Below are 115,343 nucleotides of genomic sequence, written 5' to 3' on the forward strand. Positions count from 1 at the left end.
GCGCCTCCACACATCCCCACACAGAAAGACCCGGCGTCCCTGCTGTTGAGACAACAGGGACGACCGGGGTACAGCTACGCGATCTTCGCCGCAGCCTCCGTGCCCTGCCGGATGGCGCGCTTGGCGTCCAGCTCCGCGGCCAGATCAGCACCACCGACGATCGTGACGTCAATGCCGGCGGCCTTCAGCGGCTCGGCGAGCTCCTTCACCGACTCCTGACCCGTGCACAGCACGATGTTGTCGACCTCGATGACACGGCGCTCCTTCAGCTCCTTCGAGATGACCCGGCCCTTCTTGTCCTTCTTCTCCTCGTAGAAGGCGAGGTGCAGGCCGGCGTCATCGATCTTCTCGTAGGTCGCGCCACTGATCTGCTCGACCTTCTTCCCTTTCACCGCGGCCTTGTGGACCCACCCGGTGGTCTTGCCCAGCGACTTACCCTGGCGGGACGCCTTGCGCTGCACCATGTACACCTCACGCAGCGGAGCCTCCGGGCGGGGCTTCGTGAGGAAGCCGGGAGTCTCCAGATCCTCGGTCACACCCCACTCCTGCTCCCACTCCTTGAGGTTCAGTGACGGGGAATCCACACCACCCGGGGTGGTGAGGAACTCGGAGACGTCGAAGCCGATACCGCCGGCACCGAGGACGGCGACGCGGTGGCCGATCTCGCGTTCACCGAGGACCGCCTGGGCGTAGGTCATCACCGAGGGATGGTCCACACCGTCGATCTCCGGGATACGGGGCGTCACACCGGTGGCCAGGATGACCTGGTCGAAACCGCCGTCGACCAGATCAGACACCGACGCCCGGGTGTTCAGTCGGACATCCACGCCGCGGACCTCAAGCTGTGTCCGGAAGTACCGGATGGAGTCGTGGAACTCTTCCTTGCCGGGGATCCGGGCGGCGATGGCGAACTGGCCGCCGACATGGTCACGGGATTCGAACAGGGTCACCTTGTGGCCCTTCTCCGCGGCAGACACCGCCGCCGACAGTCCCGCCGGGCCCGCACCGATGACCGCGACCTTCTTCGCCGAGCGGGTGGGGGAGAGCACCAGCGTCGTCTCCCGGCCGGCCCGGGGGTTCACCAGGCAGGTGACCTTCTTGCCGACGAAGGCGTGGTCCAGGCAGGCCTGGTTGCAGCCGATGCAGGTGTTGATCTCCCCGGACCTGCCCTGCGACGCCTTGTTCATGAACGCCGGATCGGCGAGGAAGGGTCGGGCCATCGAGACGGCGTCCACCCGGCGGTGGGTGAGAATATCCTCGGCGACCTCCGGGGTGTTGATCCGGTTCGAGGCGATGAGCGGGATCTCCACCACGTCGCGCAGACGCTCGGTGAACTTCACGAACGCGCCACGCGGCACCGAGGTGACGATGGTCGGCACTTTCGCCTCATGCCAGCCGATGTCGGTGTTGATGGCGTCCACTCCGTGGCGCTCGGCACGCTGGGCGAGCAGGGCGATCTCATCGAAAGTCTGCCCGTCCTTGACGAAATCGGCGACGGACTGACGCAGGATGACCGGGAAGTCGCGGGGCACCTGGCGTCGGATCTCGTCGATGACCTCGATGAGGAAGCGCTGCCGGTTGGTGGTCGATCCGCCCCAACGGTCGGTGCGGTCGTTGGTGTGGGGCGCCAGGAACTGGTTGATGAGGTAGCCCTCGCCGCCCATGATCTCCACGGCGTCGTACCCGGCCTTGCGTGCCAGTCGCGCCGCCCTGCCGTAGGAGCGGATGGTGTACCGGATCATGCGGTCGGTCATCCGGATGTGCTTGAAGGGGTGGATCGGCGAGGGTTCGGAACCCGGCGCGGCCTTGAACGGGGTCACACCGTAGCGTCCGGCGTGGAGGATCTGCATGGCGATCAGTCCGCCGGCCTCGTGGACCTTCCCGGTGATCCGGCGGTGGTGCAGGACAGACAGCGGGGTCGCCATGCGTCCGCCCAGCGGCATGAGGTCACCGGAGCGGGTCGGGGTGATGCCACCGGTGATGATGAGGCCCACCCCGCCGCGGGCGCGCTCGGCGTAGAACTCGCCGAGCTCGTCGGCGTGCCAGATGCGCTCCTCCATGCCGGTGTGCATCGACCCCATGACCGAGCGGTTGGGAAGGGTGATGCCGCCGATGTCCAGCGGACGGAACAGGTTCGGGAAGGGGGCGGTGGTGTCAGTCATCTCAACTCTTCTCAAGGGTCTCGAGTACCTCGTCGCACCAGGCGACGAATCCTTCCTCCATGCGGATGCCGCCGCGCAGGACGAGGTACTGGTGCAGTCGTCGGCCGGTCAGGGCCGTGGGGTCGGATGTGGCCTCAGGGAACTGGGTGACCGCGTAGCCGCGGTACAGGGACAGTCGTTCGGCGTGGACGGTGCGGTGGTGCCGGACGTCGGTCAGGACGTCGGCGAGGTCGCCGTGTTCGGCGCCGCGCAGTTTCACACCCAGGCTGTCCCGCAGGGTGGGGACGGCGGAGGGTTCGGCGATCCAGGACGCCAGGGCGTCCTCCCCGGTGGGGGAGAGGGTGTAGATCTTCTTGTCCGGACGTCCCTGCTGGGGGACGTCCTCGCAGGTCACCAGGCCACCGTCATGCAGGCGGGACAGGGTGCGGTAGATCTGCTGACGGGTCGCCGGCCAGAAGTGGCCCAGAGACGTCGAGAACTGCCGGCTCAGCTCGTAGCCGGTGCCGGGTCGTTCCGCCAGGGAGATCATGATCGCGTGGTCCAACGCCATGTGCAGTACTGTAACTGTCGTCACACCGTGATGTGCAACTTGTTGCCTATACCCCCGGTGCGGGGGTACATGTTCCACCGGCAACGTACTGTGAGCTCATGAGTGTGGAACTCGACGAAATCCGCCGCTTCCTCGCAGAACAGGAACCCTTCGCCCACCTGCCGGAGGCTGACCTCGACGCGCTGCCGGCGAAGATGACGATGACCTACGTCCGGCGTGGCGATCCGGTCATCACCTCAGGCCATCACAACGACCACCTGTTCATCGTCCGCTCCGGAGCGGTGGATGTCACCGACGATTCCGGGGTCCTGCTCGACCGCCGCGGCACCGGCGACTCCTTCGGTTACTCGGCGATGCTCGGCGGTGGGCATTCCGGGACCCACGGCCCGTCGCGCTACACGATGGTCGCCGTGGAGGACAGTCTACTGCTCACCCTGCCCGGCGCGGACCTGCTCGAACTCGTCGAGCGCAATCCCGATGTCGCCCGCTACTACGCGGGGCTCTCGGTGCGCATCCGGGCGGACGCCGACCGACTCCGTCAACGCACCGGCACCGATGTCCTGCGCCGCACCATCTCCGACCTGGATCACCACCGCCGGGACCTGGTCACGGTCGAGGCCGACGTCACCGTCGCCGAGGCTGCCGCGCTGATGGGGGAGCAGCGGGTCTCCTGCCTGCCGGTCGTGGACAGCACAGCGGGCGGACGCCGCCTCGTGGGCATCATCACCGACCGCGACCTGCGTAGCCGCGTCCTCGCCGTCGGGGTGGACGCCGGCGTGCCGGTCCGTCAGATCATGACCCCCGACCCGGTGTCCGTCGAGCCGGAGGTCACCGTCTTCGAGGCGATGCTGCGGATGAGTGACCTGCACATCCACCACCTGCCGGTCACCGATGCGTCGCAGGGCGGCGTGCTGGTCGGCATCCTCGCCGCGTCCGACGTCATGCGCACCATGCGCAATGACCCGATCTACCTCACCGCCGATCTCGCCAAGGCGACAACCGACGACCAGATGAAACGCATCGTCGACGATGCCGCGACGATGGCTGCGGGGTTCATCGAGCGCGGCGCTTCGCCGGAGGAGGTCTGCGAACTGCTCACCGTCGGGCTGGATTCCCTGGCCCGCCGGCTCCTCACGCTCGCCGAGGAGGAGCTCGGCCCGCCGCCGGTGCCCTACGGCTTCGCCGTCGTGGGGTCGCAGGGACGCCGGGCCGTCGGTTTCGCCTCCGACCAGGACAACTGCCTGGTGCTCTCCGACGACTACGACGAGGACGCCCACGGCGGGTACTTCGCTGCGCTGTCGGCCCGGGTGTGCGACGGGCTGGCCGCGGCCGGTCAGGTGTACTGCCCCGGCGACATGATGGCCTCGAACCCGGCATGGCGGATGACGGTGGGGCAGTGGGCGGACATGTTCCATACCTGGGTCACGGCCCCGGACCCGGATGCGCTGCTCTACGCCCAGACCTTCTTCGACATGCGTGTCGTCCACGGCTCCCGTGACCTGGTCGAGCAGGTGCACCGCTCAGCGGTCGCCTCGGCCAAGGGATCGGGACGTCTGCATGCCCAGCTTGCGGCCCTGGCGGTGCGTCGGGAACCGCCGCTGGGGGTCTTCCGTGGCCTGGTGGTGCGCCGGGGCGGCGACTACGCCAACACCCTCGACGTGAAGAAGGGAGGGATCGCCGCCATCGTCCAGATCGCGCGGCTCTACGCCCTCGTCGCCGGGTCACCGGTGGTGGAGACCGGCCAACGTCTCGCCGCGGCGGCACAGGCCGGCGTCGTCTCCGCGAAGGGGGCACGGGACCTCACCGATGCCTTCGGGGTGCTCAAGGGTCTGTCACTGCGTCATCAGGCGCGGCAGTTGCGCACCGGGGAGACCACCGACTACGCCGTGAGCCCTGATCTCCTCGGTCGGCTCGAGCGGGAGAACCTGCGGGATGCCTTCGGGATCATCAAGTCGATCCAGTCCGCCCTGACCACCGCCTATCCGGTGCGGAGTACGTGATGGGGTTCCTGCGGCGCCGACGCCGCGTCGACCTGTCCTCACCGGCGCCGGACACCCCGGTGGGGTCGGTGCCGCTGCTCGCCGTCGACGTGGAGACCACCGGGCTGGACCCGAAGAGGGACCGGCTGCTGTCGATCGGGTGGGTGCCGCTCGACGGCCGGGTGATCGACCTGTCGGGTGCGCGGGAGGTCATCCTGCGCGACACGGTCGACCATGACGCCGGTGTGGGGGAGTCGGCGACCCTTCACGGGCTCACCGATGACACGGTGGCAACCGGGATTCCGGCCGGTGAGGCGCTCGGAGAACTGCTCGAGGCGATCCGGGGGCGGGCGCTGCTGGCCCATTTCGCGGTGATGGAGACCGGCTTCCTCGACGCGGTGTGCCGCCGGGAACTCGGTCTGCGGTTCGAGGTCCCTGTGGTGGACACCCTGGACCTGGAACGACGCCACATGGAGCGGATGGGCACCTACCCCCGCGGTGAGGACCTGCGCCTGCCCCGGGTGCGGCAGCGGTACGGACTGCCGTACTACGGCAACCACCGGGCGGTCACCGATGCGCTGGCGTGCGCCGAGCTCTACCTCGCGCTGACGGCAGGCGGGGAGGGGGCGCGGAAGTTCACCACACTGCGCTCCACGCAGGTGTGATGTTCATCACCTGAAGTTCCCATGTTATGGGCATTTGTGTGTCCATTAATGCCGTATCAGGGGCGGTCGGTGGGTGACAGTCAGGACACCCTCTGTAGTGTGTCATTACATGCGTATCTCCCGAATTGCACACCCCGAAGGCATGGCCTTCGCAGTCGTGGAAGGGGGCCAGCCGGACGGCACAGGTGCGACCTGCCGCGAGATCGCGGGTCACCCCTTCGGCGAGCCCGAGTTCACCGGCCGCAGCTGGCCGTTCGAGGATGTCCGGCTGCTCGCCCCCATCCTCCCGTCCAAGGTTGTCGCCGTCGGCCGTAACTACGCCGACCACGTCAAGGAGGTCTTCAAGAAGTCCGCGGAGCACCTGCCCCCGACGATCTTCATCAAGCCCCCGACAGCCGTCGTCGGCCCGCAGGCACCGATCCGCATCCCGGAGTGGGCCACCCGCGTCGAGTTCGAGGGTGAGCTCGCCATCGTCATCGGCAAGCCCTGCAAGGACGTCAAGCGCGACGACTGGAAGTCTGTCGTCCTCGGCTTCACCATCGTCAACGACGTCTCCTCCCGTGACCTGCAGTTCGCTGACGGCCAGTGGGCACGCGCCAAGGGCCTGGACTCCTTCTGCCCGCTGGGCCCGTGGATCGAGACCGACCTGGATTTCGCCGAGCTCGACAACCTGCCGATCAAGGCGCACCTCACCCACGACGGTGCCACCGAGACCAAGCAGGATTCGAACTCCGACCAGATGATCAAGTCCATCCCGGAGATCGTCGAGTGGGTGTCCTCCGCGTTCACCCTGCTGCCCGGCGACGTCATCTGCACCGGTTCCCCGGCCGGTACCGCCGAGATGGTCCCCGGTGACTCGATCGACGTCGAGATCCCCGGCCTCGGCCACCTGGTCAACCCGATCGAGCGCTACTAGAAGTTCCGGCGCACAGAAGGACGCCCCGACCTCCACCGGGAGGTCGGGGCGTCCGTCGTCGCTACTGCGTTGGCGGAAGTATCAGGGGAACTTCGGCAGCTGGATGTTCAGCGCGTTGCTGAGGCCGTAGACGGCGGTGATGATGCCGATGACCGCGGAGATGTTGCTGATGGTCTTGAACGGGTCGTCGTTGCTTGCGAAGGAACCGAGGGGGCTGTCCTCGCCGGCCAGGCTGGAGAGGAGCTCCGAGTTGCCGGTGCTCTCCGAGGAGAGGGCGGGGAGGGAACCGTCCGCGTCCTGGGCGGAGGCGACGGCGGCGCCACCGAAGGCGACGGTGGAGGCGGTGGCGACGGCGAGGATGCTCTTACGGAGCTTCATGGATGTGTCCTTGTCAGCAGGTGTCTGATGGTCGACCGATCGTCGACCGGCCCGGCGTCTGTGACGCCTTCCGACCATGCTTCTGGCTGCTGATCCGGAACGTCGATTACATAACCAGTGGTCAAGTCTTACGACTGGATGCAGAGGTTTCCGGGGGTGAATCATGGGGTGAAACTAACCCAGGGAAATTTCCAGGAAGCTATGAGTTCAGTACGGAAATCCCGGTTCTCCGGGGACGCCTACACCGCGCGCAGCGCGGCCGGCACATTGAGTGCGCGCAGTGCGGTCTGCAGTTTCGCGGTGGTCTCCGCAGTCTCTGCCGCCGCCGAGGAATTCGCCACGATCCCGCCACCGGCCCATGCCCGGGCACCCGCCCCGGCGACCTCGGCACAGCGGATGGAGACCATGTACTCGCCGTCTCCGTCGGCCCGGCACCAGCCGACGAAACCGGCGTAGAAGTCCCGCGGCTCCTCGACCTCGTCGATGATCCCGAGGGCCTCATGGGTGGGGTACCCGCCGACCGCCGGGGTGGGGTGCAGCATGAGAGCCAGATCCAGGGCGGAGGGGCCGTCCTCCGGCACCGTGCCCTGGATCCGTGTGCCCAGGTGCCACATCTCGTTGGTCTGGATCAGCTCCGGGCGGTCCGGGACCGACAGCTCCGTGCAGACCTGGGACAGGACCCGCTCATAGTGGTCGGTGACCCAGCGATGCTCTGAGAGGTCCTTGACCGAGTCCTGCAGCATCCGGCCGACCGTCACATCGGCGTCCCGGTCACGCAGTCGCGCCGCCGAGCCCGCCAGAGGCAGCGCCTCCACGGTGGTGCCGCGGCGTCGGATCAGCAGTTCGGGGGAGGAGCCCACGAGCATGGTGCCCTTGTCGTCATGGCGTCCGGTCGCGCCCAGGTCCACGGCGAAGCCGTCCCGGCGGGCGGAGAGATCAATCATCCGGGCCGCGATGAGCAGCGGGTCGACCTCCTCGGCGAACTCGACGTCGACCGCGCGGGCCAGCACCACCTTCTCCAGGGTGGAGTTCTGGATCGTGGCGATCGCCGCCGCCGCCGTGGTCTGGTGCTCCTCGCTGGTGGTCAGCGGGGTCACCGAGAGGACCTCGGCCTTCTGTCCGGCGTCCAGACCGCGGTAGTGCGCCGGCGGCTCCAGCGGCCCCTCGGATTCGGTGATGACCTCCGGGACGGTCAGTGCCGCCCGGTTGGCGGTGTCGAAGGGGACCGCGCCGACGATGAGCCCGGCGTCCCCGTTGCGCAGTGCAGTCGCGGCCTCGAACGGATCCGGCCAGTTCGCCCTGGTTCCGCGCGTGCGCAGGCTCCCGGAGGAGCGCGACAACAGGAAGTCCGGGGCGGTCGCGGGGCGGTCGAGGTAGGTCACGCAGATAACCGTACCCAGCGGCAACGGGTGACAGAAATCACGTCGACGTTATCCCCGCCCCAGATAGGGCATACCTGCCGCGGTGACGGTCACCGCGTCCACGCTGATATCCGCCGGCAGGTCTGCGACGGTGACGAGCAGCCGGGCTGCCTCGGCGGCGTCGAACATCGGCTCGGTGGAGCTGAACGTCGACAGCAGCTCCGTGCGGGCATTGCCGATGTCCAGTTCGGTCGCGGTGATGCCGAGGTCACGGCCGTCGAGCGCGGTGGAGACCGTGAGGGACGCCACGGCGGCTTTCGATGCGGCGTAGGCGGCCACCCCGGCCCGTGGGGCATGGGCGGCGATGGAGCCGTTGTTGATGATCCGGCCACCGCCGTGGGACGCCATCCAGGCGAAGGCCTCCCGGGTGCACAGGAAGGTGCCGAGGGTGTTGGTGCGCAGGGTGTGCTCGAAAGCCTCCGCATCCACCCCGTCGATCCGTCCGGTGGGGCCCGGAGTGCCGGCATTGTTGACCAGCACGTCGAGGCGGCCGTAGCGGTCGGTGACGGTGCGGACCGCATCGACGACCGAGGTCTCGTCGGTGACGTCGCAGACCACTGCGGAGTGCGGCTGCGGGCTGTTGTCGGCGGCACTGGCCGCGGCGCAGGCGGTGACCGTCTCACTCAGCGAGGACAGCGTGCGACCCAGGGCGGCGACCGTCCAGCCGTCACGGGCGAGGGCGGTGGAGAAGGCGCGGCCCAGGCCACCGCCGGCTCCGGTGACCACGGCGACGCGGGAGGGGTTCGGGGAGTTCATGGGGTCGATCGTACGTCGGCTCTCGAACACTGGGCAGTATGTGCCGGATGCTGTCGTGCGGTCACTCTACGATGGGGTAATGCATGACGACGTGGTGGAGGAACCGCGTCCTACCGAGGGAGAGAACATGACGAAGGATCAGGGCACGGTTGTTCCGGTGCTCACACTGGCGACGGAGGAGACCCACGTCCCTGACGTGCTGGCTGAGGGGCCGTTGACCGCGGAGAAGCTCACGGAACTGAGGACCGTGCTGGCGGTGATGGCGGACCACCCTGTCACGACCCTCGAGATCCGCCCGATGCCGGAGACGGTGCCCCAGAGCTCCGGAATCTCGCTCAACGCGGTGAGCCCGCTCGCTACGCACCTGTCCAAGCTCATCAGGGATTCGGCGAAGAACTCGTCGACGGTGGCTACGGCGACATCGTCCGGGGAGAACATCTACCGGATGGTCGTCCCGGCGAAGGTCGCGGCCCAGTTCGGCACGGGAGTCGTGAAGCCGATGACGGTGAAAGGTGTGGAGGGAGGCATCCGCAGTGCACTCGTCGGTGCCAAAGGGATCACCGCTCACGCGACGTTCGTCCCGGTGAAGACGGCGACGAAGGGTGCCGCAGCAGGGGCGGCACTCACCGTCGCAGGGCCGCTGGTCCTCATGGCCGTGGCCGCAGGTGCTGCGGCGAACGCAGAGGCGCAGCAGCGCCAGGCACTGGAGAAGATCACCACGCTCCTGGAGGAACTGAAACAGGAGAAACTCGATGATGAGCGGAGCGACCTCAAGGGCTCCGCCGGAGCGGTGAAGAAAGCTGCGGCCATTCTCCTGGACCGCGGAGAGGTCGGTCATTCCCTGGGACTGGATTCCGCCGTCCACACCATCGACAAGGAACTCAGCAGAACCGAGGACCGGCTCGGTAAGTGGCGTGACGCACTCCGGAGGCTTCCGGAGGACAAGGGCGTGGAGCTGTCCGCATTGAAGGCGTTCTCCGGCGTCGCAGGGAAGGGCGGTCAGTTCCGCACCCACCTGGAGATCGCGACTCTGGCGATCGCACTGAAGCGGCGGGTGATCGTCCTGCAGGCCGTTGAGCACGCCCAGGCGTCGGAGGGGAATGGCTTCGAGAGGTTCTCGCGGGAACTGAAGACGGACCAGGAGCGTATCGACGAGCTGGAGTCCGGGATCAACGACGTCCTCCTCCGCCTGTCGTCTCTGCAGATCAAACGACAGAGTGGCTTCCGGTCTCCGGTGTTCACCGGTGCCGAGGTCGACACGCTGATGAAACAGGCCCACCGGATCCACAGTCTCGGGAAGCAGGTCGAGCACCGGGACGGCACCCCGGACGTCGCGATCGACATCGCCCGTCGACGGGACGGTTCGGTGACCGTGCTTCCGGCGGTCGCCGCCGGGTAAGACGCAGCGTTCTCAGATCTCCAGCAGGATCTTGGAGCCTTCCCCTGCGGTGAGGTCCTCCACTGCGTCCAGAAGCTCGCTGGCCGGGCGGACCTCCACCCACCCGTCGGTGGGGTAGTGGCCCTGGGCCATCGCGTCGATGACCTCGCGGAAGTCAGCCATGGAGTAGGCGTAGGTGTGCAGGATCGAGCGTTCGCGGGCGAGCAGGGCCATGGTCGGGTTGAAGGCGAACTCCCGGGTGTGGATCGCCACGACCACCATCCGGCCGCGCAGGCCCAGCAGTCGCAGGACAGCGCTGAAGGCGGGGGCGGACCCGGCGGCGTCGAAGCCGACGGTCGGACGCCCCGGGCCGACCAGGGCCCGCACCTGCGCCGAGAAGCCGGACGCGGTGGCGTCCACCACCTGTGCGCCGAGGGCCTCGGCGACCTCCCGGCGCTCGGTCGAGGGTTCGGAGATGACGACCTTCTCCACTCCCTGCGCCCGCAGCGCGAAGAACAGTCCCAGACCGATCGGTCCGGCGCCGGCGATCACCACGGCGTCCTCCGGGGTGACCTCGGCGAGGCGGACCGCGTGCCAGGCCACCGCCATCGGTTCCACCAGGGCGCCCAGGTGCAGGTCCACGGATTCCGGCAGCGGGAAGACACAGCGCTGCGGGACGGTGACCGAGCTGCTCAGGCCACCGGGCAGGTCCGTGGGCCGCTCACAGCACTCCTCCATGCCACGGGTGCAGGCCTCGCACTCCCCGCAGTAGGCGAAGGGGAAGACCGCCACCCGGTCGCCGACGGAAACGCCGGTGACCCCCTCGCCGAGTTCCTCGACGGTGCCGGAGAACTCGTGGCCGACGGGCATGGCGAGGTTGCCGTCGGCGTCGTGGCGCAGGACGTAGCCGGAGGTCTCCGGATTCTCGATGAGGTGAATGTCGGAGCCGCAGATGCCGTTGAACGCTGGCCGGATGCGGACCTCGCCGGTGCCCGGGGAGACCGGGGTGAGGTCGTCGAAGCGGACGTCGTGGGCACCGTGGACGGTGGTGGTGTACATGGAAATGCTCCTCGGTGGGGGACAGAGTGGCTGAAAGCAGATTCAGTTTCAGAGACTAACGGAAATTCCGGCACGGCAGTGCCAGACTGGGCGGAATGACACCCGCCCCGGACGCCTACTGCACCGCGATCAACTGCTCCGTCGGCCGACCGCCCGGCGACCCGGACTTCGACCGGGCAACGGCCCTCGGTATCGACCGCATCGAACTGTGGTGGCTCTGGACCACACCCGAGCCCACCGGCACCCAGGTCGACGACCTCGTCGAGGAGCTGACGCGGCGGAAACTCACCCTCGTCGCCCTGAACTTCTGGGGAGGGGACCTGCACGTCGGGGAACGCGGCGTCCTTCACCGGGAACCGCTGAGCCGACGCCACCTGGACGCGCACGCCCGCCTCGCGGGCAGGACCGGCACAGGACTGTTCAACCTCCTCGTCGGACGCGACGGGCGGCAGATCACCGACACGCAGCGCCAACGGATCACCGCCGTCGCGGAGTCCGTGACCGGCCGGCAGCTGGGGACAGTGCTCATCGAACCCAGCCGCAGTCCGGAACCCGGTCCCACCGACTACCCGTTGCAGACCATCACCGACGCCCACGACATCATCGACACCACCCCGGGAACAGGTCTGCTCGCCGACTTCTGGCATCTCGCCGGGACCGTCGGGGACGAGGGGATCACCGCCTGGTTCGACGACCTGCGCCGGAGCAGGCGACTGCCGGCCCATGTCCAACTCGCCGACGACCCCGGCCGCGGCGCACCGGGGACCGGGATTCTGCCACTGGACACCTGGCTCCGTGATCTGGAGGCGGTGGGCTACACCGGCGAGGTCGCGGGGGAGTGGATGTGGTGAAATAGACGGTTATGAGTGACATTCGCGTCCGTTTCTGCCCGTCGCCGACCGGGACCCCGCACGTCGGCATGGTGCGCACCGCACTGTTCAACTGGGCCTACGCCCGCCACACCGGCGGCAAGCTGGTCTTCCGCATCGAGGACACCGACGCCGCCCGCGACTCCGAGGAGTCCTACCAGGCCATCGTCGACTCGCTGAGCTGGCTCGGCATGAGCTGGGACGAGGGCGTGGACCCGGTGGGCGGCCCGCACGCCCCGTACCGCCAGTCACAGCGTATGGACATCTACGCCGATGTCCTGCAGAAGCTCAAGGACGCCGGAGAGGTCTACCCGGCCTACTCCACCGCCGAAGAGGTCGAGGAGCGGCACAAGGCCGCCGGCCGCGACCCCAAGCTCGGTTACGACAACTACGACCGCGAGCTCACGGACGAGCAGATCGCAGCCTTCGAGGCTGAGGGACGCAAGCCGGTCTGGCGACTGCGCATGCCGCAGAAGACCTGGACCTGGAACGATCTCGTCCGTGGCGAGGTCAGCGTCGAAGCCGCGAACGTCCCGGACTTCGTCGTCGCCCGCTCCAACGGTGCCCCGCTGTACACCCTGGTCAACCCGGTCGACGACGCGCTGATGCAGATCACCCACGTGCTGCGCGGCGAGGACCTGCTGCCGTCCACCCCGCGTCAGCTCGCCCTCTACGAGGCGCTGGAGCGCATCGGTGTCGCCTCGTTCACCCCGGAGTTCGGCCACCTGCCGTTCGTCATGGGTGAGGGCAACAAGAAGCTGTCGAAGCGCGACCCGGAGTCCAACCTCTTCAACCACCGGGACGCCGGCGTCATCCCCGAGGGCATGATCAACTACCTGTCCCTGCTGGGCTGGTCCCTGTCCGCCGACCAGGACATCTTCAGCGTCGACGACCTGGTCGCGAACTTCGACGTCGCCGACGTGAAGCCGAACCCGGCCCGTTTCGACCAGAAGAAGCTCGAGGCGATCAACGCCGACCACATCCGCCTCCTGGAGCCGGCGGACTTTGCGACGCGCCTGCGCAGCTACCTGGAGGAGTACCGGGGCTTCCCGGCGGACTACCCGGCCGACAAGTTCGCCTTCGCCGCCGACCTGGTCCAGACCCGCATCAAGATGCTCGGTGACGCCGACGGTCTGCTGCGCTTCCTCATCACCGCGGACGCCGACCTGGAGCTGAACCCCAAGGCCGCGAAGAAGAACCTCAAGGAGGACGCCGTCGAGGTGCTCGACGCGGCCATCGAGGAGCTGGAGGCACTGGGCGAGGACGAGTTCGTCACCGCCACCATCGAGGCGAAGGTCGGTGGCCGGCTCATCGAGGCCATGGAGCTCAAGCCCCGCAAGGCCTACGGTGCGCTGCGGGTCGCCGTGACCGGCGAGCAGGTCTCCCCGCCGCTGTTCGAGTCCATGGAGCTGCTGGGCCGCGAGTCCACCCTCGCGCGACTGCGCGCGGCCCGGGCGGTCACCCCGTTCGTGGCACCTGAGCAGTAGGGGAAGCTCCGGAGGACGGGGGCTACCTGCAGGTTTGCGCCCTGTCGGGGCGCGGGTTACAGTAGTCCCCGTTGCACGGCAGGGGGCACCGGTTCACGGAGTCTTCTTTACCGTCGTAATGATTGGCCTATGGTGTAATTGGCAACACAGCGGTTTCTGGTACCGTCGTTCTAGGTTCGAGTCCTGGTAGGCCAGCTGAAAAGCTGGAATTCATTCTTCTTTTCACTGCTCCGTTCGTCTAGCGGCCTAGGACGCTGGCCTCTCACGCCGGTAACACGGGTTCAAATCCCGTACGGAGTACCATGCGTTCTTTCACGAGGATGCTTTGTTTTTGGCCTATGGTGTAATTGGCAACACAGCGGTTTCTGGTACCGTCGTTCTAGGTTCGAGTCCTGGTAGGCCAGCGGAAATACTCTTTTCGCGGTATTTCAACTGTATATGCTCCGTTCGTCTAGCGGCCTAGGACGCTGGCCTCTCACGCCGGTAACACGGGTTCAAATCCCGTACGGAGTACCACTGAAGAAAGTCCCGTTCCACACTGTCCCCGGACAGAATGGAACGGGACTTTCCGCATGCGACGCCTCCGGTCCGATCGGTCTACTCTGGGGCGCATGACCATGCCCAGGAATCTGGTCCTAGTCCGACACGGACAGAGTGAGGCCAATGTCATCCAGAAACGCGACAAGGCCGGTGACCAGCGACTCTTCACCGAGGCGACGATGCTCGTCGCTGACCGGTCCTGGCGCCTCACCGAGGCCGGGGTGGCACAGGCGAAGACCGCAGGGCAGTGGATCCGGGAGAACATCGACACCTTCGACCGGTGCATCACCTCACCGTTCGTCCGGACACGGGAGACGGCGGCGACCCTCGGCATCCCGGGCGCGTCCTGGGAGGAGAACCGTGTCGTCCGGGAACGGTCCTGGGGTGAGATCTCCCCGCTGCCGAGGGCGGTCTTCGAGGAGCAGTACTCCCACAACGCCCTCCTCAAACGGAAGGACCCGCTGTACTGGGCACCGCCGGCCGGTGAGTCGATCGCCGAGGTCGCCGAGAACCGGGTGCGTAACCTGCTGAGCACCCTGCACCGGGAGAGTGAGCACCAGAACGTCCTCGTGGTCTCCCACGGCGACTTCATGTGGTCCACGCGGCTGGTCCTGGAACGGTGGAGCGACGAAGAGTTCCTCCGGAACGACAAAGACCCCACAATGACCATCCACAACTGCTCGGTGGTGCACTACACGCGCATCAACCCGGAGACGGGCGAGGTGGAGCCGAAGATCCGGTGGGTGCGGTTCGCCCACCCGCGCCGTGACCCGGAGACCGGGGAGTGGCACATGCACGTCCAGGCATGGAAGTCCTTCGAGCGCCGCTACCTCACCAACGAAGAGCTTCTGGCGAAGGCGGAGGAGCAGGCGAGGATCCTCACCGCCGGGCAGTGACCACGCCCGCCCGCAGGACGCTGGGATGGACCAGTCCGTTCTTCGTCGGGCCGACCTCGGCGGTGACATCCGGGGTGATGATGTCGGAGCGGTCCGTGTAGGCCATGAGGTACTCGTCGAAGGCGGGCAGGGGGATGTCCGCGTGTTCCGGGGAGACGGCGTCCGCCAGTTCTGCGTCGGTGACGTCCACCTGCCAATCGCCCAGATACATCGTGCGACCGTCGGCGGCGGATGCCTCGATCACGGCCCCGGCGGCCACGGCCAGCGCCGTACCCTTCTTCGCGTCCGTGACGGTCAGTCCGGTCCACCAGGCGAAGTCCTTCACTGTCGCCGGGCCACGTGAGCGGAAGTAGCGGGTGGCCAGTGCTCCCAGGGCATCCTCCCCGGTGAGGTCGACAGGATCACTGACGGCAGCGTCGTGGAGGACGAAAGTCTCCTCCCTGCCGGCAGGGACGCCCTGGATGATGTCGCCTTCGCCACCGAAGTGGCGGAGCATGTGCGGGCCACGTCCACCGTCGGGGTCCACGCCGGCGTCCCGGAGGGCCCCGTAGCACTGTGTCCGGGTCAGGGAGGTGCCGTCGACGAGGGCGGCCAGCAGGGCCGTGCGGCCCAGGTCGACATCGGCGTCGGTGAGCCCCAGGAGTCCGCGGCGCTTCGCTGAGGCGCGCTGGACGCGTGGCGAGCACAGCAGGGTGATCCAGCGGACGTCCCTGGCGGGCAGATAGTGGTGCGTGCCGCGCTGGGACCAGCTGCGCACCACACCGGCCGCGGACAGGTCGGCAGGGGAGAGGGAGTCTGCGCCGGTGCGCAGGGCGAGTGCTTCGCGGCCGGCGGCGGCGTTCTGGGCCTGCACGGCGGTGAGCCAGGTCGCGGTCTCCGCCAGTGAGTCCAGGGGCGGTCGGGCCGCTGACGGCGACAGCAGCTGGGCGATGAGCCGGCGGGCGCGGAGGCCCGTGGTGTCGCTGAAGGAAATGGACATACTGTGAGGCTACGGCAACGCCTGAGACGAGGTATCTGAGCATGTCAGAGCCTATTTCTTCGGTTGATTAGGAGATCTGCGCGGCGTTTCTGTATAGTTCAACGCGTTGCAGAGAGCGGCTCACGCCGGATCTCGTCGACAATGCTCCGTTCGTCTAGCGGCCTAGGACGCTGGCCTCTCACGCCGGTAACACGGGTTCAAATCCCGTACGGAGTACCAACAGGGAAAGCCCGCACCAGAGTTTCTGGTGCGGGCTTTCCGCATGCGTGGAGCGCTGCCGTCCGGCGTCACCGCCGGCGCAGCATCCCTACCGCAGGTGCTCCTCCAGGTCCATTGCCGCGGCATGGAGGGCCTCGCGGTGACGGGCGGCGGGGGAGGGGCCCATCCGGTCGATCGGTCCGGAGATGGACAGTGCGGCGATGACGCCGGTGGAGTCCCGCACCGGCACCGAGGCGCTGGCCAGCACCGGCTCGCGCTCACCCATGGACTCTGCGATCCTCGCGACCCGGATCTGCTCCAGGTCGGCGGCGGTGTAGGACGCGGTCTGGAGGATCTCGTCCTGGAAGCTCTTCGGGGAGAAGGCGACGAGGATCTTCGCCGCGGACCCGGCGGCCAGCGTCATCCGGGCGCCGACCGGGACGGTATCACGCAGGCCCAGCGGCGGCTCTGCGGTGGCCACGCAGATGCGCTCGGCACCGGAGAGTTTATAGAGCTGGCAGGACTCACCGGTACGCTGGACCAGCGACGGGAGCACGTACTCTGCGGCCTCGTCCAGGCGGGCCGAGGACTTCGGTGCCAGCTCGGCGAGAGCGGGACCGGCGGTCCACTGTCCGTCGTCGAGTCGGGTCACCATGCGGTGCTTCTCGAGGGCGACGGCGATACGGTGCGCGGTGGCACGCGGCAGGCCGGTGGTCTCACAGAGTTCGGAGAGACTGTGCGGTCGTCGTGCGACGATGCCCAGGATCAGCAGTGCACGGTCAAGGACCTGGATGCCGCTGGTGACGGGTACCGGGACGTCAGAGGTAATTCCCATAATCTGATATAGTACATTCCATCCAGTGGAACTACCAGGGCCGGGGTCCCGGAGTGACTACCCGGGCCATCGACCGTCCCTGCGTCCCACCGTGTGAAACTCATACCGCAGCACTTTTTCCATGAGGAGAGCAACCGTGAACGCTGTGACACAGCAGAACCGGGGCACCACACGACCGGACACACCCCGCACCCTGGCCGAGAAAGTGTGGGACGACCACGTCGTCACCAGGGGCGAGCCCGGCGAACCCGACCTGATCTACATCGACCTCCACCTCATCCACGAGGTCACCAGCCCGCAGGCCTTCGACGGTCTCCGCCAGGCCGGACGCCCGGTGCGGCGTCCCGACCTGACCCTGGGCACCGAGGACCACAACGTACCGACCCTCGGCGTCCACACCGGCAACCTGCTGGAGATCGAGGACAAGGTCTCCCGCCTGCAGGTCGAGACGCTCCGGAAGAACTGTGAGGAGTTCGGCGTCGAACTGCACCCGATGGGGGACGCCGACCAGGGCATCGTCCACACCGTCGGCCCCCAGCTCGGCGCCAGCCAGCCGGGTATGACCATCGTCTGCGGTGACTCGCACACCTCCACCCACGGTGCCTTCGGCTCCATCGGCATGGGTATCGGCACCAGCGAGGTCGAGCACGTCCTGGCCACCCAGACGCTGCGCCTAAAGCCGTTCAAGACGATGTCCATCGAGGTCAGCGGGGAGCTGAAGCCCGGCGTCACCGCCAAGGACCTCATCCTCGCCATCATCGCGAAGATCGGCACCGGCGGCGCCCAGGGCCACATCATCGAGTACCGCGGCGAGGCGATCCGGAAGCTGTCCATGGAAGGCCGGCTGACGGTCTGCAACATGAGCATCGAGGCCGGCGCCCGCGCCGGCATGATCGCCCCCGACGACACCACCTTCGACTACCTCAGGGGCCGTCGCTTCGCGCCGACCGGGCAGGACTGGGAGGACGCCATGGCCTACTGGCGTTCGCTGGCCACCGACGAGGGCGCGGTCTTCGACACCGTCGTCGAGATCGACGGTTCCGCACTGACCCCCTTCGTCACCTGGGGAACCAACCCCGGCCAGGGTCTGCCGCTGTCCGGACGGGTGCCGTATCTCGAGGACATCACCGAAGAGACCGAGCGCATCGCCGCCGAAGGCGCCATAAAGTACATGGGACTGGAGGAGGGGACCCCGCTGCGCGATATCCGCATCGACACCGTCTTCTTCGGCTCCTGCACCAACTCCCGCATCGAGGACATGCGCGCCGCCGCCGAGGTGCTGCGCGGACGCCATATCGCCGAGGGTCTGCGGATGATGGTCGTCCCGTCGTCGACCCAGGTGAAGAAGCAGGCCGAGGAGGAGGGGCTGGACAAGGTCTTCCTCGACGCCGGCGCCGAATGGCGCACCGCCGGCTGCTCCATGTGCCTGGGCATGAACCCCGACCAGCTCTCCCCGGGGGAGCGGTCGGCGTCCACCTCCAACCGCAACTTCGAGGGACGTCAGGGCAAGGGTGGACGCACCCACCTGGTCTCCCCACCGGTCGCCGCGGCTACCGCGGTGCTCGGCCACCTGGCGAGCCCGGCCGATCTGTAAGGAGAGCTGACATGGAAGCATTCACCACCCACACCGGTGTCGCCCTGCCGCTGAAGCGGTCCAACGTCGACACCGACCAGATCGTCCCGGCCGAGTACCTCAAGCTGGTGACCAAGACCGGCTTCGAGTCCGGCCTGTTCAAGTCCTGGCGCACCGACCCGGAGTTCGTCCTCAACCAGGAGCCCTACGTGCACTCCTCGGTGCTCGTCGCCGGACCCGACTTCGGCACCGGTTCCTCCCGTGAGCACGCGGTCTGGGCACTGCTCGACTACGGGTTCCGGGTCGTGTTCTCCCCGCGCTTCGGCGACATCTTCCGCGGCAACACCGCCAAGAACGGCCTGCTCGCCGGTGTCATGCCCGAGGAGCAGATCGAACTGATCTGGAAACTGCTGGAGCAGCGTTCCGGTGCGGAGATGACCGTCGACCTGGACGCGCAGACCGCCACCCTCGGCGAGCACGTCTTCCCCTTCGAGGTGGACGAGGACACCCGCTGGCGCCTGCTCAACGGCCTCGACGACATCGGCATCACGCTGCAGGACGCCGACGCGATCGCCGCCTTCGAGACGACCCGGCCGAGCTTCAAGCCGGTCATCCGGTAGCTGCCGGCCGTTACCGCACCGGCAGCGGGGACGCCAGGTAGTCCGCACCCAGCAGCTTTTCTGCGGCGTTGAAGTGCAGGACCCACACCGAGCCCTTCTTCGCCCGCAGGTCCTCGATCTCGATCCCCTCGTCCGCGGCCAGGCCGGTGACGACCGCGGGGATCACCACGCCCTGGGAACACACCGCGCTGACCGGGGCGGCGGAGGCCCGCACCAGAGCGTCCATCACGGTCCGGGGGCCGTCCTCGAGCGCGGCGTCCCCCAGGGAGGCGTCCACCGCGGTCTCCAGGCCGAGGGCCTCGGCGGTGGGGGCGAGGGTGTCGGAACACCGCTCCGGGTCCGCCGAGCTCAGCGACTTCACGCCGTAGCCGCGGGCCACGTCGACCAGAGCCTCGGCCTGGCGGCGACCCTTCTTCGTCAGAGGGCGGATCCGGTCCTCGCCCTGCCAGCCGCGACGGTCGGCGGCCTTGGCGTGACGGACGTAGAGCACCCGACGCGTCACCCCGAGGGACAGGCGCTCCAGCGCGGCGGAGATGACCTCACGGTCCGCGTCATAGGAGCACAGTCGGGTGGCCTCGGCGGGGGAGACCCAGCGCAGCTCGCCGACCTCGTCGGTGTCTTCCGGGGTGGGGTCCGAGTAGTCGGTGACCTCGGCGGTCCAGTACCAGACGACCTTGGTCGAGTTGCCGACCGGATAGTGGACGTAGCCGAGCAGCCAGCCGAGCGTCGAGGCGTAGCCGGTCTCCTCGACCAGTTCGCGGACCGCGGTCTGCACGATGCCCTCGCCCTTGTCGACCTTGCCCTTGGGCAGCGACCAGTCGTCGTAGCGCGGACGGTGGATCACGGCGATCTCCACGGCGTCCTCCGCGCCGGTCTCCGGGGTGCCAGGGTCGGCGGGGGAGAGACGGCGCCACATCACCGCACCGGCGGCGAAGGTCGGATTGACGAACTCGTCGGAGGGGGAGCTGCCGATGCGGGCGACCGCGGTTCTCGAGGCGTCCCCGAGATTCCGTGATGCGACGGACGTGGACAGGTCACCGATACCGGAATGGGTGATCACGGGAGTTACCTTCTTCGGGTCTGGCAGTCTGGTTCAATGTACAGCGTACTGATAGACACGACGACGACAGGAGAGTGGGCAGCATGGTGCAGGTCGCGGTGATGGGGGCGGGATCCTGGGGGACCACGGTGGCGAAGGTCTGTGCCGACGCCGGCAGTGACGTCACCCTGTGGGCCCGCCGCGACGACATCGCCCGGGAGATCAACGGCGGCAAGGACGGCAACGGCGGTCGCCACACGAACTCCACCTACCTCAGGGAGGTGGAGCTGCCGCAGACGCTGACCGCCACCACCGACCCCGCCCGGGCGCTCAAGGGTGCGGAGATCGTCTTTCTCGGGGTGCCCTCGCAGGCCATGCGCGACAACCTCGCCGCCTGGCGGGACCTCATCGGGCCTGACGCCACCCTCGTCAGCCTCACCAAAGGCATCGAACACTCCAGCCGCCGGCGCATGAGCCAGGTCATCGCCGAGGTCGCCGACGTGCCGGAGGAGCGGGTCGCCGTGCTCTCCGGACCGAACCTCGCCTACGAGATCGCCCGCAACCAGCCCGCCGCCACCGTCGTGGCCTGCACCGATGACGCCCGGGCCGTCGCGGTCCAGGAGGCGACCGCCGCACCCTACTTCCGGCCGTACACCAACGACGACGTCATCGGCTGCGAGATCGCGGGCGCCTGCAAGAACGTCATCGCCCTGGCCTGCGGCATGGGTGCGGGCATGGGGCTGGGCCACAACTCCATCGCCACGCTCATCACCCGCGGACTCGCCGAGATCACCCGGCTCACCGTCGCGATGGGCGGCTCCGAGCGCACCATGGCCGGCCTCGCCGGTCTCGGCGACCTGGTGGCGACCTGTAACTCCCCGCTGTCGCGCAACCGCACCTTCGGTGAGCGGCTGGGACGCGGCGAGACGCTCGACCAGGCCCGGGAGTCGACCCGCGGCCAGGTCGCCGAGGGCGTCATCTCCTCGATCTCCATCGCCGAGATAGCAGAGGAGGCAGGGGTGGACATGCCGATCACCGATGCGGTGGTCGACGTCTGCCACCGTGGCGGCAGTGTGGCGGACGCGGTGCGCTCCCTGCTGGGCCGCACCCGGAAAGCCGAGTAGTCGACCGGTAGACTCTGCCGGGTGAGCAACACTGAACCGACATCACCCGCCGCCCGCACCGTCGTCGCCGTCCTCTACGGCGGCCAGAACTCCGAGCACAGCATCTCCTGCCTGTCCGCCGCCGCGGTGATGAGCCACCTCGACCCCGACCGCTACGAGGTCGTCCCCGTCGGCATCACCGAGACCGGGATGTGGGTCAAGGGCACCACCGACACCGAGGCGCTCTCCGCCCACGGCCGGGACCTGCCGACCGTGAAGATGTCCCGCGGCGTCCACCTGGTCCCGGGCTCCTTCGCCTCCGGCCGCGGCCAGCTCCGCTACGGCGACGGTTCCCTCTACGCCGAGGTCGACGTCATCTTCCCCGTGCTCCACGGTCGTAACGGTGAGGACGGCACCGTCCAGGGCGTCTTCGAACTGTCGAACGTGCCCTATGTCGGCAACGGCGTTCTCGCCTCCGCCGCCTGCATGGACAAGCAGTACACCAAGCTCATCGCCCGCGCCGCCGGCGTGCCGGTCGGCGACGAGGTCGTGCTCACCGAACGTCGCGACCTCACCGACGAGGAGAAGGAGATGATCGGGTTGCCGGTCTTCGTCAAGCCCGCCCGCGGCGGCTCCTCGGTCGGCATATCCAAGGTCAGCGACTGGGCGGACCTGGATGCCGCCGAGGCACACGCCTTCGAGCACGACACCAAGATCCTCGTCGAGGCCATGCTCCACGGTGTGGAGGTCGAGTGCGGTGTGCTGCAGTACCCCGACGGCACCGTCCACGCCTCCCAGCCGTCCCTGCTCGAGGGCACCGAGGATGGCCCGGAGGGCTTCTACGGCTTCGACACGAAGTACCTCGACGACATCATCAGCTACGAGATCCCCGCCCCGCTGCCCGAGGGCCAGGCCGACGCGGTTCGCCGCTGGGCCGTCGAGACCTTCCGCGCGCTGGACTGTGAGGGCCTGGCCCGGGTGGATTTCTTCGTCACCGAGGACGGCCCCGTGCTCAACGAGCCGAACACCATGCCCGGGTTCACCCCGATCAGCATGTACCCGAAGATGTTCGAGGCCACCGGGGTGGCCTACACCGAACTGCTCGACATCCTCATCGCCCGCGCCCTGGTGCGGAAGTAGTTCGGGCCGTGGTCATTCCCCGGTCTTGACCATCGTGTCGGCGATGATGCCGCTGATCTGCGGCAGGACCGTGTCTCCGACATCCAGCGGCAGGGAGACCGCCACCGTCGACCCGTAACCGAGGGCGTACCAGACCCCGGCGGTCGACCCGTTGCCCAGGGCGGTGTCCTCGTACCACGGCACCTCGTCGACCTGGGTCAACTGGGCTCCGGCGGCATAGGACTCCGGCATCCCGACCCCGCAGCGAACCACCACCGGCTCGGCACCCGGAGCGGTCCACACCGCCACACCGTCGATCGGCTCGCCGGCCGTAGTCTCCGTGACCCGGCGGTAGGCACCGAAAGCGTCCGCCAGGGCGTCTCCGAACTCCGTGCAGGACGCCGCGGAACGGTCGGCGGGCAGGTCCGTCAACGGCAGCGCGCGCGGGGTAGGGGCGTCACCGTCGGTGTTGTCGGCGATCGCCCGGCCGATACCGTCGAAGCTGACGGTGCTGTCCAGTGCGGTGCCCGGATCGACACTGCCCGTCACCGCGACCACCGGGGTCGAGCTCAGGGAGTACCAGGTCGACAGGTCCGAGCCCTCGGTGGCGTCATCCACCCGCAGCCAGTCCGTACCGCCGTGGGAGACCACAGAGCTGACCACGGAGTACTGTGCCGGCGCCGAGACACCGCACCGCACCGTCAGTTCGGCGCCGCCGGAGTCCCGGTAGGCCGCCGCCCCGGTCGGGGCAGGCTCGGTGATACCCACCGACCGGTAGTCGGAGGTGCGGTCCGGCAGCGCGTCGAGGATCGCATCGCAGGCGGGGGAGTCCGCGTCCGGGGCATCCACCGGTCCCATGGACACATCGGTGTAGACGTTGCGGTCGACGAGGATCTTCGCCCCCGCCAGCACGGCGCCGACGAAGACGACCGCCAGGACCAGTGCGAGCACCGTCGTGGTGCGGGACAGTCCTCTGGTACTGCTACCCTGATCAGTGACTTCCGGGGAACCGGGACGCTGCTCTGCCATGGCCCCGATCATACGGCCGGCACCGGCGTCGACAACTACTGCCTACTGGATGGATGAGGGTGCGGATGGCTGTGACGGCAGGGACGGCAGGGGCGGGAGACCCGTCAGCGAACTACGGCGGACACTCCGCCGACGGCCCCACCGTCTCCGAGATCGGGGAGGCGGCGACGATCGCGGCGATCCGCGAAGCAGCCCCCAGCGAGGTCAACGGTGACGACGCCGCGGTGCTCGACCCTGCGCCGCCGAACTCGCGGGACATCGCCACCACCGACGTTCTCGTCGACGGTGAGCACTTCCGCCTCGACTGGTCCACCCCCTACGAGGTCGGGGTGAAGGCCGTCAGCCAGAACTTCGCCGACATCCAGGCCATGGGTGGCCGTCCGACCGCCGTCCTCATGTCCCTGTCCGCCCCCGCCGACCTCCCCGTCGGCATCGTCAGTGACATCGCCCGCGGCATCAGTGCCACCGCCGCCCCCTGGGGTGTCGAACTCGTCGGCGGAGACGTGGTCACCTCACGCCAGCTCATCGTCGCCGTCACAGCCATCGGTGTCCTCGCCGGACCAGACCCGGCACTGACCGTGGACGCCGCACGTCCGGGCCACGCCGTCGTCGCCTCCGGCGTGATCGGCCACTCCGCCGCCGGGCTTGCGCTGCTCAACTACTACGGTTCCCGTGAGGCGGTGCCGGACAATCCTGTCCTCCAGGATCTCGTCTCCCGCCACTGCGCGCCCCGTCTCATCGTGGGTCGCGGTTCGGTCGGGCGTGCCGCCGGCATGTCCGCGATGACCGACAACTCCGACGGCCTCATCCGCGACCTCACCACCGTCGCGCGCCGCTCCGAGGTCATCATCGATCTCGACGGGGCTGCCCTGACCCCCGACGCGCAGCTCTACTACGCCGCCGAGATCACCGGCGACGACCCGTGGGAATGGGTGCTCTCCGGCGGCGAGGACCACACCCTGCTCGGCACCACGGACAAGGAACCCCCGGCCGGCTACCGTATCATCGGCGAGGTGAAGGACGCCGGGGACGCGACCAAATTCGGTGAGCTCGCCGACCCGGTGACCGTCGACGGGCAGCGTCCCCTCTATGTCTCGGGGTGGAATTCGCTGTGACCACTCCGTCGACCGATCCGACCGCCGCACTCGCCGGGACGATCCTGGCGACAGTCCACCCGTCCTGGCGCGCCGAGCTGGACGCCGCCGGTGTGGACCTGCCTGCCGCCGCCGAGCGCACCGCAGCCCGCATCACCGCCGGTGAACAGTTGCTGCCCGCCCCGGAGAACATCTTCCGCGCCCTCGCCCGGCCCGCCGACGAGACCCGCGTCCTCATTCTCGGTCAGGACCCGTATCCGACGCCCGGACACTCCGTCGGTCTGGCCTTCTCCTCGGCCGCCACGACCCGGCCGCTGCCGAAGTCTCTGCGCAACATCTACACCGAGTACGAGTCCGACCTCGGACTGCCGCGACCGGCATCCGCGGACCTGACGCCGTGGGCCGATCACGGCGTCATGCTGCTCAACCGGGTCCTCACCGTGCAGGCCGGGGCCGCCGGCAGCGACCGCGGCACCGGCTGGGAGGAGATCACCGGAGCGGTGGTCTCCCACCTTGCGACGCGTCCGGTCGCCGCGGTGCTGTGGGGACGCCAGGCCCAGTCGGTCGCCGGACTGGTCGGCGAGGACCGGTGTGTGATGTCCGCGCACCCCTCGCCGCTGTCGGCCTACCGGGGTTTCTTCGGCTCCCGCCCGTTCAGCCGGGCCAACGGGATCCTCGCCGCCCAGGGTGCCGCCCCGGTCAACTGGTCCCTGGCTGACCAGGAGGTCGCACCGTGACCGTCCGCACCCCCGACACCCTCACGGGTGACTACCTCGACGCGTGGGCCACCGCCTCCCTGGCAGGACTGCGCCGCCACCGCGCCGAGATCAACAGGCTCAACGTCTTCCCGATCCCGGACTCCGACACCGGGACGAACATGGCCGCGACCATGGAGTCCGCGGTCACTCGGCTGCGGGAGGTCCAGGGGGAGGCTCAGGGGGAGACCGGTGCGCACGCGGCCGTCGAGGTCGCCGCCGCTCTGGCAGCCGGTGCTGTCGCCGGCGCCCGCGGCAACTCGGGCATGGTGCTCAGCCAGATCCTCCGTGCCGTCGCGGATACCGCGGCCCTCTCGGCCACCGGTGAGCTCTCCGCCCGGACGGTTCCGGTGATGCTCGCCCGCGCCGGGGAACTCGTGCTCGACGCCCTGTCCGACCCGGTGGAAGGCACGATCGTCACGGTGCTCCGCGCCGCCGCCGAGGGGGCCCGGGATGCCGGTGCAGCCGACCGGGCGTCCCTCAGCGACGTCGTCACCGCCGCCCGTGACGCCGCGGTCGCCGCCTTGGCGCAGACCACCGGACAACTCGCCGCCCTCAGCGACGCCGGCGTGGTCGATGCCGGGGGACGCGGACTCGTCGTCATCCTCCAGTCACTGGTCGATGCCCTGGAGACGGAGCCGGGATCCGCGGACAGTGCAGACGCTGCAGACAGCGCAGACAGTGCGGACGCCGTGGACTCCCACGGCAGCGGAGCGGACCCGCACCTCGAACTCGTCTTCGGCTTCCACGGTGACCCCGGGGAACTGCGCGCCCTGCTCGAACGGTTCGGTGACAGTGTCGTCGTGGTCAGCGACGGTGCGGCAGACGCCCCGGGTAGTCACGCCCACGTCCACACCAGCCGGTCAGGTGAGCTCATCGAGCAGGTCTTCGCCCTCGGTGACGTCCACGACCTGCGCATCGAGGTCCTGCCTGAGCGACCGGAGCCGAAGGACGCGGCCCCGGCGTCCCCGGTCATCGCGCTGGTGCCCGGCGGCGATGCGGCCGGTGACGGCCTGGCCGCACTCTTCCGCGCCTCCGGGGCCGCCGTCGGTGACAGTCCCGCCGCCCTCACCGCCGCGGTCGACGCGGCAGGCGGACCCGTCATCGTGCTGACCAACGGGCAGGACACCACCGGACTTTTCGCAGTCCTCGACAACACCGGTGCCGCGGTGACCGTGGTGGACACCGGCAGTGTCGTCGGCGGGCTGGCCGCACTCGCCGTCTACAGTCCCACCTCCGACATCGAGGACAATGCCGAGGACATGGCGGACGCCGTCCACGGCCAGCGCTGGGCCGACGTCACCGGCGACGACCGGGTCGTCGATGTGGTGGGGGAGCTCCTCGCCGAGGGTGGGGAACTCGTCACCGTCCTCTACGGTGACGGACTCGGCGACGCCGGCATGGCCGGGGTCGAGGCGCAGATCGCGGCGTCCCACCCGGACGCGGAGTTCCACGCCGTCCACGTCCCCGGCCTGACGGTGACCGCGCAGGTGGGGGTGGAGTAGATGCTGGGATGGGATGACCCCCGGCCGCTGAGCCTGGTCATCACCCCCGACCGGGCACGCAGTCTCGCCGGGAAGCCGGGGCTGGCGACCATGGGGCAGGCGCTGATGAACTTCCCGGTCGCCTACGTCCACAGTTCCGGCACCGGCGCCTTCACCGATCATGGCGGAGTGCCCGGGGAGATGCCGGAGGAGGGCGACCGGTTCACCTGCCTCGCCGAGGTGCTCACCGCCCAGGTCCAGGACAACCGCGGCCGACGCGGACCCCGCGAGATCCTCCAGTTCACCTTCCGCGTGGCGGACACCGTCTTTTCCTCGGCCCTGTTCGGCAATGTCCGGATGCACCAGCCTTTCGTCACCCCGGGCGCGAAGCTCATGTTCTCCGGCACGCTCGGCATCTGGCGCGACCAGTGGCAGCTGAAGAACCCCTCCTACATCACCCTTCATCCCGCCCCGACCCCCGACGGCCACCGTCGCACCGACGAGGAGTACGAGGCGGCCTTCGGCGCCTTCGGCCCGCTGGCCACCATCGTCGACGTCGCCGGGGGCATGCGCGCGGCCCAGAAGGTGCTCTCGCACCCGTGGCTGCCGACCTACCGGCGGCGTCCAGGCACCTCCACCGCCGAGGTCACCGCGGTGATGGACCATGTCCTCGCCGCGATGGGCGAGCCTTCCGAGATGCTCCCGCGGGTGCCCGGTGCCCCGGACTGGCCGCAGATCGAAGGGGCGCCCGTGCTCGATTTCGCCACCGCACTGCGCCAGGTCCACCGCCCCCCGGAGGATGGACCGGACGCCGCCCGCACCCGCCTGAAGTTCAACGAGGCGCTCGGTCTGCAGCTGGTCATGGCGCTGCGCCGGGCGGACTCCACCGCCCGCCACGCCCGGCCGGTCGTCCCCGTCGCGCCGGACTCGCGCTACACGGCCCTGATCGACCGGCTGCCCTACGATCTCACTGCTCCGCAGCAGGACGCCCTGTCGACCATCGGGGACGCCATGGCCGGGACCACTGACACCGTGACCCCGATGAGCATGCTGCTGCAGGGCGATGTCGGCTCCGGCAAGACTGTGGTGGCGCTGCTCGCGATGCTCCGCGTCGTCGATTCCGGGGCACAGTGCGCCTTCCTCGCCCCCACCGAGGTGCTCGCCGTCCAGCATGCCGGGACCCTCACCGGACTGCTCGAACGGATCGACGGACGGCAGGTGACCGTCACCCTGCTCACCGGGTCGATGACCGCCGCCGAGCGCAAGGCGGCCCTGCTCGACATCATCTCCGGGACCTCCGACATCGTCGTCGGCACCCACGCGATCATCCAGGACAGCGTCGACTTCTTCGACCTGGGCATGGTCGTCGTCGATGAGCAGCACCGCTTCGGTGTGCGCCAGCGCGACAAGCTGCGGGAAAACGCGCCGGTCGAGCGCACCCCGCACCTGCTGGTCATGACCGCCACACCGATCCCGCGCACCGTCGCGATGACCATGTTCGGCGATCTGTCGGTCTGCACCCTCACCGGCTCTCCGTCAGGACGCGGCAAGGTCGACACCTTCGTCGTCCCCACGTTCAAGCGCAACTGGGTCGACCGGGTCTTCGCCGTGATCCGCGAACAGGTCGCCTCCGGGCACCGCGCCTTCATCGTCGTCCCCCGCATCGACGGAGAAGGCGGGGTCGACGACGTGGCCACACGGCTGGAGAGCGGCGTCCTCGCAGGTCTGAGGATCGGCCGGCTTCACGGGCGGATGGACAACAAGGCCGAGGTCATGGCGGACCTGGCGTCCGGCGAGATCGACGTCCTCGTCGCCACCACCGTGGTCGAGGTCGGTGTCGACATCCCTGAGGCGACGGTGATGGTCGTCGTCGACGCGGAGAACTTCGGCGTCTCCCAGCTCCACCAGCTGCGCGGACGTGTCGGCCGTGGCGCCGACAACTCCTGGTGCTTCCTGTGCACGGCGGTGCCGGAGGAGGAGGCGTCCTCCCGACGTCTGCAGTCCATCGCCGCGACCAGCGACGGCTTCGCACTGGCGGAGCTGGACCTGCGGACCCGGACCGAGGGCGACGTGCTGGGGGAGAGTCAGTCCGGTTCGCGGGCACGCCGGGTCACTCTGTTGTCACTGGCCGACGATGCCGTGGTGATCGAGGAGGCCCGCCGCTACGCCGAGGATCTCGTTGGCTACGACACCGCTCTGGCCAGGGCACTCGTCGCCGAGATCGCCGACGACGACCAGGAGTTCATCGAGCGGAGCTGAGCGTCCGGGCGCAGCTGCGGTCCCCGTCATGCCGTCCGCCCGGCGCCGACTACACTGCGGGGCATGGATATTTTCGCGCCCTTTGCCGGGCACGTCAGGTTCGAGGTGGAGGACGGGCAGGCTGTCGCCGCCGGTGACCGCCTCGCCGTGGTCGAGGCCGTCAAGGTGGAGGCCAACGTCGTCGCACCGGGTCCGGGCACCGCACGTCGCAGTGCGGTCGAGGACTTCACCGCCGTCGACGGGGGCGATCTCCTGCTGACCCTGGAGGAGCTCCAGTGACCCGCATCATCTCCGGTAACGCCCGCGGCCGGAAGCTCAAGGTGCCGTCCGAGGGGACGCGGCCGACCTCCGACCGCGCCCGCGAGGGGCTCTTCTCCTCCCTGCAGGTGCGTTTCGGTTTCGACGGTGAGGTCGTCCTCGACCTCTTCGCCGGGTCCGGGGCGCTCGGCCTGGAGGCGGCATCCCGCGGGGCGGCGGAAGTGACCCTGGTCGACGACAACAACCGCGCCTGCGAGATCGCCCGCGCCAACGCTGTCGTGGTCGGACACCCCGCCACCCGCGTCGTCGAGGCCAAGGCCTCTGTCTTCCTCTCCGGTGCGCCGCGTGACCACTACACGATGGTGCTGGCCGACCCGCCCTACGAGCTTGCCGACGAGGCCGTCGACGAGATGGTCCGGGCGCTGATCCCGCTGCTGACGAAGGACGCCGTGGTCGTCGTCGAACGGCACGTCGACTCCGCCGAGGTCGACTGGCCCGAAGGATTCGAGACCACCGGGCAGAAGCTCAAGAAGCGCACCTTCGGCATCGCCCGGATGGACATGGCGATCTGGCGGGGCACCGGGGACTGAGCGGACTGAGCGGACCGGGTGGATTGAGTATCAGGTCGGCGAACGGCGGGGTGGCCGGCTCCCGCCTGCTCTTCGCCAGCAACGGGGCGCTCTACGCCTCACTGCTGCCCTGGTACCCCACACTGTCCGACGAACTGTCTCTCAGCTAGTCCCGGTTCGGACTGATCGTCTCCTGCTGTGCGGTCGGGTCGATCTGCTCCTCCGCGCTCCCGCCCCGGCTCATCGCACGGTGGGGACCGGTCCCGGTCTCGGTCGTGGGGACGGTGGTTCTCGCCGTGGCCGTCGCCGCCGTCGCCTGGTCGCCCTCAGGTACCTTCCTCGCCCTCGCACTGTTCGTCGTGGGCGTGGTAGACGCCGTCGTCGATGTCGGACAGAACGTCGCCGGAGTCCGTGCCCAGGATGCAGCCGGCCGGTCCGTCCTGTCCTCGATGCACGCCATGTGGAGCCTGGGTGGTGTCGCCGCCGGAGCACTGGCCACCGCATCGGCGGCGGCCGGTGTCGACATGCGGCTCCACCTGGCCGTCACGGCGGTGCCGGGAATTGCCGTGGCAGTTGTCGGTGGCCGGTGGATCGGGGAGCAGGCACCCGCTCCTGCCGAGGACGCCTCCCCGGGTGGCCCGCCCGTGCCCGGGCGCTGGCGCTCGGTCGCGGTCCTCGCCCTGCCGCTGGTGGCGGTCGCGCTCTGCGGCACCGTCGTCGAGGACGTCGCCAACAACTGGGCGGCGGTGTCCGGGGTGCAGTTGGCGGGACTGGACCTCGGCGTGGCCGGGGTGGCGTTCACCGTGGCCATCGGCAGCCAGTGCATCGGCCGATTCACCGGGGATCCGCTCATCAACCGGTACGGGACAGTCCGGGTCGCCCGCGTCGGTGGTGTGCTGATCGCGGCGGGCGGCGTCCTCATCGCCACCGCCGTCGGACCGCTGCCGCTGTTCCTCGGCTTCGCGCTGGCCGGCTACGGTACCGCGACCCTGGTGCCCAGTGCGCTGGGGGCGGCCGCCAGGTTCCCCGGGATCGGTCAGGGCGGTGGAGTGACCGTCGTCAGCTGGTTCATGCGCATCGGTTTCCTGGCCACCAGTCCCGTCGTCGGTGCACTCGCCGACGAGGTCGGACTGCGCTGGGGGCTGGGGATCCTCGTGGCGTCCGGCGTCATCGTGGTGGCGGTGTGCGGGTACCTCGAACAGCACAGTGGGCGGCTCAGGCCGTAAAATGCGGTCCATGCGAGTCTGCTGCCCCGGGTCCTTCGACCCCGTCACCAACGGTCACATCAACATCTTCACCCGCGCTGCGCGGATGTTCGACGAGGTCACCGTGCTGGTGACCTACAACCCGAACAAATCCGGGCTCTTCGACGCCGACGAGCGCATCGCGCTGATCCGGGAGGCACTGGACGCCACCGGTCTTCCCGAGGCAGAGAAGATCACCATCGACACCTGGGACAGTCTGCTGGTCGACTACCTCAGTGAGCACGATATCCCGGCCCTGGTGAAGGGGCTGCGCAGCTCCCTGGACTACGAGTACGAGCTGCCGATGGCCCAAATGAACCAGCGGCTCACCGGGGTGGAGACGTTCTTCCTGCTCACCGACCCGGAGTACGGCTACGTCTCCTCGACGATCTGCAAGGAGGTCGCGAAGTACGGCGGTGACGTCAACGGTCTGCTGCCGGAGAATGTCGCCGAGGCCGTGCTCGCCAAGTACCGGGGGTAGCGGCCGGGTCGGTGGCCGCTCAAAAGTCCGTGTCCCGCGTGTCACATCCGTAACATCGCGGCGGTTTCTGGCATGCTGGCTGTCATGTACAAGACTTTCGAGGGCCTCGACGATCTGCAGACACTGGTGGAACAGGCCTATGGAGTCCCCATGTCGGGGAACTGCATGGTCAACCGCTCCAGTGCCATCGATCTGCTCGACATGGTCCGGCACTCCATCCCCGGTGACCTGGATGATGCCCAGGATGTTCTTGACCGGGAGGACGCGATCCTCTCCGAGGCAGAGACCAAGGCGAGCACCCTCGTCTCCGATGCGGAGGAGGAGAGCGAGCGCATCGTCACGGACGCCCGGAACCAGGCGGCAGACACCCTGGCGGACGCGGAGGAGCGGGCGAATGCCACCGTCTCCGACGCTGAGGCGCAGGCGGTGCGTCTGGAGGAGGACGCCCGCCGCGAGTACCAGGAGACCACCGCCCGTGCCGAGGCGGAGAAGACCCGCCTGGTGGACGAGGGGAACAACCTCTACGACCGTGCGGTCAACGAAGGTATCGCCGAGCAGCGTCGACTGGTCAGCGAGTCCGAGGTCGTCCGCGAGGCCGAGGCAGAGGCCCGCCGGATCATCGAGTCCGCGCACGCCGACTCCGACCGGCTGCGCCGCGAGTGCGACCAGTACGTCGACAGCACGCTGGCCCAGTTCGAGGAGTCCCTCAACGGATCGCTGCGTACCGTGTCCCGCGACCGCTCCGCACTGCGCAAGGGTGCGGGTGTCTCCGGCAACCGGTACCCGCGCGATCAGCGGGAGGGCCGTGAGCAGCGCGAGAGCCGCAACGACTGGGGCGAGCGCGGCTGATTCGCCCCACCTGACCTGATAAGGGTAAGAATGACACGGTGAGTACGAATCCCTTCCAGCTTGAAGTCCGCGAGGTTCTCCGGTCCACCGGAATGCCTCAGCATCTGACCACCACCGGCCCCGCACCGGTCCGTCTCGGCGGTGAGATGCTCGGTGTCGCCGAGGGATCTCCGATCGAGGTCGACGCCGACGTGTCGAATCTGGGGGAGTCCCTGCTGGTGGACGCCACCGTCCACGGCCGGGCCACCGGCCAGTGCTCCCGCTGTCTGGCGGAGCTCGATGAGCCGCTGTCGGTACGCATCAGCGATGTCTTCGGCATCAACGCCGACTTCATCACCCGTGACGGTGTCGCCGGGGGCGAGACCGGGGACGACGACGATTTCGAGCCGCTGCTCGTCCAGGATGACATGGTCGACATCACCCAGCTGGTGCTCGATGAGGTGGGGCTGAACCTGCCGTTCAACCCGGTGTGTGAGGACTACGGCCACGAGTGCGCCGACGACATCCCCGCCCCCGACGGCATCTCCGAGGAGCAGGAGCCGGCCCCGGACGCCCGGTGGGCGGGTCTGGCCGGCAAGCTCGACGAGATCGCCGACGAGGCGGACTCCGACGACAGTGAAGACGGGAAGAACTGATGTCGCGCAAACGTCGCCTGACCGGAGAAGCCGCACTGGAGGCCGCCTTCTCGAAGACCGACCACACCCCACTGCTCGAGGCGTGGGGCGTGGAACTGTCCGACGGTATGCTGCGTCTGGCCCTGTCGCACCGTTCCTTCGCCAACGAGAACGGCAACCTGCCGAACAATGAGCGGCTCGAGTTCCTCGGGGACGCCGTCCTCGGCCTCTCCGTCGCCGAGCAGCTCTACCGGCAGTTCCCGGACCGCTCCGAGTCGGACATCTCGAAGATGCGTGCCGGTGTGGTCAACATGTACGCCCTGGCCGAGGTCGCCCGGGAGCTGGGGATGGGTGGGAACATCCTGCTCGGCCGCGGTGAGGAGATGACCGGCGGTGCCGACAAGCACTCCATCCTCGCGGACTCGGTGGAGGCCATGCTCGGTGCGATCTACCTGGAGTGCGGCTTCGAGGTCGCCCGTGCCACGGTGCTGCGTATCTTCGAGCGCAAGATCACCACGGCCCCGTCCACCGGTCTCACCATGGACTGGAAGACCGTGCTGATGGAGAAGATGTCCGACCTGAAGATCTCCGGGGACCCGGTGTACGCGTCCGACGTCAAGGGACCGGACCACGACCAGACCTTCAGTGCGACCGTCTCCTTCGACGGTGAGGTGCGCGGTACGGGGACCGGGCACACGAAGAAGGAGGCGGAGCACCACGCCGCCCGTGAGGCCTACCGCACGCTCAGTGGCCTGAACGGCTGAGCCGCCGGTGCCCGAGCTTCCTGAGGTCGAGGTTGTGCGCCGCGGCCTGGCGGAGCACATCACCGGTGCGACCATCGTCGGTACCGAGGTGCTGCACCCGCGCGCGGTGCGTGGCCAGCCCGGCGGTGCCGCGGCCCTGGAAGCGGGTCTGGAGGACGCCAGGATCACTGCCCTCCGGCGGCGGGGCAAGTACCTCTGGATCGACCTGGAGTACCCACGCGGTGGCCAGGGTTCAGGGCAGAGTTCAGGACGCTGCCTCCTGGTCCACCTCGGGATGTCCGGGCAGATGCTGCTCGGCGAGCCGGGGCAGGTGACCTCACCGCATCTACGGATCCGGTCACTGCTGGTCACCGACACCGGGAGAGAACTGGAACTCAGTTTCGTCGACCAGCGCACCTTCGGACGCTGGGAGGTCACCGCTCCGGGGGTGACCGATCCGGTGCCGCATATCGCCGTGGACCCGCTGGACGCTGCGTTCGACGCCGCGCACACCGCCCGTGTCATCCGGAAGAAGCGCTCCGAGATCAAGCGCGTCCTGCTGGACCAGACCGTGGTCTCCGGGATCGGGAACATCTACGCCGACGAGGCGCTGTGGGCGGCACAGGTCCACCCACGGAAGAAGGCCACCGCGATGCGTCAGACCGATGTGATGTCCCTGCTGGACGCCGCGACGGAGGTCATGACCCGTGCCCTGGCCGCCGGCGGGACCACCTTCGACGACCTCTACGTCAACGTCAACGGGGCGTCCGGGTACTTCTCCCGGTCGCTCAACGTCTACGGCCGCGAGGGGGAACCCTGCCCACGGTGCGGCACGCCCGTCGTCCGGGAACAGTGGACCAACCGGTCCTCGCACTTCTGCCCGGAGTGCCAGCGGCGCTGAGCCGCAGTTAGTCGAAGAACACCGAGCCGTCGTCGGCGATGTGCCAGCCCGGGTTGTGGGCGATCTCCCAGATGACGCCGTTCGGGTCTGCCGCGTGGCCGTGGAAGACTCCGCCGAAGGCGCCCTCCTGTGCCGGCATGAGGATCGTTCCACCTGCCGCCTCGAATGCGGTGAGCGTTTCCGTGACACTGTCCCGGTCAGGCACATTGCGGGCCAGTGTGACGCCGCTGACGGCACTGCCACCGCCGCCCTCCCGGTCACGGAGAAGATCCTCGTCGAACTTCCCGGCATCGAACAGTCCGAGCAGCAGCCCCGGGGCGATCTGGAAGAAGATGATCTCGCCCGGCTCGTCATGTGCCATGGGCCATCCCAGCCCATCGTGGTAGAACCTCCGTGCCGCGTCGAGGTCGGGAGTTGCGAGCGTGAGGAAGTGCAGGCGTGGTTCCATGGACCGAGTCTGACAGGTGCCTGTCCCGGTGCCAACCACCCGGCGAATCTCTTCCGGGGCTCCGGCAGTGGTAGGAGGCGCCGGTCAGCTGACGAGCTTCAGCCCGATCACGCCGCCGATGATGACCGTGAGGAACAGGATCCGCAGTGCAGTGACCGGTTCTTCGCCGGTCGTCATCGCCCAGGCCACGGTGCACACTGCACCGACCGCCACCCATACCGCGTAGGCGGTGCCGGTCGGCAGATCCCGCATCGACCACGCGAGACCGCCCATGCTGACGACCAGTGCGGAGAAGAACACGACAGTCGGCCAGAGGCGGGAGAGTCCGTCGGAACGCCCGAGCGCGGTCGCCCAGACCGCCTCGAAGACACCGGAGACAACGAGAATGAACCATGACATGGCAGCCACGACCTTTCGTGGCCGTCTTGTCGTCGTCCGGGTACGGCTCCCTCGTCCGGCGGTGAACGTCACTGGTCACCGTCGCCTCCAGTACTAGCACACGGTAGCGGTGGACCCGACGAACAACGACGGCAGGGGAGCGGTCGCCCGTCCTTTGCCGTAGTGTCGCTCGACATGACGGATTTCATCACCTCACTCAATGACTCCTATTGGGGAGTTGTCGTCTGGATTCTCGTCGCTGCCGGTGTCTACTTCGGCATTCGCACGATAGTGGTCCAGATCCGGCTTCTGCCCCATATGTTCGGTGCGGTGACGGAACCACCGTCCCAGGACGACGACGTCCTGGCGCAGGGTGCGGCAGCCCATGCCGGGGAGAAAGGCACCAAGGCCCCGGACAAGAGCATCTCCCCGTTCAAGGCGTTCACGATCTCAGCGGCGTCCCGCGTCGGTACCGGCAATGTCGCCGGCGTGGCTGTCGCGATCACCCTCGGTGGCCCGGGCGCGGTGTTCTGGATGTGGATGATCGCCATCCTCGGCGGAGCCACCGCCTTCATCGAGGCGACGCTGGCCCAGCTCTACAAGACCCGTGACTACGCCGCCAACGCCTACCGCGGTGGCCCGGCGTACTACATGACCCGCGGCCTCAACGCGAAGTGGCTGGCGGTGATCTTCGGCGTGGTCATCACGATCACCTTCGGGTTCATCAACAACGCCCTGCAGACGAACTCTATCGTCAGCTCCGTCGCCACCTCGGTCGAAAGCGACACCACCACGATGAAGGTCGTCATCGGTGTCGCCGTCGCCCTGCTCACCGCGATGATCGTCTTCGGTGGTGTCCAGCGCATCGCGTCCTTCACCCAGATCCTCGTGCCGTTCATGGCGATCGCCTACATCCTGCTCGGACTGCTGGTGATCGGGATGAACATCTCCGAGATCCCCGCTGTCATCGGCGACATCATCGGCGGTGCCCTCGGATTCAAGGAGTTCGCCGGCGCGACTGTCGGCGCCGCGTTCATGAACGGCATGCGCCGTGGTCTGTTCTCCAATGAGGCCGGTCAGGGGTCCGCCCCGAACGCCGCCGGTACGGCCGCAGCGTCCCACCCCTGCAAGCAGGGCCTGGTGCAGACCCTCGGTGTCTACTTCGACACCCTCATCGTCTGCTCGGTGACCGCGTTCATCATCCTGCTGTCCAACCCGACCTTCGGCACCGATGTCGAGGGGGCGAAGCTGACACAGGATTCGATGGCGGCACAGGTCGGTGACTGGGGCACCCACGCGGTGACCCTGATCCTGTTCTTCCTCGCCTTCTCCTCGGTCATCGGCAACTACTACCTCGCGCAGTCCAACGTGGAGTACTTCACGAAGAACCCGGTGGTCATGCTCGTCTTCCGGTCGCTGGTGGTTATCTGTGTCTTCCTCGGGGCGATCGTCGACGTGCCGGTGATCTGGGCGCTGGCGGACACCGGAGCGGCGACGATGGTCGTGCTCAACCTCTGTGCGCTGATCCCGCTGTGCCCGGTGGTGCTCAAACTGCTGCGGAACTACAGCCTCCAGAAGAGGGAGGGCATCGACCCGGTGTTCCGCCGGTCCATGATCCCCGGCCTGAAGAATGTCGAGTGCTGGGACGACAAGGACGATTCCTTCGAGGCCGTGGGAACGGTCGGACTGCGCATCTGAGCAGGGCAATTCTCGGGGCCGTTGTCAGGGCAGCGTGCAGGTCCCTGCGGTGGTGACCGCACTGAGCTCCTCGACGACACTGGTGCCGGAGCCCTCCCGGGACTCCCAGGTCCAGGTCTCGAGCAGCCGGAATCTCCCTGCGGCGTCCACCGTGACTTCGGAGGTGCAGCGTCCGGACGCCGTCTCGCCGTCGGTGTTGAGGTGGCTGTAGCGGAAGCTCAGCGTGTCGCCGGTCCGGGTGCCGACGAGGAATCCCCGGCGGACCTCGCCACCGGCGTACTCCGCCCAGATCTCGCCGTCGGCCTCGCGGTAGTGGAAGATGGTCGCGGGGCCGACTTCACCACCCTCGGCCCGGGCGGCAGCGGCGAAGCGGCGGTCATCAAGTGAGGGGAGGGGACTGGTGTTCTGCACGGGCACCACGGTATCCGGTGGCCCGCCTACTGTGGCGGATATGACGGAGCCGGAGAAGACAGACCTGAAAAGGCCGGCGCCTACCGCGCCAGACGCGGACAGTTCCGCGCCCTCACCGTGCCGCCGAGCCGCTATCTCATGGTGGACGGTCACGGCGACCCGAACACCGACCCGAGTTACGCGGCAGCCCTGGCCGCGCTCTACCCCGTGGCGTACGCCCTCAAGTTCGCGAGCAAAGCATCCGGACACGACTACGTGGTGCCGCCGCTGGAGGGACTGTGGTGGGCAGAGCACATGGCGTCCTTCACGGACGCACGGGACAAGTCTGTCTGGGACTGGACGATGATGCTGGCGGTGCCGGACTGGCTGGGGGAACATGACGTCACTGCTGCGGTGGCGGCTGTGAGGGCGAAGAAGACACCACCTGCCCGACTCGACGACGTCCACGTCAGCGTTCTCGACGAGGGGCTCTGCGTCCAGACCCTCCGCATCGGCCCGTTTGACGCGGAAGGGCCGGTACTGGAGGAGATGCATAGTGAGTTCATCCCGGCGCAGGGACTGGAGATGGTCGGACGCCACCACGAGATCTATCTCGGCGATCCGCGTCGGGCGGCACCGGAGAAGCTCCGCACAATCCTGCGGCAGCCGGTGCGCCCGGCCGGAGAGTGACCCCCGGTGACCGCGGTCGACACGGCGCATACTGGAAACCATGAGCACCGACAGGGCCGAAAACTCCGACAGCACTGTCGAGGTCCGTCCAGCGGTGGTCTTCGAGGACGTCGCCACGCTCGTCGGGCCCAAGAGGTCACCGACGGCGAACGTGTGCTTCTGCCTGACCTACCGGCTGCGGAACAAGGAACCCAACGCCCTGCACGGCACGGCACGGGGTGAGAAGATGCGTGAGCTGTGCACCCTAGACCCGCCTCCCGGGGTAGTCGCCTACCAGGATGGCGAGCCGGTCGGCTGGGCTGCGGTGCATCCCCGGGTGGCGACGAGCTTCGCGGTCAACCGGAGGATCCCGCACCTCGACGATCTGGCGGTGTGGTCGCTGTGGTGTGTGCGGGTGCGTCCCGGCCACCGGAAGCAGGGCATCACCGGAAAACTCATCGACGGGGCGGTGGAGCATGCCCGGGCGAACGGCGCACCGGCGGTGGAAGCGTACCCGGTAGACAATGGTGGCGAGAGGGTGGACATGACCATGGCCTATGTCGGGACACGGCACATGTTCGAGAAGACAGGGTTCACCGTGGTGGCGGAGACAGACTCGGTGCTCGACGGGTTTCCACGGGTCCTCATGCGCCGGAACCTGCGCAGGCATTGAGCAGGCATTGAGCACGCATTGAGCAGACATTTAGCAGACATTGACGGAGTGGAAGGACGCGGGTAGCTTGCCCACCGTGATGACCAGTCAGGCCCGACGCGGCCGCTCCCGGAAAGATGTACTGGTCGTGTCCTGATCCGCGGACCTCCTTGTCCTTGCGTACCTCCAATGAACACAGAGAACACAGAGAACACAGAGAACGCAGAAACAAGGAGAATCATGACCGCACGTTTCAACCACACGATCATCGCCTCGAAGATCTCCGCCGACATGGCGGTGTTCTACATCGACATTCTCGAGGCCGCCCCCGCAGAGTCGTGGGGGATCTTCACCAATGTCACGATCGGTGACGGGGTGATGCTTCAGTTCGCTGAGGTGACGTGGGAGTACTCCCCGCAGCACTACGCGTATCTCGTCGATGACGGTCATTTCGACCGTGCCCTCCGCACGCTGCGTGAGAGGAGTATCGAGTTCTGGGCCGGCCCACAGCGTCAGCAGCCCGGTGAGATCAACCACGGTCACGACGGCCGGGGTGTCTATTTCCTGGACCCCTCCGGCCACTATCTGGAGCTGATCACCCACCCGTACCTCTGACGGTGCGGGACCGGTGTCCTGGGTCCCCACGCCCGGACGCTGCACCTGGACTGCTGCACCTAGACTGGGTCCATGAGCGACACCGAACCGGCCGACCTCGCCGCGTCCCCCGTCCGCCTCACCGCGTGGGTCCACGGGCACGTCCAGGGCGTCGGCTTCCGCTGGGCGACCCGGACGAAAGCGCTGGACTTCGGGCTGGTCGGTTTCGCGTCGAACTACCCGGACGGTCGCGTCCTCGTTGTCGCCGAAGGACGCGAGGACGCCACGGACGCCCTGCTCGCCTGGCTGCGTTCCGGGGACACACCGGGCCGCGTGGACACCGTGGTGGACTCCGTGACCGGCCCGCGAGGCGGGTACGATGGCTTCGATACCCGCTAGCCGAAAGGCCCCTGCCACCCGATGCACCTGAAGTCACTGACCCTCAAAGGGTTCAAGTCCTTCGCCTCGGCGACGACCCTGAAGTTCGAGCCGGGGATCTGTGGCGTCGTCGGGCCCAACGGCTCCGGCAAGTCCAACGTCGTCGACGCACTGGCCTGGGTGATGGGGGAGCAGGGCGCGAAGACCCTGCGTGGCGGCAAGATGGAGGACGTCATCTTCGCCGGCGCCGGCGAACGCAAAGCCCTCGGCCGTGCCGAGGTCACGCTGACCATCGACAACTCCGACGGCGCGCTGCCCATCGACTACTCCGAGGTCTCCGTCACCCGGCGGATGTTCCGCGACGGGGCGTCCGAGTACGAGATCAACGGGGCGAAGGCCCGTCTGATGGACATCCAGGAGCTGCTCTCGGACTCCGGCATCGGTCGCGAGATGCACGTCATCGTCGGTCAGGGGCGCCTCTCCCAGATCCTCGAATCCCGGCCCGAGGAGCGCCGTGCCTACATCGAGGAGGCCGCCGGCGTCCTCAAACACCGACGACGCAAGGAGAAGGCGCAGCGCAAGCTCGTCTCCATGCAGGGCAACCTGGACCGGCTCCACGACCTCACCGACGAGCTCGCCAAGCAGCTCAAGCCACTGGCCCGGCAGGCCGAGGCCGCACAGAAGGCAGAACGGGTCCAGGCCACGATCCGCGACAACCGGCTGCTGCTCGCCGCCGACAAGGTCCGTCGGCTCACCGACCAGCTCACCGAAGCAGACGCCGAACTCTCTGTCCTCACCGCCGACACCGACGCGGTGCGTGTCGACCTGGAGGAGTACTCCGGGGAACTCGCCGTCACCGAGGAGGAACTGCGCACCGCCCTGGAGGACGCCGAATCCGCCCGGACGCTGTGGTTCACCCTGTCGACCATCGCGGAGAAGAATGCCGCGACCCTGCGCATCGCCGCCGACCGTGCCTCCGAATCCGGTATGTCGGACACCTGGACCGGCACCGACCCCGATGACCTGATCGCCCGCGCCGAGGCCGCCGAGGAGGAGCAGGCCACACTCGACGAAGAGGTGGAGATCGCCACCGAGCGGCTCAGTGAGGTCCGCGAGGAGGTCGAGGACCGGGCGGAGGCCGCCCGCGAGGCAGAGCACGAGCATCTCGCCCAGGTCCGCGCCATCGCCGACCGTCGGGAAGGCATCGTGCGCCTGCTCGCCCAGCAGGACGCCCTGGAACAGCGCCGCTCCGCGCTCGACAACGAGATCGGCCGACTCGAGCAGACCGTCGCGGAGCACCGCGAGTCCATGGAGGAGACCACCGGCGCCGAGGTCGCGGAGGCGGTCGAGGCACTCGACGAGATCAAGGCTGCAGGGGAGGGGCTGGCAGAGGCAGCGACCCGGGCCGCCGAGGAGTCCACCGGTGCCGAGACCCGCGTCACCGAACTGCGGAAGACGGAGCGTGAGCTGGAGAAGAAGCTCGCCACCCTGGACGCCCGCATCGACGGCTGGCGCGACCGGCTGCGTCCCACCGACGGAGGGGCGGTGGCGGTGAAGACCGCGAAGCAGCTCGGTCACGCCGAACCACGACCCCTGGCAGGACTGGTCACCGTCAACCACGGCTGGGCCACCGCCGTCGCCGCCGTACTGCCCGAGGGGTTGGTCGGCTCCGCGGACAAGGAGGCCGTCGCCGCCGTCGTCGCCGCCCTGGTGGACGCCGGGGAGGGGCGCACCACCCTGGTCCGAGGCAGCAGCAGTGGGGAGGGGACGGACGGGTCCACCTGGCGGCTCGACTCCCAGGCGCCGGCGGACGTCTCCGGGGCGACCTGGCTGCTCGACCACCTCGACATCGCCGCCGAGGTCGTCACCCCGGTGACCTCACTGCTCGTCGATGTCGTCGCGGTGGACTCGGTGGACGCCGGACGCGCCGTCGTCACCGCCGACCCCCGGCTGCGGGCGGTGACGAAAGACGGCGTCCTGCTCGGCACCGGCTGGATCGCCGCAGGCTCCGGTGGGGCCACCCCGGTCGAACTGTCGACCCGTATCGCCGAGGCCACCGGTGAGGTCGAGAACCTGCGCAACGAACTCAGTGACCTGCAGGCCTCGCTGCATGGCGCGGAACAGACCGCCGAGGAACTCCGCACCGCCGCCGCTTCCGCCAAGGCCGCCGTCCGCGACCATGAGGGACGCCTCGCCGCGGCGAAACGTCGGGCCGAGGCGTCCTCCCGGGCCGCGGAACAGGCCGGACGACTGCTCGCCCGGGCCACTGCCGACCGTGACGAGGCTGAACAGCGACGAGAGAAGCTCGCCGCAGAAGCGGACGAGGTCGCCGACCGGCTCTCCCGGGTCGACTCCGAGGAGACCGGCGAGGAACCCTCCACCGTCGAACGGGACTCCACCGCCCAGGCGCTGACCCAGACCCGTGCCATGGAGATGGAGGCGCGGCTGGCACTGCGCACCGCCGAGGAGCGCGCCGGGTCCCACCGCGGCCGGGCCGAGGGGCTGCGCCGGCAGGCCCGCCAGGAGGCGTCCGCCCGTGAACAATTCGAGCGCGCGGCGGCAAGACGCCGGGCGGCAAGGGAGCGTGCCGGAGTGGTCCGCGCCCAGGCGCAGCGCGTCGACCTGCGGCTGAAGGATGCGCTGAACCGGGCGGCGGAATCCCGCACCCGGACCGCGGAAGCACACCGGCAGTGGCAGGAGACCCTCACACGGAATAAGGACAAGGTCAACACCTTGACCCTGCGGCTCAACCACCTCACCGACAAGTCCCACCAGGCCGAGATCGCCCGCTCCCAGGCGCAGCTGCGCATCGAGCAGGCCCTCGAGCAGGCCATGGACCAGCTCGGCATGGCCGCACCCCAGCTCCTCGCCGAGGCGCCCGGTGAGGACTTCGACCGGGAGACCGCGGCGAAGGAACTCGCCGCCGCAGAGAAGTCATTGCGCAACCTCGGCAAGGTCAACCCCCTGGCCCTCGAGGAGTTCGCCGCCCTGGAGGAACGCCACCGTTTCCTCGCCACCCAGCTCGACGACGTGGAGCGTGCCCGCGCCGACCTGGAGGACGTCATCCGGGACGTGGACTCCACCATCCTCCAGCTGTTCACCGACGCGTGGGCGGACGTCGAGGCGGAGTTCCCGCGGGTCTTCGACACCCTTTTCCCGGGTGGCGCCGGACGCCTGATCCTCACCGACCCCTCCGACATGCTCACCACCGGTATCGAGGTCGAGGCCCGTCCGCCGGGGAAAAAGGTCAAGCGGCTGTCGCTGCTGTCCGGTGGCGAGAAGTCACTGACGGCCCTGGCACTGCTGGTGGCGATCTTCCGCGCCCGGCCCAGCCCGTTCTACGTCATGGACGAGGTCGAGGCCGCGCTCGACGACGTGAACCTGCGTCGGCTCATCGCCCTGTTCCTCGAGCTCAGGCGTGATTCCCAGCTCATCGTCATCACCCACCAGAAGCCGACGATGGACATCGCCAACGTGCTCTACGGCGTGACGATGCGCGGCGACGGAGTGACCCGCGTCATCTCCCAGCGCATGCACCCGATGGAGGCCGTGCCCGATGACGCGGTGGTCGCGGAGACCCCTTAGAATAGGTCGTCGTGAGTGCACCGAGCCCAATTGCAGACCTGTCCGATTCCCTTCTTGCCTGGGCCTCGAGCACCGAGGTGGATCTCGCCCGTCGCCTGGGCGAACTTCCCGGTGACCCCGCCATCTTCGTCCGCCTCGACATCAACGGTGACGAACTCGAACGGCTCACCACCTTCTACGGCACCTTCCTGTCCCGGCAGATCGCCGCGGGCGGGGATGAGGCGGCACTGCTGGCCACCTGCCCGGCACTGACCGCCTGCACCCTCCTGTTCCGTGCGGCACGGCTGAACACCGTCGCCGAGCTCTCCGCCGAGTTCTGGTCCGGCCTCGGCCTGGAACCCACCCCGGAGCGCATCGCCCTCGTCGGCCCCGACACCTACGCCGACCTGCTCACCGCCGCCGGCCTCGACCCGGTGGACATCGCCGCGACCGGCTCCGACGGTGAGACCGGGCGACTGTTCGCCCACGTCGGCCTGGCCACCGACTGGATCCCCGAGCTCATCGAGCTCATCGACACCCGACGCCTCGACGGCGCCGCCGAGGAGGACGCGGACGCCGAGGCCGCCGCCGTGGCCTCCGTCCTGGCGACCGAATCACTGCAGGCCGGCCCGATGTGTGCGGTGCTGCCCGCGCTGGCCGCCGACCTCATCGCCCCGGTCGTGCGCGTCGTCCGCTACGTCGCCGAGCACCCCGGCCACTGGCGGCACGGCCTGGAGTCCGGCGCCGTCAGCGCCACCGACGGCGTCCCCCCGCTGATCCTCGAAGACGTCATCGAGGAACTCTCCGAGCGCCCCGCGGGCACCACCGCCCGACGTCACCGTGTCGGTGTCGGTTCCCGTGAGGATCAGCCGCGTCTGGCCCTCGACCTGGCCCGTCAGCGCACCGTGCTGCGTCTGCCCGAGGTCCCGCTCGACGAGGACGGTGACGGGGAGGTCCGTTGGCACGTCGACATCGAGGGCCGCCCGACCGGTTTCCGTACCCGTCGCGCCGACGTCCCGGGCAGTGCCGTCACCGGCATCCTCGATATCCCGGTGCGTCGCCCGGTCCGCGAGATCGGCGTCCGCGACCTCACCCACGACGACGCCTGGGTGGTCAACGGTGTCGACGAGACTGACCCGGTGCTCGTCTTCACCCGTCGTGGCAAGGACCTCACCGACCGGGTGTCCCTGCACCATGACCGCGTCCTCGTCGTCTGCCCAGCGGACGCCACCGCCGTCGACGCCGTCCGTGACGAGCCGCTGCCGGTGATCGCCGAGCGTCCCGTCAAGGCGTGGGACGGCTGGGTGATCCGCGACATCGACCTGGCGGACGCCGTCTCCCTGCACATCGACCGCCCCGGAGTGGCGCGTCCTGCGATGGGGAAGATCCGTTGTGTCGATCCGCGTCAGCGCGTCGTCTTCCATGAACCCGACGAGCCTGCCCCCGGCGTGCGGTCCCTCGGTGGACTGCCGGTGCACACCGAGAGCCTGCAGGCCGTGTTCCCGCCGACCGTCTCGGGCGCCCCGGAGATCTGGTTCCTGTCGGTGAGCTCCTGGGCCGGCCCCGACGAGACCGGTGAAGAGGTCACCGAGGAGGAGCCGCTGGAGGTGCCCGCCGAGGGCGGCCTGTTCGATGTCTTCGACCCGGAGGCCTACGACACCCCCTGGGTGGGCGAGTACCTGGTCCGCATGCGCGGCCCGCGCAACGAGTCCTTCCGCCACGAGTACGCCATCGTCGAGGGACTCCACGTCGAGGCTCCCGAGTCGCCGCGCCTGGCCCGACTCACCGGCCTGTCGCCGGTGACCGTGACCTTCCGCGGCGGCGACAAGCCGCTGATCATCGCCCGCTCCGTCGATCTGGGGCCGGAGGAGAAGCAGGTCCAGGTCATCGCCGAGACCGACGCCGGCGACGCCCTGCCGCTGGTCGTCGAACCGCCACGGCTGCGCTACCAGCTGCCGCTCATCGGCGAGGACCCGATGTGGCGTACCGAGTCCGTGGTGATCTCCGCGGACGCCGTGGACACCGCCACCCGGTTCCGGATCCGCCCCGGCCTGCCGGTCGAGAAGCCGGTGCTGGTCATCCGTGACCACCACGGTGCCCCGGTGCGCACCCTGCGTCTCGGCACTGTCGACGCGGTGACCTGGTCCATCTCCCTCAAACCACTGGCCGGGTCGCTGGCGATGCTCCGCGAAGGCTCCTGTGAGCTGGAGTTCATCGCCGACGGCCGGAAGCACTCGGTGCGTCTGGCGTCCTTCACCCCCTCGGTGGAGCGGACCGCCGAGCTCGTCGACGGCGTGCTGACGGTGACCCCTGCGCCGGTCGCCCCGGCCGACCGGCCCGTCGGCGCGTGGGTGTGGCAGCTTACCGCACCGTGGCAGTCCGCGGTCACCGTCATGTTCGCCGACGGTGGCGCGACGGCCACGGTGCCGGCGGAGTTCTGCGACGCCGGCCCGCTGAAGGCACAGCTGTTCGCCGGTGACCGGTTCAGTAGCCTGCACGCCCCGGCGACGCCCGGGCCCTCGGCGATCCGTGTCGAGGCGCCCGGTTACGCGCGTCCCGACGAGGACGGTCCGTGGACCCGCCTGTCCGCCTTCCTCGCCGGCGAGTCCGATGAGGCGCCCGACGACATCGACGTGCTCACCACCCTGTGGGACGTGCTGGCCGGCTGGCTGTCCGGTGGTGCACCGGACGCCGCAGGCGAGTCCATGCGCGCGGCCCTGTCCCGCCACCCGCGGGAGTCACTGCGGGCGATGTCCCGTTCACTGGTTCCCTCCACCGACCGGCCGGCGCAGTTCATCCTCTCCGGCCTGGTCCACGCGCCGCTGCGCACCGACGAGGCTGACCCGAACCCGGGTGTCGCCTGGATCGCAGCCCTGGAGATCCTCGGTGAGCTCGCGGCCACCGACGACGAGGACACCGCCGCGCGACGTGAGATCGGCCAGCGGCTGACCACCGTCGGTGGTGCCGAACTGGCACGCACCGTGGAATCCGGACGCGACGCGACCCTGGAGACCTCCTGCATCGACGCGACGACCGTGCAGATCGCCCAGCTCTCCCCGGAGCAGCAGGAGGCGGTGCTCGGCGCGTTCTTCGCCGGCTCGAAGCTGGTGCCCGGTGCACTGTCGGAGGAGAACTCGCGGCTCATCGCGGTCTTCGAGACCTTCCGTCAGCGTGAGGAGCTCAATGAGATCCTCGCCGATCCGGAGCTGCTGCGCGTCGCGCTGACGCTGCTGCGTCGGATCCGTCAGACCAACCGACAGCTGTTCACCTCGGCGCGGGTGCGTTTCGACAAGCTGGACAACGTCGACACCGACAACCCCGCCAACCGCTGGGCCCTGGCCCCGGTCATCAGCATGATCCTGGCGATGGCCGCGCGGCTGCGCGCCCACGGCCGACTGGGTGCGCCCGGCCAGCTGACCTCGGCGTACGCCGGGTGGGCGCAGCTGGCGCGAATCGTCCCGGACCTCATCACCGGTGACCTCGTCGCCGCTGACGCCATGGTGCTCGGCGTCTTCGGACCGGACGATGCGGAGTCCGATGCGTCGGACGAGGTGGACGCTGCGGAGGATGCAGCGGATTCCGGGTCGCCGCTGAGCGCCGCTGATGTGGTGGATGCCGCTGCAACGCCGGGTGACGACGCCGGTGAGACTGCTCCCGCCGGACGCGTCGCGCGCCAGCCGCGTGGTCCGCGTCAGCCCCGCACCCCGCGGGAGCCGAGGACGCCGCGCGGTCGGGCCTGATTCACTGAGGGCCTGCGGGGTAGGACTGCAGGGTGGGACTGGAGGGCGGGACTGGAGGGCGGGAGCGACGGGGCGGCGTCATGAGTTCCGCCCTGGCGTCATGGGAAACTCGCGCAAAAGGCCGTTGAACCGGGATTTTCTCATGACGCCAGAGAAGAAGTCATGACGCACCGGGCTCAGGTGCTGTGAGTGGCCTGCCAGTGTGGGGGTGCTGTGGCCGGGTGGGGGCGTGTTCTGATTCACTGGGGGACATGAACTCGGTCACCTGGATCATCATCGCCGTTGTCGCGGTCCTCGTCATCATCGCGCTGCTCGTCATGCTCGGGCTGCGCAGGGGGAAGACCAAGCAGGTCTCCTTCGAGAAGAAGGAGGAGCTGGAGCAGAAGAAGCCGACCTCGGGGGACTACGAGGCCAGGGGAGGATTCAATTTCAGCGCCGGTACCGCCACCGGGCTCGCCGATGAGGCACAGAGGATCGCGGAGGGGAAGGCCCCGGCGAAGGAGCCGGTGAAGGAGCAGGTCGAGAAGCCGGCTGATAAGCCGGTGGAGGAGCCCGAGGTCGTCGAGCCGACCCCGGAGCCGGAGCCTGAGGTTGAACCCGCGCCCGAGGTCACTCCGGAACCTGAATCCGCTCCCGAGCCGGAAGCAGAGCCGGAGACTGTTGCGCCCGAGGTCTCCCCGGAGCCCGAGGCCACCGAGCCTGAGCCGGAGGCAGTTGAACCGGAAGCGGAGCCGGAAACCGCTGAGCCGACCCCGGAACCGGAGGTCGTTGAGCCCGAGCCCGAGGTGGCTGAGCCCGAGGTGGTTGAGCCTGAGGCGGCTGAGCCGGAGTCGGAGGCCGAACCCGAGCCCGCAACTGAGCCCGAATCCGCCGTTGCCGCCCCGGTCGAGGAGATCGCCCCCGTCGAAGGTCGCCTCGGCCGACTGCGCGGCAGCCTGTCCAAGTCGCAGAACGTCATCGGACGCGGCGTCCTCGGCATTCTCTCCGCCGGCGACCTGGATGAGGACGCCTGGGAGGAGATCGAGGACACGCTGATCATGGCGGACCTCGGTACCAAGACCACTGTCGCCGTCGTCGAGAAGCTGCGCGACCGGATCGCCACCGAGGGTGTCGAGAACGAGGCCCAGGCCCGCGCGATGCTGCGTGAGTGCCTTATCGAGGCCGCCCGCCCCGAACTCGACCGCTCCATCCACGCCATGCCCTACAACGGCAAGCCCGCCGTCATCATGGTCGTCGGCGTCAACGGCACCGGCAAGACCACCACGACCGGCAAGCTGTCCCGCGTCCTCGTCGGCATGGGGCACAGCGTCCTGCTGGGTGCGGCCGACACCTTCCGCGCCGCCGCCGCAGACCAGCTCGAGACCTGGGGACGCCGGGTCGGTGCCGAGACGGTCCGAGGCAAGGAAGGCGCGGACCCGGCGTCCGTCGCCTTCGACGCCGTCGCGAAGGGCGTCGAGGAGGGGGTCGACGTCGTGGTCGTCGACACCGCAGGTCGCCTGCACACCTCCGTCGGCCTCATGGACCAGCTCGGCAAGGTCAAGCGCGTCGTCGAGAAGAAGGCCAAGGTCGACGAGGTCATCCTCGTGCTCGACGCCACCGTCGGACAGAACGGCCTGATGCAGGCCCGCACCTTCCGCGACGTCGTCGACATCTCCGGTGTCGCCCTGACCAAGCTCGACGGCTCCGCCAAGGGCGGCATCGTCTTCCAGGTCCAGGAGGAACTCGGCGTCCCCGTGAAGCTCGTCGGGCTGGGGGAGGGTGCGGACGATCTCGCACCCTTCGAGGTCGAGAGCTTCGTGGACGCGCTGCTGGGGTAGCCGTCCCGGGTAGTGGCAGGCCCGGGTAGTGGCAGGCCCGGGTGGTGGCAGGCCCGGGTAGTGGCAGGCGCTGACAGGCGCTGATGTCAGATGTGTGACCGAGGTCGCCGTTGCAGGAAATGATCCTGTAACGGCGGCCTCGTCTCATTTCACGTGTGCGAAATCTCCAGGGTCTGACCCGTGAAACATGGCTGCACTTGACTGTCTCCTGTGGCCGGTAGCCGACGCCGGCGCTAACAATCCCGAGGAGATGGACAATGACCCCAGAGGAAATGGTGACCGCCACCGGTGACTCTGCCTGGATGCTGATGAGTGCAGCTCTCGTGCTGCTCATGACACCGGCGCTCGCGCTGTTCTACGGCGGCATGTCCCGCCAGAAGTCCGCGATCAACATGATGATGATGTCCTTCGGCACACTGGGCCTGGTGGGCGTGATCTACGTTCTGTGGGGCTGGTCGATGTCCTACGGCTCTGAGTCCGTGGGCGGCTGGTTCGCCAACCCCTTCGAGTTCTTCGGACTGAAGGACTCCATCACCGATGACGCCGGTAACTACATCGCCGGCGCCAACGGTTACGCGAATGTCATCGACATCGGATTCCAGCTGACCTTCGCGGTGATCACCGTGGCGATCATCTCGGGCTCCCTGGCCAACCGCGTGAAGTTCTCCACCTGGATGGTCTTCGCCGGCATCTGGGTCACCCTGGCCTACTTCCCCCTGGCCCACATGGTCTGGGGCGGCGGCTTCCTGTCCGGCTCCGAGGACGGCATCGCCGCGATGATGTTCGGCAGCACCGACGGTGAGGCGAACATCGCCCCGATCGACTTCGCCGGCGGTACGGTCGTCCACATCAACGCCGGTATGGCAGCCCTGATCCTCGCCCTGATCATCGGCCGCTCCCGCTCATTCATGAAGTCGGACGCCCGTCCGCACAACCTCCCGCTGGTCATGCTCGGCGCTGCCCTGCTGTGGTTCGGCTGGTTCGGTTTCAACGGTGGTTCCGCCTTCGGCGCCAACGGGGACGCCGGCCTGGCCTGGCTCAACACCACCGTCGCCACCTGTGCCGCGATGCTCGGCTGGCTCCTGGTCGAGCAGCTGCGCGACAAGCACGTCACCTCCCTGGGCGCGGCGTCCGGTGTCGTCGCCGGTCTGGTCGCGGTCACCCCGGCCGCCGGCAACCTCACCCCGGTCACCGCGATCATCCTCGGTGCCGTCGGTGGTGCCCTCTCCGCCGTGGGTGTCGGCCTGAAGTACAAGTTCAAGTTCGACGACTCCCTCGACGTTGTCGGCGTCCACCTCGTCGCCGGCCTGTGGGGCACCGTCGGTGTCGGCCTGCTGGCCACCGACGACGGCCTGCTCACCGGTGGTGGCGGAGACGGCTTCAAGCTGTTCATCGTCCAGATCGTCATCGCCGTGGTCGCCCTGGTGTACACCGCGATCGTCACCGGTATCATCGGCATCCTCCTGAAGAAGACCATGGGCTGGCGTATCTCCGGCAACGACGAGGTCGCAGGTATCGACGCTGTCCTGCACTCCGAGTCCGCCTACTCCGACGACGGTGATCTCACCGCCCTGGAGGCCGAGCAGGACGCTGCGGGCGTCGCCACGAAGGGCTGACCGTACCAGGTCACGGGGACCTGACCGCACGAGGTCGAGCAGGGATCGCGGGAACATCGATGTTCCCACGATCCCTGCTCGACGTCGTGCGCCCTGTGTCCGCTGTGTCCGCTGTGTCCGCTGTGTCCGCCGGGTCCGCGGCATCCTGCGGCACCCCTCCGAATGTGCCGACCCGCCGCTACCGGGTACTGTGGTGTGGTCAGAAATCCGTAGTCCCAAGGGAGTAGTTCCACAGTGTTTGAGTCCTTGTCAGACCGCCTCGCAGGCGCCCTCAAGGGGCTGCGGGACAAAGGCCGGCTGACCGAAGCCGACATCAGCGCCACGGCGCGCGAGATCCGACTCGCCCTGCTCGAGGCCGATGTCTCGCTGACCGTGGTCCGTGGTTTCATCAAGCGGGTCAAGGAGCGCGCCAACGGCGTCGTCGTCTCCGAGGCACTCAACCCCGCCCAGCAGGTCATCAAGATCGTCGACGAGGAGCTCAAGGAGATCCTCGGCGGCGAGACCCGGCGGCTGAACCTGGCGAAGAACCCGCCGACCGTGATCATGCTGGCCGGTCTGCAGGGTGCCGGTAAGACCACGCTGGCCGGAAAGCTGGCCAAGCACCTGGTCAAGCAGGGGCACACCCCGATGCTGGTCGCCTGCGACCTGCAGCGTCCGGGCGCGGTCCAGCAGCTCCAGATCGTCGGTGAGCGCGCCGACGTCACCACCTTCGCCCCGGATCCGGGCACCTCGCTCGACTCCCTCGACCACGAGATGGGCACCAGCCACGGTGATCCGGTGGCCGTGGCCCAGGCAGGCATCGAGGAGGCCCGTCGTACGAAGCACGACGTGGTCATCATCGATACCGCCGGTCGCCTCGGTATCGACGAGGAGCTCATGACCCAGGCGCGGAACATCCGCGACGCGGTCAACCCCGACGAGGTCCTCTTCGTCATCGACGCGATGATCGGTCAGGACGCCGTCACCACCGCGGAGGCTTTCCGCGACGGCGTCGATTTCACCGGTGTCGTCCTCACCAAGCTCGACGGCGACGCCCGAGGTGGCGCCGCCCTGTCGATCCGTGAGGTCACCGGCAAGCCGATCCTCTACGCGTCCACCGGTGAGAAGCTCGAGGACTTCGACATCTTCCACCCGGACCGTATGGCCAACCGGATCCTCGGTATGGGTGACGTGCTCACCCTCATCGAGCAGGCCGAGCAGGTCATGGACCAGGAGAAGGCCGAGACCGCCGCCCAGCGCATGGCGTCCGGCGAACTCACCCTCGAGGACTTCCTCGAGCAGATGATGATGATCCGCCGGATGGGTCCGCTGGGTAACATCCTCAAGATGCTGCCCGGCGGCAAGCAGATGAGCCAGATGGCCGACAACGTCGACGAGGGGCAGCTCGACCGCATCCAGGCGATCATCCGCGGTATGACCCCGGCGGAACGTCAGGACCCGAACATCCTCAACGCCTCGCGACGCAAGCGCATCGCCAACGGTTCCGGAGTCGCTGTCTCCGAGGTCAACCAGCTGGTCAACCGCTTCTTCGAGGCGAAGAAGATGATGGGCAAGATGGCCGGCCAGATGGGCATGGGCGGTATGAACCGTTCGGCGACGAAGAAGAAGCCGAAGGGACGCAAGGGCAAGAACGGCAAGCGTAAGCCCGCGAAGAAGGGCGGCGGTCAGCAGCGTATGCCGGGCATGCCCGGAATGGGTGGCGGTATGCCGGGAATGGGTGGCGGTATGCCGTCGATGGCAGACCTGCAGAAGATGCAGCAGCAGATGCCCCCGGGGTTCGAGAACGTCGACCTCGACAACCTCGACTTCGGCAAGAAGTAGGGGAGTAGTACGGGAGTAGCAGGGTTCTGGTCGGGTTTGGTTCCCGACCCCACCCTCGGGTAGTGTTGAGCGGTCTGCGTAACACCGTCACCGACCATGGTCGGCCGGTGGTCACGCGCAGGATAAATCCAAGGGTTGAACCGGCCCGGTGCCGCACCGTGAAGGTGGGCAGCGGGTGTCAGCACTGCCCGGTGACCGTCTACAGAAAGAGGACCAGCAATGGCCGTCAAGATCAAGCTCCAGCGTCTCGGTAAGATCCGGACCCCGCACTACCGCGTCGTCATCGCCGACGCCCGCACCCGCCGCTCCGGCAAGGTCATCGAGAACATCGGTACCTACGAGCCGAAGGCCGAGCCGTCCGTCATCAAGATCGACTCCGAGCGCGCCCAGCACTGGCTGTCCGTCGGCGCCCAGCCGACCGAGCCGGTCCTCGCTCTGCTGAAGGTCACCGGTGACTGGCAGAAGCACAAGGGCATCGAGGGTGCCGAGGGCACCCTGAAGGTTGCCGAGGAGAAGCCGTCCAAGCTGGACCTCTTCAACGCCGCTCTCGCCGAGGCCGCCGACGGCCCCACCGCCGAGGCCATCACCTCCAAGAAGCGCGAGGCCAAGGCCGCCGCCGAGGCCAAGGCTGCCGCCGAGGCCGAGGCTGCTGACGCCGCTGAGGAAGAGGCTCCCGCCGAGGAGTCCGCGGAGTAGTCACTCCCGGCACCGACCCTGCCGCCGCACATCATGTGCGGCGGCGGGGTGTTCTGCGTTCCGGGGCAGGGGAGGATGCAGCGGGGACGCAGGGGAGGACGCAGCGGGGGCGCAGCGGACGGGGCTACCGGCAGGCATATCAGGGTGCCGTGAGGGGCCGTCCGGTCGGTGTCGGACGTGTCGCGCCCCGGCCGAATGTTTCAGAGGTCCGGCTATCCGCCCCCGAATACACTGCTCAGCTACCCCCGAAATCCCACACCGTGGACCGCATGTTTCGTGAACGTAAAACGGAAGCCTGGGGATTGCAATTACATTTCAGGGAGAGTGCCCTAGCGGTAAACTGTCTAAGGTTTCTTGTTACGGGGACGTTACGAATGTTTCCCCGACATGACAATACCGGACGACACTGACGATACTGCAGAATTACACTGAAGGAGCACGATGGACGTCGATTCCACAGTCAAGGGCTATTACGAGAAGATCCTCCAGCGCAACGCCGGTGAGCCTGAGTTCCATCAGGCCGTCTCCGAGGTGCTGGACAGCCTCCGTTTCGTCCTCGCGAAGGACCCCCACTACGCCGACCAGGGTCTCATCGAGCGCCTCGCCGAGCCGGAGCGCCAGATCATCTTCCGCGTCCCGTGGATCGACGACCAGGGCAACGTTCAGGTCAACCGTGGTTTCCGAGTGCAGTTCAACTCGGTCCTCGGCCCGTACAAGGGTGGTCTGCGTTTCCACCCGTCGGTGAACTTGGGCATCATCAAGTTCCTCGGCTTCGAGCAGATCTTCAAGAACTCCCTCACCGGCCTGCCCATCGGCGGCGGCAAGGGCGGTTCCGACTTCGACCCCAAGGGCCGCAGCGAGCTGGAGATCATGCGCTTCTGCCAGTCCTTCATGACTGAGCTGCACCGCCACATCGGCGACAAGACCGACGTCCCCGCCGGCGATATCGGAGTCGGCGGCCGTGAGATCGGCTACCTCTTCGGCCAGTACCGCAAGATGACCGGCCGCCACGAGTCCGGCACCCTGACCGGTAAGGGCCTGCAGTGGGGCGGCTCCCTCGTCCGCACCGAGGCCACCGGATACGGCTGCGTGTACTTCACCCAGGAGATGATGGTGGCCCGCCGCGAGCGTCTCCACGGCTCCAAGGTCATCGTCTCCGGTTCCGGCAACGTGGCCATCTACGCCATCGAGAAGGCCCAGGAGCTCGGCGCCACCGTCGTCGGCTTCTCCGACTCCTCCGGCTTCGTATCCACCCCGGACGGCGTGGACGTCGAGCTGCTCAAGGACATCAAGGAGGTCCGCCGCCTGCGCGTCTCCGACTACGCCAAGGAGGCCTCCGGCGTCACCTTCCACAAGGGCGGGAACGTCTGGGAGCTCGAGGCCGACGTCGCGCTGCCCTGCGCCACCCAGAACGAGCTGGACGGCGAGTCCGCCCAGATGCTCGCCGACAACGGTGTGAAGTACGTCGCCGAGGGTGCGAACATGCCCTGCACCCACGACGCCGTCCAGGTCTTCCAGAAGCGCAGGATCGACTTCGCCCCGGGCAAGGCCGCCAACGCCGGTGGTGTCGCCACCTCCGCCCTGGAGATGCAGCAGAACGCCTCCCGTGACTCCTGGTCCTTCGAGTACACCGACAAGCGTCTGCAGGACATCATGCGCAAGATCTTCAAGAACACCGCGCGTACCGCCTCCGAGTACGGCGTCGAGGGCGACTACGTCGTCGGCGCGAACATCGCCGGCTTCAAGAAGGTCGCCGACGCGATGATCGCCCAGGGTGTCATCTAATCTGTAGTGCATGACAGAACTGCAGATCGGACGGGTCATCAAGCCGCACGGCGTGCGCGGCGAACTCGTCGTCGACGCCACGACAGATGACCCGTCCTCCCGTTTCGCCGTGGGGACGGTGCTCACCGGACGCCAGGGGGGAAGCGCCCGGCAGGGGCGTTCCGGGAACTCCGGCAAGGAGACCACACTCACGGTGAAGTCGGTGCGCCCCCACCAGGGACGCCTGCTCGTCACCTTCGAGGAGGTCGCCGACCGTACCGCCGCCGAATCACTGCGCGGCATGCGGTTCTTCGCTCCGCCGGTCTTCGACGAGGACGACGAGGGCTACTACGACCACGAGCTCGAGGGGCTGCGCGTCCTCAACTGCGGTCCGGTGGACGCCGACACCGCCAACGCCCGCGCCTACGAAGGGGCGGAACCCGAGCCGGTCGATATCGGCGTGGTCACCGGGGTGACCCACGGTCCCGCGGGCACCCTGCTGGAGATCGCGGTGGACGCCGACACCGACCTCCCCACCGCCGGTGCCACCATCCTGGTGCCCTTCCGCCACGCCATCGTCCCCATCGTGGACGTGGACAACGGCGCACTCGTCGTCACTCCGCCGGAGGGGCTTCTCGAACTGCAGTGACCGGTCACTATGATCGGTGCAATGCGTATCGACGTCGTCACCATCTTCCCCGAGTACCTTGACCCGCTGCGGCACGCGCTGCTGGGGCGTGCGATCGAGCGGGGCATCCTGGAGGTCGGCGTCCACAATCTGCGTGACTGGGCCTACGACGTGCACAAAGCCGTCGATGACACCCCCTTCGGGGGTGGCCCGGGCATGGTGATGAAGCCGGAGGTCTGGGGGCCGGCACTCGACGACGTCGCCGCCCTCACTGGTCCGGCCGCCGCGGACACCCTGCTGGACTCGGCGTCCCCGCATGTCCGTTCCGGCCTGCGCGCCGGCAAGGACGCTGCGCAGGAGACGACGCAGGACGCCGCGGGTGAGCCGCAGGACGACGACCGTCCGGTCCTCATCGTCCCGACCCCGGCCGGACGCCCCTTCACCCAGGAGCTGGCGCAGCAGTGGGCCTCGGCCGAGCGACTGGTCTTCGCCTGTGGCCGCTACGAGGGTATCGACCAGCGGGTCTTCACCGACGCGGAGCAGCGCTACCGGGTCGAGGAGGTCTCGCTGGGGGACTATGTCCTCATCGGCGGCGAGGTGGCGGTGCTTGTCATCGCCGAGGCTGTGGTGCGGCTGATCCCCGGCGTCCTCGGAAACCGTGCCAGCCACGAGGAGGACTCCTTCCAGGACGGTCTGCTCGAAGGCCCGAGCTACACCAAGCCCCGGGTCTGGCGGGCCCTGGAGGTACCTGAGGTACTGACCTCCGGCAACCACGCGAAGGTCGACCGGTGGCGCCGTGACCAGTCACTGCACCGGACGCTCAGCGTGCGTCCGGAACTGGTCGAGGCGCAGGAGGCGGCAGGACAGCTCGACAAGAAGGACCGGGCCACACTCCGGGACCTCGACAAGGCTGTGACCTGGACAGATCCGGCGCAGAAAAGGTAGTCCACAAGGGTCGAGTTATCCACAGGGTCCTGGGCTTTCGGTCCCGGGGACCGCTGGTGGCGTCCTTGCGGGGCGCTAGTGTCGGCTCCCACGCCCCGGGAGCCGGACGGTCCGGCAGGGGGCGGGGAGGGGCCCAGCCATGCTGTACAAGGACCCGGTCGACCATCCGACCATCGAGGAGATCACCGTCTACCCGCTCAACCGCGCGGAACTGCGGATGGCGGACGCCTACGTCAACGACCGCTCGTCGGTGGAACGGTCTGCCCTGGAACAGGCGGTGAGGGGCCGGGGGACGGCCTATGTCGCACGGTTCCGGCACACCACTGAGATGTCCTGGCGGATGCCGGTGCTGTACTCCGAAGCCCTGGCGGACGGCCGGATGACCATCGACCACATCGACACCGTGTGGCGTCGGCTCGACCGGCACCCGGGGGTGCGGACCGAGATCGACGACCAGATCGTCCGGCGCGAGGAACGCAAGGCGGAACGTGAGAAACGGATCGCGGCGATACAGGATGCGGAGTCGGCCGGGGAACCGGTTCCGGACTGGTCGGGGGAGGAGGACTACGACGACCGTTGGAGCGGACGCCCCTACAACTCCTATGACGACCCCTCCTACCCACTACCCGAGCCGGAGAACGGGCGCTGCTCCCACATCGACCAGTCCGTGGAACGCGAGATCATCGACTGGCTGCGGACGACCCCGCAGCGGCTTTCCTCGGTGGACGGCTCCCGCACAGTCACCCCGTCGCCGTCGGTGACCGTCCACAAGCTTCGCGACATCGTCGACCGGGCGGCGGATGCGGCGGTCGAGGAACTGGGCCGGCTGCGGGAACAGTCCCTGGAGTGGGAGATCGAGGCTGACCACCGACGCAAGGACGCGGCGGTCAAGGCCCGGGAGGACGCCGAGAAACGGGCGAAGCTCCGGGCTGAACGGGCCGCGAAGAAGAAGGCCAGGGAAGCGGAGCTGGAGGCCGAGGCGGAAGCGGCGGAGGCGGCAGGGGAGACCGGCCTCCCGTTCTGAGTCCTCAGGGCCCCGGCTACAGTGGTCCGAATGACCGGACGTGAGAACAACGGACAGACGACCACAGCAGTGATCAGGACGATCGCCAGGGAACTCGGGGTCTCCGAGTCGCAGGTGACGGCCACCGTGAACCTGCTCGATGAGGGCAACACCGTGCCCTTCATCGCCCGCTACCGCAAGGAGGTCACCGGCGGTCTCGACGATGCCCAGCTGCGCACCCTCGAGACCCGGTTGACCTACCTGCGGGAACTGGAAGACCGCAAGGCCACCGTCCTCGCCGCGATCGAGGAGCAGGGCAAGCTCACCGACGAACTGCGTGACCTCATCCTCGGTTGTGAGACCAAGGCCCGCCTGGAGGACCTCTACCTGCCGTTCAAGTCCACCCGACGCACCAAGGCGACGATCGCACGTGAGGCCGGCCTGGAGCCGCTGGTCGAGTCGCTGCTCGGCGACTGCACCACCGATCCCGCCGAGCTGGCGGCGTCTTACATCACCGAGGGATTCGACGACGCGAAGGCGGTACTCACCGGCGCGCGTGCCATCGTCCTGGAGGAGATCTCCACCGACGCCGACCTGGTCGGCGAGGTGCGCGAGCGCTTCTACACCACCGGTGCGATGACCGCCGGCGTCGTCGAGGGGAAGCAGAACTCCGCCGAGGCCCAGAAGTACCGTGACTACTTCGAGTTCTCCGAGCCCTTCACCGCCCTGCCGTCCCACCGCATCCTCGCGCTGCTGCGCGGCGAAGCTGAGGGCGTCCTCCAGCTCACTCTCGACCCCGGCGAGGACGCGATCTACCAGGGCATGATCGCCGACGCCCGCGGACTGGAGCCGCAGGGGGACGCCGCCGACAAGTTCCGCGCCGAGTGCGTCCGCTTCGGCTGGCGCACGAAGCTGCAGATCTCCTCCGGTGTGGACGTGCGCATGCGTCTCAAGGAGAAGGCGGACGCCGGGGCGGTCGATGTCTTCGCCCGAAACCTGCGTGACCTGCTGCTCGCCGCACCCGCCGGACAGCGTGCGACCCTGGGCCTGGACCCCGGGTACAACCACGGTGTGAAGTGCGCGGCCGTCGACCCGACCGGCAAAGTCCTCGACACCGTCGTCATCTACCCGCACAAGCCGCAGAACAGGTGGGACCAGTCCGTCGACATCCTCGCCCGGATCTGCGCGAAGGACGGCGTCGACCTCATGGCCGTGGGCAACGGCACCGCGTCGCGGGAGACCGAGAAGCTGGCCCGCGAGATCTCCGAGAAGGTCGCCGCGGCCACCGGTCAGCGTCCGACCCCCGTCGTCGTCTCCGAGGCCGGTGCCTCGGTCTACTCCGCCTCCGAGCTCGCCGCCGAGGAGTTCCCCGACATGGACGTCTCGCTGCGTGGTGCGGTGTCCATCGCCCGCCGGCTCCAGGATCCGCTGGCCGAACTGGTGAAGATCGACCCGAAGTCCATCGGTGTGGGCCAGTACCAGCACGATGTCAACCAGGTCATGCTCGCCGACAGTCTCGACAGCGTCGTGGAGGACGCCGTGAACTCCGTCGGTGTGGACGTCAACACCGCCTCGGCTCCGCTGCTGTGCCGGGTCGCCGGAGTGACCGCCACCCTGGCGGAGAACATCGTCCACCACCGTGAGGCCAACGGCGCGTTCACCTCCCGCCGTCAGCTCAAGGACGTCTCCCGGCTGGGGCCGAAGGCCTTCGAGCAGTGCGCCGGCTTCCTGCGTATCCACGGCGCGACCGATCCGCTGGACGCCTCCGCGGTGCACCCTGAGGCCTATCCGCTGGTCCGCCGGATCACCGAGCGCACCGGCGTGGGCGTGGCCGAGCTCATCGGCAACACCCGGGTGCTGTCGGGGCTGCGTCCGGCGGACTTCGCCGACGAGACTTTCGGCGTGCCCACCGTCACCGACGTGCTCGCCGAGCTGGACAAGCCGGGCCGCGACCCGCGTCCCGAGTTCAGGACCGCAGCGCTGGCCGAGGGCATCGAGAAGATCTCCGACCTCACCCCGGGCATGGTGCTGGAGGGCACGGTGACCAATGTCGCCGCCTTCGGTGCCTTCGTGGATGTGGGAGTCCACCAGGACGGCCTGGTCCATGTCTCGGCGATGGCCGAACGTCGGGTCAACGACCCGCACGAGGTCGTGCGTACCGGCCAGGTCGTCAAGGTCAAGGTCATGGAGGTTGACGTGGAGCGTCAGCGCATCGGCCTGTCGCTGCGACTCACCGATGAGCCGGGGAAGCCGGCACAGCGTAGTCGTGGCGGCAACGGTGGTGGTCGCCGCGACGGACAGCACGGACAGGGCGGACATAACCGGAACGGCGGCAGAAGCCGGGGCGGTCGTCAGGGCGGCAGGGGAGCGGCCCCGGCGGCGTCCGGTTCAATGGCGGACGCACTGCGCCGTGCAGGGAAGATCTGACCGGGAAGATTTGATCCCGGCGTCCACCCGCTGGCATACTTGACCGGTTGCGTGTCATGCGCACGAAAACTCAATGGTGTGGGCACGAACGCGCCGACCGTCGGCGGAAGCCGGTGGCGTCGTGGGTCCTCTGTCCGATCGAAAAGAAACAGGAGTGCCACATGCACTATCTCGACAAGGTCGACGCCGCTCAGCTGCGTTCCGACATCCCGGATTTCCGTCCCGGCGATACCCTTGACGTCCACGTCAAGGTCATCGAGGGTTCCAAGAGCCGTGTCCAGGTGTTCCGTGGCGTCGTCATCCGTCGCCAGAACTCCGGCATCCGCGAGACCTTCACCGTCCGCAAGATCTCCTTCGGCATCGGCGTGGAGCGTACCTTCCCGGTCCACTCCCCGAACATCGACCACATCGACGTTCTGACCCGCGGTAAGGTCCGTCGCGCGAAGCTGTACTACCTGCGCGAGCTGCGTGGCAAGAAGGCCAAGATCAAGGAGCGCCGCTAGGCGTCACCCGGTCTTCGACCGAGCACCTTCTGTACGGACCCCGTCCGGCAGGATGTCCCGACAACGGACGTCCGCCGGGCGGGGTTCTGCCGTCGGTGGGCGGTGGGAACCCGCCGGGCCTCCGTCGCATTCAGGGGACTGACAGAGTCGGCTGATATTGTCATTCCCGTGACCCACGCCAGCAATTCCCTCCCAGGATCCGCCGGTGACTCCGGCGACCCGGAGACCGCAGCAGACGCAGCGACCGCCCGACCCCTGACGGAGAGGGAGAAGGTCGCGGCACGTCGGCGGGCGGAGGAGGAGCGACGCGGGAAGAAGCGGACCTACCCCTGGTGGGTCGAGTTCCCGATCATCCTCGTCGTCGCCCTGGCGCTGCTGGCCCTGTTCAACACCTTCGTCGGACGCCTCTACCAGATCCCCTCGGAGTCGATGGAGCCTACGCTGCACGGCTGTGAGGGCTGCACCGGTGACCGCATCTTCGTCAACAAGCTCGCCTACCGCTTCGGCGGTGACCCGGAGCCGGGGGATGTCGTCGTCTTCGCCGGCCCGGACTCCTGGAACGACAAGTACGTCTCGCAGCGTTCCGACAACAGCGTCACCCGTGGGATCCAGACCGGACTGTCCTACATCGGCATCCTCGCACCCGACGAGAACACCCTGGTCAAGCGTGTGATCGCCACCGGTGGTCAGACCGTCCGGTGCCTTGAGGGTGACCCCGGCATCATGGTCGACGGTAAGGAGGTCGACAGTTCCTACGTCAAGGACCCGGCGGCCTACCCGGTCGACCCGGTCACCGGCTCCGACGTCTGCGGTGGCGCCTACTTCGGCCCGGTCACCGTCCCCGACGGCAACCTGTGGATGATGGGCGACAACCGCACCAACTCCGGCGACTCCCGCTACCACCTCGGTGACGAACTCCAGGGCACCGTCCCGGTCGACAATGTCGTCGGCAGGGTCGAGGCCAAGGTCTGGCCGCTCAGCCGGCTCGGCGGTGTCGACGACCCGGACATCCAGAAGTAGGAGCTCCGGTGACGACGACAGTGGAGGTCCACCCGGTACGTTCCATGCCGGAAGGACGCACCCTCGAATGGGCCGTGCACAAGGCAGGCCTCGACCCGGTCGCCGGCGTCGACGAGGCAGGACGCGGTGCCTGCTGCGGGCCGGTCACCATCGCCGCTTGCATCCTGCCACCGGGGCCGCTGCCGGAGCTCGACGGCCTGACTGACTCGAAGAAGCTCACCGCGAAGAAGCGGGACAGGCTCTTCGACATCATCGTGGATGTTGCCGTGGACTATGCGGTGGTGCACGTCCCGGCGTCCTACGTTGATGACTGGGGCATCCAGCATGCCAACCTGGGCGGGATGCGCCGGGCGGTGGCGCGGTTGGACGTGCGTCCCGGCTACATCCTCACCGACGCGATGAAGATCGACGGCTTCACCCGCCCGCATCTGCCGGTGGTCAAGGGTGACCTGATCTGCCGGTGTATTTCCGCGGCGAGTGTGCTGGCGAAGGTGAGCCGGGACCGGATGATGGTGGACCTGGATGCGCGGTACCCCGGTTACGGTCTGGCCGGTCACAAGGGGTACGGCACCGCCGCGCACATGGAGTCGGTGTGCCTGCTCGGCGGTACCCCGGACCACCGATACACTTACTCGAACGTGGCCGCCGCACATGCGCGGTGGCTCGTGAACCAGCCGATCCAGCCGACCCAGCAGAAGGGGTGATCCGTACACCGTGAGTGCCGAGGATCTTGAGGACTACGAAGCCAATGTCGAGTTGTCCATGTACCGCGAGTATCGCGACGTGGTCAGCCAGTTCAGCTACGTCGTCGAGACGGAGCGGCGCTTCTACCTCGCCAATGCGGTCGAACTGATCCCGCGGAACTCCGGCGGCGAGGTCTACTACGAGGTGCGCATGTCGGACGCCTGGGTGTGGGACATGTACCGCCCCGCCCGGTTCGTCCGCTATGTCCGGGTGATCACCTACAAGGACGTGAACATCGAGGAGCTCGACAAGCCCGACCTCAGGCTGCCGGAGTAGTTTCCGGCTCCTCCGGGGAGGACGCCGCCTGCAGTCGCGGACTGACGGATGCCCCCACGGCCGCCAGCGCGGTGACGACGGCCCCCGGCGATCACGGGGACGGATCCGCCGAGCTCGTAGAGGAGGGCGCCGGTGGTGGGGGCGAGCACCATCGTCAGACCCATGGCCGCGGTGACGAGGCCGGCGACGCCACCCTGTTCGGCCGGGGTGACCTGGAGACTGGCACCGGCGGTGAAGCCGGGGGTCGCCGTGCCCGGGCCCGGGGCCACCACGCCGACACCGACGTACAGCAGGACCACGGTCAGGGGAGCCGAGGGGACCGCGGGGACCATCAGGCGGAAACCGACCGCCGCGGTGGACGCCCCGACCCGCAGCAGCGTGCCCGGGCCCCACCCGCTGCGCGGCATGATGACCGCCTGGGAGACGACCACCCCGGCACCGGCGACCAGCAGGGCGAGACCGGTGAGCAGTCCGGCCCGGTCATCGGTGACATCGAGCCGGTCCTGGACCAGGAAGCCGACGATCACCTGGATGGCGCCGAGAGTCAGGTACATGCCGGCACAGCAGAGCAGGAACGGCAGGACGCGGCGGTCGGTGGGTTTGACGGTGCGGGGACGTTTCCTCAGCCCGGTGGGAGCCTGGGGCTGCAGCCGGATGCGCACCAGCACCACGGCGAGGACGAGGAAGACCGGCACCGCGACCAGGGGAACCATGAGCCCGAAGATCGCGAGCAGGCCACCGACCGCGGAACCGATGACCTGACCGACACCCTGGGTCGCCCCAAGCCGGGCCATGCCCTTCACCCGGGCGGCACTGTCGACGGTGACATCGGCGGCGGTGGTGACATCGGCGATGGCGGCCTGGGCGATCGCCGGGCTCAGTGACATCTGCGCCAGGATGGTGACGAAGGTGCCGGTCAGTAGGATCCGGATCTGTGCGTCGGTCTGCGGGCCTGTGCTGACCCCGGTGGTGGTCGTCATGGCGCTCCTGTGTGAGGAGACGGACGGGTGACAATGGCGAGCCTGACCTTATTTCACGCAGGTCACCGCGGGGAACAGACGGGGTGGAACAGTGCGGACAAAGTTTGTCCACAGGGGTCGAGTTATCCACAGGGTCCTGGGCTTTTGCCACTTCCTCCGGCGGCGACGTCCGAGTGGTGTGCCACAGTTCGCCCATGACACGAGAGACTCCTGACACGACCAGCCCACCGCACTCCCGCAACCTGCGCACTGTCGGCGCCGCCGGGGAGGACGAGGCCGCAGCCTGGTTCACTGCCCGCGGATATGTCCTGCTCGACCGCAACTACTTCACCGCCCGCGGCGAGGTGGACATCATCCTGCACACCCCGCCGGATCACCCGGACCATCCGGCGCTGGTCTTCGTCGAGGTGAAGTGGCGGCTCGATGACCGTTACGGCGCCGGGGCGGAAGCGGTCACCCCGGCGAAGCTGCGGGCGATGCGGGCCGCGGCGGCACAGTGGCTCGACCGGCATCCGCAGTACCGCGCCGGTAGTTCAGGTACCGCGCGCTTCGACGTCCTCGACATCACCGCCGGGGAGATCACCCACTACCAGGGGGTTGAGTGATGGTCACCGTCAGCAACCGGTCGCCGGTGCGGGTGGGGCAGGCCCGCAGTGTGGGACTCGACGGGCTGACCGGGATCCCCGTCACCGTCGACTGCGACATCAGCCGTGGCCTGCCGGGGATGAACATCGTCGGACTGGGGGACGCGGCGGTCGTCCAGGCCCGGGACCGGGTCCGCTCCGCCGTGATCAACAGCGGCCTGCAGTGGCCCAAGTCACGGGTGGTGGTGAGTCTGTCGCCGGCCTCGGTACCGAAGACCGGGTCCGGCTTCGACCTGCCGATGGTGCTGGCGATCCTCGCCGCCCAGGGGACGGTCCACCCCGATGACCTCGCCGATGCGGCGGTGGTCGGGGAACTGGGACTCGACGGCACGGTCCGCGGGGTGCCCGGCGTCCTCCCGATGGTGCTGGCCGCACGGGAGGCCGGGGTGGGACGCCTCGCCGTGCCGCTCGACAATCTCCCCGAGGCCGCCCGGGTACCGGGGATCCGGGTCAGCGGACTGAGCCATCTGGGGCAGCTGACAGACTGGGCCGTGGGGCAGGAGACCGGGGCCACCGCGCCGGAGCCGCCGACAACCTCCGGGGCGACCGCGCCCGACCTGTGTGAGCTCACCGGACAACCGGTGGCGCGCCGGGCACTGGAGACCGCCGCGGCGGGCGGGCACCACCTGTGGCTGTCAGGCGCGCCGGGAACCGGCAAATCCATGTTGGCGGAAAGGCTGCCGGGGATTCTGCCCCCGTTGGATGACGAGGAGCAGCTGGAGGCCGCGGCGGTGCACTCCGTCGCCGCGGAAAAGGGGGATCTCGCCGGGATCTGGCGACGGACCAGGCCGTTCGTGGCCCCGCATCCGTCGTTGACCCTGCCCGCTCTGACCGGTGGCGGGTCCGGTCGTCTCCGACCCGGGGCGGTGAGCCTGGCACACCATGGCGTCCTCTTCCTCGATGAGGCCCCGGAGGTGTCGCGGGCTGTGCTGGAGGGACTGCGGGTGCCGATGGAACGCGGGACGGTGTCGGTGGAACGGGTGCGCCGCACACTGGTTCTTCCGGCGAGGTTCCAGCTGGTCATCGCCTCGAATCCGTGCCCGTGCGGGGCGGAGGAGCCGGCGGAGTGTCTCTGCCGCGGCGGGGTGCGTGACCGTTACCTGCAGCGGATCTCCGGGCCGCTGCGCGACCGGATCGACATCATCGCCACCACCGGAGGTCACCGGGCGGCGACCGTCACCGGGGAGCCCGGGGAATCCTCGGCGGTGGTGCGTGACCGGGTGACCGCGGCACGGGACCGTGCAGTGTCCCGGTGGAGAGGAAGAGTCGATGATCCGCCGTGGCGGTCGACGGCCGACGTGCCGGGTCCGGTGCTGCGCCGGGAGTTCCCCGCCGAGGACGCCGCGATGCTCGTCCTGGAGGACCAGTTGCGCCGCGGCGTGCTGTCACAGCGTGGGGTGGACCGGAGTCTGCGCGTCGCGTGGACGCTGACGGATCTCGCCGGCAAGGAGCGGCCGCGGGTCGGAGACGTGATGGATGCGGTGGACATGTTCACCGGGACAGTGGAAGGGGCAGGCCAGTGACGGTGGTGGACATTGACGCGGCCAGGGCGGAGCGGGATCCGGAACGGCTGCTGGCCTGGGCGGTGCTGCGACGGCTGGTGGAGGCGTCCCGCACCGATGTGGTCCGGTTGCTGTGGCCGGACGGGGACGCCGCGGCGCCGGCCCGGGTGACCCGGCTGGTCGAGATGCTGCGGCAGAGGGATTCCACACTCCCGGCCGGACTGCAGGGGTTGACCGCGGAGAAGACCGCGCAGATCACGCAGCAGGCGGAGGCGGACCTGCAGTGGGCGCGGCTGAACCGGTGGCGGCTGATCACCCCGGACGATCCGGAGTGGCCGACGCGTCGGTTGGAGGAGTCCTTCGGGACGACAGGGGACATGGACGGGCCGGTACTCTCCGGCGGCGCGGTGCCGGGGGAATCCGGGGACACGCCGGGAGTCCGTAGTCGGGCGGCCCGGCCGTTCGCCCTGTGGGGACGCGGACCGGCGGAACTGGCGTCCACCGTGGAACGCAGCGTGGCGCTGGTCGGGACGCGGTCGTCGACGACCTACGGCAACCGCACCACCCACCGCTTCGCCGGGGAACTCGCCGGTGCGGGGTACACCGTGGTCTCCGGCGGTGCGGTCGGCATCGACACCGCCGCCCACCGTGGTGCCCTGGAAGCCTCGGGTGCCACCGTGGCCGTGGCCGCCAGCGGGCCCGGGGAGATCTACCCGCGGTCGAATGAGGACCTGTTCCGCCGCATCGCGCAGACCGGACTGGTCGTCACGGAGTATCCGCCGAAGACCAGGCCTGCCCGCTACCGGTTCCTCACCCGCAACCGGCTGGTCGCCGGCCTGACCCGGGGGACGGTACTGCTCGCCGCCGGGCACCGCTCCGGTGCGGTGAACACCGCCAACTGGGCCGATGTGATGCTCCGGCCGGTGATGGTGCTGCCCGGGCCGGTGGACAGAGCGGAGTACGTCGGCTGCCACAAACGGATCAGGGACGGAGCGGGGACGCTGGTCACCTCGGTCGCCGAGATCCGGGAGATCATCGAGCCGATCGGTTCCGTGGACCCGGACCAGCAGCTCGACCTACAGTTCGCCGCCAGTCCGGTCCAGCTGCTCAGCCGGGACCAGCTGGCTGTGTTCGACGCCTGCGGGATCGCCACCGACGACACCGGTCACCTCGACCAGATCGCCGCGGAGATCGGGCTGCCGATGGCGGCGGTGGTGCGCACCGTCGGTGAGCTGGAGGGGACGGGGCTGGTCGTGCGCGACGGCGACCGGTGGGTGAAGAACGACAGATGACGGGGACTTCTGGTCCCAGTGGTCTACTCTGATCACATGAGTTCCAGTGAGTGTACCGACATGGCCGGAGCCATCGACGGCTACCTGGAGTACCTCGACCTGGTCAAGGGACGCTCGGCCAACACGGTCCGCGCCTACGGGGCCGACCTGCGCGCCGCCTTCGAGGGGGTCAGGACCCTCGACGGCTTCACCCTCGACCACTGCCGTGACGTCCTGGACTGGGCCGTGGAGAACGGGGACGCGAAAGCCACCCTCGCCCGTATCGCCTCCAGTCTCCGTGGGTTCGGCTCCTGGCTCGTCCACACCGGCGTCCTGCAGGTGAACCCTGCCGCCGGACTGCATACCCCGAAGACCTCGCGCACTCTGCCGAGGGTCCTGCGGGAGGACCAGGTCGGCGGCGTCCTCGAACAGGCCAGGGCACACGCCCACCGCGAACCGTCCGAGGGTGATCCGGGCCCGACCCCGAAGGACATCCGGGACTGGGTGATGCTGGAGGTCCTCTACGCCACAGGTATCCGTGTCTCCGAACTCGCCGGCGCCGACGTCGAGGACCTTGGCGGCAACGGGGATCCCGGATCACGCAGTCTGCGCGTGGTGGGTAAAGGTGACAAGACCCGCGTCGTCCCCTTCGGTCCGACCGTGGAGGCCGCACTGCGTGAATGGTTGGCGGTGCGTGCCGGGATGCTGCCGGCATCCGGGGTGACACGGGCGGCGCAACCGGCGCTCTTTCTCGGGGCCAGGGGAGGACGCATCGACGTCCGGCAGGTCCGGACCGTCGTCCACCGGGCCACCGGTGGGGCCGGCGTCCCCGAGATCGCCCCGCACGGGCTGCGTCACTCCGCCGCCACCGCCGTCCTCGACGGAGGGGCGGACCTGCGCGTGGTCCAGCAGCTGCTCGGACACACCTCGATGAACACCACACAGATCTACACCCACGTCGGCACCGAACGGCTGCGTGCGGTCTACAAGAGGGCACATCCCCGGTCCGGCTCACAGGACTGAGCGGGGATCAGCGCCAGTTCAGCGCCACAGCCTGACCTGTACCGGACCCAGCAGCGTCATCGGGTCGATGTAGCGCTCGGCGTCCTCTGCCGGTGGGCCGAGCACCGCACCCCAGTGCAGGCCGGGATCGCGCCGGGCGGTCCCGGGCAGCGAGGCGTGGTCGGCCAGCTCACCGAGGAACTGGCCCCGGCCCACCTGCTCACCGACCCGTACCTGCGCGAGCACCGGCTCATAGGTGCTACGGAGCCCTCCTCCGTGGTCGACGGACACTGTCGGCGTCCCCGCGACCACTCCGGCGAAGCGCACCGTGCCCGCGGCACTGGCCCGCACCGCTGCGCCGGACGCGGCGTCCAGATCCACCCCGCGGTGACCGGGCAACCAGTTCTGGTCGGGGATGTCCGCCGGCGCCAGGACCGTGCCGGGAACCGGACGCAGGTGGTTGCCGACCGGTGCAGACCCCGGCGGGGTCCCCGGGGGAGATTCTGGAGCGGCGGCGGTCGGCACCGTGGTGAGGCCCGCGGACAGTGCAGTGGCGAGAAGTGCGGCGGCGAACCGCGGTACGGTGGTGACTGTGTTGGCTGTCGTCGTTGTCATCCGTCCATCGTCGCGGCCCCAATGCCCTGTCACCAGGGGGTCCGCGAAATGTGGATAACCCGCACAGCGCTGTCCACAGGGTGGCCACGGGAACTTGGTTAATCGGGGAAAGCCAGGTAATGTCGCACCCTGCAGTATGCCCGGCCGGTGGTCGGCGGCACTGTCGCACGGATCGTCACCTCACACGCAGAGGCCGGTACGTGCAGGTACCGCACCATTCACGGACACAGGTCCAGGTGTACTGACATCGCGCAGGTTCAGCGTGATCCGAACAAGGCCCGTCCGTCAACGGTGCTCTCCTGCTTCAAGGAGGGTTTACTGGGCGGGGACAATCCGGGATACCTGCCAGGTCAGCCGATGTACGACCACGTCACGAGGACGCGGCGTACCCGGCCGAGAAAACCGTCACCCCTAACTTTTGAAAGCGAGGAAGGGGAGAGGCGCCAGGCACTGTCTCAGTGCCCACGGCAGCGAACTCCCCTGACACATCATGGCTGTTGTCACCATGCGCGAACTGCTGGACGCCGGCGTCCACTTCGGTCACCAGACCCGTCGTTGGAACCCGAAGATGCGTCGTTTCATCTTCACCGACCGTAACGGCATCTACATCATCGACCTCCAGCAGACGCTGACCTTCATCGACGAGGCCTACGAGTTCGTCAAGGAGACCGTCGCCCACGGCGGAAACATCCTCTACGTCGGCACCAAGAAGCAGGCCCAGGAAGGCATCGCCTCCGAGGCCGAACGCGTCGGCATGCCCTACGTCAACCACCGTTGGCTCGGCGGCATGCTCACCAACTTCCAGACGGTCGCCAAGCGTCTGCACCGTCTCAAGGAGCTCCAGGCCATGGACTCCGCCGAGGACGGCTACGCCGGTCGCACCAAGAAGGAAATCCTCATGCTGACCCGCGAGCGCAACAAGCTCGAGCGCGTCCTGGGCGGCATCGCCGAAATGTCCAAGGTCCCCTCCGCTCTGTGGATCGTCGACACCAACAAGGAGCACATCGCGGTCGCCGAGGCCAAGAAGCTCAACATCCCGGTCGTCGCCATCCTGGACACCAACTGCGACCCCGACGTCGTCGACTTCCCGATCCCGGGCAACGATGACGCCATCCGCGCCACCAACCTGCTGACCTCCGTCATCTCCTCCGCTGTCGAGGAGGGCCGCAAGGTCCGCGCCGAGCGTCAGGCTGCCGCCGCCAAGGAGACCGCCGGTGACGCCGAGGTCGCCGAAATCGTCGTCGAGGCCGAGCAGGCCCAGACCGAGAAGGCCGCCGAGATCGCCGAGGCTGAGGTCAAGGCCGAAGAGGCCACCCCCTCCGCCGAGTAGTACCCCCACCCGGTAGTACCGGTCGGGGAGAAGAACCAGTCACCCCGACCTTCCAACCACGTACAAGGAGGATCGCCGCACATGGCGAACTACACCGCTGCTGATGTCAAGAAGCTCCGCGAGCTCACCGGCTCCGGCATGATGGCCTGCAAGAAGGCCCTGGACGAGGCCGAGGGCGACTTCGAGAAGGCCGTCGAGATCCTGCGCATCAAGGGTGCCAAGGACGTCGGAAAGCGCGCCGAGCGCACCGCCGCCGAGGGCCTGATCGCCGTTTCCGGCGCCACCATGATCGAGATCAACTCGGAGACCGACTTCGTCGCGAAGACCGAGGAGTTCATCGCTTTCGCGAACCGTGTCGCCGAGGCCGCCGCCGAGGCCAAGGCCAACTCCGCTGAGGAGCTTGCCGCCGCCACCGTCGACGGCAAGACCGCCCAGGAGGCTCTCGACGAGCTCTCCGCCAAGATCGGTGAGAAGCTGCAGCTGCGTCGCGCCGTCACCCTCGAGGGTGACAAGGTCGCCGTCTACCTGCACCACCGTTCCGCTGACCTACCGCCGGCCGTCGGTGTGCTCGTCGCCTACACCGGTGACGACGAGGCTGCCGCCAAGGGTGCCGCCATGCAGGTCGCCGCGCTCAAGGCCCAGTACCTGACCGACGCCGAGATCCCGGACGAGGTCAAGGACAAGGAGCGCGAGATCGCCGCCGCCACCGCCCGCGAAGAGGGCAAGCCGGAGAAGATCATCCCGAACATCGTGGAAGGCCGCCTCAAGGGCTTCTACAAGGATGTCTGCCTTCTGGACCAGCCCTCCGTCACGGAGTCCAAGAAGACCGTCAAGCAGGTCCTCGACGAGGCCGGCGTGACCCTCACCGGGTTCGTCCGCTTCGAGGTCGGCCAGCAGTAGTCGCTGACGGCTCTCCGCCACACCCGCCGCCTCCCGGAACCCCGGGGGACGGCGGGTGTTGTCGTATGCGGTGGGCACGGGGTAGGGATGCGGTGGGCGCGGGGTGGGGACGAGAGGTGGCGGCGCGGTGGGGAGGCGGTGGGGGCGCAGTGCGGGAAGCCGAGAAACGGTGGTGGCGGTCGCACGGAGGGACCGGCGGCAGGCTAGAATGGGCGACCGGACTATGTGCCCTACCCACGATCCTGACCTCGATCCCCAAGGAGACCCCACGGTGACTGCCAGCGAGAATTCCGACCGACGACCCGGCTTCAAGCGGGTCATGCTCAAGCTCGGGGGCGAGATGTTCGGCGGCGGAAACGTGGGCGTCGACCCGGATGTCGTGGAGAATGTGGCCCGTCAGATCGCCGAGGTCGCCCGCACGGGAGTCGAGATCGCCGTGGTCATCGGCGGCGGCAACTTCTTCCGTGGCGCCGAGCTCCAGCAGCGGGGCATGGACCGCGCCCGGTCCGACTACATGGGCATGCTGGGCACCGTGATGAACTGCCTCGCGCTCCAGGACTTCCTCGAGAAACAGGGCATCGACACCCGTGTCCAAACCTCCATCAACATGGCACAGGTCGCCGAGCCCTACCTGCCGCTGCGCGCCGTGCGTCACCTGGAGAAGGGCCGCGTCGTCATCTTCGGTGCAGGCATGGGCCTGCCGTACTTCTCCACCGACACCACCGCCGCCCAGCGCGCCCTGGAGATCGGCTGCGAGGTCCTCCTCATGGCCAAGGCCGTCGACGGCGTCTACTCCGACGACCCCCGCACCAACCCGGAGGCCGAGCTCTTCACCGCGATCACCCACAGCGAGGTCATTGAGCGCGGCCTCAAGGTCGCCGACGCCACCTCCTTCAGCCTCTGCATGGACAATGAGATGCCGATGCTCGTCTTCAACCTGCTGTCCGAGGGCAATATCGCCCGCGCCGTCGCCGGTGAGCCGATCGGCACGCTTGTCTCCACCCCCTCCGCACAGGGCTGAGCACACACTCCGGGCCGGGGGACACCCGGCAACCTGGTACATTCACCGTAGAAATTCTTACCGAGGACGAGGACCATCCCATGATTGACGACACCCTGCTCGACGCCGAAGACCACATGAGCCGTTCCGTGGACCATGTGCGGGAGGATCTGACCACCATCCGTACCGGTCGGGCCAACCCGGCCATGTTCAACGGCGTCTTCGCCGAGTACTACGGCATGCGTACCCCGATCACCCAGATGGCCACGATCAGCGTCCCGGAGCCGCGGATGCTCATCATCAAGCCCTACGAGATGTCCGTCATGCAGGAGATCGAGAATGCGATCCGCAACTCCGACCTCGGCGTCAACCCCACCAATGACGGCCAGGTGCTGCGCGTCACCATCCCGCAGCTCACCGAGGAGCGTCGTAAGGACCTTGTGAAGGTCGCCCGCGGCAAGGGGGAGGACGCCAAGATCTCCATCCGCAACATCCGGCGCAAGGGCATGGACTCCCTGAAGAAGATCCAGAAAGACGGCGACGCCGGAGAGGACGAGGTCCAGGCCGCCGAGAAGGAACTCGACAAGATCACCCAGGGTTACGTCGCCCAGGTGGACGAGGTCGTATCGTCCAAGGAAAAGGAGCTGATGGAGGTCTAGTGGACTCCCATCCTGATTCCGGACGGATCCGCCTTCCGCAGCCGAAGAACTCCGCCGGACGGTCCCTGCCCGTCGCCATCGGCGTCGGCGTCGGCCTCGGTGCACTGGTGATCGCCTGTCTGGTGATCCCCTACGCCTGGTACCCGCTCATTGCGGTGGCCATGGGCCTGGCGACCTGGGAGGTCACCAGGCGCCTCGGTGAGAACGGCTACGACATCCAGTTCCCCGTCCTGCTGCTGTGCGGCCAGGCGATGATCTGGCTGTCCTGGCCCTTCGGCGCAACCGGTCTGCTCTCCGCTTTCGGCGTCTCAGTGCTGGTGACGGTCGTTGCCCGGTTGTTCCACCACGGTCGGACGGTGAAACCCGAGAACTGGCTGCGGGACGCCGGCATCTCCGTCTTCGTCCTCTGCTGGATCCCGCTGTGCGGCGGTTTCGGGGCGATGCTGTCGCTGATCTCGAGCGATGAGGTCTCCGGCTGGGCCTTCATCGTCTCGTTCATGCTCTGCGTGGTCGCCTCCGATGTGGGCGGTTACGCCTCGGGCGTGTTCTTCGGCAGCCACCCCATGGCACCGGCGATCAGCCCGAAGAAGTCCTGGGAAGGCTTCGCCGGCTCCGTCGTCTTCGCCGCTGTCGTCGGCATGGTCGTCATGGTCACTCTGCTGAAGTACGACGACCCGGTGCACTACCTGCTGGGTCTCGGCTTCGGAGCCGGACTGTCCCTGTGTGCGATCCTCGGCGACCTGGTGGAGTCCCAGTTCAAGCGCGATCTGGACATCAAGGACATGTCCGCGATGATCCCCGGTCACGGCGGAATGATGGACCGCATCGACGGCATGCTGCCCGCCGCGATGCTGACCTGGGTCATGCTCAACGCCATCTCCTGACGCCCGGGGTGGGGGTGCAGCGGAAGACTCCGGGGAGGGGGTCAGTTTCCCTTTCTGACTTGGCGTCGCAGCTGGAAGATCCGGATGGTGCCGATACTCGCCGCCACCAGTGCACCGCCGACCGCGGCGATGAGCATCCCCACGCCGATCGGGAAGTTCCAGGTCCAGAAGAAGACGTTGAGCTCGGCACTGTCACCGTTCTGCAGGATGAACACCAGCAGCAGCACCAGCACCACCGCGCCGATGATGAGCGCGACCCACGTCGAACCTGCGATCGTGCGGGACACGTCATGGCCGGGCCGCACCGCCGTGGCGTCGCCGGTGTTGTCGGTGTCCGTGGTCTCCGGAATCTCCGCCTCGGAGGAAACTGTGGTGTCCTGCGGCTCCGTGCCGTCCGGGGCATCGGGGGAGTCGGGGGAGACAGTGGAGTCGGTGAAGTCAGCGTCGGTGGGCCGGCCCTCGGGCAGCTCCTGGTCCTTGTTCGTCATGGCGCCCCATCATAGGCGTCCTTCGTGGTGCGCTGTGTGCGGCACATCTCACGATGTGCCCGAACCCGTGATGAGGTGCAATAATGGGCCAATCATGGCTGAACCCGTACAACTGCAGTTCCGCGCCCCGACCCGCGGCATGCCCCCGACCCACCTGGCCGACCTCACCGACGACGAGGTCAAGGCCGCTGTCAAGGACGCCGGCCTGCCCGGTTTCCGCGCCAACCAGATCGCCCGCCAGTACTACGGCCGCCTCGAAGGTGACCCCATGGCGATGACCGATCTGCCGGAGAACCTCCGGTCCACGGTCAAGGACACCCTGTTCCCCACGTTGATGGATCCGGTGCGTCACATCTCCTGTGACGAGGGACAGACCCGCAAGACCCTCTGGAAGCTGCATGACTCGACGCTGCTCGAGTCCGTCCTCATGCGTTACCCCGACCGGGCGACGCTGTGCATCTCCTCCCAGGCCGGCTGCGGTATGGCCTGTCCGTTCTGCGCCACCGGCCAGGGCGGACTGGACCGCAACCTGTCCACCGGGGAGATTGTCGAGCAGGTCCGCGCCGCGGCCAGGGCCATGCGCGACGGCGACGTCGAAGGTGGCGAAGGCCGCCTGTCGAACATCGTCTTCATGGGCATGGGCGAGCCACTGGCCAACTACAAGCGCGTCGTCGCCGCCATCAAGCGGATCACCTCGCCGTCGCCGGAGGGCTTCGGCATCTCCCAGCGCAACATCACCGTCTCCACCGTGGGCCTGGCCCCGGCGATCCGGAAGCTGGCCGACGAGGACATGCACATGCGCCTCGCCGTCAGCCTGCACTGCCCGGACGATGAACTGCGCGACACCCTCGTCCCGGTCAACAACCGGTGGTCCATCGAGGAGGTCCTCGACGCCGCCGCCTACTACGCGGAGAAGTCCGGTCGCCGTGTCTCGATCGAGTACGCGCTCATCAAGGAGGTCAACGACCACCCGTGGCGTGCTGACCTGCTGGGCAAGCGGCTGAAGAAGAAGCTGGGCAACCAGGTCCATGTCAACCTCATCCCGCTGAACCCGACCCCGGGTTCGGAGTGGGACGCCTCGCCGAAGCCGGTGCAGGAGGAGTTCGTCCGCCGCGTCAACGAGCAGGGCGTCGCCTGCACCGTGCGTGACACCCGTGGCCAGGAGATCGCCGCGGCTTGTGGCCAGCTCGCTGCGGAGGAGCGGTAGCAGCCGGCCAGGCACGCACTGTCGAATATCGCACCTGCCACCGGTTCGCTCTCTGAGTGACCAGGGCACTTACCTGAGGTAAGTGATCGGCAGGTGCGATATTCGGCATCTGGGGGACCGGGACAGCATCCGATACACGAAAAACCCCGCCGGCTGCGGAGTGCGGCGGGCGGGGTGGGCAGGTGTCCGGGAACCGGACGACCCGTGGCTTACTTGTGGTGGGCCAGACCGTGCGGCGGGGTCTGGACCTCTTCGACACCGTCGACGCCGACGCCGGGGAGGTTCCAGGAGCGCAGCTCGGCGGTGGTGAGGTCGGCGTAGCGACCGGTGAGGTTGGCCTGGTCCTCGGTCCAGACCGGCTCGACGTGGCCGACCGGCTTATTGTGGGAGGTCAGCGTCTTGCGGGCCTCACGCGGCTTCCAGCTCGGGGAGGAGCGGCGGGCGTAGAGCGTCACGCCGAGGAGGATCGCGAGGCCGATCACGACGATGTAGATGTCCTCGACCTTGCCGTGGTGGTTACCAAAGAGAAATCCGAACATGCAGATTCCGGCGACGTAACCGACGATGATCGTCGTCTTCCGCGGGAACTGGTGCCAGCCCCACGCGGCGGACGGCTCATCCACCGTGGAAACGCCCTTGTACACTTCGACCTTGGTGCCGTGGTCAGCCACTTCGAGATCCTCCTGAAGTACGTGGCAGTAGTCACCTGCCAGATTTAGTGCCCCTATTGTTACACACGACGGACCCGGGGACGAACACCACCCGATCTTTCGGGGGCACCCCGGGGGAAGCACGGGGGAAGCACGGGGGAAGACCGTGCAAAGACAGGGCAACGCGCACCCTTCACAGGTTCCAGGCAGCCTGCCGTGGAACAATGGTCCGGGTGAAAACGCGTGTAGTGGTGCTCGGCAGCACCGGATCGATCGGCACCCAGGCCCTGGACATCATCGCGGAGAACCCCGACCAGTTCGAACTCGTCGGCGTGTCCGCCCAGGGCTCCCGTCCAGAGCTTCTCCTCGAGCAGGTCCGGAGCTTCGGCCTCGACCCCTCCCATGTCGCGGTGGCCAGTGATGTCGCCGCCGACATGCTCGACCGTGAACTCGACGGTCACGTCATCCGTGGCACCCACTCGCCACGGACACTCGTCGAGGAGGCGGGGGAGTACGGCTGTGATGTCGTCCTCAATGCACTCGTCGGTTCGCTCGGCCTCGACGCCACCCTCGCCACGCTCCAGGGGGACGCCCGCCTGGCCCTGGCGAACAAGGAGTCCCTCGTCGCCGGCGGCGATCTGGTGCTGGACACCGCCTCGGAAGGCCAGCTCGTGCCGGTGGACTCCGAGCACTCCGCCATCGCCCAGTGCCTGCGTGCCGGTACCCGCGAGGAGGTCGCGTCCCTGGTCCTCACCGGCTCCGGTGGGCCGTTCCGCGGATGGACCCGCGAGCAGCTGGAACCGGTCACCCCGCTGGACGCCAAGTGCCATCCCACGTGGTCGATGGGACAGATGAAGTCGCTCAACAACGCGACGATGGTGAACAAGGGGCTCGAGGTCATCGAGGCGTCCCTGCTGTTCGACGTGCCCGCGGAGAATATCGAGGTCACGGTGCACCCCGAGATGACCGTGCACTCCATGGTCACCTTCACCGACGGCGCGACCATCGCCCAGGCGTCCACCCCGTCGATGCGTCTGCCGATCTCCCTGGCTCTGGGCTGGCCGGGCCGCGTGCCCGGTGCGAAGACACCGCTGAGCTTCGCCGAGGCGTCCACCTGGACTTTCGAACCGCTCGATGACGCCGTGTTCCCCGCCGTCCGGCTCGCCCGCGACGCCGTCTCGGCCGGGGGCTGCATGCCCGCCGTCTACAACGCCGCCAATGAGGAGGCCGCCGTCGAGTTCCTCGCCGGGACGCTGAGCTTCCCCCGGATCGTCGACACGGTCGCCGCCGTCCTCGACGACTGCTCGCGCTTCACCACCCGGCCCCGTGACCTCGACGATGTGCTCGAGGCCGAGCGTGCCGCCCGCGCCGCCGCACACGAGAGGATGGCTTCGTGGCTTACGCGATAGGCGTCCTCCTCTTCGCGGTGGGGATCGCCGTGTCCATCGCGCTGCACGAGGCCGGGCACATGGTCGCCGCCCGCAGCTTCGGTATGCGGGTGCGCCGGTACTTCATCGGTTTCGGCCCGACGCTGTGGTCGAAGAAGAAGGGCCACACCGAGTACGGCTTCAAGGCCGTGCCCTTCGGCGGGTTCTGCGACATCGCCGGCATGACCGCCCTCGACCCGTACACCGAGGACGAGAAACCCTATCTCATGGTCGACCGGCCGGGCTGGCAGCGCATCCTCGTGATGCTCGCCGGCATCGCGGTGAACATCGTGCTGGCCATGGCGATCATCTTCGGCGTCGCCGTGACCTGGGGCCTGCCGCAGACCTCCACTGATCCGGCCCCTGCAGTCGTCGCGGAGACCATGTGCACCCCGACCACCATCGACGACGCCAAGGCCGACGACGGCCACGGACGCTGCGAGGGCGCGGGCCCGGCCGCGGACTCCGGGCTGAAGACCGGTGACGAGGTCACCTCCGTCAACGGTGTCGATGTCGACGACTTCCCGGCGATGGTCGACGAGCTCGACACGGTCGGGTCCGACGCCGCCGACGCAGGTGCCGTCGCCGGTGACCGTGTCACGGTCCCGGCCACCGTCGACCGCAACGGTCAGGAAGTCAGCCTTGACCTTCAGGTGGAGGTCGTGGAGCGCCAGACGCAGTCCGGCGATGCTGTGCTCACCGGTGCCATCGGCATGCGCATCGACAACCCGAACGCGGAACTGGTGGGCTACAACGCCCTTTCCGCGATCCCCGGCAGCGTGCACTACTCCGGCTACATCCTCACTGAGACCGCCAAGGCGCTCGTCGACCTGCCGTCACGCTACTGGCCGGTGGTGGAGTCCATCTTCGGCGCCGACCGTGCCGATGATTCGCCGGTGAGCGTCGTCGGGGCGTCCCGCGCCGGTGGTGAACTGGTCCAGCACGACCAGTGGATGGCCTTCCTGCTGCTGCTGGCGAACCTCAACTTCTTCCTCGCCGCGTTCAACCTCGTGCCGCTGCCCCCGATGGACGGCGGGCACGCGATCGTCGTGGTCTACGAGAAGATCCGTGACTGGTTCCGTCGTCGCCGCGGTCTGGCCCCCGGTGGTCCGGCGGACTACACCCGCCTGCTCCCGGTGACCTACGCGGTCGCCGCGATCCTCCTCGTCTTCGGGCTCACGGTCATCGTCGCCGACGTGATCAACCCGGTGCAGTTGTTCTGACGCCCCACGCCTGATTCACCGGCGCGGTATCCCGAGGTCACGGCTTCCCGTTGGTAATCTCGGTGAGCATGCGCCCCACACGCTCTCCCCGCCGTCACCGTCGGCGGGCCCGCGCCCTGACGACCACGGTCACCGCCACCGTCGTCTCTCTGGGGCTGGCGGTGAGCCTGGCGTCCTGCACCCCGCGTCCCGACGGCGCCGACGACATCGTCGGTGATTTCCTCGACGCCCTCGAGGACCGCGACGTCGACGGTGCCTCCGGGGACACGGACGCCTCATCGAACGCCGCGTCCGACATCGACGCCACCTGGAACGGCCTCCAGGCCGAGGGGCTGGACGCCTCCCTGCACGATGTCAGCACCGACGGTGAAGTCGCCACCGCGTCCTACACCCTGGACTGGAACCTGCCGGGCGAGCGTGACTTCTCCTACGACGCCACTCTCACCGCCACGAAGACCGGCGACGACTGGTCGGTGCGCTGGGTGCCCTCGGTCCTGCACCCCGATCTCGGCAACGGCCAGCACCTGGAACTGCGCAAGGTCGAGGCGACGACCGCCGATGTCGTCGGGTCCGACGGCTCGGTGCTGCTCACCCCGGGTCTGCAGTGGCGGATCAAGGTGGACACCGACAGATACGACAGCCTCACCGACCTGCAGACCACCATGCGCAAGATCAACGCCGCCCTGGAGTCGGCGCACTCCCGCGATGACTCGGTGCCGACCATCAACCCCGATGAGGTCGCGAAAGACGCCCGGGCTGAAGGTGGCGTCTACTCCGTCGCCGTGCTCGGCGACCCGGTGGGCACACAGGTCCGGGACATTCTCGGCCAGGTCGACGGCGTGGAGTTCAACGACGAACCGGCGATGGTGCGTCCTGATCCGGGTTTCGCACCGGACATCATGTCGCGTGTCTCCCAGCTCGTCGGCGATGACCTGCAGGGCGACGACGGCTGGGAGATCGTCAAGGCCACGTCCGGTGGCGCCGCGGTCGGCACGGTCGACTCTTCGGCGGCGGCCCCGGCGTCCGCGGTGAAGGTCAGTTTGTCGAAGAAGGTGCAGAACGCCGCGCAGCACGCGGTGGACACCCGCGCCGCGGACAAGGCGATGATGGTGGTGATGCGTCCGTCCACCGGCGAGATCCTCGCCGTCGCGCAGACCCCGGAGGCGGACAAGGAGGGTGACCTTGCGCTCAGCGGCCAGTACCCGCCGGGCTCGACGTTCAAGATCATCACCGCGTCCGCCGGAGTGGGGGAGCAGCACCTCGACCAGGGGACGATCGTCGGCTGCCCGTCGACGCTGAACCTCTACGGCCGCACCGTGACCAACTACAACAGCTTCTCGCTGGGCGACACCACACTGTCCAACGCCTTCGCGCAGTCCTGCAACACCACCTTCGCGGAGATCTCGACGAACCTGCCCGAGGGGAAGCTCAAGGAGACCGCTGAGGGCTTCGGTCTGGGGCGCGACTACGAGATCCCCGGGCTGACCACGATCACCGGCTCCGTGCCCGAGGGGGAGACACCCCTGGACCGCACCGAGGCCGGTTACGGCCAGGGCCTCGACCTGGCCAGCCCCTTCGGTATGGCGCTGGTCTCGGCCACCGCCGCGAACGGCAGGACGCCGGTGCCCACACTCCTGCAGACCGACACCGGTGCGACGAAGGACGCCGACGGGAAGGACGCCACGCCCGGTGAACCCCTTGACCCGGTGGTGCTGGACAACCTGCGGTCCATGATGCGTGCCGTGGTGACCAGCGGTTCCGGCTCGGCGATCTCCGGGGCCGGCGAGATCTACGCCAAGACCGGTGAGGCCGAGTTCAACGGTGGTTCCCATGCCTGGTTCACCGGCTACCGGGACGACCTGGCGTTCGCCACACTCATCGTCGGCGGCGGTGGATCCGAGCATTCGGTCGAGGTGACCCGGCAGTTCTTCGCCGAACTCGACGGCGAGTAGGCTCGGTGCTCATGACTAGAGCACCACTGACCCCCGGCGTCCAGACCCCGATCCGTACCGTTCCCTCGAGCATCGAGCGGCCCGAGTACGCCTGGAAGGACGAGGTGCAGGAGAACGTCGGTGAGCCGTGGGTGCAGACCCCAGAGGTCGTCGAGGCGATGCGCGAGTCCTCGAAGATCGCCGCGGACGCCCTGTCCGCCGCCGGCGCCGCCGTCGCCCCCGGGGTGACCACCGACGAGATCGACCGGATCGCCCACGAGTACATGTGCGACCACGGTGCCTACCCCTCCACCCTGGGCTACCGGCACTTCACGAAGTCCGTGTGCACCAGCCTCAACGAGATCGTCTGCCACGGCATCCCGGACTCGACGGTCATCGAGGACGGCGACATCGTCAACATCGACATCACCGCCTACAAGAACGGTGTGCACGGCGACACCTCCGCGATGTTCACCGCCGGTGACGTCTCCGAGGAGCACCAGCTGCTCGTCGACCGCACCTACACCGCCATGTGGCGGGGCATCAAGGCCGTGAAGCCGGGCCGCGAGGTCAACATCATCGGCCGCGTCATCGAGGCCTACGCCAAGCGCTTCGGCTACAACGTGGTCCGCGACTTCACCGGCCACGGTGTAGGTCCGACCTTCCACAACGGTCTGATCGTCGTCCACCACGACGAGGAGGCGTACAACACGGTCCTGGAGCCGGGGATGACGCTGACCATCGAGCCGATGTTCAACCTCGGGTCGCTGGACTACACCATCTGGGACGACGACTGGACCGTGCAGAACACCGACCACCGGTGGACCGCCCAGTGGGAGCACACCATGGTCGTCACCGAGGACGGCGTGGACGTGCTGACCCTGCGCGAGGGTGAGAAAGACCAGACGAAGAAGTAAGTCTCCGGTAGCGTCGGGGCATGACTGTTTCACCAGGTGTGCCACGACGTCCAGGGGAGAAGCGGCCGGGGCTGCGTGATCTCGGACCACTGAATTACGCCGTCGAGCGGATCGGGGCGAGGGTCCAGGGGAAGAAGACCCTCGGAGTGTTCGCCACGATCGGCCGGGTGCGACGTATGCTGCCGCCGTGGTTGGTGTACTCGGCGACGATGATGCCCTTCGGGGCGCTCGGCCGGGCGGAGTCGGAGCTGGTGATCCTGCGGGTCGCCGCCCTGAAGGGGAACTCCGGTGGTGACTACGAGATGGACCACCACTCCGCACTGGGGAAGAAGGCGGGGCTGATCGACGGGGACATCGCCGCGGCGACCAGGGTCGACGAGGGTTGGGAGCCGGGACGTCACGGGTTCCACGGCCGGCGCGGTGCGATGCTCGACGTCGCCGACGAGATCGTCCAGTTCGGGGATGTCTCCGACCCGGCGTGGGAGCGGCTGGCGTCCTTCCTCAGTGACCGGGAGTGCGTGGCGCTGGTGATGCTGGTGACGAACTATGCCGGGCTGGCCACCGCACTGACCGTATTGCGCACCCCGGTCGACGAGAGGCGGTGACCGGGAATCCCGGTCACCGCCTCGTCAGTTGCTGATGTCAGTCTCTGCGGGTCAGCGCATGGACTGGTTGTCTGCGGCGCTGGTCATCGACCAGGTGGACCTGGAGTCGACGAGGAACTTCTCGACGTCCTTGGCGGACGCCCTGAGCTCCGGGTCGAAGTCCAGGTAGGCCTTGGTCTCCCGGGCGATGAGTCCGGAGAGGATGAGCAGGCCGATGAGGTTCGGCAGCGCCATGAGACCGTTGGCGAGGTCGGAGAAGGTCCAGGCCATGTCGAGCTCCATGGTGGCACCCACGACAACCACGCAGGTGAAGATCGCGCGGTAGGGGATCGTGGCGTGGGAACCGAAGATGCGCTGGGCGTTGCGCTCACCGTAGTAGGACCAGCCGAGGATGGTGGAGAAGGCGAAGAAGACGATGGAGATGGTCACGATGTGGCCACCCCAGTCGCCGGGGAGGGCCTCCTTGAAGGCGTCGGAGGTCATCAGGCCGGCACGGTCCTCGCCCTGGTCCCAGACGCCGGAGCTGATGATGACCAGACCGGTGAAGGAGACGACGATGATGGTGTCGATGAAGGTCTGGGTCATGGAGACCAGGCCCTGGCGGACCGGGTGGGTGGTCTTCGCGGCCGCGGCGGCGACAGCGGCGGAACCCATGCCGGACTCGTTGGAGAAGATACCGCGGGCGACACCCATCTGGAGCGCCAGGAGGATGCCGGAGCCGACGAAACCACCTGCGGCGGCGGTACCGGAGAAGGCGTCGGAGAAGATCAGACCGAAGGCGTGGGGGATCTCACCGGCGTTGATGCACAGCACCACGATGCCGCCGATGATGTAGATGACGATCATCAGCGGGACGAAAGCCGAGGTGACCTTACCGATGGACTGGATGCCACCGAGCAGGACGGCACCGATGAAGATGAACATGATGATGCCGGAGACCGTCGGGTCGATGTTGAAGGACTCCTCCAGGTTCGCGGAGACCGCGTTGGCCTGGGTCATGTTGCCGATACCGAAGGACGCGACGACGGCGGCGATGGCGAAGAACCAGGCGAGGAACTTGCCGAGGGGGCCCTTGATGCCGCGCTCGAGGTAGCGCTGCGGTCCACCGGACATGTTGCCCTTGGCGTCCGCGATGCGGTACCGCACACCGAGGAACGCCTCGGAGTACTTGGACGCCATGCCGAGCAGGCCGGTGATCCACATCCAGAACAGGGCGCCGGGGCCACCGATGGAGATGGCGGTGGCGACACCGACGATATTGCCGACGCCGACGGTGGCGGCCAGGGCGGTGGTCAGAGCCTGGTACTGGGAGATGTCACCTTCGCCGTCGTCGTCGTTGCGGTCGAGGAGGCCGAGCCGCAGGGCGGGGAAGAGCTTGCGGAACTGCACGCCCCGGAGCCTGATGGTGAGGATGAGGCCGGTTCCGAGCAGTAGTGGGATGAGGAACCAGGGGCCCCAGACAAAGGTGTCGGCATCGCCGAGCCAGTCGTTGAGTGTGTCCATGAGCAGTCAGCGTATAGGGCGTTCACCCGGTGAGGGAGATGCATCTGTTAAAAACATGGAAATTCTGTCAGCTCCCTGGCAGTGGGGGTATTCCGGGGAGCGGGCGGGGGATAGGCGGGGGTGACGCCACGTCTTCCCTCATGAATAAGTATGTGGGAATAACTGTGTTAAATCACGTTCTGCACTGAGGAGGACATGTGTGTAGACTGTTCCGTGAGTGCCTGGCTCGTGAGGTCGGGTGGCTCCTTTCGGATGATTCCTTGGTAGGGGGTTGACGAATGCGGAGAGAGGGCCGGGTTTCCCGGCCCTCTCTTCTGTTCCGTAGCTGTTCCCCATCTATTCCCCGGGGGACGCTAAGCTACAGGTCAATCGCGCCGACCGTCCCTCATCAGTCGGTGCCGGAGCAGAGGAGGAACCGCGTGACCGATCCGGGCACCTGGAACAGCAGTGACGGTCGGCCGGCCGACGAGAGTGGTCAGACGGGCCAGTATGACCCGGCGGGCCAGTACGGTCAGTACCCGCAGTACGGTCAGTACCCTGCGCAGCCCGCCTACGGCCAGTACCCGCCACAGGGCGTCCCCGCCGGCTACCCGCCCTACGTCCCGAATGCCCCTTATGCCCCGTACACCCAGTACTCCCCGTACGGCGCGGCACCTGCCTACGGCATGTACCCTGGGCACCCCGGATTCTCGGAGAAATCGAAGACCACCGCCGCGGTGCTTGCGTTCTTCCTCGGCTGGGCCGGCGGACACAACTTCTACCTCCGCAGGAACGGCAAGGCCCTGGCCCAGCTGCTGCTGTCGATTCTCGGCTGGATCTTCATCGTCGTCGGCATCATCCTCGCCGTGAACTACGACACCGGGTCCTCCTACTACTACGACGAGGGCAATGAAGCACTGTTCGCCATGGGCATGATCATGCTCTTCGGGACCGCCTACGTCCTGTTCCCCGCGATCGGCATCTGGGCCTTCGTCGAATTCATCCTCATCCTCACCGGATCGGCCGGTTACGCCACCGACGACAAGGGTCTTGTCCTGCGTTAGGACATCCGGCCCCGGAGGGGTGGGGCCATCCGTTACGATGAGGCGGCACATCGCAGATGTCCCGCCACCGTGCACCCGCGCGACCCCACGTAACGACAGAGGAGCCCCCGTGACTGATCCAGGATCGTCGACCAACCGAGACGACGAGCAGTTCCCGCAGTCGCCCTTCTCCGACGAGTTCGAGAAGGTCCAGAACGAGGGGGACTTCCAGGCTGACCAGCAGCCCGGGTACTCCGGCGGTTACCCGCAGCAGCCCGGCTACCAGCAGCAGGGATATCCGCAGCAGGGTTACCCGCAGCAGCCCGGCTACCAGCAGAACGCCTACGCCGCCCCCGGCTACGCGCAGCCGGGCTACCCGGGTGGCGCATACCCCGCCCAGGGCTACCCGACGCCCGGCTTCCCGCCGAATGTGCCGGTCTCCCCGAAGACGAAGATCGTCGGCGCACTGCTGGCTTTCTTCCTCGGCAGCATCGGTGCCCACAACTTCTACTTCGGAAAGACCGGTAAGGCCGTCGCGCAGCTGGTCATGACCGTGGTGGCCTGGATCGGCGTCATCATCGGTTGTGTCTGCATCGTCAACGGTGCGGACTCCGACGGTGACTGGATCTCCACGTCCTCCGGCTACGGCTACTACAGCTACGACGACAACGACGGTCTCATCGGCCTCGGTGTCGTCCTGGTCATCGCCGGCGGGATTCTCGCCACCGCCGTGGCGATCTGGGCCTTCGTCGAGTTCATCATGATTCTCTCCGGTGCGCGCACCTACCAGTTCGACCAGGAAGGACGCCTCGTCCAGTAACCAGGAAGAGGCCGGGGGCTCAGGCCTCCGCCGCGATCTTCAGCTGGTCCTTGATGGTGTCCAGCAGCCAGGCGTTGGACAGCGAGGAGGGGATGTTCAGCGCGGCCATGACCGATTTGTCGTCCTCGACGACGGCACCGGACTCGACCTGGGGCAGCTTGTCGTAGCCGGCGATCGCGCGGATCTTGTCCATGCCCTCGGTGGCGTACATGCCCATGAAGTCGGCGGAGAGGTCATCGACCCGCTCGTAGGAGATCATCACACGGTCGTTCTCGACCTGCAGGGTTCCGTCGGTGAAGGCCTCGGGCAGCGTCATGCCGAGCCGGGAGTAGAAGCTGTTGGCGATATTGTCCGGGTCGGCGATGACGCCGAACTGGCCACCACGGTCCTGGACGGTCAGGGCGGTCTTGCCCTCGAGTCCGGAGAGCTCTTCACGGGCATCGGCGAAAGCCTGCTCATCGTCATCGATGACCTGCTGCGCCTTGTCCTCCTTCTGGTAGATCTTGCCGAGCGCCTGCAGCTGCGGTTCCCAGTCTGCGGTCTGGTCGATACCGGGCAGGACCGGGGAGACGTCCTTCAGTGCGTCGTACGCCTCCTCGGGAATGCGGTAGAGGTCGCCGACGATGAGGTCGGGTTCGAGCGCGGCGATCTCCTCCAGCGGGACGTTCTGGTCCGACAGTGGGATACGCTCGACGTCTTCGAGCTGGTCGTTCTTCCAGGCGGCGTCCTTGTCGTCGGGGCGCTCGACGATGGCGTCCGGGGTGATGCCGAGGGCGAGGAGGTTGTCGACGGCGGTGCCGATGGCGACGACGGTCTCCGGGTTGGTGGGGTAGGTGTCTTCGCCGTAGACGTGGCTGATGGTGACCTCGGAGGCATCGGCGCTGGAATCAGTGCCGGCAGAGGTGTTGGAGCTGGAGTCGCTGTCGTCGTCGGAGGAACAGCCGGCGATGACGAGGCTGGCGGCGACGACGACGGCGGTGAGGCCGGTGCGGGGGGAGCGTAGCGGACTGGTCGAGCGGGCGAGGGAGGGGAGAAGCGCGGAGATCCTTCGTGGGTCTTCAGTGTGGGGAGGGCATGGACAGAACGCTCATGGGGAAGATCGGAAAGCATTGGATAAGGGAACGCTTCCTTCACTTTCGGGTAGTGACCGTTCCTGAACGTACTACCGGGGCCGCCGGCCACACAAGGATGAACACTGTGCACTTCCTCACTGTCTAGCCCTCCAGCAGCATGTCCAGCGTCGCCTCCGCTCCGTCGGTGTGCAGCGATGCCAGTGTCCGGGTGTACGCCGCAGTGAAGTCGGGGGAATCCACCAGATCACCGAAGACCTCACGGTCGCGCAGGAAAGCCAGTGCATCCTCGTGGTTGTGGGACGCGGACGCCATGAGCCGGTCGGCTATCCGGTCGACCACCGTGATCGGCGCGCCCTGCTCGTCGGTGCCCTCGGCATAGCGCGCCCAGGAGGCGACGATCGCCGCGGAGAGGTCGACGGGGCGTCCTGCGGCGAGGTTCTCCCGGACCACCGGCAGCAGCCACTTCGGGATCCGGTCGGAGCTCTCGGCGCACAGCCGCGCGACCGTGTCCTTCACCGCGACATTGCCGAACCGGGAGATGAGGGTATGCCGGTAGGCGTCCAGGTCCACCCCGGGCAGCGGACGCAGTGTGGGAGTCGCCTCATTCTCCATGTACGCCAGCAGGAACCGGGCGAACCGGGGATCCGCCATCACGTCGTGGACCATCCGGTGCCCGGCGAGGTGACCGAAGTAGCAGAGACCCTGGTGGGAGGCGTTGAGCAGCCGGAGCTTCATCAGTTCGTAGGGGACGACGTCCTCAACGACCTCGACCCCGACCTTCTCATAGGAGGGGCGCCCCACGGTGAAACGGTCCTCCAGCACCCACTGGGTGAAGTCCTCGGACACTACAGGCCAGGCATCCGTGTACCCGTGTCCGGCGACGTCGGCGCGGTCGGCGTCGGTGGTCTCCGGGGTGATCCGGTCGACCATGGAGTTGGGGAAAGCGACGTTGCCCTCGACCCAGGTGGCGAGCTCCTCGTCGACGGACGCCGCGAAGGCGAGGAAGGTACGGTGGGCGACCTCGCCGTTTCCCTGGATGTTGTCGCAGCTCATGACGGTGAACGGCGGGATCCCTGCGGCGCGGCGTACGGCCAGGGCGGCGGTGACGAGCCCGAAGAAGGTCCGCAGGTCACTGTGGCGTCCGGCCTGCAGTTCGGCCCGGTCGTGGGCGATGTGCTCGGAGGTGTGGAGGAACTCGCCGGTGACGTGGTCGATGTTGTATCCGCCCTCGGTGACGGTGAGGCTGACGATGCGGATCTGCGGGTCAGCGAGCAGGTTGACGGCGGCGGCCGGGTCGTCCGGAGCGAAGACGTAGTCGATGATGCTGCCGATGACCCGGGCGTCCTCGATGCCGTCCGGCGCTTTGGTGGTCAGGGTGTAGAGGTGGTCCTGGCCGGCGAGGGCATCGCGCATGCGGACATCGGAGGGCATGACGCCCAGGCCGACGATGCCCCAGTCCAGTGCCTGGCCTTGGTTCATCAGTCGGTCGAGGTACATCGCCTGGTGGGCCCGGTGGAATCCACCGACACCGATGTGGACGATGCCGGGGGTGACGGCGGCCCGGTCGTAACCGGCGACGGCCGCCCCGGTCGCGGCGACGGCGTCCAGGGTCGCGGTGCCGAGGTGGGGGAGGGTGGAGGTGGTCGGGGTGCTCACTGGATGTTCTCCTTGTCGGGTGCGGATGAGGGTTCGGATGCGGAGGTGGATTCGGATGCGTGGGCGACGCGGACGGGGGCGCCGTCGAAGCCGGGCTGGGTGCCCTTGAGACGGGTCGACATCCAGGCGGACACGAAGTAGAGGCCGATCATGATGACGGTGAGTCCGGTGGGGCCGACGAGTGGCAGGAAGACAGCGACGAGCAGGGGGCCGACGGCCACCGCCGCGCCGACGCCGAGGTTGTAGGTCGCCATCGCGGCACCCGGGTGCTCGGGATCCAGGGAGATGGCGATGGCGGACAGTGGGACATACCCGGCCAGTCCGATACCGAAGACGGCGCCGAAGGCGAGGGTGATGCCGTAGGTCACCGGATCGGGCAGCCCGAGCGCCTGGCCGACGAGCGGAGTGAAGTAGACCAGCCCGAGTGCGACGGCGCAGAGCACCGCGCCGCACCAGAACATGGTGCGCGCCCAGCCGTAGCGGTCACCGATGCGTCCGAACAGCGGGTTGAAGGGGAGGTTCACCGCGTAGATCACCGTGGTGAGGATGAGGAACCATCCGAGTCGCCAGCCGAGATCGTCGGTGAAGTAGGCGGGGAAGAAGACCGCCATGGCGTAGGTCGGCACCGAGTTGATGGTGCGGATCGCGGTGACATAGCGGAAGCGGGAGTCGGTGACCAGCAGGCGGACGCCACGTGAGAGCGTCGCGCTGACCTCCTCGGGGTTGTCGACCAGTGGACGGCGTCCACGGGGTTCGCGGACGCCGACGAAGACGATGGTGGAGCCGACCAGGACGAGGACCAGGGAGACCCAGAGGGTCTGGTAGAAGTCCAGGTCGATGACATTGAGCGAGATGGTGGCGACGAGGGCGCCGAGGGTCGGCAGGCCGGCGGAGAAGGCGACATAGAACCAGCCGACGCCGGTGGCCCGGTCCTCGGGGCGGGCCACGGCACTGATCCAGACGAGGAAACCGTAGGCGAAGAGCGGATAGCCGAAGCCGCGGAGTCCGTAGGTGATGAAGATCAGCGGGGCGTTCGAGGTGGTCAGGGCGACGAGCAGGAAGGTGAGTTCCAGGACCACCCAGACGACCGCGCCGAGGGCCATGACGCGGCGTGGACCCCAGAGGTCGGAGAGCGCGGCGGCGAAGAAGGCGGCGATCGCGACGGCGATGCCGTAGACGGTGACGAGGGTGCCGACCCGGGAGGTCGAGAAGCCGTGGTCGTCGCGGAGGAAGGGTTCGAGGATGTTGGTCTCGACCCCGTCGCCGATCATGAACAGGGTGAGGCCGATGAATCCCCAGATGAGGGCGCGGGGTATGCCGAGCCGGTCGAGGAGGGGCTGTGGTGAGGTCATGTGTTCTCCTGTGCTCCAGGGGAGGGTATGGGGCGCACGTCACAACTTTTGGTGCGCAATGCGGCTAAATGTACCGCGTATGTGTTGAAAAGTCACGCAAACTCACATGGTTTTGTTGAAAGATGAGGTCAGATCACATGGCGCCGTGGTAGCGTGTACCCCATGTCACAACCCGCCAGCGTCGCCGGGCCCGACCGACGACGGGAGAACATCGTCGCCTACGTCACCCGGCACGGCACCGCCCGCGTCGAGGAACTCGCCCGGCACTTCGACGTCAGCCAGATGACCGTCCACCGAGACCTCGACACCCTCGCCGCTGACCATCTGCTGGAGCGGGTCCGCGGTGGAGCGCGCTCGGTCAGCCCCTCGATGAGTGAGCTGGCGGTCGGCCAGCGCCGCCAACTGCGTCGGGACACCAAGACGGCGCTGTGCACCCGGGCCGCCGAACTCATCGGGGAGGGCGACGTGGTCGCCGTCGACGACTCGACAACCCTCGAACCGCTCGTCGGCCTGCTTCCGGACCGGCACCCCTCGGCGCTGATCACCCACTCCCTGGCCGCGATGTACAACCACACCCGCCGCAGCGGCGTCACCGGTATCCGCCTCATCGCCTGCGGCGGACAGTACATCCCGGAGACCGACTCCTTCCTCGGGGCCGGCACCAATGAGCAGCTCCGCCAGCTGTCCGCCGACATCACCTTCGTCTCGACGACCTCGCTGCGCGCCACCACCGTCGGCACCGCCCTGTTCCACCCCGACGTCGAGGCCGCGGACACCAAGCGCGCCCTCGTGGCGCTGGGCCTGGTCAAGGTCCTGCTCGTCGACGCGACGAAGTTCGACGCCCCGGGACTGTTCAAGGTCGCCGATCTCAGCGACTTCGACCACATCGTCGCCGACGCGGACACCTCCGAGGCCGACCGGGAACGGCTGCGGGCGTCCGGCGCGAACGTCTACATCGTCGGGGACACCGACACCACCGGAAAGGAACTCTGATGTCATTCGTCCTGGGAATCGACAGCTCCACCCAGTCCTGCAAGGCGCTGCTCGTCGACGCCGGCACCGGCGAGGTCGTAGGTGAGGGGCGCGCCACCCATCCCGACGGCACCGAGGTGGACCCCAGGGCCTGGATCGACGCCATGGAGACCGCCACCGCCGGACTGCTGGAGAAGGCGGACGCCGTCGCCGTCGCCGGCCAGCAGCACGGCATGGTCGCCCTGGACGAGTCAGGCGAGGTCGTGCGGGACGCCCTGCTGTGGAACGACACCCGGTCCGCCCGCGCCGCCGAGGAGCTCATTGAGGAGCTCGGTGGGCCTGCGGCCTGCGTCGATCTCACGGGCAGTCGCTACGTCGCCTCCATCACCGCCACCAAACTGCGGTGGATGCGGGACCATGAGCCGGAGAATGCCGCCCGCACCGCCTCGGTCCTGCTGCCGCACGACTACCTCACGCGATTCCTGTCCGGTGGGCTGGTCACCGCGACCGATCACGGGGAGGCGTCCGGAACCGGGTACTACAGCACCCGTCAGCGCCGGTGGCTGCCGGAGCTCGCCGAAAGTGCCCTGGGGCATCCCGTCGACCTGCCGTACCTCGCCGCGCCGAACGAGTCGCTGGGCACCGTCGCGGCGTCGGTGTGCGCCGGGGCAGCGCGGCGCGGGACAGTCATCGCGCCGGGAACGGGTGACAATCAGGGCGCTGCCCTCGGTCTGGGGCTCGGCCCTGCGGACGTGTGTGTCTCTATCGGGACCTCTGGGGTGGCGTCTGCGGTGGTTGAGGACAGTGTCCACGATTCCGCCGGCGTGGTCACCGGCTTCGCCGACGCCTCGGGGAAGTACCTGCCGCTGGTCGCGACGTTGAATGCGGCCCGCGTCCTTGATCTGGGACGCCGCCTGCTGGGCGTGGACTGGGAGGAATTCGACCGGCTGGCGCTCGACGCCGCTCCCGGCGCCGGTGGACTTGTTCTGCAGCCCTACCTCGACGGGGAGCGGACGCCGAACCGACCGGACGCCACCGGCATCATCCAGGGGCTGACCACCGCCACGACCAGGGAGGACTTCGCCCGGATGACGGTCGAGGGGCTGCTCTGCTCGATGAAGGACGCTGTGGAGGCACTCGTCGGCGCGACGGGGGAGAAGGTGCGCCGTGTCCTGCTGATCGGCGGCGGTGCCCGGTCGGCGGCGGTGCGGGCGATCGCCCCTTCGATCTTCGGGGTGGAGGTTCTGGTCCCGGATCCCGCGGAGTACGTGGCCCTGGGTGCCGCCCGTCAGGCGGCGTGGACGCTCTCCGGGGAGGACGCGCCCCCGACCTGGACCGTTCCCGGGACGGCCCCGGCCTCCGCACCGTTCAACGGGCGGACCGTGCGGTCCTACGCCCACCTGCGCACCGCCACAGCCGGGTGGAACTGGGGGTTGGAGTAGGGACGGAACCGACATCCGGGGGTGGCGTGCTTTTCTGCGGCTAACCTGGCGGTATGAGTGCTGACGTGTGGAACGACGTCCGGTGGGACGCCCCGGCCATCCTGGATCCTGCCTGTACCGATGATGCGGTGCGGCACCTCGTCACCTACTTCGCGGACCTGTACGGGCACACCGGTCCCGGGTACACCGGGGCGATGTTCACTGAGTTTGGCGGGGGAGGCGACCGCCCGGAGGTGGCCCACGCGTTCACTGCCGAGGACATTGTGGCGGTCTCCACGCTGTCGGTGGACATATGCACTGCAGCTCACCGGTGCGGTGACCTCGGAGGGCGCGGAGGCACGATCCGCGATCGAGCGGGGCGAGGCGCGCCTTCAGGACGCCACCTCGGTCCCCATCGACGCCGTGGAGATCGGGCGGCTCCTCGCGCAGCTGCCGACCGACCTGGATCTGGCGGACGCCACCGACGAGGATCTTGCCGTCACCGACCTGCTGTGGGCCGAAGTGCGTCGCAAGAACCTCGGCCGGACCCGGGCGAGCAAACTGCTGGCCCGCAAGAGGCCCCGCCTGTGCCCGGTCATCGACAGTGTCGTCGTGGCACAGCTGGGTCACGGGGTGGGGCGCACGGACTTCTTCGTCAGCCTCCGGACTGTTCTGCAGGACGCCACGCTCGGGCTGCCGGCGCACCTGGCCGCACTACGGGAGTCGGCGGTGGATGCAGCGATGGATGCGGCCCGGAGTGGTTCGCCGGATCAGTTGACCCGCAGCGATCTCGTGCCCGGCCTGCACGCTGCCGAGCGGATCGGTCGGCTGTCTGACCTACGCGTCCTCGACATCGTGCTGTGGATGGAGGGTCAGACGCGGTAGTCGGCGGACAGTGATGTCGGCATCTTGGGACCGGAGGACGGATTCTCAGCGGAAAACCATCCTGGGATCTCAAGATGCCGACAACAGTGGAAAGTCAGGGACGCCCGCCGTGGGGAGTGGTGATCCGGGCGAGGAGGACCGTGGCCTCCGGGGTCGCTGAGCGCCGCTCCTCATCGAAGTCGGGGGCACAGCACAGGAAGAGGTCCTTGCCATCCGGCCCACCGGACATGCAGGCGAAGACGGGGGAGTCGATGGTCAGTTTCTGGAGGATCTCGCCGCCCTCGGCGACGAGCAGGGTAGGGCCACCCAGGGCGTCCGCCACCCAGAGGTTGCCGTCGGCGTCCAGACCGCAGCCATCTGCGGAGACGACCGACTTCGCCTCGACCTCCTCGAGGTTCCGGGACTCCGACAGTGGGCCGAAGACCGCCCAGTCGCGGCGCGGGCCCAGCGAACCGTCCGACAGGATGTCGAAGGCGCTGATGCGGTTGCCGAAGGTCTCGTCGACGATGAGGGTCTTACCGTCAGGGGTGATGACGGACCCGTTGGGGAAGTACAGTGGCTCGCTGATCGCCCGGGCCGACCCGTCGGTGTCGACGAGGATGAGCGGGGTGGGCTCAGCATCCTCCCCGGCCATGAGGTCGAAGCCGAAGTTGCCGACGTAGGCGCGCCCCACCTCGTCGACGACCATGTCGTTGAGCGGGTAGGCGGCCAGGTCGCTGAGGTCGGCATGCTCGACGACGGTGCCGTCGGCCTCGCGGCGCAGGATCTTCCGGTCCTTCATGGACACGACGAGCAGGCGCCCGTCCGGTAGCCAACCCAGGCCCGACGGTTGGGCGGGGACGGTGAGCTCGGTGCGCAGGTCAGCCCCGTCGGCCTCCATCGACAGGACGCGGTGGCTGTAGAAGTCGACGAAGTACCAGCGGCCCCCGTACCAGCGTGGGCACTCGGTGAAGGTCATGCCGGTGGCGACGGTGGCGGGGGCGGGATTGTCAGCTGAGGGTGTGGTTTCGGTCATGAAATGGAGGGTAGCAGCATCCTGTGGACCTACTCCCGGATGGAGTTGACTGCGCCCTCATACGCACGATGTAACTCCCCTGAATCACGGGTTTCGGAAATGTGACATCTGGACCCGATAATTCGGCTCCGCCGTGGATATTCAATCCAACGGACGGGCACACCAGTCTGGAATACGTCCACAGCAGATATGCGACGCGCTCAAGACGAAAGGTGCCTCACCATGCCGAAGCCACACTCCCCGCTCGGGGCGGAGATCTACGACCGTGAACTGGAGAACGTCTTCCACTCCTGGTCGGCACAGGGGTCGCTGGACCCTCTGGTCGTGACCTCTGCCGAGGGTCCCTATCTCATCGACGCCGATGACAACCGGTACATCGATTTCTCCTCCCAGCTCGTCTACACCAACCTGGGTCACAGTCACCCGGCGATCGTGAACGCCATCCAGGAGCAGGCGGCACAGCTGTGCACCATCGCGCCCGCACACGCGAGTGCACCGCGGTCACTGGCCGCCGAGAAGATCCTCAGCCACCTGCCGGAGAACCTCACCAAGGTCTTCTTCACGAACGGCGGGGCGGACGCCGTGGAGCATGCGCTGCGCCTGGCCAAGCTCACCACCGGCCGGCCCAAGGTCCTCGCCGCGATGCGCAGCTACCACGGCGCCACGCAGACCACGCTCACCGTCTCCGGTGACAGCCGCCGCTGGCCGATCGATGACGGACGCACCGGCGTTGTCCACTACTTTGGACCGTTCCTCCACCGCACCGTCTTCCATGCGGAGACCGAGGAACAGGAGTGCGAGCGTGCCCTGGAGCACCTGGAGAACGTCATCGCCATCGAAGGCCCGGAGAGCTTCGCCGCACTGATCATGGAGACAGTGCCGGGTACCGCCGGCATCATGCCGCCCCCCGCCGGCTACTGGCAGGGGGTCCGCGAGATCTGCGACCGCTACGGCATCCTCATGATCTGCGACGAGGTCATGGCAGGGTTCGGCCGCACCGGAGCCTGGTTCGCCATCGACAACTACGATGCCCGACCCGACCTGGTCACCTTCGCCAAGGGGGTGAACTCCGGCTACGTGCCGATGGGTGGCGTCGCGATGACGCAGGCGGTCGCCGACACCTTCCGCGACACCCCGTACCCGGGCGGACTGACCTATTCCGGTCACCCCCTTGCCGCCGCCGCGGCCGTCGCGACGATCACCGCGATGGAGGACGAGGACGCCGTGGGCAACGCGGCGCGCCTCGGCACCGACATCATCGGCCCCGCGCTCGCGGAGCTGAAGGAGAACTACCCGGTCATCGGCGACATCCGCGGCCTCGGCTGTTTCTGGGCGGTTGAGTTCGTCGACGGTTACGAGGGCCAGAAGGCCCTGGCCGCCGCCGCGCGGGCGAAGGGGCTGGTGGTCTTCGTCGCCGGTACGAACCGCCTCCACATCGTCCCGCCACTGAACATCCCCGACGAGGTACTGCGGGAGGGACTGGCGATCCTGGAGGAAGTGTTCAGCGAGGTCACCGCGCAGCAGGACGCGGCGTCCCCGGTGAAGGCGGTGAGCTGATGCTGACCCGTCTCAGACCGGGACGCCGCGCGTACATCAACACGCTCGTCTTTCTCGCACTCATCGCGATCTGGTGGATCATCACCGCCACCAACATCGTCAAACCGTTGTTCCTGCCGTCCCCGGGGGCGGTGGTGTCCGCATTCTGGGACGCCAACACCTGTCGTCCGATCAATGACTCCGGCACCGCCGAAGTCTGTGGTGAGGATGACTACTTCCTCTGGCAGCACCTGCTGGCCAGCCTGGAACGCATCGCCGTCGGTGTGGGCGTCGGCATCGTCGTCGGTGTGGCACTCGGCTTCCTCATGGGGACGGTGAACTGGATCTTCGATCTGGTCGAGCCCTACCTCAACTTCCTGCGCTCCCTGCCCCCGCTGGGCTACATGGGCCTGCTCATCGTCTGGTTCGGCATCGGTGACGTCTCCAAGGTCTGGCTGCTGTTCCTCGCAGCCTTCCCACCGATCGCGATGTCGACAATTTCGGGTGTGCGCGGCGTCCAGCAGGACCGCGTCCTCGCAGCCCGGTCGCTGGGTGCTGACCGCGGACAGGTGCTGCGACAGGTCATCCTGCCCTCGGCACTGCCCCAGATCCTCTCGGGCATCCGCGTGGCCACCGGCTTCGCCTGGACCACCGTCGTCGCCGCCGAGCTCAACAACGGCATCCCCGGCATCGGCGGGCTGGCGTACCTCTCCGGCACCAGGCTGGACACCCCGCTGACCATCGCCTGCATCATCGTCATCGGTATCGCAGCGGTCGTCCTCGACCTCGGCCTGAAGAAACTGTCCACCGCTCTCGTGCCCTGGGAAGGGAAGGCCTGACATGTCCCGACTGAACAGAACCCTCGCCGCCGGAGCAGCCCTGCTCGCCGTCGCTCTCGGCACCAGCGCCTGCGTCGGCCCGCCGGCCAGCCACTGGGCGAAGCAGAACAACCTCGACTGCCCCTTCGAACCGGACGAGTCGATCACCACCCACGCCACCCTGGCGTTCCAGATGATCCCCAACGGCGACCGCATCGTGCAGAACCAGCGCATGCTGGAGACCTGCATGCCGAACGCGTCCATCGACTGGAAGCGCTTCGAGTCCGCCGGGGACATCCTCCAGGCGTACGGCGCAGGATCCATCGACTACGGGCTCCTCGGCTCCGCGGGCCTGGCACGTGGCCTGAGCAAGCCGCTGAGCCAGGACCTTGTCACCCCGTGGGTCTTCGACGAGATCGGTGAGGCGGAGTCCCTCGTGGTCAAGGACGACGCGATCACCGATATCCGCGGACTCAAGGGCAAGACCATCGCCGTGACCTACAGCTCCACCTCGCACTACAGCCTTCTCGGGGCTCTCGACCAGGCCGGGATGAAGGCCGGTACGGACGTGAAGCTGGTGAATCTCTCACCTGACCGCATGCTCGCCGGATGGCAGTCAGACCAGATCGACGCCGCCTTCGTCTGGGATCCCACGCTCAGCGAGCTGATGGCGTCCGGCCACGTGATCACCTCGGCGAAGGAAGCTGCGGAGGGCGGTGCCCCGACCTATGACATGGCCACCTTCACCCGCTCCTTCGTGGAGAAGAACCCCGAATTCATGGAGGTCTGGGCCAAGGCGCAGGACGCCGCGATCCGGCAGATCCAGGAGGACCCGGACACCGCCGCAGGTTCCATCGCCGCCGTTCTCGGACTGGAGACGGACACTGTCCTCCAGCAGCTCAAGGGTTACGCCTATCCACGGGCCACGGAGCAGGCGTCCGGCGAGATGCTCGGCGGCGACCTCGGCACCCTGCTGTACGACACCGCGAAGTTCCTCAAGGACAACCAGGAGGTCGACGCCGCCGATGACCCGGAGGTCTACCAGAAGGCCCTTTACAAGGACGCAGCGCAGGCCGCCGCGGACATGACAGGAGAGTAATCATGAGCGCACCGACTGACACCACCATCCCGAGGCTCGTCCTCGACTCCGTCTCCCAGACCTACACCACAGACTCCGGTGACAAGGTCCTCGCACTTCAGGACACGTCCACCGTCGTGGAACCCGGCGAATTCGTCTGCATCGTCGGACCGTCCGGCTGCGGAAAGTCCACCCTGCTGAAGATGATCGCCGGATTTCTGGAACCCACCACCGGACACGTCCTCCTCGACGACGAGGCGGTCACTGAACCCGGCCCGGACCGGGGCGTGGTCTTCCAGCACGCGAACCTGTACCCGTGGATGACTGTGCGGGAGAACGTCGAACTCGCCGGGAAGTTCCGCAAGGTCCCCAAGGCGGAGCGACGGAAGACCGCCGAACTCTACCTCGACATGGTCAACCTCTCCGAGTTCGCTGACCAGCGGCCCTACGAGCTCTCCGGCGGTATGCAGCAACGCGCCCAGATCGCCCGCGTCCTCGCAGGTTCACCGGAGATCCTGCTCATGGACGAGCCCTTCGGCGCCCTCGATGCCCTGACCCGCGAAACGATGCAGGAGGAACTGCTGCGCATATGGCGGCGGGACCGCAAGACCGTCTTCTTCATCACCCACTCTGTCGATGAGGCAGTGCTGCTGGGCACCCGTGTGTGGGTGATGAGTGCGCGGCCGGGACGCATCCTGGAGGACCTGTCTGTCCAGATCGGCGATCCCCACGCCCCGTCGCTCGACCTCGGCGAGTTGCGCGGTGAGAAGCGTTTCCATGAACTGCGCGAGCACATCGCCGACGCCATCTACGCAGCCCAGGGTGCGACCACCTCCAACGCCTCCACCGACTGACACCACTTTCCTGCAACTTTCCTGAAAGGAACCCCATGAACGCTCCCACTCCCGCAGCTCCCGTCGCCGTCGTCACCGGCGCATCCTCCGGCATCGGTGCCGCGACCGCCCGCGCACTGGCCGCCGCTGGCTACCAGGTCGTCCTCGGTGCCCGGCGCATCGAGAAGCTCACCGAGGTCGCCGAGGAATGCGGCGGTACGGCCCTCGCCCTCGACGTCACCGACCAGCGTTCGGTGGACGCCTTCGCCGCTGCTGTCACCGAGACTATCGGACGCTGTGACCTGCTGGTCAACAATGCCGGTGGAGCTGTCGGCACCGAGCCGGTCTCCGAGGCGAACGTCGATGACTGGCAGTGGATGTACGACACGAACGTGCTCGGCACCCTGCGTGTCACCAAGGCACTGCTGCCGATGCTGGTGGCCTCCGGTGACGGTCAGGTCATGACCATTGGTTCGATCGCCGCCCGTGAGCCCTACCGGGGCGGGGCGGGGTACAACGCCGCCAAGCACGGGGTGGCGGCGATGACGCGCGTCCTGCGCCTGGAACTGCTCGGCCAGCCGGTGCGCGTCTGCGAGATCGACCCCGGTATGGCGAACACCGAGTTCTCCACCGTGCGCTTCCGTGGCGACACCGAGGCCGCCGACAACGTCTACACCGGGATGGAGCCGCTGACCGCCGAGGACATCGCGGACGCCATCGCCTGGGTCGCGACCCGCCCGGCGCGGGTGAACATCGACCAGATGCTCATCATGCCGCGGGATCAGGCCGCCGCCCAGCAGATCCACCGGGTGTGAGACGGTGACGGCGCTGGCTCTGGCGCTGCTGGTGGGTGCGGGGTTCCTCGCCGCTGCCGTCCAGGCTGTCACCGGCGCCGGCTTCGGTCTGGTCGCCGCGCCGCTGGTGACGCTGCTGGCCCCGGGGCTGGTGCCGGGCCCGTTGCTCGTGGTCACGGTGGTGCTGATGGGGCTTGCCGTGGTCACGGGACACCGCACGGAAGGACGCCTCGGGCGGGCTGATGCCCGCCTGCTGATCCCGGCTGTGGTCGGGATTGTCTCCGGTGCGGCGGCGATGTCCCCGGCATTGGGATGGGTGTCGGAGCATGGGGCACTCGTGAGGACGGTTGTCGGGGTGGGCGTCCTCGCGGCGGTCGTCCCTATGCTGGTGCCCGGCTTTCCGCCGCCTGCGGCGGGCCCGGCGGGCATGGGTGGGGCGGGAGTGATGGCCGGCGTGCTCACAGTGCTCGCAGCTCTGCCCGGCCCACCACTGATTCTCACTTATCCGGCGAAGGACGCGGCACGCTACCGCACCGGACTGGCGGTGCTTTTCCTGGTCGCGTCTGTGGCCGCGTTGGCGGTGCTCGGAGTCGGCTCCGCTGTGGCTCCGGACGGATGGGACGGCGTGGGATGGTTCTCCCTCGGAGTGCTCACGGGTTTCGGCGTCGGAGCTGCCACCTGCCGGCGGTTGCCACTGTCGGTGGTGACCTACGGCAGTCGGCTGACTGTGCTGGCTGCCGGGGTGGCGCTGCTGGTGCCCGGAGCCAGGTGAGTGGGGCATGGACGCTACGGTGAACGCATGACGTCCCGGACTCCGCAGCAGGCCACGACCGACGACTGGGCCGCACTGGCGGGAATCCGACCGCTGCACGCCCGGGTCGCGGAGTACCTCCGGCAGGGGCTGCGGCGCGGCGTGTATCCGCTGAACCGTCCGTTGCCGCCGTCCCGGGTGCTCTCGGAGCAGCTCGGGGTGTCCCGCACGACCGTGCAGACGGCACTACAGCAGCTGGTGGACGAGCGGCTTATCGTCTCGCGTCCGCGCTCAGGCATGTACCCGGTGGCTGCGACCGTGGTGGAGGAGACTCCGTGCGCACCGGTGGACTGGAATCAACTGCTCTACCAGGTGGCTCCGGAGGTGCCGCAGATAGTGGAGCCGGACCACGCCCGCTATCCGTTTCCGTTCCTGTCCGGGCAGATCGAGCCGGCGGCATTTCCCACCCGCTCATGGCTCAAGGCGGTGAACCAGGCGATGTCCGGGAAGAACCTGCGGGTCGCGCTCGGTGATCCGCGGGAGGGCGATGATCCGGAGCTGGTCGCGGCATTGATCGAAGAGGTCCTCGCCCTGCGCGGCGTCCACGTCGGTCCGGAGGAGGTGATGATCACCGTGGGGACGCAGCAGGGGCTGAACCTCATCCGCCGGGCACTGCTGGGGCCGGGGGTGAAGGTGGCGATGGAGAATCCCGGGTACGTGGACGCGCAGAACATCTTCGCCGCCAGCGGTGCGCAGCTGCAGTACATGGCGGTCGACCGGTCTGGTGCGGTGGCAGAGGACGCCGTGGACGCTCACGTGGTCTTCCTGACGCCTAGTTCGCACCACCCGACGTCGGTGACGCTGTCCCCGGAGCGTCGCCGACGATTCCTGGCTCTGGCAGATAAGCAGGATGCCGTGATCATCGAAGATGACTACGACGCCGAAATCAGGTTGCAGGGACCGCCGCTGGCACCGATGAAGTCGGTCGACAGATCGGGGCGGGTCGTGTACCTGGGGACGTTTTCAAAGTACCTCGCGCCGGGGCTGCGGATGGGCTACGTGGTGGCTGCACCTGAACTGATCGCACAGCTGCGACGGTTCCGGCACTATGCGACGAAGGCACCGTCGCCTATGCTGCAGCGGTCGCTGGCGCTGTTCATCCGCTCGGGGGACTACGCCCGGCAGATGCGGTCGTACCGGGTGCGGGCACGGTCGAAGTTCGACCATTTCACTGAGGCTGTGGGGGAGTACCTGCCGGAGTTCGCCGACCAGTTGACGGTGCCGCAGATGAACATGTGGCTGCGGATGGGTGGTGGAGTGGATGGTTTCACTGGTGGCGCGGGTGATTTGGGAGAGGCCTGCGACGCTGCTGGCGCTGGTGACGCGGGGGAGTGGGCGCGCCGGGCGAGGTCGCACGGGGTGCTGGTGACCCCGGGATCGCTCCACTACGCGCCGGGGACGGTGGCTCGGAGAGATGAACTCCGGGTCGGGTTGGCATCGATTCCGGAGGCACGGATTGCGGCGGGGGTGCGGGAGTTGGGGGATGCGTTGAGGTTATTTCTGGATTCTTCCCGAGGGCTACATGATTTCTAGAGTATAGAAATACTCATACTGCAATTATGGTCACTGTCGCTGAAGTAGTTGGGCTCTCCTGCACCCGTTGTCGATATCTTCTTTTGTTATTTCATCATACTCTATATTTAACCTTTTTAGAATTTGCGCACGTCGAGATCTGGCCACATCGTCGTTAATCTTCAGAGAATCTACCAATGTAATGATGTCGAGATTACGTGATATCTCTTTAAGGTGCCAGCTCCATTGGTCATTGACGGCGCTCTCGGCATACTTTTCCCACCTGGATTCGTTAATGGATGTCAATGCGGAGGAAGAGCGTTCAATTGCCCAAGTTAGGCGATAGTAAGATCGTGTTAGTTCTGATATGGAAATATTTTCCACTTTGGACTCGGGAGCGTATCGGAATGATCCTATTGTGTCCCTTGCGTCCTCAACCTCTCCTGTGGTGAGGTCAAGCAAGGCTTGACTGACCATGTCATGCGCAGAAGTTGCCGCCATATTAGTGGCAATTTTATTAGCTTTGTATCCAATTAGAGTGGCGGCGCAGGCTGCAATGCATGTTGCAATAAGGGTAAGTGTGTCAATCATTTATTCCCCTTACTGAGATTGAAATGTTCCTTATTGCTGATATTTTTGTCGGCTGTTGGAATGGTCTTCCCGATTAATTCTGTCAATTCATTAATTTTCCTAGTTGCTCTAAAGCTTATGCACCGTTTTGAGCTTTGGAGTTCCTGAATATATTTCAGTTTTCCGTATATGTCATTTGGTCCGATTGAGGAATATTTCCAATTGTCGTGACCGGAATCATTGCCTGCGATAACCTGTTTTGGATAACGATATTTAGGGCGGCAGGCAATCGCATTGTTTATGAATGTAAGACCCAGGGATGAGATGACCGATCCGATTACGATAGCTAAAAAGTGTCCGACATTGAAATATTCTAAAGGTATTGAAATTGCAATGTACATGCCAGTGCTAACGAAAAAAGCTCCCGCCGCTATGAGTAGAATTGCACATGCTGGTATCTTTCTCATTCGTTATCCCCATCCGTATCAATATTTTAAAATCTACATACAGTAGACGTGCAGGGCTAGCGATATGTCAATTTTGAAGGAAGTAGCTCCGAAGGCTCACCCAGCACCGTAACCATCAACGCATCACGTGCCCGCGACGCAGCCACGTAGAGCAGCGCACGCTCACGCTCGATGATGTCTTCCTTCTCTGCCTCAGCAAGACCACGCATGCGGAACTGCTGAGGCATCGTCGCCGCGTCCACCCCGAGCAGCACCACATGGGTGAACTCCAGACCCTTAGCCGAGTGCATCGTCATCACGGCAACCTCGTGGTCCGCCGCAGTCGTCGCCTGCCGGGAGTCCGTGACATCGAGCCCCGCAGCGGACAGTGCCGCAGTCAGCTTGCGCACCTGCGTCCGTGACCGGGTGAGTACGCCGACATGTATCTCGGCATCGCCCTCCAGTCCCGCCTTCCATGCAGAGACCTGGTCGACAATCGCATCCACCTGTACCGCCTCAGTTTTCACCGGCACTACAAGGGGCGCAGGGCCGTGGCGCAGGGACCGGGTACCCGAGGTTGTATCGGTGGCATCCTCGGCATCCTTCCACTCCGTGCCGTTGAGGATGTCCAGGGCATAGCGCAGCGTCTCTGCCGTCGTCCGGTAGTTGCGGGTCAGCCGACGGGATGCCCGCCCCTTGGTCGGGATCCCGTAGTGGCTGAGCACCAGATGCTGGCCGTAGATGCGCTGGTGCGGATCTTCGGCCAAGAAGATGTCGTTGCGCCCGGGTGCCACGGCGGCCCGCAGGAAACGCCAGTGGGCGGCGTGGAAGTCCTGTGCCTCATCGATGACAACATGGTCGAACAATGTCTGACCGCCATTGTCCGCGATGCGTTTGGTTAGCACCTCTGCAGCGATGATTGCCAAGGCCGGCCAGGTGAGCCGCCCTTCGCTCATGCACTTGCGGTGGAAGATCTCCACGATCCGCCACACGTCCTTGCGCTCGGACCGGTTCAGCGAAGTGCCCCGGCCACGTCGTTTTGCCCGAAGATAGAGGCTCTGCTCGGTGATCCCGCCGCCGAGAATGATGATCGAGTACTCCTGCGACAGGAACTCCGCATTCGCCTTCTCCGGAACAAGGGCGGTCTTCGCAAGCTCGATGGACTCGTTCCACAACCGGGTCTCCGTCCGCCCCTCCAGCCCGGCGAAGTCACTTGGCAGCGCGTCGATTCCCAGTCCCGCGTTCATTGCTGCGCGGACCTCGGTACCCTGCGCCCGCGTCAGCACCGTGTGGATGACCGAGTCGATACCGGCGATCCAGAGCCCCCGCGTACCGATCGTGGTCGCTTCCGGATAGTTCGGATTGAGCAGGTTCATCAGGGACTTCAGCGAGTCCGCGAGCGTTCGGGTGAACGTCGTGAGCAGGACGCGCGGTGCACCAGTCTCGATGGTGGGGTGCTTGCCCCAGTCCGTGGCCAGGTTGTTCGCGCGGTACACGGCGACGACCGTCTTACCGGTACCCGCACCACCGAGGACGCGGCCGGCGCCGGAGAACTGTGCATCAACCAGCGGCTGCTGGGACTCGTGGAGGAAGATCCGCCAGTCGTTGAAGCTGATCTGGTCGATGATCTCCAACAGTCGACTGTCGCTGGTGCCCTCCGCGACGGTGAGGAAGCGCGACCGGGCAGCGGGGTGCTCCAGGGAGGAGATGAGGGTGTCGGCGGTATTGGGCGCCGCGGGCGATGCAGGGGGTGTAGCGGACGCAGGAGCCTCAGACGCTGTAGCGGCCTCCGACTCATCCGGCTGCTCCGGTACCAGACCGAAGTCCCGGAGAATCTCTTCGAGGCTGTACCCGACGAAGGCGGAGAGCAGAATGTCGCGTTCCTGCTCGAGGACGCCATGCGCGGCGAGCACCGCATCGACATGGTCCACATTCTCGGCACCGAGTGCCGAGTCGATCGTCGCAGCGGGAATCCCCAGCCGGTCGCGCAGATCCTCGACAGTGATGCCGGAGGCCGCGAGGGCCTCGGCGGGAGTCTGCACCGGATGCTCCGGCTCTGCTGCCGGCGGTTCGACCTGCTCAGCCGGTTCAGGTTCAATGGGCTCGACAGGCTCGGGTTCAACCACGACCGGTGCAGCCTCAGCCTCCACCGCAGCCTGCTGCCGCGCCTGCTCCTCAGCCGCCTGAGCCTTCGCCAGCGATTCATCGACCTCGACCTGCGGGGCAGCTTTTTCACGGAGGACCGCCACACCGTTCACCGGATTGGTCTCCAGCCGCAGCCGCTCGGCCTTCTTGTAGGCGTCATCGTGATTGAGGATGTCCACGAGAACGAAGTGCCGGCCGGTTGATCCGGAGAGATCGAAGAGCACCGCCCGGTACTGCTTGTTCACCCGCGCGGTACGGACATTCTTGTCGCCCGCGCCCTTAGGCTTCTTGAGGTTCAGTCCCGGATCCTCGGGATGCTGCTGCAGCTTCCGGATGAAGCTGACGATCTGGGAATCCAGACCGTCGACCTTGGAGAAAGTACTTGCAAAGGTCACTGTTGCCATGGACTAGACCTGCTTTCCGGCGTCAGAGGACATGAAAGAATCGAACTCGGTGGGGAATTCCTCGCCGCACACCTGGTCGGTGTCGAGGAAGGCCCACCCTGCGGGGGCCTCATCGGCATCACCGGGGAAGACCACGGCGATCTTCGCCGCAGGCCAGGCGACGATGGTGGAGACCTGGGCGATCTCCTCACCGAAGCTTCCGGGGGAGAGGACGCCACGCTCCCGGAGCACAGCGATGGCGTCCAGCGCTTCGTCGTCCTCGGCGAACTCATTGACGGCCTGCTGCCACAAATCGGCCGCGGGCTCTGCAACAGTCTCCGTATTTTCGGCGGCGAGTGTCGCAGATACAGCCTCGACAACGGACTCGACATCGGCAGGCTCATCCGTCGTCGGTGCTGGCACCGATGACGTCGGAGGCACCGTCGCCGCCACGGCCGGAGCCGCCGTAGGAGCTGTCTCAGATTCCGCGGCAGAGATCGAGTGTCCGGCCCCGTTGAAGTAGAGCAGGTTGGCCAGCGACCAGAACATCTCCCAGCCCTCGCCGTAGTTCTCCGCATCCACCGCAGACTGCGCTGTGAGTTCGAGAGTGGCGGCGGGTCCGGTGGGACGCTGCTCCATCGACACGGTCACCGCGTTGAAGTAGGTGTTCACCGGTCCACCGGCAACGAAGTCCACGGCGTGGATCGTCGCAGCCGCAGACAACAGGTTCCACTTGTCGCCGTCGGGATGGGTGAGGAAGCTGAACAGCTGGGTCAGTGGGTCTTCAGTGAGCACCGCCAGATCGGACGAAGACAGGTTCAAATTGGTGGCGAGCATCGCGTTGTACCTCGGGTGGAACCACGCGGGATTCTCCCGGGCCCGGGTCTTCTCCGCGCGGGCACGGAACTCCTCGATGTCCTTCCACGTCAGCGTCCACGGCACCTTGCCCTCGGCGGACAGCCAGTTGCGCTTGGCCACATCGCCGGCGACGCGGTTGTGTGCCGTTGAACGGTGGAAGGCGGCACCGTCGAGGTACAGGGCGACCGGCAGGACCGAGGTGTCCTCGGCCTCGAAGTAGAAGTCAGGTTTCGTCCTCACGAAGTCGACCTGCTCCCGCATCCGCCACTGGTGGGTGGAATCGGGCAGCCGGAAGGTCCACTCGGCATAGCCGCCATGCTGCTTCTTCTTCAGCGTGGCACCACGGGACTCGAGCCCGGACTGGAACTCGCTGAGGAACAGGGATTCCAGCTGGGTGCGGCTTTCGATGACCGGGACGTCCTCGGTGACGGACGATCCCGCCCACCGGGCAGTACCAGGATCCATGCCCTCGGCCGGGTGCACATCGTCGAGCAGGATCTTCGCCAGCGCACTCTCCGCCGCCGCACGGGACAGTGACTCAGCCGCCCCGGGAGGTGCAAAGGGCAGCAGGCAGTCCGGGCACGCGGCGCGGTGCTCACCGGAACAGTGGCAGCTGCTGACCCGCCGGTACGCGGCGTGCAGCAGGGCTTCCACATCACGGACGCTGGTGAACTCGGACAGGTAGCCGGTGCCACCAGGCACCGTGTCATGCAGCAGCAGCCCGTCGTAGGAGTCGTCTCCGGAACCCATGCGCACCCCGGCGACATTGAGGTGATCAGGGTTGCCGCCGAGGCTCTCCTTGAAGCCGAGACGGATCGCCGCGATCACCGAGGTCACCGTCGCAGAGTCCGCCACGGTCAGCAGCTGCGGCAGTCGCAGCAGTACGCCTTCGGTCTTCAGCGTCCGACCCAGGGCGATGGTGAGCGGCTGGGGGTCGCGTTCGGTGCGCAGCGGGCACCACGGGCGGTGGTCCCGCCATGAGTTCGCCGCCTCGCCGTCGTACTTGACCGTCGCGGTGTGCCCGCACCGCGAGCACACGGTGAACAGCGGTGCGTCGACCTCCTGGGACGCCATGGATTTCTTCGGGCCGGCATTCCGCCCGAGGTTCATCCAGCGCAGTTCGACCTGGGGGAAGTGCTCGATGCCGAAGCCGGTGCCGGAGAGGTACCACCGCTTCCCCTCGGTTCCCTTGGGCACCCGCATCGACATGTTCTGGTGGAAGCGGGTCTGGGTCCGGTCCTCGCGGGCATCGGTGATCGCCGCGCGGGTCTGTTCCACCTCCGCGAAGACGCGACGCAGCGGCAGAACATCGATGACCTGTCCGACATCGTTCCAGGCCGGGGAACCGCAGGACGGGCAGGACGCCGACGTCCTGGAATCATCCGCGGCGAGTACCTCGGAGTGCGAGCATGCCGGGCAGACCCGCCACCGCTGCAGGTAGGCATTGTCGGGGCCGAGATCCACTGCATCGATGGTGGCGGCCACACCCTGGGCGTAGAACGTCGCACCCGGGGCCAGCTCGGTCAGTGCTGCCGAGGCCCCGCGTGAGTAGTCGTAGGTCTCCGTATCGAACTGAAGATCCTTGTCCAGGAAGGAGACGGCCAGGTGCAGATCGACGGTGTCGTCGAGCAGGGTGAAGTTCGGCAGGATGCCGTACCGCTCCAGGGCATTGATCCAGTACTCGGTGGTGAGCTCGTGGCGTCGGCGCTGGACCGCCCGTAGCGCGGCACGGGTGGAGCGGTACTGGGCCTTGACGTCGTCATCGGCGGCGGGGGAGTCGTTACGCTGCTTCTGCTCCGCTTCGCGCACCGTCAGGGTGTTCTCCTGGGTGGAGAGCTCGCGGGTCTCGGAGATCCAGGTTTCCCGGGCGACGGTCAGCTCGCCGGTGAAGCTGTCCCGACCGGTCCCGGTTGCCCATGCCCGCAGGTCGGTGAGTACCCGGGGTGGGACATGTGCTGTCAGAGTCGCGGTGAAGTCGGCGAGTGCCTCGCCGAGGCCGTTCTCCGCCAGGTCGAGCAGAACGTCGACCACGGTGGGGCTCCCCGTGGTGCGCACCGCGAAGACGTCACCGACCAGATGCGGCGGCTCCATAAACCGGGCCAGCTGCGTCCGGTCGAGCAGGTAGGCGGTGAACTCCCGGTGCAGGATCTCCTCGGCGGACAGGAACGCCGCCGGGGCCTCCACCGAGCCAGCGATCATCGATAGTGGCCGCTCCAGCGTCGGCAGGGCCCGGCCACGACCGCGCACCAGGGCAACGATCAGGGAGTTGCCGGTGAGGCGTCCAGCACGACCGACGCGCTGCACGTAGCTGGAGACCGCGTTCGGCAGGGAAGCCAGCATTACCGTGGACAGGTCGCCGATGTCGATACCCATCTCCAGGGTCGGGGTGGCGACCAGCACATTCGGTGCGTCCGGGGCGGTGACCTCGGAGGCCTTGAACTGTTCCTCGACCTTCCGGCGGTCCGCCTTCTTCAGCAGACTGGTGTGCTCCCGGGAGATGATCGTCCGCGGGGCCGAGGAGGTGTAGAGCCTCCGGTAGTAGTTATCCTCGATCGGCTGTTCCTCGTAGAACCCGATGCAGCCCAGCGTGCGGCAGGGCTGGCCGGTCATCGCGGCCCGTGCGGGCGCGGCGACGGCCAACCGGGTATGGCAGGCCGGACATTCCAGCAGGGCAGGGTTGTCGTCGGACGCCACGAGCACCGAGTCATCGCGCAGGGCGTAGACCGTGCCACCGGCATCGTCAGTGAAGGTGCGGAGGATGTCGCGTCGGGCGAGTTCCCTGGCGAGTTCGGTGACGGCGGTGGCGCCTTCCATGGTGGAGTCCAGGCCGAGGGCGCGTGTGGTCCACCGGGCCCAGAAGCCGCGCGGAGAGCCCAGCGGCATCGCCTGGGAGCGGTCGGCGGCGCGACCGGTGGCACTCTTGCCAGCCCGGGGGAAGGACGGCGCTCCACCACGGGGGAAGACGGGCATGCCCTTCTGTGGCATCGGACGTCGGGCGAGCATGTAAGGGTTACAACCGTGGTTCAGGTAGCTGTTGAACAGTGGGTGGTCGATACCGCCGGAGGCGCGGATCAGTTCCACCACACCACGTGCCCAGCCGAGCAGATTTTTCTCAAACCTCAGCAGGTTCATGGTCTCCATCGCAGCGGTGGCTGCGGCGAGGAGGGTGGAATCCGGCACATCGACCTGGGTGGTCAATGCTCCGGTGGAGGTCAGTGAGCGGGGAAGATCGGCACGCTGGCCGAACTCCAGCAGCAGGTCGATACCGAGCCGGTCGCGCACCGCATGTTCGGCTTGACGGCGCGCTGCCTTGGTGGCCTTCGGCGCCCAGAAAGCATTAAATGCGGGCCAGGTGGTCATGTGCGGAGGGATGAGCTCGTAGCGGGCGCGGAGATTGTCGCCGGCATCGTCGATGAGGCGGTCGAGCATCTTCTTCAGGGTCACCGGTTCATCGGCGACGGCGTCACGGATCCGGGTGCGCAGTGCGAAGGCCCGGGCACGGGACTGGATGAAGCCGGCGCGGTGGGCGGCGTCCTGGACGGAGTCGGTGAAGACAAGGGTCTTCTTGTCCGCGTCGTCCAGGTTGGGCTCGCCGAAGAGATTGGACAGTGCCACGGAGAGCAACGTGGCGACCGAGGATCCGAGGTAGCGGATGGAGTCCTGCGTACCGCAGGAGGGGCAGGTCTCCTGCTTGGCACGGTCTTCCCGGTTGTCGCCGGCGTAGCTGAGCACGGGGATGATGTCTCCGGTCTCCAGGGCCTCCTCGTCGGGGCGCTGCAGCAGCAGCTGTGCCTGGGCGATGTCGAGCCAGTAGACGGCGGAGTCTTCCCCCGCATCGCGGACCACGGCATCGTCGGTCGCGTCGAGCAGCGGCAGCTGCAGTTCGGGATTCTTGATGGAGCCGACGCGGATCTTCGCCGGGGAGGTCTCGTAGCCGACATCCCCGGGTAGCCGGGAGATCATCCAGCCGGAGCGGCCGCAGACGCGGCAGTAGCAGGCGGGTAGCCAGCTGGCTTGGTCGGAGTCTTCCTGGGGGCCGTCATCGGCCCAACGGAACATGTGCTCCAGTGCGTCGGTGCTGACTGAACGGTCGACGCGAGAGACTTCCCGCACCCACAGGTGGGTATCCACCCCGGGCAGTGTCTTTCCGGTCCAGGCGTGCTCGCGGACGTAGTCGGCGCGCAGCCAGGCGATCTCGGAGAGCAGGTGGGTGAGGAAGGTGGCGGCGCCGTCGTTGGGCAGGCGACGCACTGCCGGGGGAAGGATCTCGGTGAGCGGGGGAATAGCCTTCGGCTCGTCGGTCTCAGGATCGACCACGGTACCGGTTTCCGGGACGGTCAGCGGCACGGGGGAGGACGCAGCGGCCAGCAGTGCCCTGGTCAGCGGGTGTCGGGTATAAGCCGCGACGGCGGCATCCCGGGTATCTGCGCAGTGCCAGACGCTCTGACAGAACGCGCTGTGCACTGCAGACTGGTACTCGGTACCGGTGGCGAGAGCTTCGGCGATGGATGCATTGATCGCCTCCACCTGTTTGTGGTCGGGCATCTCTTGGGCGGAGACGACCGTGGGGTCAGCAGCGCCGACGAGAGTGTCGACGGCGGAGACCCACTGATCGTAGGTCAGGCTGGTTTCGGTGATGATCGCGGACTCGTCGAGCATCTCGCCGAAGATGGTGTGGGCGAACTTGAGCATGGAGCCGAGATTGTCTCTGCCACCGAGGGTTGCGGAGGTGGCGACCGGGGTGACGCGGCCCAGGGGGCGGGCGGCTTCCTCGGAGGTGAGGTACCAGTCCGGCTGGTGGGATTTCAGTGCCAGCCCGAGGCGGCGGAGCAGCAGCGCGACGTCGGTGCCTTGAGCGCCGTCGTAGGTGTGGAACTCATCGAGGACGAGGTACTGCAGGGTGGAGGCGGAATCGACCCAGATCCGCTTGTCGTCTTCACGCAGCAGCAGCTGGTCGAGCATCTTGTAGTTGGTGAGCAGGATGTCGGGGACATCGCTGCGCAGATGGTCCCGACTGCTGATCAGTCCGCGGGCGGAGACCCTGGTCCGCCCGCCTTGGCCGGACTGCTCGCCAGTGTAGATACCGGCAGTGACTCCGGTGAGTTCACCGGTCGTGCTGATGATCTCGGTGAGGCGGCGTTCCTGGTCGGTGGCCAGGGCATTCATCGGGTAGAGGATGAGTGCTTTCATCCCGCGGCCGGGGTTGCGCCGGCAGTGTTCGAGGATGGGGTAGAGGAAGGACTCGGTCTTACCGGAGCCGGTACCGGTGATGACGAGGGTGGGGTCGGGTCGGCGTTCCTCGCCGGTGGGGGTCAGGGACGCGAGGCGCCGAAAGGCCTCGGCCTGGTGACGGTAGGGGATGAAGCTTTCGGACTGCCATCCGAAGAACTTCTCGCCCGAATCGTCTGGGGCATAGGGGAGCCGGGTACGGACGTATGGTCCGTGGAACATGCCGGTGGCGGTGTCCGTGAGGAACTCGGCGAGACGGTCGCCGGTGGCGGAATCAGCCAGGGAGAAGCTGGTGGTGAGGTATTCGGTGACGCCGGAGTTGATCTGGTCGGCGGTGTGGACGGGCAGCAGTGAACTCACGGTCGTCGGTCTCCTTCTATTCCGGCTGGTTCAGCAGGGGCTCGTATTTGGCGTAGGCGGCACGCAGGTCCGCCTCCCGGTCGAGGATCCGGAACGGGTACTCGAAGAAGTACATCTTCTGGGACTGCGGGTGGACCCAGGTGCGCTCCTGCAGCGTGAGCGGCTTCTCGCCGCCACGCTTCTCGTGGAGCTTCGCGATTTCTGTCGGGACCTTGCGGCCGTTCTTGTCGAAGTAGTCGACCTCGTCGTAGCGGAAGCGCATGACCGGGAACTGGGTCCGGTAGATCATGCACAGCTCATCAGCGGATACGCCGAGAGAGAGCGCGACGATGGCATCGATCTCATTCTGTGCAGCGCGGCGTGCTTCGGCATTGCGGAGGGGGGTGTCGATGGTCCATTTCTCTCCGGTGATATCTTCCCACAGTGGAGCATAGGCCTCGGTGAGGCAGTTCAGGCGGAGGTAATTGAGTATAAGCGTTCCTCTAATGCTAAGTCGTATTTTGGGCATAGGGAACAGAGAAACGGTGCTTGATAGGAGGTGCGAAAGTCCAAGTGATCTTGCGAAAAAATCAAGCGACATGGAGCTAAGCGTGGCTCCGGCCGCGCAGGTGTCTTCGGGATTTCGAGAAGCGGTTGATGTGATTGTGAATAGATGACTTGATCCGATAGGGATAATTGCAGGGTATATTGTTCGGAATCCTGTTGTGGCAGCCATTGTCCTCCAACCTACTCTGAAATAAGATTGTGCTTGATCGATTTCCCCTTTCGCGCTCCAAGGCGAGAAATCTTCGTCAAAAGTTGGTTTCACTATCCGGTCCGGCTGATAGGCGGTCGCCGGGACGAAGTCGGCGGGCATGGCCTCGAAGTCGACCTCGGACCAGTCCTTATTGCTGCTCATCGTAGGGTTGGGCTGCTTGGACATAGGTGTTGACACTCCGAGGTGAGGGCCCTGGAGGATGGCATCATTCCACGACTCCGGATGCTTCCACTCTGTATCGAAGTAGCCCTTTTTCTTGTCAATCGATTCATCCCACCCGCGTGAGAACTGAAGCCCCAGCTGCTTCATCCGTGGTGCGGCGGCCAGCTTCTCAAGTACTGCAGCGGCCTCAGTATTCACCGTGTAAACCATGCGGGTCTCCAACAAGGGGGTACCTGGCTCCTCCAGGATGGAGTTCCAGACTCCTAGTTCGTGCTCCTCGACCTCGATAATCCGGTCGCGGTGGGGGCGAAGATCCCAGTGATTATCATCGTCCTTGAAGCCCGGAAGTGTTCCTGTTCCATCGTGGTGGAGGGAATCGGTGACAGTTTGTGGGTGATAGAGCGACGCCGCGTTGAGGAAGGACACACCCTCTTGCGGATGACCGTAAAGATGGACTCCATAGGAGACCAGGTTGTGAACATCGAACAGCCGCATCTCGTTGATGAACTGCCAGTGGCGGCGCAGTCGCCTGTACGCTCCCTCGCGCAACGAAGCAGCCTTCTTTTCGGTGAAGTGAGACCCAGGGTGGATAAGCCCAACGACACCATCATGAGATGCATGGCGCCAGGTGGTCTCCATGAACGCGCGGTAGAGGTCCGGTTGTTGGCCACGTAGATAGGGGTACACAGTAACCTCGCTGAGGGAATCTGCTGTAGCCACAGATTCACTGATGCCATTGGTTACGGTGGACATAACCACGGGGTTCTCTGACCACTGCTGTCGGCGTTCTCGTTTTGCCGCCTGGGTCGGCTTATGGGCGAGCATGAACCACGGGTCGTGTTCTGCGTACAGAGCATCCAGGTCCGTGCGGGGCCGCACCCACGGCGGGTTACCCACCTGCAGGTCGAAACCACCCCGGGACATAACGGCGGCGAAATCCAGGTCCCAGTGGAAGAACGCCTGAGCGGCGGCGACCTGCTGGACGACTTTCAGCCACGGGTGTGCAGCCAGCAAATCTTCGGTGGACATCATCCGGCTGAACACGTGATCCTGGGAGTCCACGCCTTCCAGCTCATCCCAGTTCAGGTCATAGCCCAGGCGGGTCTGCCCGGCGGTCTTCGCCTTCGTGTCCTTGAACGGCGTGCCCAGTGCATCACCGAGCATTGCCAGCCACTCTTCCTTGGAAGGCAGGGCTTCGGTCTCGGTCAGCGGCCAGAACCACAGGGCGTTCCACGCGTCCATCACCAGACGCAGGCGCTGGTAGGGGCTGTCCGGGTTGCCGTACAGACCCGCCTCGATCTCTGCGCGGGTTGTGTTCTTCGCGGACTGCTCTGCCTCGTCCTGCCCCCAGAGATCAATGTCTCGGCGAGCCTGATCCTCGGCGATGCGCCAGCGCACCAGCGCCAGCCGCCACAGCGTCTCCACGCGTTCCGATGCTGCCGCCAACTGCTTCTGCTGGGCATTGGTGAACCCTGTGCGGACAGACTTCCGCCACTCCTTCATCGCTTTCTGCTCGTCTCCGGCGATGTCCTTGAGATCCTTGGCGTCCGCCGCGGCACCCCAGCCGTTCGACGGCAGGAGGAAATGGTGGATGCGCCCGGCGACGGCAGGATCAGAGCTGCCGTCCTCGACGGCTTTCGCGACCCCGTCCATGCCATGCTCGGTAGGGACTTCCTTGAGGTAGTCCTTCTTCGTCACGCTGTTCGCGGAGACGGTCGCCCTGCGGGAACCGATCAGGGAGTTGCCGTGGCGCAGATGCAGACCGAACCAGGGGGCCTTGAGGTCGGCGGTCATTGTATCCAGCCAGAGCGATATCTCGGCGAGCTCGACCGCGGTCTTGTTGAGGTCCACGCCGTAGACCTGGTGCAGGGCAATGGAAGCCTTGACGTTCTGCAACTGACGGGTCCGGTCAGTGGACTCGATGAGGTCGCCAGTTTCCTCCTGCTTCTTGTCCAGGTACAGGTCGGCGAGCTGGCGGACCGCTTCCACAGCGAAGGCGCCGGAACCCATCGCCGGCTCGCAGATCGACAGGTCGAGCACGTCATCGGCGCAGGTGATGCGTCCCTCCTCCTGGAGGACCTCGATGGCCTGACCCACGGTGAAACTGGTGAGGACCTGCGGGGTGTAGAAGGACGCCGACCGCTCCCGGTCGCGGGAGGACTGCCGGAAGACGAAGGATCCGCGCGTGTGCTTCCGGTTCTGCAGCTGTTCGCCGCCGTCCGCGGTCTCCACCGTGGCCTTGACGAAAGAGTCCGCCGGAAGATCGTCGGCCATGGTGACCGGGACGACCCAGGAACCCTTGGAGGCATCGCCCTTGGGAGCGACCTCCAGGAGGTCCTGCTCGGCGATGAAGCCGGTGTAGGACATCAGACCCTCATAGACCTGTCCCAGCTCGGTGACACCCAGGGTGGCATAGGAGATGAAGCCGCGGTCCTTCTTCGACTTCTCCCGGGTCAGCAGCAGACGCTCCAGAATCCGGTGGAGTGCAAGGTTGCTCAGCTGTACCTCGTTGATCAGTGAGGTGGCCTGGGGCTGGAAGAGATCGGCATCAAGGTTGCGGAAGACGAGGCCCTCGTTGCCGGCATCCTTCAGATACCCGGCAGCGGACTGGTCCGCGGGATCATGGCCGTTGTTGACCATGTCGAAGAGGATCTGCAGGGACTGGTAGAGGTGCGTGCCGCGGCGGGCGCGGTCGGTGACCGGCTCGGTGAGGACCTGGTCGCGCAGACGGGCCAGGCCGTAGCCTTCGTCGTACTCCGGGGTGCCGGTCGGCAGGATATTGAGCTCCGGGGTCGCCTCGGCGAACAGGAGGAAGAGGATCCGGTAGAGGTAGCGCAGGGACTGCTTGGCCAGCTCATTGCCGTCCGGGCCGTCGGTGCATTCCACCGGAAGGTGGTTCTCCCGGCGCCGGTCGAGCACATCATTGCCGATGATCTCGATGGACTCACGGACCGCATCGCGCAGACCGGCGGAGACCTGCACGGAATGCTGCCGGGCCTCCTCCATGGTGGCCTCCCACCACTGGGAGTGGTCCTCGGCGCGGTCGGTGTTCTCCCGGGCGAGGATGGTGACGATGCGCTGCAGCTCGCCGGCCTTGGAGGTGTCATTCCGCTCCACAGCGACGCCGAGGTCCACCGCCAGATAACGACCCAGGGGCCAGCCATCCCGGTGTGCCAGGACAATCCACTGGCCGGCGAGGACGAGAAGGAACTCCGGGCCGTCATCGGCGAGGAAGAGCTCGCTGATGACCTTGGCGCCATGCCAGCTCTGAGCCTTATCACCGAGGAGGACCTCATCGGTCAGACCGGCGGTGGCGAGATCCTCCGGCGCGGAGATCGGGGCGGCGGTGAGCACCAGGACCGCGCCGGAGACGGTCCGGCGGCCCGGAAGGGTGACGGCGTCCTCATTGCGGTGGAAGGTGAGGGTCTTCTCGTCCGCCGGGTAGCCGAAGGCCCGGGCCACAGTAGCGTAGGTGGTCTTCAGCGAGTCCGGGTTGTCGGCGTCCAGCGTGGAGAGATCCAGCT

The 115,343-nt window shown here is 67.4% G+C and carries 98 protein-coding genes, 5 tRNA genes, 1 pseudogene and 1 riboswitch (1 of these 105 running past the window's edge); of the genes and pseudogenes, 77 read left to right on the forward strand and 27 right to left on the reverse strand.

All coding sequences use genetic code 11. The annotated features are described in order from the left end of the window. Positions 1-74: 74 nt before the first annotated feature. Together CVA01_RS08960 and CVA01_RS08965 are read right to left on the reverse strand one after the other, a co-directional pair. Positions 75-2,162, reverse strand: a complete 2,088-nt coding sequence (locus tag CVA01_RS08960) for an NADPH-dependent 2,4-dienoyl-CoA reductase (protein WP_141330173.1) — start codon at positions 2,160-2,162, stop codon at positions 75-77. Position 2,163: 1 nt separating this feature from the next. After that, a complete protein-coding gene (locus tag CVA01_RS08965; RefSeq protein ID WP_041630064.1) occupies positions 2,164-2,712 on the reverse strand; it encodes a PadR family transcriptional regulator in 549 nt (182 codons plus the stop codon). A gap of 98 nt (positions 2,713-2,810) precedes the next feature. Between CVA01_RS08965 and CVA01_RS08970 the strand changes: the two genes are divergently transcribed. The 3 genes from CVA01_RS08970 (at position 2,811) to CVA01_RS08980 (ending at position 6,272) form a co-directional block, all read left to right on the forward strand. Next, complete coding sequence (locus CVA01_RS08970) at positions 2,811-4,712, forward strand: DUF294 nucleotidyltransferase-like domain-containing protein (protein WP_141330175.1); 1,902 nt, start codon at positions 2,811-2,813, stop codon at positions 4,710-4,712. Beyond that, complete coding sequence (locus CVA01_RS08975) at positions 4,712-5,356, forward strand: exonuclease domain-containing protein (RefSeq protein WP_141330177.1); 645 nt, start codon at positions 4,712-4,714, stop codon at positions 5,354-5,356. Before CVA01_RS08970 ends, CVA01_RS08975 begins: the two co-directional genes overlap by 1 nt. A 109-nt stretch (positions 5,357-5,465) precedes the next feature. Then, entirely contained in the window at positions 5,466-6,272 is an 807-nt protein-coding gene (locus CVA01_RS08980) for a fumarylacetoacetate hydrolase family protein (protein WP_141330179.1), read from the forward strand. Between the two features lie 81 nt (positions 6,273-6,353). Here the strand turns inward: CVA01_RS08980 and CVA01_RS08985 are convergent, their stop codons facing one another. The 3 genes from CVA01_RS08985 to CVA01_RS08995 all read right to left on the reverse strand — a co-directional run bounded on the left by CVA01_RS08985 (position 6,354) and on the right by CVA01_RS08995 (position 8,827). Further along, positions 6,354-6,650, reverse strand: a complete 297-nt coding sequence (locus CVA01_RS08985; protein ID WP_141330181.1) for a hypothetical protein — start codon at positions 6,648-6,650, stop codon at positions 6,354-6,356. A 239-nt stretch (positions 6,651-6,889) separates the two neighbouring features. Beyond that, complete coding sequence (locus tag CVA01_RS08990) at positions 6,890-8,032, reverse strand: isochorismate synthase (RefSeq protein WP_141330183.1); 1,143 nt, start codon at positions 8,030-8,032, stop codon at positions 6,890-6,892. A 48-nt stretch (positions 8,033-8,080) separates the two neighbouring features. Then, positions 8,081-8,827, reverse strand: coding sequence for an SDR family oxidoreductase (locus CVA01_RS08995; protein ID WP_073884535.1), 747 nt, complete (start codon positions 8,825-8,827; stop codon positions 8,081-8,083). Between the two features lie 79 nt (positions 8,828-8,906). Between CVA01_RS08995 and CVA01_RS09000 the strand changes: the two genes are divergently transcribed. After that, positions 8,907-10,226 carry a hypothetical protein gene (locus tag CVA01_RS09000; RefSeq protein WP_307723362.1) on the forward strand — a complete coding sequence of 440 codons (1,320 nt, stop codon included), beginning with the start codon at positions 8,907-8,909 and terminating at the stop codon, positions 10,224-10,226. Between the two features lie 12 nt (positions 10,227-10,238). Here CVA01_RS09000 and CVA01_RS09005 read toward each other — a convergent pair whose 3' ends face one another. Then, positions 10,239-11,264, reverse strand: coding sequence for an alcohol dehydrogenase catalytic domain-containing protein (locus CVA01_RS09005; protein WP_141330185.1), 1,026 nt, complete (start codon positions 11,262-11,264; stop codon positions 10,239-10,241). A gap of 95 nt (positions 11,265-11,359) precedes the next feature. Here CVA01_RS09005 and CVA01_RS09010 point away from each other — a divergent pair, with 95 nt between their 5' ends. The 7 genes from CVA01_RS09010 (at position 11,360) to CVA01_RS09040 (ending at position 15,056) form a co-directional block, all read left to right on the forward strand. After that, positions 11,360-12,115, forward strand: coding sequence for a TIM barrel protein (locus CVA01_RS09010; protein WP_141330187.1), 756 nt, complete (start codon positions 11,360-11,362; stop codon positions 12,113-12,115). 11 nt (positions 12,116-12,126) lie between these two features. Then, the gene (gltX, locus tag CVA01_RS09015; protein WP_141330189.1) at positions 12,127-13,620 is read left to right on the forward strand and encodes a glutamate--tRNA ligase; all 1,494 of its coding nucleotides are present in this window, start codon (positions 12,127-12,129) and stop codon (positions 13,618-13,620) included. Between the two features lie 123 nt (positions 13,621-13,743). Next, positions 13,744-13,815 (forward strand) — tRNA-Gln (locus CVA01_RS09020). 32 nt (positions 13,816-13,847) lie between these two features. Next, positions 13,848-13,923, forward strand: a tRNA-Glu gene (locus CVA01_RS09025). A gap of 29 nt (positions 13,924-13,952) precedes the next feature. Next, a tRNA-Gln gene (locus tag CVA01_RS09030) sits at positions 13,953-14,024 on the forward strand. Between the two features lie 36 nt (positions 14,025-14,060). Next, positions 14,061-14,136 (forward strand) — tRNA-Glu (locus tag CVA01_RS09035). Positions 14,137-14,231: 95 nt separating this feature from the next. Beyond that, positions 14,232-15,056, forward strand: coding sequence for a histidine phosphatase family protein (locus tag CVA01_RS09040; protein WP_073884503.1), 825 nt, complete (start codon positions 14,232-14,234; stop codon positions 15,054-15,056). Here CVA01_RS09040 and CVA01_RS09045 read toward each other — a convergent pair. Then, positions 15,040-16,035 (reverse strand): winged helix DNA-binding domain-containing protein, encoded by a 996-nt coding sequence (locus tag CVA01_RS09045; RefSeq protein ID WP_141330191.1) that lies wholly within the window; start codon positions 16,033-16,035, stop codon positions 15,040-15,042. The genes CVA01_RS09040 and CVA01_RS09045 overlap by 17 nt on opposite strands. 143 nt (positions 16,036-16,178) lie before the next feature. On the opposite strand from CVA01_RS09045, the gene CVA01_RS09050 reads away from it, so the two are divergent. After that, positions 16,179-16,254, forward strand: a tRNA-Glu gene (locus CVA01_RS09050). 88 nt (positions 16,255-16,342) lie between these two features. On the opposite strand, the gene CVA01_RS09055 is transcribed toward CVA01_RS09050, so the two are convergent. Continuing rightward, positions 16,343-17,068: an IclR family transcriptional regulator gene (locus CVA01_RS09055; protein WP_141330193.1), complete on the reverse strand. Its 726-nt coding sequence runs from the start codon at positions 17,066-17,068 to the stop codon at positions 16,343-16,345. Positions 17,069-17,204: 136 nt separating this feature from the next. Here CVA01_RS09055 and leuC point away from each other — a divergent pair, with 136 nt between their 5' ends. Then, positions 17,205-18,662 carry a 3-isopropylmalate dehydratase large subunit gene (gene leuC, locus CVA01_RS09060; RefSeq protein ID WP_373862671.1) on the forward strand — a complete coding sequence of 486 codons (1,458 nt, stop codon included), beginning with the start codon at positions 17,205-17,207 and terminating at the stop codon, positions 18,660-18,662. An 11-nt stretch (positions 18,663-18,673) separates the two neighbouring features. Beyond that, positions 18,674-19,261, forward strand: a complete 588-nt coding sequence (leuD, locus tag CVA01_RS09065) for a 3-isopropylmalate dehydratase small subunit (protein ID WP_141330197.1) — start codon at positions 18,674-18,676, stop codon at positions 19,259-19,261. 10 nt (positions 19,262-19,271) lie between these two features. Here the strand turns inward: leuD and CVA01_RS09070 are convergent, their stop codons facing one another. Next, positions 19,272-20,321, reverse strand: a complete 1,050-nt coding sequence (locus CVA01_RS09070) for an NUDIX hydrolase (RefSeq protein WP_141330199.1) — start codon at positions 20,319-20,321, stop codon at positions 19,272-19,274. Between the two features lie 86 nt (positions 20,322-20,407). On the opposite strand from CVA01_RS09070, the gene CVA01_RS09075 reads away from it, so the two are divergent. After that, positions 20,408-21,424, forward strand: coding sequence for an NAD(P)H-dependent glycerol-3-phosphate dehydrogenase (locus CVA01_RS09075; RefSeq protein ID WP_174775627.1), 1,017 nt, complete (start codon positions 20,408-20,410; stop codon positions 21,422-21,424). A gap of 21 nt (positions 21,425-21,445) precedes the next feature. Beyond that, positions 21,446-22,543 (forward strand): D-alanine--D-alanine ligase family protein, encoded by a 1,098-nt coding sequence (locus CVA01_RS09080; RefSeq protein WP_141330203.1) that lies wholly within the window; start codon positions 21,446-21,448, stop codon positions 22,541-22,543. Between the two features lie 12 nt (positions 22,544-22,555). Here the strand turns inward: CVA01_RS09080 and CVA01_RS09085 are convergent, their stop codons facing one another. Further along, positions 22,556-23,551, reverse strand: a complete 996-nt coding sequence (locus tag CVA01_RS09085; protein WP_234946250.1) for a DUF3515 domain-containing protein — start codon at positions 23,549-23,551, stop codon at positions 22,556-22,558. Between the two features lie 65 nt (positions 23,552-23,616). Here CVA01_RS09085 and CVA01_RS09090 point away from each other — a divergent pair, with 65 nt between their 5' ends. The 13 genes from CVA01_RS09090 to mutM all read left to right on the forward strand — a co-directional run bounded on the left by CVA01_RS09090 (position 23,617) and on the right by mutM (position 34,802). Further along, positions 23,617-24,666, forward strand: a complete 1,050-nt coding sequence (locus CVA01_RS09090) for a thiamine-phosphate kinase (RefSeq protein ID WP_014010261.1) — start codon at positions 23,617-23,619, stop codon at positions 24,664-24,666. Beyond that, positions 24,663-25,382: a uracil-DNA glycosylase gene (locus tag CVA01_RS09095; RefSeq protein WP_141330205.1), complete on the forward strand. Its 720-nt coding sequence runs from the start codon at positions 24,663-24,665 to the stop codon at positions 25,380-25,382. The genes CVA01_RS09090 and CVA01_RS09095 overlap by 4 nt, the downstream gene beginning before the upstream one ends. Further along, positions 25,379-26,905 carry a DAK2 domain-containing protein gene (locus tag CVA01_RS09100; RefSeq protein ID WP_141330207.1) on the forward strand — a complete coding sequence of 509 codons (1,527 nt, stop codon included), beginning with the start codon at positions 25,379-25,381 and terminating at the stop codon, positions 26,903-26,905. The genes CVA01_RS09095 and CVA01_RS09100 overlap by 4 nt, the downstream gene beginning before the upstream one ends. Further along, entirely contained in the window at positions 26,906-29,143 is a 2,238-nt protein-coding gene (locus CVA01_RS09105) for an ATP-dependent DNA helicase RecG (RefSeq protein ID WP_141330209.1), read from the forward strand. A gap of 63 nt (positions 29,144-29,206) precedes the next feature. Next, on the forward strand, positions 29,207-29,422 hold the full coding sequence (locus tag CVA01_RS09110) for a biotin/lipoyl-containing protein (protein WP_014010257.1): 216 nt from the start codon (positions 29,207-29,209) through the stop codon (positions 29,420-29,422). Next, the gene (locus CVA01_RS09115) at positions 29,419-29,991 is read left to right on the forward strand and encodes an RsmD family RNA methyltransferase (protein WP_014010256.1); all 573 of its coding nucleotides are present in this window, start codon (positions 29,419-29,421) and stop codon (positions 29,989-29,991) included. The genes CVA01_RS09110 and CVA01_RS09115 overlap by 4 nt, the downstream gene beginning before the upstream one ends. Before the next feature lie 23 nt (positions 29,992-30,014). Next, positions 30,015-30,140, forward strand: coding sequence for a hypothetical protein (locus CVA01_RS15470; RefSeq protein ID WP_268741893.1), 126 nt, complete (start codon positions 30,015-30,017; stop codon positions 30,138-30,140). Positions 30,141-30,254: 114 nt separating this feature from the next. Next, the gene (locus CVA01_RS09120; RefSeq protein ID WP_244938230.1) at positions 30,255-31,196 is read left to right on the forward strand and encodes an MFS transporter; all 942 of its coding nucleotides are present in this window, start codon (positions 30,255-30,257) and stop codon (positions 31,194-31,196) included. 10 nt (positions 31,197-31,206) lie between these two features. Further along, positions 31,207-31,695 carry a pantetheine-phosphate adenylyltransferase gene (coaD, locus tag CVA01_RS09125; protein WP_041630624.1) on the forward strand — a complete coding sequence of 163 codons (489 nt, stop codon included), beginning with the start codon at positions 31,207-31,209 and terminating at the stop codon, positions 31,693-31,695. 84 nt (positions 31,696-31,779) lie between these two features. After that, positions 31,780-32,544, forward strand: coding sequence for a DivIVA domain-containing protein (locus CVA01_RS09130; RefSeq protein ID WP_041630623.1), 765 nt, complete (start codon positions 31,780-31,782; stop codon positions 32,542-32,544). Between the two features lie 38 nt (positions 32,545-32,582). Then, positions 32,583-33,179 carry a YceD family protein gene (locus CVA01_RS09135; protein WP_014010251.1) on the forward strand — a complete coding sequence of 199 codons (597 nt, stop codon included), beginning with the start codon at positions 32,583-32,585 and terminating at the stop codon, positions 33,177-33,179. After that, positions 33,179-33,922 carry a ribonuclease III gene (gene rnc, locus CVA01_RS09140; protein ID WP_141330213.1) on the forward strand — a complete coding sequence of 248 codons (744 nt, stop codon included), beginning with the start codon at positions 33,179-33,181 and terminating at the stop codon, positions 33,920-33,922. The genes CVA01_RS09135 and rnc overlap by 1 nt, the downstream gene beginning before the upstream one ends. Positions 33,923-33,929: 7 nt before the next feature. Further along, positions 33,930-34,802, forward strand: a complete 873-nt coding sequence (mutM, locus tag CVA01_RS09145; RefSeq protein ID WP_141330215.1) for a bifunctional DNA-formamidopyrimidine glycosylase/DNA-(apurinic or apyrimidinic site) lyase — start codon at positions 33,930-33,932, stop codon at positions 34,800-34,802. 7 nt (positions 34,803-34,809) lie between these two features. Here mutM and CVA01_RS09150 read toward each other — a convergent pair whose 3' ends face one another. Further along, positions 34,810-35,250, reverse strand: coding sequence for a VOC family protein (locus tag CVA01_RS09150; RefSeq protein WP_141330217.1), 441 nt, complete (start codon positions 35,248-35,250; stop codon positions 34,810-34,812). A gap of 84 nt (positions 35,251-35,334) precedes the next feature. Next, on the reverse strand, positions 35,335-35,649 hold the full coding sequence (locus CVA01_RS09155) for a DMT family transporter (protein ID WP_014010248.1): 315 nt from the start codon (positions 35,647-35,649) through the stop codon (positions 35,335-35,337). A 14-nt stretch (positions 35,650-35,663) separates the two neighbouring features. Next, positions 35,664-35,726, reverse strand: a riboswitch (guanidine-III (ykkC-III) riboswitch). A gap of 97 nt (positions 35,727-35,823) precedes the next feature. Here CVA01_RS09155 and CVA01_RS09160 point away from each other — a divergent pair. Beyond that, the gene (locus CVA01_RS09160; protein WP_141330219.1) at positions 35,824-37,326 is read left to right on the forward strand and encodes an alanine/glycine:cation symporter family protein; all 1,503 of its coding nucleotides are present in this window, start codon (positions 35,824-35,826) and stop codon (positions 37,324-37,326) included. Positions 37,327-37,350: 24 nt separating this feature from the next. On the opposite strand, the gene CVA01_RS09165 is transcribed toward CVA01_RS09160, so the two are convergent. Then, complete coding sequence (locus CVA01_RS09165; protein ID WP_041630621.1) at positions 37,351-37,737, reverse strand: avidin-fold protein; 387 nt, start codon at positions 37,735-37,737, stop codon at positions 37,351-37,353. Positions 37,738-37,749: 12 nt separating this feature from the next. Here CVA01_RS09165 and CVA01_RS09170 point away from each other — a divergent pair, with 12 nt between their 5' ends. The 19 genes from CVA01_RS09170 (at position 37,750) to CVA01_RS09260 (ending at position 62,573) form a co-directional block, all read left to right on the forward strand. After that, entirely contained in the window at positions 37,750-38,406 is a 657-nt protein-coding gene (locus CVA01_RS09170; protein ID WP_373862674.1) for a GyrI-like domain-containing protein, read from the forward strand. 40 nt (positions 38,407-38,446) lie between these two features. After that, positions 38,447-39,058 carry a GNAT family N-acetyltransferase gene (locus CVA01_RS09175; RefSeq protein ID WP_141330223.1) on the forward strand — a complete coding sequence of 204 codons (612 nt, stop codon included), beginning with the start codon at positions 38,447-38,449 and terminating at the stop codon, positions 39,056-39,058. A 219-nt stretch (positions 39,059-39,277) separates the two neighbouring features. Next, complete coding sequence (locus tag CVA01_RS09180; protein ID WP_014010243.1) at positions 39,278-39,652, forward strand: VOC family protein; 375 nt, start codon at positions 39,278-39,280, stop codon at positions 39,650-39,652. Between the two features lie 72 nt (positions 39,653-39,724). Then, a complete protein-coding gene (locus tag CVA01_RS09185; protein WP_014010242.1) occupies positions 39,725-40,030 on the forward strand; it encodes an acylphosphatase in 306 nt (101 codons plus the stop codon). 21 nt (positions 40,031-40,051) lie between these two features. Beyond that, on the forward strand, positions 40,052-43,594 hold the full coding sequence (gene smc / locus CVA01_RS09190; RefSeq protein ID WP_141330225.1) for a chromosome segregation protein SMC: 3,543 nt from the start codon (positions 40,052-40,054) through the stop codon (positions 43,592-43,594). Positions 43,595-43,605: 11 nt separating this feature from the next. Then, positions 43,606-47,313: a hypothetical protein gene (locus CVA01_RS09195; protein WP_141330227.1), complete on the forward strand. Its 3,708-nt coding sequence runs from the start codon at positions 43,606-43,608 to the stop codon at positions 47,311-47,313. 251 nt (positions 47,314-47,564) lie between these two features. Next, positions 47,565-49,130, forward strand: a complete 1,566-nt coding sequence (ftsY, locus tag CVA01_RS09200; protein ID WP_141330229.1) for a signal recognition particle-docking protein FtsY — start codon at positions 47,565-47,567, stop codon at positions 49,128-49,130. A gap of 257 nt (positions 49,131-49,387) precedes the next feature. Further along, positions 49,388-50,746 (forward strand): ammonium transporter, encoded by a 1,359-nt coding sequence (locus CVA01_RS09205; protein WP_014010238.1) that lies wholly within the window; start codon positions 49,388-49,390, stop codon positions 50,744-50,746. Positions 50,747-50,980: 234 nt separating this feature from the next. Then, a complete protein-coding gene (gene ffh / locus CVA01_RS09210; RefSeq protein ID WP_141330231.1) occupies positions 50,981-52,567 on the forward strand; it encodes a signal recognition particle protein in 1,587 nt (528 codons plus the stop codon). Between the two features lie 219 nt (positions 52,568-52,786). Next, a complete protein-coding gene (gene rpsP, locus CVA01_RS09215) occupies positions 52,787-53,263 on the forward strand; it encodes a 30S ribosomal protein S16 (RefSeq protein ID WP_141330233.1) in 477 nt (158 codons plus the stop codon). 441 nt (positions 53,264-53,704) lie between these two features. Next, positions 53,705-55,048, forward strand: coding sequence for an NADP-specific glutamate dehydrogenase (gene gdhA, locus CVA01_RS09220; protein WP_141330235.1), 1,344 nt, complete (start codon positions 53,705-53,707; stop codon positions 55,046-55,048). A gap of 10 nt (positions 55,049-55,058) precedes the next feature. Then, entirely contained in the window at positions 55,059-55,676 is a 618-nt protein-coding gene (locus CVA01_RS09225; protein ID WP_014010234.1) for a ribosome maturation factor RimM, read from the forward strand. A gap of 21 nt (positions 55,677-55,697) precedes the next feature. Beyond that, entirely contained in the window at positions 55,698-56,600 is a 903-nt protein-coding gene (trmD, locus tag CVA01_RS09230) for a tRNA (guanosine(37)-N1)-methyltransferase TrmD (protein WP_041630620.1), read from the forward strand. Between the two features lie 139 nt (positions 56,601-56,739). Next, positions 56,740-57,624: an SIMPL domain-containing protein gene (locus tag CVA01_RS09235; protein ID WP_141330237.1), complete on the forward strand. Its 885-nt coding sequence runs from the start codon at positions 56,740-56,742 to the stop codon at positions 57,622-57,624. A 30-nt stretch (positions 57,625-57,654) separates the two neighbouring features. Continuing rightward, a complete protein-coding gene (locus CVA01_RS09240; RefSeq protein ID WP_141330239.1) occupies positions 57,655-60,030 on the forward strand; it encodes a Tex family protein in 2,376 nt (791 codons plus the stop codon). A gap of 161 nt (positions 60,031-60,191) precedes the next feature. Continuing rightward, on the forward strand, positions 60,192-60,533 hold the full coding sequence (rplS, locus tag CVA01_RS09245) for a 50S ribosomal protein L19 (RefSeq protein ID WP_014010230.1): 342 nt from the start codon (positions 60,192-60,194) through the stop codon (positions 60,531-60,533). A gap of 168 nt (positions 60,534-60,701) precedes the next feature. Further along, the gene (gene lepB / locus CVA01_RS09250) at positions 60,702-61,553 is read left to right on the forward strand and encodes a signal peptidase I (RefSeq protein WP_373862673.1); all 852 of its coding nucleotides are present in this window, start codon (positions 60,702-60,704) and stop codon (positions 61,551-61,553) included. Positions 61,554-61,597: 44 nt separating this feature from the next. After that, positions 61,598-62,257, forward strand: a complete 660-nt coding sequence (locus tag CVA01_RS09255) for a ribonuclease HII (RefSeq protein ID WP_141330320.1) — start codon at positions 61,598-61,600, stop codon at positions 62,255-62,257. Between the two features lie 10 nt (positions 62,258-62,267). Next, on the forward strand, positions 62,268-62,573 hold the full coding sequence (locus CVA01_RS09260; protein ID WP_014010227.1) for a DUF2469 domain-containing protein: 306 nt from the start codon (positions 62,268-62,270) through the stop codon (positions 62,571-62,573). Here CVA01_RS09260 and CVA01_RS09265 read toward each other — a convergent pair. Continuing rightward, positions 62,516-63,553, reverse strand: coding sequence for an MFS transporter (locus CVA01_RS09265; protein ID WP_141330241.1), 1,038 nt, complete (start codon positions 63,551-63,553; stop codon positions 62,516-62,518). The genes CVA01_RS09260 and CVA01_RS09265 overlap by 58 nt on opposite strands. 194 nt (positions 63,554-63,747) lie before the next feature. Here CVA01_RS09265 and CVA01_RS09270 point away from each other — a divergent pair, with 194 nt between their 5' ends. The 4 genes from CVA01_RS09270 to CVA01_RS09285 are packed head-to-tail and all read left to right on the forward strand — an operon-like array spanning position 63,748 to position 67,993. Beyond that, a complete protein-coding gene (locus CVA01_RS09270) occupies positions 63,748-64,158 on the forward strand; it encodes a YraN family protein (protein WP_141330243.1) in 411 nt (136 codons plus the stop codon). Continuing rightward, positions 64,158-65,720 (forward strand): YifB family Mg chelatase-like AAA ATPase, encoded by a 1,563-nt coding sequence (locus tag CVA01_RS09275; protein WP_174775625.1) that lies wholly within the window; start codon positions 64,158-64,160, stop codon positions 65,718-65,720. Before CVA01_RS09270 ends, CVA01_RS09275 begins: the two co-directional genes overlap by 1 nt. Before the next feature lie 5 nt (positions 65,721-65,725). Then, on the forward strand, positions 65,726-66,991 hold the full coding sequence (gene dprA, locus CVA01_RS09280) for a DNA-processing protein DprA (protein WP_244938231.1): 1,266 nt from the start codon (positions 65,726-65,728) through the stop codon (positions 66,989-66,991). Between the two features lie 60 nt (positions 66,992-67,051). Then, a complete protein-coding gene (locus CVA01_RS09285; RefSeq protein ID WP_174775628.1) occupies positions 67,052-67,993 on the forward strand; it encodes a tyrosine recombinase XerC in 942 nt (313 codons plus the stop codon). Between the two features lie 18 nt (positions 67,994-68,011). On the opposite strand, the gene CVA01_RS09290 is transcribed toward CVA01_RS09285, so the two are convergent. Beyond that, a complete protein-coding gene (locus CVA01_RS09290) occupies positions 68,012-68,587 on the reverse strand; it encodes a murein hydrolase activator EnvC family protein (RefSeq protein WP_141330248.1) in 576 nt (191 codons plus the stop codon). A gap of 490 nt (positions 68,588-69,077) precedes the next feature. On the opposite strand from CVA01_RS09290, the gene rpsB reads away from it, so the two are divergent. The 5 genes from rpsB to CVA01_RS09315 all read left to right on the forward strand — a co-directional run bounded on the left by rpsB (position 69,078) and on the right by CVA01_RS09315 (position 73,360). Then, positions 69,078-69,917 carry a 30S ribosomal protein S2 gene (gene rpsB / locus CVA01_RS09295; RefSeq protein ID WP_141330250.1) on the forward strand — a complete coding sequence of 280 codons (840 nt, stop codon included), beginning with the start codon at positions 69,078-69,080 and terminating at the stop codon, positions 69,915-69,917. Between the two features lie 81 nt (positions 69,918-69,998). Then, positions 69,999-70,817: a translation elongation factor Ts gene (gene tsf / locus CVA01_RS09300; protein WP_141330252.1), complete on the forward strand. Its 819-nt coding sequence runs from the start codon at positions 69,999-70,001 to the stop codon at positions 70,815-70,817. Between the two features lie 319 nt (positions 70,818-71,136). Further along, positions 71,137-71,838, forward strand: a complete 702-nt coding sequence (gene pyrH / locus CVA01_RS09305; protein WP_218024571.1) for a UMP kinase — start codon at positions 71,137-71,139, stop codon at positions 71,836-71,838. Between the two features lie 80 nt (positions 71,839-71,918). Then, a complete protein-coding gene (gene frr, locus CVA01_RS09310; RefSeq protein WP_141330254.1) occupies positions 71,919-72,476 on the forward strand; it encodes a ribosome recycling factor in 558 nt (185 codons plus the stop codon). Beyond that, entirely contained in the window at positions 72,476-73,360 is an 885-nt protein-coding gene (locus CVA01_RS09315) for a phosphatidate cytidylyltransferase (RefSeq protein WP_141330256.1), read from the forward strand. The genes frr and CVA01_RS09315 overlap by 1 nt, the downstream gene beginning before the upstream one ends. Before the next feature lie 41 nt (positions 73,361-73,401). On the opposite strand, the gene CVA01_RS09320 is transcribed toward CVA01_RS09315, so the two are convergent. Beyond that, the gene (locus tag CVA01_RS09320; protein ID WP_014010215.1) at positions 73,402-73,848 is read right to left on the reverse strand and encodes a LapA family protein; all 447 of its coding nucleotides are present in this window, start codon (positions 73,846-73,848) and stop codon (positions 73,402-73,404) included. A 94-nt stretch (positions 73,849-73,942) separates the two neighbouring features. Between CVA01_RS09320 and rlmN the strand changes: the two genes are divergently transcribed. Continuing rightward, positions 73,943-75,055, forward strand: coding sequence for a dual-specificity RNA methyltransferase RlmN (gene rlmN, locus CVA01_RS09325; RefSeq protein ID WP_141330258.1), 1,113 nt, complete (start codon positions 73,943-73,945; stop codon positions 75,053-75,055). Between the two features lie 209 nt (positions 75,056-75,264). Here the strand turns inward: rlmN and CVA01_RS09330 are convergent, their stop codons facing one another. Continuing rightward, positions 75,265-75,726 carry a DUF2631 domain-containing protein gene (locus CVA01_RS09330; RefSeq protein ID WP_141330260.1) on the reverse strand — a complete coding sequence of 154 codons (462 nt, stop codon included), beginning with the start codon at positions 75,724-75,726 and terminating at the stop codon, positions 75,265-75,267. 203 nt (positions 75,727-75,929) lie between these two features. Here CVA01_RS09330 and dxr point away from each other — a divergent pair, with 203 nt between their 5' ends. The 5 genes from dxr to CVA01_RS09355 all read left to right on the forward strand — a co-directional run bounded on the left by dxr (position 75,930) and on the right by CVA01_RS09355 (position 81,808). After that, positions 75,930-77,114 (forward strand): 1-deoxy-D-xylulose-5-phosphate reductoisomerase, encoded by a 1,185-nt coding sequence (gene dxr, locus CVA01_RS09335; RefSeq protein WP_141330262.1) that lies wholly within the window; start codon positions 75,930-75,932, stop codon positions 77,112-77,114. Next, the gene (locus tag CVA01_RS09340) at positions 77,099-78,355 is read left to right on the forward strand and encodes a M50 family metallopeptidase (RefSeq protein WP_141330264.1); all 1,257 of its coding nucleotides are present in this window, start codon (positions 77,099-77,101) and stop codon (positions 78,353-78,355) included. The genes dxr and CVA01_RS09340 overlap by 16 nt, the downstream gene beginning before the upstream one ends. A gap of 68 nt (positions 78,356-78,423) precedes the next feature. Then, entirely contained in the window at positions 78,424-80,307 is a 1,884-nt protein-coding gene (locus CVA01_RS09345; RefSeq protein ID WP_141330266.1) for a penicillin-binding transpeptidase domain-containing protein, read from the forward strand. A gap of 11 nt (positions 80,308-80,318) precedes the next feature. Continuing rightward, positions 80,319-81,203, forward strand: coding sequence for a type I methionyl aminopeptidase (map, locus tag CVA01_RS09350; RefSeq protein WP_073884528.1), 885 nt, complete (start codon positions 80,319-80,321; stop codon positions 81,201-81,203). Between the two features lie 20 nt (positions 81,204-81,223). Continuing rightward, on the forward strand, positions 81,224-81,808 hold the full coding sequence (locus CVA01_RS09355; protein ID WP_073884529.1) for a carboxymuconolactone decarboxylase family protein: 585 nt from the start codon (positions 81,224-81,226) through the stop codon (positions 81,806-81,808). 51 nt (positions 81,809-81,859) lie between these two features. Here the strand turns inward: CVA01_RS09355 and CVA01_RS09360 are convergent, their stop codons facing one another. Further along, positions 81,860-83,311: an alanine/glycine:cation symporter family protein gene (locus CVA01_RS09360; RefSeq protein ID WP_141330268.1), complete on the reverse strand. Its 1,452-nt coding sequence runs from the start codon at positions 83,309-83,311 to the stop codon at positions 81,860-81,862. A 419-nt stretch (positions 83,312-83,730) separates the two neighbouring features. On the opposite strand from CVA01_RS09360, the gene CVA01_RS09365 reads away from it, so the two are divergent. Further along, on the forward strand, positions 83,731-84,354 hold the full coding sequence (locus CVA01_RS09365) for a TM2 domain-containing protein (RefSeq protein WP_170209744.1): 624 nt from the start codon (positions 83,731-83,733) through the stop codon (positions 84,352-84,354). Positions 84,355-84,463: 109 nt separating this feature from the next. Continuing rightward, entirely contained in the window at positions 84,464-85,153 is a 690-nt protein-coding gene (locus CVA01_RS09370) for a TM2 domain-containing protein (RefSeq protein ID WP_141330272.1), read from the forward strand. Positions 85,154-85,172: 19 nt separating this feature from the next. On the opposite strand, the gene CVA01_RS09375 is transcribed toward CVA01_RS09370, so the two are convergent. The 3 genes from CVA01_RS09375 to CVA01_RS09385 form a co-directional block, all read right to left on the reverse strand. Then, positions 85,173-86,198, reverse strand: a complete 1,026-nt coding sequence (locus CVA01_RS09375; protein ID WP_141330274.1) for an ABC transporter substrate-binding protein — start codon at positions 86,196-86,198, stop codon at positions 85,173-85,175. A 169-nt stretch (positions 86,199-86,367) separates the two neighbouring features. After that, on the reverse strand, positions 86,368-87,834 hold the full coding sequence (locus tag CVA01_RS09380; protein ID WP_170209748.1) for a mannitol dehydrogenase family protein: 1,467 nt from the start codon (positions 87,832-87,834) through the stop codon (positions 86,368-86,370). A 44-nt stretch (positions 87,835-87,878) separates the two neighbouring features. Next, positions 87,879-89,234 carry an RbtT/DalT/CsbX family MFS transporter gene (locus tag CVA01_RS09385; protein WP_141330278.1) on the reverse strand — a complete coding sequence of 452 codons (1,356 nt, stop codon included), beginning with the start codon at positions 89,232-89,234 and terminating at the stop codon, positions 87,879-87,881. Between the two features lie 162 nt (positions 89,235-89,396). Here CVA01_RS09385 and CVA01_RS09390 point away from each other — a divergent pair, with 162 nt between their 5' ends. From CVA01_RS09390 to CVA01_RS09400, 4 genes and pseudogenes are all read left to right on the forward strand, one after another. Further along, a complete protein-coding gene (locus CVA01_RS09390; RefSeq protein ID WP_141330280.1) occupies positions 89,397-90,227 on the forward strand; it encodes a DeoR/GlpR family DNA-binding transcription regulator in 831 nt (276 codons plus the stop codon). After that, on the forward strand, positions 90,227-91,648 hold the full coding sequence (gene xylB, locus CVA01_RS09395) for a xylulokinase (RefSeq protein WP_141330282.1): 1,422 nt from the start codon (positions 90,227-90,229) through the stop codon (positions 91,646-91,648). The genes CVA01_RS09390 and xylB overlap by 1 nt, the downstream gene beginning before the upstream one ends. A gap of 53 nt (positions 91,649-91,701) precedes the next feature. Further along, positions 91,702-91,884: pseudogene (locus CVA01_RS15475) on the forward strand (DUF6308 family protein); the annotation flags it as partial. Positions 91,885-91,963: 79 nt separating this feature from the next. Next, positions 91,964-92,512, forward strand: coding sequence for a DUF6308 family protein (locus CVA01_RS09400; protein ID WP_280528071.1), 549 nt, complete (start codon positions 91,964-91,966; stop codon positions 92,510-92,512). Positions 92,513-92,606: 94 nt separating this feature from the next. Here the strand turns inward: CVA01_RS09400 and CVA01_RS09405 are convergent, their stop codons facing one another. Further along, a complete protein-coding gene (locus tag CVA01_RS09405) occupies positions 92,607-93,527 on the reverse strand; it encodes an SMP-30/gluconolactonase/LRE family protein (RefSeq protein WP_141330284.1) in 921 nt (306 codons plus the stop codon). Between the two features lie 222 nt (positions 93,528-93,749). Here CVA01_RS09405 and CVA01_RS09410 point away from each other — a divergent pair, with 222 nt between their 5' ends. The 7 genes from CVA01_RS09410 to pdxR are packed head-to-tail and all read left to right on the forward strand — an operon-like array spanning position 93,750 to position 100,930. Next, on the forward strand, positions 93,750-95,084 hold the full coding sequence (locus CVA01_RS09410; RefSeq protein WP_141330286.1) for an aminotransferase class III-fold pyridoxal phosphate-dependent enzyme: 1,335 nt from the start codon (positions 93,750-93,752) through the stop codon (positions 95,082-95,084). Further along, positions 95,084-95,902: an ABC transporter permease gene (locus CVA01_RS09415; protein ID WP_141330288.1), complete on the forward strand. Its 819-nt coding sequence runs from the start codon at positions 95,084-95,086 to the stop codon at positions 95,900-95,902. Before CVA01_RS09410 ends, CVA01_RS09415 begins: the two co-directional genes overlap by 1 nt. Before the next feature lies 1 nt (position 95,903). Next, the gene (locus CVA01_RS09420; protein WP_141330290.1) at positions 95,904-96,980 is read left to right on the forward strand and encodes a taurine ABC transporter substrate-binding protein; all 1,077 of its coding nucleotides are present in this window, start codon (positions 95,904-95,906) and stop codon (positions 96,978-96,980) included. A 2-nt stretch (positions 96,981-96,982) separates the two neighbouring features. Continuing rightward, complete coding sequence (locus CVA01_RS09425; RefSeq protein WP_141330292.1) at positions 96,983-97,813, forward strand: ABC transporter ATP-binding protein; 831 nt, start codon at positions 96,983-96,985, stop codon at positions 97,811-97,813. Positions 97,814-97,848: 35 nt separating this feature from the next. After that, positions 97,849-98,607 (forward strand): SDR family NAD(P)-dependent oxidoreductase, encoded by a 759-nt coding sequence (locus CVA01_RS09430; RefSeq protein WP_141330294.1) that lies wholly within the window; start codon positions 97,849-97,851, stop codon positions 98,605-98,607. A gap of 4 nt (positions 98,608-98,611) precedes the next feature. After that, complete coding sequence (locus CVA01_RS09435) at positions 98,612-99,358, forward strand: TSUP family transporter (protein WP_170209745.1); 747 nt, start codon at positions 98,612-98,614, stop codon at positions 99,356-99,358. Positions 99,359-99,385: 27 nt separating this feature from the next. Further along, positions 99,386-100,930, forward strand: a complete 1,545-nt coding sequence (gene pdxR / locus CVA01_RS09440; RefSeq protein WP_141330298.1) for a MocR-like pyridoxine biosynthesis transcription factor PdxR — start codon at positions 99,386-99,388, stop codon at positions 100,928-100,930. Positions 100,931-100,960: 30 nt separating this feature from the next. On the opposite strand, the gene CVA01_RS09445 is transcribed toward pdxR, so the two are convergent. The 5 genes in view from CVA01_RS09445 to CVA01_RS09465 are tightly spaced (at most 56 nt apart) and all read right to left on the reverse strand, a layout consistent with a single transcriptional unit that may run on beyond the window. Beyond that, the gene (locus CVA01_RS09445; RefSeq protein WP_141330300.1) at positions 100,961-101,500 is read right to left on the reverse strand and encodes a hypothetical protein; all 540 of its coding nucleotides are present in this window, start codon (positions 101,498-101,500) and stop codon (positions 100,961-100,963) included. Further along, positions 101,497-101,946, reverse strand: a complete 450-nt coding sequence (locus CVA01_RS09450; RefSeq protein ID WP_141330302.1) for a hypothetical protein — start codon at positions 101,944-101,946, stop codon at positions 101,497-101,499. Before CVA01_RS09450 ends, CVA01_RS09445 begins: the two co-directional genes overlap by 4 nt. A gap of 56 nt (positions 101,947-102,002) precedes the next feature. After that, a complete protein-coding gene (locus CVA01_RS09455; protein WP_141330304.1) occupies positions 102,003-104,474 on the reverse strand; it encodes a 3'-5' exonuclease in 2,472 nt (823 codons plus the stop codon). A 3-nt stretch (positions 104,475-104,477) separates the two neighbouring features. Beyond that, positions 104,478-110,900 (reverse strand): DEAD/DEAH box helicase family protein, encoded by a 6,423-nt coding sequence (locus CVA01_RS09460; protein ID WP_141330306.1) that lies wholly within the window; start codon positions 110,898-110,900, stop codon positions 104,478-104,480. 16 nt (positions 110,901-110,916) lie between these two features. Further along, a protein-coding gene (locus CVA01_RS09465; protein WP_141330308.1) for a DNA methyltransferase crosses the window boundary here: on the reverse strand, positions 110,917-115,343 show its 3' portion. It continues 199 nt past the right edge of the window; the window shows 4,427 of its 4,626 coding nt (coding positions 200-4,626); its start codon lies off the right edge, out of view; the stop codon is at positions 110,917-110,919.

It is taken from the genome of Corynebacterium variabile (assembly GCF_006539825.1).
Lineage (GTDB): Bacteria > Actinomycetota > Actinomycetes > Mycobacteriales > Mycobacteriaceae > Corynebacterium > Corynebacterium variabile.

Coding starts and splice junctions, on each gene's coding strand:
- CVA01_RS08960 (WP_141330173.1), bottom strand. CDS start 2,162: ATGACTGACACCACCGCCCCCTTCCCGAACCTGTTCCGTCCGCTGGAC.
- CVA01_RS08965 (WP_041630064.1), bottom strand. CDS start 2,712: ATGGCGTTGGACCACGCGATCATGATCTCCCTGGCGGAACGACCCGGC.
- CVA01_RS08970 (WP_141330175.1), top strand. CDS start 2,811: ATGAGTGTGGAACTCGACGAAATCCGCCGCTTCCTCGCAGAACAGGAA.
- CVA01_RS08975 (WP_141330177.1), top strand. CDS start 4,712: ATGGGGTTCCTGCGGCGCCGACGCCGCGTCGACCTGTCCTCACCGGCG.
- CVA01_RS08980 (WP_141330179.1), top strand. CDS start 5,466: ATGCGTATCTCCCGAATTGCACACCCCGAAGGCATGGCCTTCGCAGTC.
- CVA01_RS08985 (WP_141330181.1), bottom strand. CDS start 6,650: ATGAAGCTCCGTAAGAGCATCCTCGCCGTCGCCACCGCCTCCACCGTC.
- CVA01_RS08995 (WP_073884535.1), bottom strand. CDS start 8,827: ATGAACTCCCCGAACCCCTCCCGCGTCGCCGTGGTCACCGGAGCCGGC.
- CVA01_RS09000 (WP_307723362.1), top strand. CDS start 8,907: ATGCATGACGACGTGGTGGAGGAACCGCGTCCTACCGAGGGAGAGAAC.
- CVA01_RS09005 (WP_141330185.1), bottom strand. CDS start 11,264: ATGTACACCACCACCGTCCACGGTGCCCACGACGTCCGCTTCGACGAC.
- CVA01_RS09010 (WP_141330187.1), top strand. CDS start 11,360: ATGACACCCGCCCCGGACGCCTACTGCACCGCGATCAACTGCTCCGTC.
- gltX (WP_141330189.1), top strand. CDS start 12,127: ATGAGTGACATTCGCGTCCGTTTCTGCCCGTCGCCGACCGGGACCCCG.
- CVA01_RS09040 (WP_073884503.1), top strand. CDS start 14,232: ATGACCATGCCCAGGAATCTGGTCCTAGTCCGACACGGACAGAGTGAG.
- CVA01_RS09045 (WP_141330191.1), bottom strand. CDS start 16,035: ATGTCCATTTCCTTCAGCGACACCACGGGCCTCCGCGCCCGCCGGCTC.
- CVA01_RS09055 (WP_141330193.1), bottom strand. CDS start 17,068: ATGGGAATTACCTCTGACGTCCCGGTACCCGTCACCAGCGGCATCCAG.
- leuD (WP_141330197.1), top strand. CDS start 18,674: ATGGAAGCATTCACCACCCACACCGGTGTCGCCCTGCCGCTGAAGCGG.
- CVA01_RS09085 (WP_234946250.1), bottom strand. CDS start 23,551: ATGGCAGAGCAGCGTCCCGGTTCCCCGGAAGTCACTGATCAGGGTAGC.
- CVA01_RS09090 (WP_014010261.1), top strand. CDS start 23,617: ATGGCTGTGACGGCAGGGACGGCAGGGGCGGGAGACCCGTCAGCGAAC.
- CVA01_RS09105 (WP_141330209.1), top strand. CDS start 26,906: ATGCTGGGATGGGATGACCCCCGGCCGCTGAGCCTGGTCATCACCCCC.
- CVA01_RS09110 (WP_014010257.1), top strand. CDS start 29,207: ATGGATATTTTCGCGCCCTTTGCCGGGCACGTCAGGTTCGAGGTGGAG.
- coaD (WP_041630624.1), top strand. CDS start 31,207: ATGCGAGTCTGCTGCCCCGGGTCCTTCGACCCCGTCACCAACGGTCAC.
- CVA01_RS09130 (WP_041630623.1), top strand. CDS start 31,780: ATGTACAAGACTTTCGAGGGCCTCGACGATCTGCAGACACTGGTGGAA.
- rnc (WP_141330213.1), top strand. CDS start 33,179: ATGTCGCGCAAACGTCGCCTGACCGGAGAAGCCGCACTGGAGGCCGCC.
- CVA01_RS09150 (WP_141330217.1), bottom strand. CDS start 35,250: ATGGAACCACGCCTGCACTTCCTCACGCTCGCAACTCCCGACCTCGAC.
- CVA01_RS09155 (WP_014010248.1), bottom strand. CDS start 35,649: ATGTCATGGTTCATTCTCGTTGTCTCCGGTGTCTTCGAGGCGGTCTGG.
- CVA01_RS09160 (WP_141330219.1), top strand. CDS start 35,824: ATGACGGATTTCATCACCTCACTCAATGACTCCTATTGGGGAGTTGTC.
- CVA01_RS09175 (WP_141330223.1), top strand. CDS start 38,447: ATGAGCACCGACAGGGCCGAAAACTCCGACAGCACTGTCGAGGTCCGT.
- CVA01_RS09180 (WP_014010243.1), top strand. CDS start 39,278: ATGACCGCACGTTTCAACCACACGATCATCGCCTCGAAGATCTCCGCC.
- CVA01_RS09185 (WP_014010242.1), top strand. CDS start 39,725: ATGAGCGACACCGAACCGGCCGACCTCGCCGCGTCCCCCGTCCGCCTC.
- smc (WP_141330225.1), top strand. CDS start 40,052: ATGCACCTGAAGTCACTGACCCTCAAAGGGTTCAAGTCCTTCGCCTCG.
- ftsY (WP_141330229.1), top strand. CDS start 47,565: ATGAACTCGGTCACCTGGATCATCATCGCCGTTGTCGCGGTCCTCGTC.
- CVA01_RS09205 (WP_014010238.1), top strand. CDS start 49,388: ATGACCCCAGAGGAAATGGTGACCGCCACCGGTGACTCTGCCTGGATG.
- rpsP (WP_141330233.1), top strand. CDS start 52,787: ATGGCCGTCAAGATCAAGCTCCAGCGTCTCGGTAAGATCCGGACCCCG.
- gdhA (WP_141330235.1), top strand. CDS start 53,705: ATGGACGTCGATTCCACAGTCAAGGGCTATTACGAGAAGATCCTCCAG.
- CVA01_RS09225 (WP_014010234.1), top strand. CDS start 55,059: ATGACAGAACTGCAGATCGGACGGGTCATCAAGCCGCACGGCGTGCGC.
- trmD (WP_041630620.1), top strand. CDS start 55,698: ATGCGTATCGACGTCGTCACCATCTTCCCCGAGTACCTTGACCCGCTG.
- CVA01_RS09235 (WP_141330237.1), top strand. CDS start 56,740: ATGCTGTACAAGGACCCGGTCGACCATCCGACCATCGAGGAGATCACC.
- CVA01_RS09240 (WP_141330239.1), top strand. CDS start 57,655: ATGACCGGACGTGAGAACAACGGACAGACGACCACAGCAGTGATCAGG.
- rplS (WP_014010230.1), top strand. CDS start 60,192: ATGCACTATCTCGACAAGGTCGACGCCGCTCAGCTGCGTTCCGACATC.
- CVA01_RS09255 (WP_141330320.1), top strand. CDS start 61,598: ATGCCGGAAGGACGCACCCTCGAATGGGCCGTGCACAAGGCAGGCCTC.
- CVA01_RS09265 (WP_141330241.1), bottom strand. CDS start 63,553: ATGACGACCACCACCGGGGTCAGCACAGGCCCGCAGACCGACGCACAG.
- CVA01_RS09270 (WP_141330243.1), top strand. CDS start 63,748: ATGACACGAGAGACTCCTGACACGACCAGCCCACCGCACTCCCGCAAC.
- CVA01_RS09275 (WP_174775625.1), top strand. CDS start 64,158: ATGGTCACCGTCAGCAACCGGTCGCCGGTGCGGGTGGGGCAGGCCCGC.
- CVA01_RS09285 (WP_174775628.1), top strand. CDS start 67,052: ATGGCCGGAGCCATCGACGGCTACCTGGAGTACCTCGACCTGGTCAAG.
- CVA01_RS09290 (WP_141330248.1), bottom strand. CDS start 68,587: ATGACAACGACGACAGCCAACACAGTCACCACCGTACCGCGGTTCGCC.
- rpsB (WP_141330250.1), top strand. CDS start 69,078: ATGGCTGTTGTCACCATGCGCGAACTGCTGGACGCCGGCGTCCACTTC.
- tsf (WP_141330252.1), top strand. CDS start 69,999: ATGGCGAACTACACCGCTGCTGATGTCAAGAAGCTCCGCGAGCTCACC.
- pyrH (WP_218024571.1), top strand. CDS start 71,137: ATGCTCAAGCTCGGGGGCGAGATGTTCGGCGGCGGAAACGTGGGCGTC.
- frr (WP_141330254.1), top strand. CDS start 71,919: ATGATTGACGACACCCTGCTCGACGCCGAAGACCACATGAGCCGTTCC.
- CVA01_RS09320 (WP_014010215.1), bottom strand. CDS start 73,848: ATGACGAACAAGGACCAGGAGCTGCCCGAGGGCCGGCCCACCGACGCT.
- rlmN (WP_141330258.1), top strand. CDS start 73,943: ATGGCTGAACCCGTACAACTGCAGTTCCGCGCCCCGACCCGCGGCATG.
- dxr (WP_141330262.1), top strand. CDS start 75,930: ATGGTCCGGGTGAAAACGCGTGTAGTGGTGCTCGGCAGCACCGGATCG.
- CVA01_RS09345 (WP_141330266.1), top strand. CDS start 78,424: ATGCGCCCCACACGCTCTCCCCGCCGTCACCGTCGGCGGGCCCGCGCC.
- map (WP_073884528.1), top strand. CDS start 80,319: ATGACTAGAGCACCACTGACCCCCGGCGTCCAGACCCCGATCCGTACC.
- CVA01_RS09355 (WP_073884529.1), top strand. CDS start 81,224: ATGACTGTTTCACCAGGTGTGCCACGACGTCCAGGGGAGAAGCGGCCG.
- CVA01_RS09360 (WP_141330268.1), bottom strand. CDS start 83,311: ATGGACACACTCAACGACTGGCTCGGCGATGCCGACACCTTTGTCTGG.
- CVA01_RS09385 (WP_141330278.1), bottom strand. CDS start 89,234: ATGACCTCACCACAGCCCCTCCTCGACCGGCTCGGCATACCCCGCGCC.
- CVA01_RS09390 (WP_141330280.1), top strand. CDS start 89,397: ATGTCACAACCCGCCAGCGTCGCCGGGCCCGACCGACGACGGGAGAAC.
- xylB (WP_141330282.1), top strand. CDS start 90,227: ATGTCATTCGTCCTGGGAATCGACAGCTCCACCCAGTCCTGCAAGGCG.
- CVA01_RS09405 (WP_141330284.1), bottom strand. CDS start 93,527: ATGACCGAAACCACACCCTCAGCTGACAATCCCGCCCCCGCCACCGTC.
- CVA01_RS09410 (WP_141330286.1), top strand. CDS start 93,750: ATGCCGAAGCCACACTCCCCGCTCGGGGCGGAGATCTACGACCGTGAA.
- CVA01_RS09415 (WP_141330288.1), top strand. CDS start 95,084: ATGCTGACCCGTCTCAGACCGGGACGCCGCGCGTACATCAACACGCTC.
- CVA01_RS09420 (WP_141330290.1), top strand. CDS start 95,904: ATGTCCCGACTGAACAGAACCCTCGCCGCCGGAGCAGCCCTGCTCGCC.
- CVA01_RS09425 (WP_141330292.1), top strand. CDS start 96,983: ATGAGCGCACCGACTGACACCACCATCCCGAGGCTCGTCCTCGACTCC.
- CVA01_RS09430 (WP_141330294.1), top strand. CDS start 97,849: ATGAACGCTCCCACTCCCGCAGCTCCCGTCGCCGTCGTCACCGGCGCA.
- pdxR (WP_141330298.1), top strand. CDS start 99,386: ATGACGTCCCGGACTCCGCAGCAGGCCACGACCGACGACTGGGCCGCA.
- CVA01_RS09445 (WP_141330300.1), bottom strand. CDS start 101,500: ATGATTGACACACTTACCCTTATTGCAACATGCATTGCAGCCTGCGCC.
- CVA01_RS09450 (WP_141330302.1), bottom strand. CDS start 101,946: ATGAGAAAGATACCAGCATGTGCAATTCTACTCATAGCGGCGGGAGCT.
- CVA01_RS09455 (WP_141330304.1), bottom strand. CDS start 104,474: ATGGCAACAGTGACCTTTGCAAGTACTTTCTCCAAGGTCGACGGTCTG.